The 113,935-nt window shown below is 62.6% G+C and carries 111 protein-coding genes (2 of these 111 running past the window's edge); 23 read left to right on the top strand and 88 right to left on the bottom strand.

Annotated elements, in window-relative coordinates; genetic code table 11:
- From IEW63_RS01665 to rpsB, 26 genes are all read right to left on the bottom strand, one after another.
- A protein-coding gene (locus IEW63_RS01665) for a formylglycine-generating enzyme family protein (RefSeq protein ID WP_188634856.1) crosses the window boundary here: on the bottom strand, positions 1-426 show its start. 528 nt of this gene lie to the left of the window's left edge; only the first 426 of its 954 coding nucleotides appear in the window; it begins with the start codon at positions 424-426; its stop codon lies off the left edge, out of view.
- A gap of 35 nt (positions 427-461) precedes the next feature.
- On the bottom strand, positions 462-1,385 hold the full coding sequence (locus tag IEW63_RS01660) for a formylglycine-generating enzyme family protein (protein ID WP_188634855.1): 924 nt from the start codon (positions 1,383-1,385) through the stop codon (positions 462-464).
- Between the two features lie 11 nt (positions 1,386-1,396).
- Positions 1,397-2,518, bottom strand: coding sequence for a T6SS immunity protein Tli4 family protein (locus tag IEW63_RS01655; RefSeq protein WP_229710274.1), 1,122 nt, complete (start codon positions 2,516-2,518; stop codon positions 1,397-1,399).
- A gap of 149 nt (positions 2,519-2,667) precedes the next feature.
- Entirely contained in the window at positions 2,668-3,792 is a 1,125-nt protein-coding gene (locus tag IEW63_RS14585) for a T6SS immunity protein Tli4 family protein (RefSeq protein ID WP_229710272.1), read from the bottom strand.
- Between the two features lie 269 nt (positions 3,793-4,061).
- A complete protein-coding gene (locus tag IEW63_RS01645) occupies positions 4,062-5,546 on the bottom strand; it encodes a T6SS phospholipase effector Tle1-like catalytic domain-containing protein (protein WP_229710270.1) in 1,485 nt (494 codons plus the stop codon).
- A 103-nt stretch (positions 5,547-5,649) separates the two neighbouring features.
- Positions 5,650-6,111, bottom strand: coding sequence for a DUF3304 domain-containing protein (locus IEW63_RS01640; protein WP_188634854.1), 462 nt, complete (start codon positions 6,109-6,111; stop codon positions 5,650-5,652).
- On the bottom strand, positions 6,092-6,433 hold the full coding sequence (locus IEW63_RS01635) for a hypothetical protein (protein ID WP_188634853.1): 342 nt from the start codon (positions 6,431-6,433) through the stop codon (positions 6,092-6,094). Before IEW63_RS01635 ends, IEW63_RS01640 begins: the two co-directional genes overlap by 20 nt.
- A gap of 327 nt (positions 6,434-6,760) precedes the next feature.
- On the bottom strand, positions 6,761-7,660 hold the full coding sequence (locus IEW63_RS01630) for a hypothetical protein (protein WP_188634852.1): 900 nt from the start codon (positions 7,658-7,660) through the stop codon (positions 6,761-6,763).
- Positions 7,661-7,674: 14 nt separating this feature from the next.
- On the bottom strand, positions 7,675-8,799 hold the full coding sequence (locus IEW63_RS14580; RefSeq protein ID WP_229710268.1) for a T6SS immunity protein Tli4 family protein: 1,125 nt from the start codon (positions 8,797-8,799) through the stop codon (positions 7,675-7,677).
- Positions 8,796-12,056: a phospholipase gene (locus IEW63_RS01620; RefSeq protein WP_229710266.1), complete on the bottom strand. Its 3,261-nt coding sequence runs from the start codon at positions 12,054-12,056 to the stop codon at positions 8,796-8,798. Before IEW63_RS01620 ends, IEW63_RS14580 begins: the two co-directional genes overlap by 4 nt.
- A gap of 6 nt (positions 12,057-12,062) precedes the next feature.
- Positions 12,063-14,534: a type VI secretion system Vgr family protein gene (locus IEW63_RS01615; RefSeq protein WP_188634851.1), complete on the bottom strand. Its 2,472-nt coding sequence runs from the start codon at positions 14,532-14,534 to the stop codon at positions 12,063-12,065.
- A 153-nt stretch (positions 14,535-14,687) separates the two neighbouring features.
- Positions 14,688-15,332: a ribonuclease HII gene (gene rnhB, locus IEW63_RS01610; RefSeq protein ID WP_188634850.1), complete on the bottom strand. Its 645-nt coding sequence runs from the start codon at positions 15,330-15,332 to the stop codon at positions 14,688-14,690.
- On the bottom strand, positions 15,329-16,507 hold the full coding sequence (gene lpxB / locus IEW63_RS01605; protein ID WP_188634849.1) for a lipid-A-disaccharide synthase: 1,179 nt from the start codon (positions 16,505-16,507) through the stop codon (positions 15,329-15,331). The genes rnhB and lpxB overlap by 4 nt, the downstream gene beginning before the upstream one ends.
- Positions 16,508-16,509: 2 nt before the next feature.
- On the bottom strand, positions 16,510-17,286 hold the full coding sequence (gene lpxA / locus IEW63_RS01600; protein WP_188634848.1) for an acyl-ACP--UDP-N-acetylglucosamine O-acyltransferase: 777 nt from the start codon (positions 17,284-17,286) through the stop codon (positions 16,510-16,512).
- Positions 17,283-17,720, bottom strand: coding sequence for a 3-hydroxyacyl-ACP dehydratase FabZ (fabZ, locus tag IEW63_RS01595; RefSeq protein ID WP_188634847.1), 438 nt, complete (start codon positions 17,718-17,720; stop codon positions 17,283-17,285). The genes lpxA and fabZ overlap by 4 nt, the downstream gene beginning before the upstream one ends.
- Positions 17,721-17,771: 51 nt before the next feature.
- Positions 17,772-18,833, bottom strand: a complete 1,062-nt coding sequence (lpxD, locus tag IEW63_RS01590; RefSeq protein WP_188634846.1) for a UDP-3-O-(3-hydroxymyristoyl)glucosamine N-acyltransferase — start codon at positions 18,831-18,833, stop codon at positions 17,772-17,774.
- A 5-nt stretch (positions 18,834-18,838) separates the two neighbouring features.
- The gene (locus tag IEW63_RS01585) at positions 18,839-19,318 is read right to left on the bottom strand and encodes an OmpH/Skp family outer membrane protein (RefSeq protein WP_188635525.1); all 480 of its coding nucleotides are present in this window, start codon (positions 19,316-19,318) and stop codon (positions 18,839-18,841) included.
- 58 nt (positions 19,319-19,376) lie between these two features.
- The gene (gene bamA, locus IEW63_RS01580) at positions 19,377-21,695 is read right to left on the bottom strand and encodes an outer membrane protein assembly factor BamA (protein ID WP_188634845.1); all 2,319 of its coding nucleotides are present in this window, start codon (positions 21,693-21,695) and stop codon (positions 19,377-19,379) included.
- A 70-nt stretch (positions 21,696-21,765) separates the two neighbouring features.
- The gene (gene rseP, locus IEW63_RS01575) at positions 21,766-23,124 is read right to left on the bottom strand and encodes an RIP metalloprotease RseP (RefSeq protein ID WP_188634844.1); all 1,359 of its coding nucleotides are present in this window, start codon (positions 23,122-23,124) and stop codon (positions 21,766-21,768) included.
- Between the two features lie 43 nt (positions 23,125-23,167).
- Entirely contained in the window at positions 23,168-24,352 is a 1,185-nt protein-coding gene (gene ispC, locus IEW63_RS01570) for a 1-deoxy-D-xylulose-5-phosphate reductoisomerase (protein ID WP_188634843.1), read from the bottom strand.
- The gene (locus tag IEW63_RS01565) at positions 24,349-25,161 is read right to left on the bottom strand and encodes a phosphatidate cytidylyltransferase (protein ID WP_188634842.1); all 813 of its coding nucleotides are present in this window, start codon (positions 25,159-25,161) and stop codon (positions 24,349-24,351) included. Before IEW63_RS01565 ends, ispC begins: the two co-directional genes overlap by 4 nt.
- Complete coding sequence (gene uppS, locus IEW63_RS01560) at positions 25,161-25,907, bottom strand: polyprenyl diphosphate synthase (protein WP_188634841.1); 747 nt, start codon at positions 25,905-25,907, stop codon at positions 25,161-25,163. Before uppS ends, IEW63_RS01565 begins: the two co-directional genes overlap by 1 nt.
- 32 nt (positions 25,908-25,939) lie before the next feature.
- On the bottom strand, positions 25,940-26,497 hold the full coding sequence (gene frr, locus IEW63_RS01555; protein WP_188634840.1) for a ribosome recycling factor: 558 nt from the start codon (positions 26,495-26,497) through the stop codon (positions 25,940-25,942).
- Entirely contained in the window at positions 26,494-27,234 is a 741-nt protein-coding gene (gene pyrH / locus IEW63_RS01550; protein ID WP_188634839.1) for a UMP kinase, read from the bottom strand. The genes frr and pyrH overlap by 4 nt, the downstream gene beginning before the upstream one ends.
- 176 nt (positions 27,235-27,410) lie before the next feature.
- Positions 27,411-28,280: a translation elongation factor Ts gene (tsf, locus tag IEW63_RS01545; protein WP_188634838.1), complete on the bottom strand. Its 870-nt coding sequence runs from the start codon at positions 28,278-28,280 to the stop codon at positions 27,411-27,413.
- Between the two features lie 146 nt (positions 28,281-28,426).
- Positions 28,427-29,164, bottom strand: coding sequence for a 30S ribosomal protein S2 (gene rpsB / locus IEW63_RS01540; protein WP_188634837.1), 738 nt, complete (start codon positions 29,162-29,164; stop codon positions 28,427-28,429).
- Between the two features lie 303 nt (positions 29,165-29,467).
- Between rpsB and map the strand changes: the two genes are divergently transcribed.
- From map to dapD, 4 genes are all read left to right on the top strand, one after another.
- On the top strand, positions 29,468-30,256 hold the full coding sequence (map, locus tag IEW63_RS01535; RefSeq protein WP_188634836.1) for a type I methionyl aminopeptidase: 789 nt from the start codon (positions 29,468-29,470) through the stop codon (positions 30,254-30,256).
- A 35-nt stretch (positions 30,257-30,291) separates the two neighbouring features.
- Complete coding sequence (locus IEW63_RS01530; protein WP_188634835.1) at positions 30,292-32,991, top strand: [protein-PII] uridylyltransferase; 2,700 nt, start codon at positions 30,292-30,294, stop codon at positions 32,989-32,991.
- A gap of 67 nt (positions 32,992-33,058) precedes the next feature.
- Positions 33,059-33,400, top strand: a complete 342-nt coding sequence (locus IEW63_RS01525) for an ArsC family reductase (RefSeq protein ID WP_188634834.1) — start codon at positions 33,059-33,061, stop codon at positions 33,398-33,400.
- A 23-nt stretch (positions 33,401-33,423) separates the two neighbouring features.
- Positions 33,424-34,458, top strand: a complete 1,035-nt coding sequence (gene dapD / locus IEW63_RS01520; RefSeq protein ID WP_188634833.1) for a 2,3,4,5-tetrahydropyridine-2,6-dicarboxylate N-succinyltransferase — start codon at positions 33,424-33,426, stop codon at positions 34,456-34,458.
- A gap of 3 nt (positions 34,459-34,461) precedes the next feature.
- Here the strand turns inward: dapD and tcdA are convergent, their stop codons facing one another.
- Complete coding sequence (gene tcdA / locus IEW63_RS01515; protein ID WP_188634832.1) at positions 34,462-35,238, bottom strand: tRNA cyclic N6-threonylcarbamoyladenosine(37) synthase TcdA; 777 nt, start codon at positions 35,236-35,238, stop codon at positions 34,462-34,464.
- 269 nt (positions 35,239-35,507) lie between these two features.
- Here tcdA and IEW63_RS01510 point away from each other — a divergent pair, with 269 nt between their 5' ends.
- The 6 genes from IEW63_RS01510 (at position 35,508) to IEW63_RS01485 (ending at position 39,452) form a co-directional block, all read left to right on the top strand.
- Positions 35,508-35,897, top strand: coding sequence for a DUF4398 domain-containing protein (locus IEW63_RS01510; RefSeq protein WP_188634831.1), 390 nt, complete (start codon positions 35,508-35,510; stop codon positions 35,895-35,897).
- 36 nt (positions 35,898-35,933) lie between these two features.
- Entirely contained in the window at positions 35,934-36,707 is a 774-nt protein-coding gene (locus tag IEW63_RS01505; RefSeq protein WP_188634830.1) for an OmpA family protein, read from the top strand.
- A gap of 17 nt (positions 36,708-36,724) precedes the next feature.
- Positions 36,725-37,048 carry a YgaP-like transmembrane domain gene (locus IEW63_RS01500; RefSeq protein ID WP_188634829.1) on the top strand — a complete coding sequence of 108 codons (324 nt, stop codon included), beginning with the start codon at positions 36,725-36,727 and terminating at the stop codon, positions 37,046-37,048.
- Positions 37,049-37,114: 66 nt separating this feature from the next.
- Complete coding sequence (gene dapE / locus IEW63_RS01495) at positions 37,115-38,254, top strand: succinyl-diaminopimelate desuccinylase (protein WP_188634828.1); 1,140 nt, start codon at positions 37,115-37,117, stop codon at positions 38,252-38,254.
- Positions 38,254-39,057: a putative RNA methyltransferase gene (locus IEW63_RS01490; protein WP_188634827.1), complete on the top strand. Its 804-nt coding sequence runs from the start codon at positions 38,254-38,256 to the stop codon at positions 39,055-39,057. The genes dapE and IEW63_RS01490 overlap by 1 nt, the downstream gene beginning before the upstream one ends.
- Before the next feature lie 11 nt (positions 39,058-39,068).
- Positions 39,069-39,452, top strand: a complete 384-nt coding sequence (locus tag IEW63_RS01485; RefSeq protein ID WP_188634826.1) for a hypothetical protein — start codon at positions 39,069-39,071, stop codon at positions 39,450-39,452.
- A 16-nt stretch (positions 39,453-39,468) separates the two neighbouring features.
- On the opposite strand, the gene IEW63_RS01480 is transcribed toward IEW63_RS01485, so the two are convergent.
- The 6 genes from IEW63_RS01480 to IEW63_RS01455 form a co-directional block, all read right to left on the bottom strand.
- A complete protein-coding gene (locus tag IEW63_RS01480; protein WP_188634825.1) occupies positions 39,469-39,762 on the bottom strand; it encodes a hypothetical protein in 294 nt (97 codons plus the stop codon).
- The gene (locus IEW63_RS01475) at positions 39,759-39,968 is read right to left on the bottom strand and encodes a cold-shock protein (protein WP_188634824.1); all 210 of its coding nucleotides are present in this window, start codon (positions 39,966-39,968) and stop codon (positions 39,759-39,761) included. The genes IEW63_RS01480 and IEW63_RS01475 overlap by 4 nt, the downstream gene beginning before the upstream one ends.
- 217 nt (positions 39,969-40,185) lie before the next feature.
- Positions 40,186-41,157 (bottom strand): DUF4340 domain-containing protein, encoded by a 972-nt coding sequence (locus IEW63_RS01470; protein WP_188634823.1) that lies wholly within the window; start codon positions 41,155-41,157, stop codon positions 40,186-40,188.
- 12 nt (positions 41,158-41,169) lie between these two features.
- Positions 41,170-43,020 (bottom strand): GldG family protein, encoded by a 1,851-nt coding sequence (locus tag IEW63_RS01465; RefSeq protein ID WP_188634822.1) that lies wholly within the window; start codon positions 43,018-43,020, stop codon positions 41,170-41,172.
- A 16-nt stretch (positions 43,021-43,036) separates the two neighbouring features.
- The gene (locus IEW63_RS01460; protein WP_188634821.1) at positions 43,037-43,771 is read right to left on the bottom strand and encodes an ABC transporter permease subunit; all 735 of its coding nucleotides are present in this window, start codon (positions 43,769-43,771) and stop codon (positions 43,037-43,039) included.
- Positions 43,768-44,697: an ABC transporter ATP-binding protein gene (locus IEW63_RS01455; RefSeq protein WP_188634820.1), complete on the bottom strand. Its 930-nt coding sequence runs from the start codon at positions 44,695-44,697 to the stop codon at positions 43,768-43,770. The genes IEW63_RS01460 and IEW63_RS01455 overlap by 4 nt, the downstream gene beginning before the upstream one ends.
- Before the next feature lie 533 nt (positions 44,698-45,230).
- Here IEW63_RS01455 and plsB point away from each other — a divergent pair.
- A complete protein-coding gene (plsB, locus tag IEW63_RS01450; protein ID WP_188634819.1) occupies positions 45,231-47,699 on the top strand; it encodes a glycerol-3-phosphate 1-O-acyltransferase PlsB in 2,469 nt (822 codons plus the stop codon).
- 34 nt (positions 47,700-47,733) lie between these two features.
- Here the strand turns inward: plsB and IEW63_RS01445 are convergent, their stop codons facing one another.
- From IEW63_RS01445 to cysM, 10 genes are all read right to left on the bottom strand, one after another.
- Entirely contained in the window at positions 47,734-48,561 is an 828-nt protein-coding gene (locus tag IEW63_RS01445) for a metal-dependent hydrolase (protein ID WP_188634818.1), read from the bottom strand.
- Positions 48,562-48,654: 93 nt separating this feature from the next.
- Positions 48,655-49,446, bottom strand: a complete 792-nt coding sequence (locus tag IEW63_RS01440) for a class I SAM-dependent methyltransferase (protein ID WP_188634817.1) — start codon at positions 49,444-49,446, stop codon at positions 48,655-48,657.
- Between the two features lie 52 nt (positions 49,447-49,498).
- Positions 49,499-50,407, bottom strand: coding sequence for a DUF72 domain-containing protein (locus IEW63_RS01435; RefSeq protein WP_229710265.1), 909 nt, complete (start codon positions 50,405-50,407; stop codon positions 49,499-49,501).
- On the bottom strand, positions 50,400-50,582 hold the full coding sequence (locus IEW63_RS01430) for a hypothetical protein (protein WP_188634815.1): 183 nt from the start codon (positions 50,580-50,582) through the stop codon (positions 50,400-50,402). The genes IEW63_RS01435 and IEW63_RS01430 overlap by 8 nt, the downstream gene beginning before the upstream one ends.
- 199 nt (positions 50,583-50,781) lie before the next feature.
- A complete protein-coding gene (tsaB, locus tag IEW63_RS01425; protein WP_188634814.1) occupies positions 50,782-51,456 on the bottom strand; it encodes a tRNA (adenosine(37)-N6)-threonylcarbamoyltransferase complex dimerization subunit type 1 TsaB in 675 nt (224 codons plus the stop codon).
- A gap of 94 nt (positions 51,457-51,550) precedes the next feature.
- Positions 51,551-52,198, bottom strand: a complete 648-nt coding sequence (gene adk, locus IEW63_RS01420) for an adenylate kinase (RefSeq protein WP_188634813.1) — start codon at positions 52,196-52,198, stop codon at positions 51,551-51,553.
- A gap of 256 nt (positions 52,199-52,454) precedes the next feature.
- Positions 52,455-53,273, bottom strand: coding sequence for a nucleoside triphosphate pyrophosphohydrolase (mazG, locus tag IEW63_RS01415; protein WP_272872563.1), 819 nt, complete (start codon positions 53,271-53,273; stop codon positions 52,455-52,457).
- Positions 53,270-55,516, bottom strand: a complete 2,247-nt coding sequence (relA, locus tag IEW63_RS01410; RefSeq protein ID WP_188634812.1) for a GTP diphosphokinase — start codon at positions 55,514-55,516, stop codon at positions 53,270-53,272. The genes mazG and relA overlap by 4 nt, the downstream gene beginning before the upstream one ends.
- Entirely contained in the window at positions 55,516-56,877 is a 1,362-nt protein-coding gene (gene rlmD / locus IEW63_RS01405) for a 23S rRNA (uracil(1939)-C(5))-methyltransferase RlmD (RefSeq protein ID WP_188634811.1), read from the bottom strand. Before rlmD ends, relA begins: the two co-directional genes overlap by 1 nt.
- Complete coding sequence (cysM, locus tag IEW63_RS01400; RefSeq protein WP_188634810.1) at positions 56,874-57,776, bottom strand: cysteine synthase CysM; 903 nt, start codon at positions 57,774-57,776, stop codon at positions 56,874-56,876. Before cysM ends, rlmD begins: the two co-directional genes overlap by 4 nt.
- A 107-nt stretch (positions 57,777-57,883) precedes the next feature.
- Between cysM and IEW63_RS01395 the strand changes: the two genes are divergently transcribed.
- Entirely contained in the window at positions 57,884-60,715 is a 2,832-nt protein-coding gene (locus tag IEW63_RS01395; protein WP_229710264.1) for a response regulator, read from the top strand.
- On the opposite strand, the gene acpS is transcribed toward IEW63_RS01395, so the two are convergent.
- The 13 genes from acpS to rpoE all read right to left on the bottom strand — a co-directional run bounded on the left by acpS (position 60,704) and on the right by rpoE (position 71,533).
- A complete protein-coding gene (acpS, locus tag IEW63_RS01390) occupies positions 60,704-61,084 on the bottom strand; it encodes a holo-ACP synthase (RefSeq protein WP_188634809.1) in 381 nt (126 codons plus the stop codon). The genes IEW63_RS01395 and acpS overlap by 12 nt on opposite strands.
- Positions 61,081-61,824, bottom strand: a complete 744-nt coding sequence (gene pdxJ, locus IEW63_RS01385) for a pyridoxine 5'-phosphate synthase (RefSeq protein WP_188634808.1) — start codon at positions 61,822-61,824, stop codon at positions 61,081-61,083. Before pdxJ ends, acpS begins: the two co-directional genes overlap by 4 nt.
- Positions 61,821-62,540, bottom strand: coding sequence for a DNA repair protein RecO (recO, locus tag IEW63_RS01380; RefSeq protein WP_188634807.1), 720 nt, complete (start codon positions 62,538-62,540; stop codon positions 61,821-61,823). The genes pdxJ and recO overlap by 4 nt, the downstream gene beginning before the upstream one ends.
- Before the next feature lie 2 nt (positions 62,541-62,542).
- Positions 62,543-63,442, bottom strand: coding sequence for a GTPase Era (gene era / locus IEW63_RS01375; protein WP_188634806.1), 900 nt, complete (start codon positions 63,440-63,442; stop codon positions 62,543-62,545).
- Entirely contained in the window at positions 63,439-64,125 is a 687-nt protein-coding gene (rnc, locus tag IEW63_RS01370) for a ribonuclease III (RefSeq protein ID WP_188634805.1), read from the bottom strand. The genes era and rnc overlap by 4 nt, the downstream gene beginning before the upstream one ends.
- The gene (locus IEW63_RS01365; protein ID WP_188634804.1) at positions 64,122-64,478 is read right to left on the bottom strand and encodes a DUF4845 domain-containing protein; all 357 of its coding nucleotides are present in this window, start codon (positions 64,476-64,478) and stop codon (positions 64,122-64,124) included. Before IEW63_RS01365 ends, rnc begins: the two co-directional genes overlap by 4 nt.
- Positions 64,479-64,577: 99 nt before the next feature.
- Complete coding sequence (lepB, locus tag IEW63_RS01360; protein ID WP_188634803.1) at positions 64,578-65,456, bottom strand: signal peptidase I; 879 nt, start codon at positions 65,454-65,456, stop codon at positions 64,578-64,580.
- A gap of 19 nt (positions 65,457-65,475) precedes the next feature.
- Positions 65,476-67,275: a translation elongation factor 4 gene (lepA, locus tag IEW63_RS01355; RefSeq protein ID WP_188634802.1), complete on the bottom strand. Its 1,800-nt coding sequence runs from the start codon at positions 67,273-67,275 to the stop codon at positions 65,476-65,478.
- Between the two features lie 156 nt (positions 67,276-67,431).
- Positions 67,432-68,847, bottom strand: a complete 1,416-nt coding sequence (locus IEW63_RS01350) for a DegQ family serine endoprotease (protein ID WP_272872572.1) — start codon at positions 68,845-68,847, stop codon at positions 67,432-67,434.
- Positions 68,848-68,860: 13 nt separating this feature from the next.
- The gene (locus tag IEW63_RS01345; protein WP_188634800.1) at positions 68,861-69,340 is read right to left on the bottom strand and encodes a SoxR reducing system RseC family protein; all 480 of its coding nucleotides are present in this window, start codon (positions 69,338-69,340) and stop codon (positions 68,861-68,863) included.
- Entirely contained in the window at positions 69,337-70,260 is a 924-nt protein-coding gene (locus tag IEW63_RS01340; protein WP_272872562.1) for a MucB/RseB C-terminal domain-containing protein, read from the bottom strand. Before IEW63_RS01340 ends, IEW63_RS01345 begins: the two co-directional genes overlap by 4 nt.
- Before the next feature lie 35 nt (positions 70,261-70,295).
- Positions 70,296-70,907 carry a sigma-E factor negative regulatory protein gene (locus tag IEW63_RS01335; RefSeq protein ID WP_188634798.1) on the bottom strand — a complete coding sequence of 204 codons (612 nt, stop codon included), beginning with the start codon at positions 70,905-70,907 and terminating at the stop codon, positions 70,296-70,298.
- A gap of 50 nt (positions 70,908-70,957) precedes the next feature.
- Positions 70,958-71,533: an RNA polymerase sigma factor RpoE gene (rpoE, locus tag IEW63_RS01330; protein ID WP_188634797.1), complete on the bottom strand. Its 576-nt coding sequence runs from the start codon at positions 71,531-71,533 to the stop codon at positions 70,958-70,960.
- A gap of 256 nt (positions 71,534-71,789) precedes the next feature.
- On the opposite strand from rpoE, the gene nadB reads away from it, so the two are divergent.
- Positions 71,790-73,403 carry an L-aspartate oxidase gene (nadB, locus tag IEW63_RS01325; protein ID WP_188634796.1) on the top strand — a complete coding sequence of 538 codons (1,614 nt, stop codon included), beginning with the start codon at positions 71,790-71,792 and terminating at the stop codon, positions 73,401-73,403.
- Here the strand turns inward: nadB and IEW63_RS01320 are convergent.
- Positions 73,372-73,824 (bottom strand): hypothetical protein, encoded by a 453-nt coding sequence (locus IEW63_RS01320; protein ID WP_188634795.1) that lies wholly within the window; start codon positions 73,822-73,824, stop codon positions 73,372-73,374. The genes nadB and IEW63_RS01320 overlap by 32 nt on opposite strands.
- The gene (locus IEW63_RS01315) at positions 73,808-74,062 is read right to left on the bottom strand and encodes an FAD assembly factor SdhE (protein ID WP_188634794.1); all 255 of its coding nucleotides are present in this window, start codon (positions 74,060-74,062) and stop codon (positions 73,808-73,810) included. Before IEW63_RS01315 ends, IEW63_RS01320 begins: the two co-directional genes overlap by 17 nt.
- A 193-nt stretch (positions 74,063-74,255) precedes the next feature.
- Here IEW63_RS01315 and ygfZ point away from each other — a divergent pair, with 193 nt between their 5' ends.
- The 3 genes from ygfZ to IEW63_RS01300 are packed head-to-tail and all read left to right on the top strand — an operon-like array spanning position 74,256 to position 77,092.
- Positions 74,256-75,167, top strand: coding sequence for a CAF17-like 4Fe-4S cluster assembly/insertion protein YgfZ (ygfZ, locus tag IEW63_RS01310; protein WP_188635522.1), 912 nt, complete (start codon positions 74,256-74,258; stop codon positions 75,165-75,167).
- Between the two features lie 15 nt (positions 75,168-75,182).
- On the top strand, positions 75,183-76,016 hold the full coding sequence (locus IEW63_RS01305; RefSeq protein WP_188634793.1) for an HDOD domain-containing protein: 834 nt from the start codon (positions 75,183-75,185) through the stop codon (positions 76,014-76,016).
- A gap of 8 nt (positions 76,017-76,024) precedes the next feature.
- Complete coding sequence (locus IEW63_RS01300) at positions 76,025-77,092, top strand: NAD(P)H-dependent flavin oxidoreductase (protein WP_188634792.1); 1,068 nt, start codon at positions 76,025-76,027, stop codon at positions 77,090-77,092.
- A 19-nt stretch (positions 77,093-77,111) separates the two neighbouring features.
- Here IEW63_RS01300 and ung read toward each other — a convergent pair whose 3' ends face one another.
- The 15 genes from ung to coxB all read right to left on the bottom strand — a co-directional run bounded on the left by ung (position 77,112) and on the right by coxB (position 93,837).
- Positions 77,112-77,783, bottom strand: a complete 672-nt coding sequence (gene ung / locus IEW63_RS01295) for a uracil-DNA glycosylase (RefSeq protein ID WP_229710262.1) — start codon at positions 77,781-77,783, stop codon at positions 77,112-77,114.
- An 11-nt stretch (positions 77,784-77,794) separates the two neighbouring features.
- Entirely contained in the window at positions 77,795-78,124 is a 330-nt protein-coding gene (locus IEW63_RS01290; protein WP_188634790.1) for a PA3694 family proteiin, read from the bottom strand.
- Positions 78,125-78,135: 11 nt separating this feature from the next.
- Complete coding sequence (locus IEW63_RS01285; RefSeq protein WP_188634789.1) at positions 78,136-79,419, bottom strand: flavohemoglobin expression-modulating QEGLA motif protein; 1,284 nt, start codon at positions 79,417-79,419, stop codon at positions 78,136-78,138.
- 531 nt (positions 79,420-79,950) lie between these two features.
- Positions 79,951-81,453 carry a lysine--tRNA ligase gene (lysS, locus tag IEW63_RS01280; protein ID WP_188634788.1) on the bottom strand — a complete coding sequence of 501 codons (1,503 nt, stop codon included), beginning with the start codon at positions 81,451-81,453 and terminating at the stop codon, positions 79,951-79,953.
- 58 nt (positions 81,454-81,511) lie between these two features.
- A protein-coding gene (gene prfB / locus IEW63_RS01275) for a peptide chain release factor 2 (RefSeq protein ID WP_188634787.1) occupies positions 81,512-82,607 on the bottom strand; the annotation gives its coding sequence in 2 pieces (ribosomal slippage) (positions 81,512-82,534 and positions 82,536-82,607; 1,095 coding nt in all).
- A 66-nt stretch (positions 82,608-82,673) separates the two neighbouring features.
- Entirely contained in the window at positions 82,674-84,392 is a 1,719-nt protein-coding gene (recJ, locus tag IEW63_RS01270) for a single-stranded-DNA-specific exonuclease RecJ (protein WP_188634786.1), read from the bottom strand.
- Positions 84,393-84,398: 6 nt separating this feature from the next.
- Positions 84,399-84,938, bottom strand: coding sequence for a YaeQ family protein (locus tag IEW63_RS01265; protein ID WP_188634785.1), 540 nt, complete (start codon positions 84,936-84,938; stop codon positions 84,399-84,401).
- A 70-nt stretch (positions 84,939-85,008) separates the two neighbouring features.
- Positions 85,009-85,497 (bottom strand): MgtC/SapB family protein, encoded by a 489-nt coding sequence (locus tag IEW63_RS01260; protein ID WP_188634784.1) that lies wholly within the window; start codon positions 85,495-85,497, stop codon positions 85,009-85,011.
- The gene (gene mdoH / locus IEW63_RS01255) at positions 85,457-87,679 is read right to left on the bottom strand and encodes a glucans biosynthesis glucosyltransferase MdoH (protein ID WP_188634783.1); all 2,223 of its coding nucleotides are present in this window, start codon (positions 87,677-87,679) and stop codon (positions 85,457-85,459) included. Before mdoH ends, IEW63_RS01260 begins: the two co-directional genes overlap by 41 nt.
- Positions 87,679-87,948: a hypothetical protein gene (locus IEW63_RS01250; RefSeq protein WP_188634782.1), complete on the bottom strand. Its 270-nt coding sequence runs from the start codon at positions 87,946-87,948 to the stop codon at positions 87,679-87,681. The genes mdoH and IEW63_RS01250 overlap by 1 nt, the downstream gene beginning before the upstream one ends.
- A gap of 12 nt (positions 87,949-87,960) precedes the next feature.
- Positions 87,961-89,505 (bottom strand): glucan biosynthesis protein G, encoded by a 1,545-nt coding sequence (locus tag IEW63_RS01245; RefSeq protein WP_188634781.1) that lies wholly within the window; start codon positions 89,503-89,505, stop codon positions 87,961-87,963.
- A gap of 92 nt (positions 89,506-89,597) precedes the next feature.
- Positions 89,598-90,182: an exopolysaccharide biosynthesis protein gene (locus IEW63_RS01240; protein WP_188634780.1), complete on the bottom strand. Its 585-nt coding sequence runs from the start codon at positions 90,180-90,182 to the stop codon at positions 89,598-89,600.
- A gap of 12 nt (positions 90,183-90,194) precedes the next feature.
- A complete protein-coding gene (locus IEW63_RS01235; RefSeq protein WP_188634779.1) occupies positions 90,195-90,536 on the bottom strand; it encodes a hypothetical protein in 342 nt (113 codons plus the stop codon).
- A 9-nt stretch (positions 90,537-90,545) separates the two neighbouring features.
- Entirely contained in the window at positions 90,546-93,065 is a 2,520-nt protein-coding gene (ctaD, locus tag IEW63_RS01230; RefSeq protein ID WP_188634778.1) for a cytochrome c oxidase subunit I, read from the bottom strand.
- A complete protein-coding gene (coxB, locus tag IEW63_RS14575) occupies positions 93,058-93,837 on the bottom strand; it encodes a cytochrome c oxidase subunit II (protein ID WP_272872561.1) in 780 nt (259 codons plus the stop codon). Before coxB ends, ctaD begins: the two co-directional genes overlap by 8 nt.
- Here coxB and IEW63_RS14570 point away from each other — a divergent pair.
- Positions 93,796-94,272 carry a DUF2231 domain-containing protein gene (locus IEW63_RS14570; protein ID WP_229710259.1) on the top strand — a complete coding sequence of 159 codons (477 nt, stop codon included), beginning with the start codon at positions 93,796-93,798 and terminating at the stop codon, positions 94,270-94,272. The genes coxB and IEW63_RS14570 overlap by 42 nt on opposite strands.
- A gap of 11 nt (positions 94,273-94,283) precedes the next feature.
- Here IEW63_RS14570 and IEW63_RS01220 read toward each other — a convergent pair whose 3' ends face one another.
- From IEW63_RS01220 to xerD, 5 genes are all read right to left on the bottom strand, one after another.
- A complete protein-coding gene (locus IEW63_RS01220; RefSeq protein ID WP_188634777.1) occupies positions 94,284-94,715 on the bottom strand; it encodes a CopD family protein in 432 nt (143 codons plus the stop codon).
- A 351-nt stretch (positions 94,716-95,066) separates the two neighbouring features.
- The gene (thrC, locus tag IEW63_RS01215; protein ID WP_188634776.1) at positions 95,067-96,473 is read right to left on the bottom strand and encodes a threonine synthase; all 1,407 of its coding nucleotides are present in this window, start codon (positions 96,471-96,473) and stop codon (positions 95,067-95,069) included.
- A gap of 16 nt (positions 96,474-96,489) precedes the next feature.
- Complete coding sequence (locus IEW63_RS01210) at positions 96,490-97,797, bottom strand: homoserine dehydrogenase (protein ID WP_188634775.1); 1,308 nt, start codon at positions 97,795-97,797, stop codon at positions 96,490-96,492.
- Between the two features lie 59 nt (positions 97,798-97,856).
- Positions 97,857-98,576: a thioredoxin fold domain-containing protein gene (locus tag IEW63_RS01205; protein WP_188634774.1), complete on the bottom strand. Its 720-nt coding sequence runs from the start codon at positions 98,574-98,576 to the stop codon at positions 97,857-97,859.
- Between the two features lie 55 nt (positions 98,577-98,631).
- A complete protein-coding gene (gene xerD, locus IEW63_RS01200) occupies positions 98,632-99,549 on the bottom strand; it encodes a site-specific tyrosine recombinase XerD (protein ID WP_188634773.1) in 918 nt (305 codons plus the stop codon).
- Positions 99,550-99,790: 241 nt separating this feature from the next.
- Here xerD and IEW63_RS01195 point away from each other — a divergent pair, with 241 nt between their 5' ends.
- Together IEW63_RS01195 and IEW63_RS01190 are read left to right on the top strand one after the other, a co-directional pair.
- A complete protein-coding gene (locus IEW63_RS01195) occupies positions 99,791-100,141 on the top strand; it encodes an ArsR/SmtB family transcription factor (RefSeq protein WP_229710257.1) in 351 nt (116 codons plus the stop codon).
- Between the two features lie 53 nt (positions 100,142-100,194).
- Positions 100,195-100,707 carry a rhodanese family protein gene (locus IEW63_RS01190; RefSeq protein ID WP_188634772.1) on the top strand — a complete coding sequence of 171 codons (513 nt, stop codon included), beginning with the start codon at positions 100,195-100,197 and terminating at the stop codon, positions 100,705-100,707.
- Positions 100,708-100,777: 70 nt separating this feature from the next.
- Here IEW63_RS01190 and dsbG read toward each other — a convergent pair whose 3' ends face one another.
- From dsbG to IEW63_RS01165, 5 genes are all read right to left on the bottom strand, one after another.
- Positions 100,778-101,566 (bottom strand): thiol:disulfide interchange protein DsbG, encoded by a 789-nt coding sequence (dsbG, locus tag IEW63_RS01185; RefSeq protein ID WP_229710255.1) that lies wholly within the window; start codon positions 101,564-101,566, stop codon positions 100,778-100,780.
- Between the two features lie 2 nt (positions 101,567-101,568).
- Entirely contained in the window at positions 101,569-102,405 is an 837-nt protein-coding gene (locus IEW63_RS01180; RefSeq protein ID WP_188634771.1) for a TlpA disulfide reductase family protein, read from the bottom strand.
- Entirely contained in the window at positions 102,402-104,222 is a 1,821-nt protein-coding gene (gene dsbD, locus IEW63_RS01175) for a protein-disulfide reductase DsbD (RefSeq protein WP_229710253.1), read from the bottom strand. The genes IEW63_RS01180 and dsbD overlap by 4 nt, the downstream gene beginning before the upstream one ends.
- A gap of 127 nt (positions 104,223-104,349) precedes the next feature.
- Positions 104,350-105,390, bottom strand: coding sequence for a c-type cytochrome (locus tag IEW63_RS01170; protein WP_229710252.1), 1,041 nt, complete (start codon positions 105,388-105,390; stop codon positions 104,350-104,352).
- Between the two features lie 12 nt (positions 105,391-105,402).
- Positions 105,403-106,005 carry a c-type cytochrome gene (locus IEW63_RS01165; RefSeq protein WP_229710251.1) on the bottom strand — a complete coding sequence of 201 codons (603 nt, stop codon included), beginning with the start codon at positions 106,003-106,005 and terminating at the stop codon, positions 105,403-105,405.
- Between the two features lie 241 nt (positions 106,006-106,246).
- On the opposite strand from IEW63_RS01165, the gene IEW63_RS01160 reads away from it, so the two are divergent.
- A complete protein-coding gene (locus tag IEW63_RS01160) occupies positions 106,247-106,915 on the top strand; it encodes a response regulator (protein WP_188634770.1) in 669 nt (222 codons plus the stop codon).
- The gene (locus IEW63_RS01155; RefSeq protein ID WP_188634769.1) at positions 106,912-108,255 is read left to right on the top strand and encodes an ATP-binding protein; all 1,344 of its coding nucleotides are present in this window, start codon (positions 106,912-106,914) and stop codon (positions 108,253-108,255) included. The genes IEW63_RS01160 and IEW63_RS01155 overlap by 4 nt, the downstream gene beginning before the upstream one ends.
- Positions 108,256-108,304: 49 nt before the next feature.
- On the opposite strand, the gene rplS is transcribed toward IEW63_RS01155, so the two are convergent.
- The 5 genes from rplS to ffh form a co-directional block, all read right to left on the bottom strand.
- Positions 108,305-108,652 carry a 50S ribosomal protein L19 gene (gene rplS, locus IEW63_RS01150; RefSeq protein WP_090536095.1) on the bottom strand — a complete coding sequence of 116 codons (348 nt, stop codon included), beginning with the start codon at positions 108,650-108,652 and terminating at the stop codon, positions 108,305-108,307.
- Positions 108,653-108,684: 32 nt separating this feature from the next.
- Positions 108,685-109,434 carry a tRNA (guanosine(37)-N1)-methyltransferase TrmD gene (gene trmD / locus IEW63_RS01145; RefSeq protein WP_188634768.1) on the bottom strand — a complete coding sequence of 250 codons (750 nt, stop codon included), beginning with the start codon at positions 109,432-109,434 and terminating at the stop codon, positions 108,685-108,687.
- 3 nt (positions 109,435-109,437) lie between these two features.
- Positions 109,438-109,980, bottom strand: coding sequence for a ribosome maturation factor RimM (rimM, locus tag IEW63_RS01140; RefSeq protein WP_188634767.1), 543 nt, complete (start codon positions 109,978-109,980; stop codon positions 109,438-109,440).
- Position 109,981: 1 nt separating this feature from the next.
- Positions 109,982-110,230 (bottom strand): 30S ribosomal protein S16, encoded by a 249-nt coding sequence (gene rpsP / locus IEW63_RS01135; protein ID WP_188634766.1) that lies wholly within the window; start codon positions 110,228-110,230, stop codon positions 109,982-109,984.
- A 173-nt stretch (positions 110,231-110,403) separates the two neighbouring features.
- Complete coding sequence (gene ffh / locus IEW63_RS01130; protein ID WP_188634765.1) at positions 110,404-111,795, bottom strand: signal recognition particle protein; 1,392 nt, start codon at positions 111,793-111,795, stop codon at positions 110,404-110,406.
- A 157-nt stretch (positions 111,796-111,952) separates the two neighbouring features.
- Between ffh and IEW63_RS01125 the strand changes: the two genes are divergently transcribed.
- Entirely contained in the window at positions 111,953-112,759 is an 807-nt protein-coding gene (locus IEW63_RS01125; protein ID WP_188634764.1) for a cytochrome C assembly family protein, read from the top strand.
- Between the two features lie 25 nt (positions 112,760-112,784).
- Positions 112,785-113,935 carry the 5' portion of an HlyC/CorC family transporter gene (locus IEW63_RS01120; protein WP_188634763.1) on the top strand. It continues 133 nt past the right edge of the window, so only the first 1,151 of its 1,284 coding nucleotides appear in the window; the start codon lies at positions 112,785-112,787; its stop codon lies beyond the right edge, outside the window.

The following is a 113,935-nucleotide window of genomic DNA, read 5'->3' as shown; positions in this document are numbered from 1 at the left end:
ATTTTTCAAATAGAACGGACTGGACTCGTCGCTCTGGAAAGGCTCTCTTTTCCATTCTTCGTTGAATACCCTTTCGATTACATCCAAGTCGTTAGCGAGCAGGTAAGTATCGAAATCTTCCCATGTGGTTTTGTGGCGACTTAACGAATAACTCGACAGCGTGACCTCATGCGGCTGATCCTCCTCGATAGTGGGCGGGAAGAAAGGCCGCCAAATGCCGTCCTCGCCTACCGCGCCAAAGTCGCCCATGGTGAAGGTGCCGCCTTCGATAAAGACCAGGCCACCCATGGCCTTGGCTTCGAGCCGGGCCAGGCGCTGATCAAGCTCCTGCGCATCAATGCCCCTATCGCGATTGCACCCTGACAGCGCCGCCAGACAAGAGAGGCACAAGAGAGCGACAGCGTTGCGCAGTGATAACGCCTGCATCACCTGCTCCTCATTTCAGGTATCGGATAGTTAACTTATTCAACCTGAGTGCCCTCTGTGCTGCTCTGGAGCGCGCAGCGAAAAGTGAATTGAGTCACAAGAAATCGATCCTCGGAATGGATAGTTGGAACTGACTCCGGCATACCTATGCGGGAAAAGCTGAAGTCCAGGTTACGAACCACCTTTTCGGTACCATCCGCCGGCCCTGTAGGGTCCGTTATTTCTGGGTTATCCCGATACCAGGTATCCGAGAACCAATCGCTTACCCACTCCTTTCCGTTGTCTGCCATGTCGTAGATACCCAGCGGATTGGGTGGCAGGCGACTACCTACCGGAACATATTCCGGGCCCTCCCCCACCTGCTCATAAAGATCGTGATGAACATGCAGCGGTTTCCCATCGTGAGTGGAAAAGATCCATTCTGTGCTACCTCGATTCCGCGCCGCAAACTCCCATTGAGCCGACGTAGGCAAGGCTAAAGGAAGCTGGATACGCTGGCCGAGCCAATAGCAGTAATCATTTGCCTCTTTCCATGTTACCTGGGCAGGATTTCTCAAATAGAACGGGCTGGACCCGACGTTCTGAAAGGGCTCTCTTTTCCATTCTTCGTTGAATACTCTTTCGATAACGTCCCCGTCGTTAGCGATCAGGTAAGTATCAAAATCTTCCCAAGTAGTTTTCTGGTTGCTTATCGAATAGCTGGAAAGCGTAACAGTGTGTGCCTTATTTCGCTCCGCTGTCGGAGGAAAGAAAGGACGCCAGACTCCGTCCTCTCCAACGGCACCGAAGTCGCCCATGGTGAAGGTGCCGCCTTCTATAAAAACCATGTTCTGCTTTGCTTTTTCTTCTAACTGGGCCAGACGCTGGTTTAGCTCCTCCGCACCGACACTTGGACCATCGTCACAACCGGGCAATATTGCCAGACATGTCATGCTCATTAGCGCGCTAACGTTACGCATAGTATTTGTTTCTATTCTCCCCGCCAACGCAGCGTGCGGGCCAGTGACTCCCATCGTGGCAGCACTGTATCCATAGGCGGTGTGTGTTCGGTCAAGTCGTCGACGCCTTTGTCGAAGGTGAGCATGTGTACAGCCAGACGCGGATTCAGCATCCCGCCGTGCGTGGCATAGCCGAACCAGGCGCGCTCCTGCTCACCCGAGTCGGGCTTGGGCTCGAGCGTCCAGCCAAGCAGGTTGACCTTGTACTGGCCCAGATGTGTCGGCTGAACATACTCTCGCCAGGTCCACTTGCTGCTGTCATAGCCTGGGCGGAAGTCTGTGTTATACAGCCCTGAAGTAGAGCTGTTATGCCAGGGGTCGCTGGCCGAGGCGGACACCAGAGTGAAAATCACGTTGGCAGTCTTGGTGAAGCGCAGGCTGTTTTTGCTTGAGTACGCGGCCTTGCCATCATCGGCGATAAATCCGTAGGGAATGCAGATACCGTTGCCTTTGGGCACTTCATAGAGCTCGCGCGGCTGGAAACGGGACATTAGATCGATAAAAGCCTGAGTTCCCTCTTCGCCGGCTCGCTGCATCGCGAAAAAGTACACCCGCTGGTTACGGTAAAGATACGCGTGGGTGGGGTGCTCTCGGTCGCCGATAAAGTAGGCATCGGGTATGTCGAAGTCGTGCACAGTGTAAAGGGCTAGGGGAACCGAGGCCTCTTGATCTTCAATTTTCTGCCGGAGTTTGTCGAGTACTTCCGGGCCATACCCCATCCCCGGCAGCTTGGCTAATCGCCGCCTATCGACTTCTATATCTTCAAGGATGCGCTTCTGATTCAGCCGCCCAGTTCCTAAATGGTAATTAGCGGCGGCTTCGAACACATCGCGTCCAACCATATCGCTGACCAAGATGAATACGCCGTAGGGTCCGTAAGTGGTGTTATCCCCTTTGCCGCCTACCTTGAGGCTAAATCCATGCCCTCCGCCCTGGGATATTCTGCGAACATAATCTCGGTGGAAAGTCGCCCACTGAATATCTTCCGTTACCTCAAAGATATGGCGTCCGAGACACTCCCTGCGCATTTCGGCCATAAGTGGTGTGGATATAAGCCCAAGAATGACAACGATTAGGGGCATAAACTTTTTCATTAAGAAAACGAGTCCTCTGTTGGCGACTGAGCATAGGCAGGGACGGCGAAATAACTGAGCCAGAACCTCTCTTCAAAGGCCATTGGTGCAGCTAGCCGCCCCCCCCCCTGAATAGAGCGCTGAAGTTGCGCAAGGGTATGTGCTCACACTTACTCTCCTCGCCAACGCAGCGTGCGAGCCAGCGCTTCCCATTGTGGCAGCACTGTGTCCATAGGCGGTGTGTGTTCGGTCAAGTCATCGACGCCTTTGTCGAAGGTGAGCATATGTACCGCTAAACGAGGGTTCAGCATGCCACCACGGGTGGCGTAGCCGAACCACGCGCGTTCCTGTTCGCCGGAGTCGGGCTTGGGTTCGAGAGTCCAGCCAAGCAGGTTGACCTTGTGGCGGCCCAGATAAGAGGGTTGGACATATTCGCGCCAGGTCCATTTGCTGCTGTCGTAACCTGGGCGGAAGTCGGTGTCGTACAACCCTGCAGTGGAGGTGGTATGCCAAGGATCACTGGCTGAGGCGGTCAGCAGCGTAAAAACCACATTAGGTGTGCTGGTGAAGCGCAGACTGTTCTTGATCGAATAGGGCGTCCTGCCGTCATCGGAGATAAAACCGTAGGGAATGCATATGCCGTTTTCTTCGGGCACCTCATAAAGCTCGCGGGGCTGGAAGCGTGACATCAGATCGATAAAGGCCCGAGCGCCCTCGTTTCCGGCTCGTTGCGTGGTGAAAAAGTACACTCGACTGTTACGGTAAAGATAGGCGTGGGTAGGATATTCGTGATCGCCGATAAAGTAGGCGTCGGGAATATCCAGCTCATGCACGGTTGGGATAGCTAGAGGAATTTTCTTCTTGATTTCATTTATACGCCTTAAACGATCTTCGACAATGCTATTTGGATAATCACCACTTTCGAACTGTTCCAAGAGTCGTTTATGGGACTCAAGATCCTTTAGCAACTGTTTCTGATATAGCCTACCTGTACCGATTTGGTATTCGGCTGCTGCTTCAAACTGGGAGCGTTCGACAATAGCACTGACCTTGATAGTGCTGCCATAGGGGCCATAGACGGTGGAATCGCCCTTTGCACCTACTTTCCGCCCGAAACCATGCCCCCCGCCTTCGGATACACGATTGATATATTCGGGATGGAAAACAGCCCACTCTATATCTTCGGGCACCTCAAAGACATGACGCCCAAGACACTCTTTCCGCAGTTCGTTGGCCAGAACTGGGCTACACACCAGTCCGAGGGCAGCCGTGGTCATTAGGATAAGGTACTTCATGAATGGTATTGCCCCTCTGTGCCATCTACACGTGCTATTGCTGTATTAGTCTGATGTTCGTCGGATTGTTCCGTGTTGCCAGCCAAAATCGTCTTATTGATCCCCGACTTGTTGTTTTCCCCCCGCGTCCAGCGGGTGGGTAATTGGCCGGGTTCCATCCCGGCCACTGGGGTTGCTGTGGGTACGTTGGGTTGCTGTGGGTACGTTGTGTCGAGATGGAACTCGACATTCCCGGGAAGTTGGAGGGCCGGGTTCCGATGCTTCGCCGTTCAACAGGTTTCCAGTGATGGCTGCCAAGCCGTTGACCGTTTTTCATTAGGCCGGTCAAAACCGCGAATGGTGAAGAAGTTTTCGCCCCCAAACCAGGTCGATCCCATACGTTGCATCGGTGTGGGGACCAGCATGTCGTGCACGAAGTGCTCAAACAGCTCGGCGATTTCCGCCTCGAGGGGCTGGGGCTCGAACCACTCGGCGAGCAACACCAGCCAGACCTCCAAGGCCTGCCGATGCGGGACAGCCTGCGCACCGTTTGCCCGCAGCCGGGTGCGCATGTCCCTAGCTTCGGCATCCACCTCACGCAACCAGCGGGAGCTGGTCTCAAGTTCGCGGCGTCGCTGCTGGATTTTGTGTAACTGATCGATACGCTGCTGTCTCTGGTCTTGTGTTTCCGTGCCCCTGCCTAGTAATTGGGTGAGTGTGGAAGAGCGACCAAATGGACCTTGATGGAGCTCCTCTTCCCGCTCCGCCAACGCATTCAGCTCAAGGCGATAGGCTTGCCACCTACTGGCAAGCCAACGGATGTAATAGCGCATGTGGTGCAGAAAAGCTTCATGCCCCGGCTGCCGATGGCCAACCCAGCGCTGATAGCGGAGAGCCAGACCCGATACGCTATGCCCGGCCGGTGTGTGGTCGTTATAAACAAATAGCTCCGCTACGTTCACATCCTTCTCTGCAAGACCATCCAGAGCGGGAAATGCCGCGCCGGCATGGGAGGCAGCTCGATACATCCTATGCAGACTGACCAGCGCCAATTCATTGCTGGGCTTTTGTTCGCCAGGCGCCAATCCGCCCCCAATATCCTCGCTGACCCCCGGCATCAGCTCTTCCCGCCAACCGCGCCGAGCGCTTCCAAGCAAGCGCGCTCGCCGATAGAAGCGCCGCTCATGCGCCGCGCCCAGGTGGAGCACCGATTTCACCTGCACAGGCACAGGCACCAAGCCACCGTCATCGATCCTATTGGTCGTGGGCAGGAAAAACTCCAGAAGAGGTACGCTGGCTGCGGTTCGGTCCACTGCGTCGAACAAGCCTGCAAAGACAATTTCCAACCGCGCATTCCGATAGACGAGGGCGTCGCCCGACTGCCGGCTGCGCTCGAGCAGTGTATAGACGAAGGCTCTGGCCAGCGTCGCTCCGAAGTCGAAGCCGAATACGGAGATTTTTATGGTGCGTAAGGGCATCTCGCCGCTCAACTCTCCGATAGCTGTATCAAACTTTGCGCCGAGGCCGCTCAGATAAACCTTCCTATAGGCATTGAAAACGTCTACAGATGCATTTGGAGAATCAAACTGATGAGCAAGAAAAAGCCTGCCAATATTGCTGGTTCGATTTTCTCTCAGGTCTGCTTCCAGATTTCTCCTAAAACCATCGAAGAAGAATCCGTAATGCAGCGTTTTACCACAAGCCAAGGGTACTGTCGGGCGGTAGCTACGCGCACTGGTTGTCTGCCCCAACTCCAGAGCGTTATGAGCTGTCATTCGCACTTCCTCCGATGAAACGAGATCATTACCGGTTCGCATCTACCCTGGCGTGCTTTGGGTAGCGGCTTCCTCTTGCTCTGGTCAACAATCACAACGCTATTCATGGAGCAATGCCCGCAACCGGCGCTTCCTTGAAGCCCGCATAGGGGGTGCCATGCCCCGGGGCCCAGGCCAGCCGCACCTGGTTTCCCGGAAAGAAGTGCACATGCAGATAGAGATCATCCCGCTCTCGAGGCGGATTGGGGAGCTCGACTTCATGGCGCATCTCCTCCATGCCCTGTTCAGCCTGGGCTCGCGTCCTGCTTACAATCCATGCCACCCTCAAGGTCTCGCCTCGGATGCGCCAGCAGCAGGTCACACCCCCATTGCCGCCCCAGTTATCATCGACCCAGTAACTAAAAATCGGGCGGTCGGTATGGTTGTGACCATATAGGTAGACCCCACCAGAACGCTGGTTCTGCCACAGAACATAGGTGCTGATCAGAGACAGATAGAACAGGATCACCAAGGGCCAGCGCACCGCCTTCGGCATGATGAGCCACTTATGATATAACCGGGTCATCAGACCTCTCCTCCATTACCTGCTCAAGTGCGTGCCCCAGGGTTATCGACTCCTCCTCAACCATGCGCAGTACCTCGGACCAATAGTCATAGTGGTCGGGCGTGCGACCTTCCAACAATGTAAGCGTCGCAAATAACAGCTGATCTTCTGCGTGACTCAAGCCCGAATGGCGCCCCAGCGATAGCGCGCGCTCCACCTGCTTCAAACGTTCGCCATGGCAACTCATTTCGAATATCTGCGGGGCGACCTTTTCCAACTCTTCCAACAAAGCGAGCGCTTGCTGATCCGAACCTAATCGAGCCAACAGATCAAAGTCGCCCATGGTGAGGTGCCGCCTTCGATAAAGACCAGGCCATCCAGTGCGTTGGCTTCGAGCCGGGGCCGGGCCAGCCGCTGATCAAGTTCCTGGGCACCAATGCTCGTATCGCGATCGCACCCTGACAGTGCCGCCCAACAAGCGAGGCACAAGAGAACGACAGAATTGTGCAATGGCGCCAGCTGCATCACCTGCTCTCCTCCCTCAAACGCAGCGTGTGAGTCCGCGTTTCTCCCAGCGGGGACGGACTGTTCATGAGCGGAGGGTGTTCGACCAGATTGTCTGGCACCCTTTTCGAAGGTGGGCATGTATACGGCCAGACGAGGATTGATTTCAGTTGTCGTTTCGCTTTGCAAGCTCACGTATGTACGGGTCTCGATAGTCATCCTCGATTCGTATTCCCGCCGCTATCGCCGCTTCTTCCCTTGCCGCCCGCTGCTGGCGATATTCTTCCAGAAGCTCTGGAAGGAGTTCTTTCCACTGTGCCTTCTGCTCATATTCGAAATGCTTGCGCCAGTAACTTTCTTCGGTCATGAGCTCAAGACTCGTAAGGTATGTACCTGATTCAAGCGGCTCCATTTCAGAGTTTTCTCGACGCACGCTTAAATGCAGGTAGTAGCCGTCCTTGTGGAGGTACCAGTGATAGGTCCTGCGAAACTTTATCCAGTTATCGAGCGAGAACTCATACCGGGGGTCGAACCAAGGGTGGGCCAGGCTATGCCCACGGGCATCGGTAAGCCTGCCAGCCTGATCGCCCGGGATACGGGGGGCCGGGAAGTGATACATGTGCCTCCAGCCCTGCTTGAGGAGGTCTTGAATGCGCCCGTATATATTGTCCTTATTGGCCTTGTGAGGGGTATTATCCGGCAGCCCGCTGAGCGAAAAGCTGATATCTCTGATTTCACTTCCCAGCTCCTCATCAATGACTATGGTGATACCTGCCGTCTCTTCAAGATATAAAAGCTGCTCGCTACCATCCATAACGCTCACTGAAGGAAGGCGTCTGGAGGAAAAGGGTTTGCGGAACTTGTACCAACAGATCATCGCTGGCTGCAAGCAGTCTGCCCTGAACGTTGACGGGGCACGCCCCAGCAATTCCGAGATAGGCTCGTTTATATGAATAGTGATGCTCTGTTCGCCGGACATGCCGTTTACTTCATTGACGCTGTCTTTTGCAACGTCACAGGCGGGCAGCAGAAAAGCTGTAGCCAGGAGGGAGATAATCCTTTTCACGAGTACTCCGCCGCCTACTCTCCCCGCCAACGCAGCGTGCGGGCCAGTGACTCCCATCGTGGCAGCACTGTATCCATAGGTGGTGTGTGTTCGGTCAAGTCGTCGACGCCCTTTTCGAAGGTGAGCATGTGTACGGCAAGGCGCGGGTTCAGCATGCCGCCGTGGGTGGCATAGCCGAACCAGGCGCGCTCCTGCTCACCCGAGTCGGGCTTGGGCTCGAGAGTCCAGCCGAGTAGGTTGACCTTGTACTGGCCCAAATGCGTCGGCTGAACATACTCTCGCCAGGTCCACTTGCTGCTGTCGTAACCTGGGCGGAAATCTGTGTTGTATAGCCCGGAGGTAGATCTGTTATGCCAGGGATCGCTGGCCGAGGCGGTCACTAGCGCGAAGACCACGTTGGGAATGCTGCTGAAGCGCAAGCTGTTTTTGATCGAATAAGGCGTCTTGCCATCATCAGCAATAAAGCCATAAGGAATGCAGATGCCGTGGCCGTCGGGCACCTCATAAAGCTCGCGCGGCTGGAAGCGGGACATAAGATCGATGAAAGCCTGGGTACCCTCAGCTCCCGCACGGCGCATAGCGAAGTAGTATATCCTCTGGTTACGGTAAAGATACGCGTGGGTGGGGTGTTCGCGGTCGCCGATAAAGTATGCATCTGGAATGCCCAGATCATGGACGGTGTACAAGGCAAGGGGGACCTGAGCCTCCAGCTCTGAAATCTGCGTTTCTAACCTCTGAATCACTTCCGGGCCGTATCCAAAACCGGGCAGTTCTGAAAGCCGCCGCTTATCTATCTCAATGTCCTTAAGGATCCGCTGCTGGTTCAGCTGACCAGTACCCAGCTGATAGTTAGCTGCGGCTTCGAACACATCGCGCTCGACAGCTTCGCTGACCTTTATAACGGCTCCATATGGGCCGTAGACAGTTAGATCACCCTTGGCCCCCACCTTCAGGCTAAACCCATGGCCGCCCCCTCCCTGCGACACTCGGTGAACGTAATTTCGGTGAAAAGTCGCCCATTGAATATCTTCCGGAACTTCAAAGATATGGCGCCCAAGACATTCCTGACGGTTGTCGGCCAGAAGCGATGTACATATAAACCCCAAAACGGCACCGATTACAAATATAAGTATTTTCATGAAGCAGATGAGCCCCCGGTCGGCGACTGAGAATCGGCAAAGACGGAATACCTATCCCTGCCACCGTCCAGTTTTCCTTTTTTTGCAACGATAGTCCCGTTTATCCCGGAGTTGTTGTTCTCGCCAAAAGTCCACATTGTGGGTAACTGACAGATAAATCCTGCAACGCCTAGGGGGAATGGCACCGCGAAAGAACTGAGCCAGAACCTCTCTTCAAAGGCCATTGGTGCAGCAAGCCGCCCCCCTGCGGAAAAATCCTCCAAATCGGTATATACCCAAGTAGGCCAAACTGAGGCAGGAAAGCCATTGGGATACTGACCGCGAAGCGAGTCGGGAACATCCTGTGTCTGACTAATGTTCTGAGGAATCGAGTTGAACGTTTGATCGTAAGCGCGTGAATTATTCTCAGCTCGCGACTGTATCGCTTTCCATGTTTTTTCAGCGGCAGGCATGGTCAGATGTGCGCCTAGCTCGTTCGCTGCCGATACCTTGGATTTGCCTACTAAATTCAGGCCAAAGTGCTTCTTCCACAAATTTATCCTCAATTCATGAACCGCCTTGCTCACCTGCTGTTCGCACTTACCATCCAGCGCAACCGATACAGGCGTGCCATCACGCACAATGACGGCCAACTCGGAATCGCGGGGGCCAAGCAAGCTACGGTCGTTTATATTTGCGCTGCCGAGGATGGCAATCCGGTCGTCGGCAATCAGCAGTTTGCTGTGGACATAAATTTGTTCAGTTACCACCTGCCCATCGAGCTCATCCCAGGTGCGAAGATTCAGTAGAGTCAGATACTGGCTCCAATCTTGTTGCTCATAAACCGGCCGGCCCGTCGAATCGAGGTTATTCAGCCTCTGTTCCGCTTCTTCAAGGCTGTCCCCCCGGTCCATAAAGGCGCGGGTTGCCATATACCTCTGAATGCGTTTGATCAGACTCTTCTCGCCGAACGCCAAACTCTGCATGGTCAGGTGAACCTGGTGCATGATGGTCGGCTCGTTCAGTGGTCCCTCTGGATGGACGGGTAGCACCATGTACACGTGAAAAGGTCGTCCTTCGTCGATGGCGCGCCCAATCCGGTCTGCCAACGCCGCGCCGATATCGTTGATGATCCCCTGCTGCTCCTGCCCCAAACGCTGGCTGGCCCAGCCTTTCGCATTGAGCGCAGTAATACTGCGCAGCTCCGCAAGAAACGCTTCGCACACTGGGTCGGGGTTGCGGGCGATCGCATCGACCTCCCCCCAGTTCAGCAGCCAGATATCCTCTTTCTCCAATGCCTCGCGCAAATTCACCCGCTCGACCAAGTCACGCGGCAAGTGATCTGCGGTACGCAAGCGACTCATGGGGCCTGAGAGTGGCAGCAGGGGATTAAGCTCGCCCTCAGCACCAAAGTCGCTCTGGAAGAACTGGCTTTCGATATAGATAAAATGCTGCGCGCTTGAAATAGCCTGGAGCATCGCGCTCCTACAATTGGCCTGTACCCCGGTACTGGCGAAACCCGGCAGCGCATCAAGGCTGACCCCTGCAGCGGCGCGCCCCCTCTGTTCCTGCTGCAGCATATTGTTGGCTGCGCTACGCAGGGCCTGGACTGCCACCCCGCCCGGCTGCATCGGAGGATAGATAGGCAATAGCGGTGCGGCGTGGATCCAGACCGGTTCGGGATGCTTCAGGTCCAGGCGAATGTCGAACTGGAGATAGTTTTCCAGGCGTGCCTTCTCAAGGATCCGGTTTACCCAGGTCATCAGCGTTTCCAACATCCGCCGGATAAGCCGAGTGTCCTGCGGCGGAGGGGTATCAACGAGATAGGCCTGCTGTCCGTTCCAGCGGTCAATGAAGTTGCGCGACAGGTCGTAAACTGACGGGCCTTCGATGCGGCAATGCACATCGTGCCAAGGCATACGCGGCTGGTTCGCCGCCAGTGTGCTGTTGTCCGGAGAGGCCAACGGCTGCGGATGTTGCAGCAGATAGGGATAAGGCCCCTCGTTATCCTGAGTCTGGCGTTGCAACAGCCCGTACAGATACCAGAGCAAGGAATTGGCCAGCTCAGAGGCAGGCTTCAACGCCCCGGCCGGAATGTTATCGAAGCGGATATCCATCAGCTTGGAAAAGACGCCTCCCAGCTCGGATGTGGTCATCCATTCGGTAATCAAATGCTGGCTGCGCAGCTGCAACGCCCGGTTGAGCTGCTGGGCGCTCTTCAGCTGAACAAGCCAGCTGCGCAGACGCTGCCGCAACTCCGGATCCAGATAATCCAGGTCCGCTTCGATCAGTTCTGCGGTGGCGCGAACCATGCGCTCAAGTACGGCCATTTTCAGATTGACCAGATTGCGTCTACCCTGCTCCACTGTTTGACCAACCGCCTCCAGGCGCCGCGCAGCCGCTTGCATGAATTCAGGTGCAGGACTGTTGATGAAGTTGGCAAGATAATTGAAGCTGTTCAGCAGCGAAGCACGGCTGGGCAGCGGGGCGTGCCTGTTGATAGTGTCTACCACCCAATCCGCGCCATCCACTTGAAGTGGCGGCCTGGAAAACTGTACTGGCTTCGACAGATCGAACAGCGCGGCCAACAGCAGCCCGTTCTTGCTGACGTGTTTATGTTGAGGCATCCAGCCGAGCGGAGGTATGCAGGGGTTATAAGCGTCATTGCCGAGCCGCTTGCTGGCATCCAGGCTGTAGTCGTTGTTATCGCAACGCCCATAGGCCAAGTCGATACCACCGACATAGCCAATGCGGTTATCGATCACTACGCTCTTCTGGTGATGGGAGAAGGTCGCGCCCAGACCGGACATGTCGCTCTGCTGGATAGCCGGGGTGCAAAAGGCGCGAGGGCCGTTCTCCAGCCCGGCGTTGAGCTGGAAGATGGCTAGCATGGTTTCGAAATCGTAGGTATTCATTACCGAGGCAGACGGACTCAGCCAAGGCATGATATAAACCTTCAATTCCGAGTTGACTGTCAACGCCTGATGCAGGTATTGCCATAGGGTCTTCTGCCCATCAAGCAGAACATCGTGATTGATCTGCCATCCCGTGATGAAAATGCTTGTCTTCGCGCCGAGGATCGCATTGCCGACATCCTTGAAGTAGTCCTCCCCGGTGGTAAAGAACCGTACCTTGTTGCCGTTGCGCTTGGGAGCAAACATCGATGGCTCGGTAACGAAGAAGTCCGGTGCAGAATAGGCGACGCAGGGCGTACCGTCCTGACGGTTGATCTGATGCAGGTGTCGCTCCTGCCGGCCGTTATAGGCGGTGCCGGTCATGATCAATTACTCCTTCGATTGCAGATGAGCATAGAATTCCTCGGTGCAGCCACTATCCTGCCTGCAGCGTTCCTGCAGAAGCGGGTTGACGCTGGGGCGGACCGAGTCTGCGTGATAGCCCAGTGCAGCTACGGCTACGGCTTCCATATCCTTGCCTTCCTGCTCCTGATGCAGAACCAGCGCCACGCGCTGGCCGGGGTAATTAAGCCAGACATCGTTGGGCGCAGCGTGGATGGCCCCGGAGAGCAAATCCTCTTCGGCTGCGGTCAGCAATATGCACCCCTGCGCATCGGTCTCACCTTCAAGCAGGGGCGGCTGGTCACCCTGCTGAATGGACCAGGCAGTAAAGGCCAGGGGGAAACCCTCGTCACCAGGCACATCTCGCAACTGGATGTTGAACCGGAACGGCGTTGGGGGGTGCTCCGATGAATCCTCCAGCGGATTGACTAGGGCTTTGCTGAGTGCGGCGCCTGGGTGCGCTGAAGCGAATGGGGCGAGCCGCTCCGGCAATAGTATGGCCAGCCCCGAACCTTGCCCCGCAGCGCCGCCGGCGTTGATGCGAATGATCGGCCCGTTGAGGGTTACACCACTGGGGTCAAGTTTGAGAAAACTACCGCCACCGTTGGCAGTGAGCTCCATGCCGGCGTCGATGACGACCTTGTCGCCGGCGTGATAATGAATCTCCCGCCCTGCCTCAATGAACTGGCCTTGGCCGAGTTTGACGTGCTGATTGTGGGCGACGGTCAGGTGGTCGTCGGCCTTGATCTCGGTCCTGCGGTCGGCATGGGTGGTGTGGTGTTCCTCGGCCAGGTTTTCGGTGTAGCGATTGGCTTCGATGCGTTCGTAACGCTCGTTGCCGACGCGGATCTTCTGGTCGTGCTGGATGTTCTGTTCCCAGTCACGCTGGGCGTGGATGAAGATCTGTTCCTCCCCGGCCCGGTCCTCGATGCGCAGTTCGTTGAAGCCGCTGCCGCCGGGGCTGCTCAGGCTCTTGAAGACGCTGCGGGTCTTGTGCTCGGGCAGCTCGTAGGGCACCGGGTGGGCGCTGTTGTACAGGCAGCCGCTGACCAGCGGCTGGTCCGGGTCGCCTTCGAGGAAGCTGACCAGCACTTCCATGCCGATGCGCGGGATGGTAATGCTGCCCCAGTGGTTGCCGGCCCAGTTGCTGGCCACTCTTAGCCAGCAGCTGGTGTTGGCGTCGGCCTGGCCTTCGCGGTCCCAGTGGAACTGGACCTTGATGCGGCCATGGGGGTCGCAGTGGATTTCTTCGCCTTCGGGGCCGGTGACGGTGGCGGTTTGGGTGCCCAGGACTTTTGGTTTGGGGTGAGCGAGGGCTGGGCGGTGGGGGGTGGCCCAGGGGGTGGCGGTGAAGTGGTTGCGGTAGCCTTGGGTGAAGGTTGTTTCCCCCTCTCCCCAGGCTTTTTCCCCCTCTCCCCAGCCCTCTCCCGCGAGGGGAGAGGGAGAAAACCAGAGTGGTCCTGATGGATCGGTGACAGATTCCTCTAGAACCTGAGGCTGTTTGCCTTCGTGGTGGAGTTCGGTGATGAGCCAGAGGTCGTTCCAGTTGGTTCTTGGGTGGCCTTGCAGTTCGAGGAAGTGGCCGCTGCGCAGGGTGGGCTGGTCGCTGTGGGCGGTGGCCTGGTGGTAGTCGCTGCGGTGGCGTTCGAGACTGCGCTGGGCCAGTTGCTTGCCGCGGGTGCGGTCGGTGAAGCGGCCGGGGTAGTCGTAGTCTTCCAGGTCGGGCAGTTGCTCGGCCCGGGCCTGACTTTCCAGCTGCAGGCGGGCCTTGTTGTGGTCGTAGTCGCGGCGGGTGACCCGGCTGGCGCGGGTTTCCAGTCTTACGCCGAAGCGCTTGATCACCGGCTCATCGGCAACCATGCCGTTGCCCTGGTCGAAGCTGACCGGGGCGAGGCGCGGGAATACGGTCTGGTCGTCGCCGAACACCAGCAGGTGGCCGTCCTGGCTGTGACGGAAGTGGTAGTGGATGCCCTCTTCCTCGCACAGGCGCTGGATGAAGTACAGGTCGCTTTCGTCGTACTGGGTGCAGTAATCCCGTTCGGGGTAGTCGCTGCCGAGCTGGAACTGGAAGGCGTCGCTCTGGATGCCGTGATCCTCCAGCACGCGGCTGATGATCTGCGGTACGGTCAGATGCTGGAAGATGCGCTGGTTGTGGCGCAGGGACAGGTAGTGCAGGTGCGGTACCAGCTCCAGCCGGTAGCGGGTCATACGTTTGCCGGACTCGCCGATGGCGGCGTGGTGGATCAGCCCGTGCAGGCCGGTGCCGTTGCCCAGGTCGAGCCAGGCGTTGTGCTGCAGCAGGGCTTCCAGATCCAGATCGGGCTGGTCGCTGACCAGTTGCAGTTCGATGCGGTAGCACTGGCTGATCGCCTCGCGGGCGCGGAAGGCCAGTACCTTGAAGTCGTGATCGATGCCCGGCAGGGTCAGGGTGAAGTGCGGTTGGTCGGCGGGGGCAAACATCCAGAGGTCCTTGTCTGATAACGGTCCTGCCGTTACAGCGGTTTACGGCCCCTGCATTATTCCCTATCGCGTTTTCTCTCGCTGTGAGCGAGTCGGCATAAATACGATTAAGCCCGGAGTCAGGCGATCGTAAACTCCGGAATCAGCTGTCGATTAAATAAGCACCTGCGGCGGGGTGCTCTCTACTTCGGAGTGCGTGTCCAGCGCGCGCTGCACCGGTGCGAACGAGCGTCTGTGAAGAGGGGTGGCACCCAGTTGCTGAAGCGCATCCAGATGCTCACGAGTCGCGTAGCCCTTGTGTTTGCCGAGGCCGTAGCCCGGGTAAAGCACATCCATTTCTTCCATCTCCCGGTCGCGGGTGACCTTTGCGAGGATCGAGGCGGCGGAAATGGCGGGTATCAGCCCATCGCCCTGAATCACCGGCTCACTGGGCATCGGCAGTATCGGGCAGCGATTGCCGTCCACCAGCACCCGGTCCGGCTGGATGGACAGCCCGGCGACGGCGCGCTGCATTGCCAGCATGGTGGCATGCAGAATGTTCAACTCATCAATCTCGTGCACCTCGGCCCGGCCGATGGCCCAGGCCAGGGCCCGCTCCTGAATGATCGGGAACAGCGCTTCGCGGTGGGCGGCGGTGAGCTTCTTGGAATCATTGAGACCGTCGATGGGCCGCAGCGGGTCGAGGATCACCGCAGCGGTAACCACGGCACCGCAGAGCGGACCGCGACCCACCTCGTCTACCCCGGCGACCAGTTCCATTCCCTCAGGCAGGGACCAGTCCATCATCATCTGACTCATGCCAACCTCCCCTTCTCCCGCAGCAGATCAAGCACCGCCTCAGCCGCAGTATGGTCGGCATTGCGGCGCAGCAGAGTATGCAGCTCGCGGAATTCATTCTCGGCCTGCTCACGCTCGGGGGTCGGTCCGAGGCGGTCGAGCAAGGCCTGGCCCATGGCTTCCGGGGTGGCTGCATCCTGCAGAAACTCCGGCGCCACTTCGTGGCCGGCGAGCAGGTTGGGGAGCGCGACATGGCCTACCCTGACCAACCGCTTGAGTATCCGAAACGTCAGCGGTGCCATGCGATAGGCAACCACCATGGGCCGTTTGAACAGCATGGCTTCCAGGGTCGCCGTACCCGAGGCGATAAGTACCGCATCACAGGCCGCCAGGGCATCATGGGCCTGACCATCGAGCAGGGTCAGCGGCAGATGAAGACCGCTGTCACTGAGAATGGTCTCGATCTGCTGGCGACGCTCCGCGTTGGCGCAGGGCAGCACAAAGCGCAACCCGGGGTTGCGCTCCAGACACCAGGCCGCGGTCTGCAGGAACAGCAATCCCAGCTTGCGCAGCTCGCCGTTGCGACTGCCGGGCATCAGGGCAATGACTTGCGCATCCGCCGGCAGCGCCAGCGCAGTGCGGGCCGCTGCACGGTCCGGCTCCATGGGAATCTGATCCGCCAGGGTGTGGCCTACGCAGCGCACTGCCACACCGTGCTTGCGGTAGACCTCCTCCTCGAAGGGAAACAGGGTGAGCATCAGATCGGTGGACTTGCGGATGCCCAGCACGCGCTTCTCGCGCCAGGCCCAGACCGAGGGACTGACATAATGCACGGTCGGGATACCCGCATCGCGCAGGCGCTGCTCGACACCGAGGGTGAAGTCCGGCGCGTCGATACCGATGAACACGTCCGGCTGACGCTGGATGAGGAAGGTCACCAGGTCACGGCGGATGCGCAGCAGTTCGCGCAGGCGACCGAGCACCTCGACCAGCCCCATCACCGCCAGACGCTCCATCGGCACCTGACTGACCAGCCCTTCGGCCTGCATGCGCGGGCCGCCGATGCCGATGAATTCTGCATTCGGATGCTGCTTTTTCAGGGCCTTGATCAGGCCGGCCCCGAGGGTGTCGCCGGAGGCTTCTCCGGCAACAAGGGCAATACACAGCGGTTTGTCCGAGGGGGTTGCCCTGCTCATGGTCAGCGCGTGATACCGCGGGTGGAGGCGAGAATCGAGTCGCGGTAAAGGGCGACTTCCGGATAGCGTTCGGAGGGCTCTTCAAGCTCGGCAAGCGCTTCCTGCAGGGTCTTGCCCTGGCGATAGACCACCTTGTAGGCGCGACGCAGCGCAGTGATCAGCTCCTGACTGTAACCACGCCGACGCATGCCTTCGAAGTTCATGCCGTGGGCGCTGGCGGGGTTGCCACCAACCATGACGAAGGCCGGAATATCCTTGAATACCGCGCTGTTGGCAGCACTCATCGACCAGGCGCCGATATGGCAGAACTGGTGCACCGTGGTATAGCCGCCAAGAATCACCCCATCACCGATATGCACGTGGCCGGCGATGGTCGCGTTGTTGGCCATGATGATGTTGTCGCCCAGCACGCAGTCGTGGGCCACATGCACATAGGCCATCAGCAGGTTGCCGCTGCCTATGGTGGTTACGCCCTGGTCCTGGATGGTACCGCGGTGCAGTGTGCAGCCCTCGCGGATCACGTTGTTGTCGCCGATGACCAGCCGGGTGGGCTCACCGTTGTACTTCTTGTCCTGGCAATCCTCCCCGACCGAGGCGAACTGGAAGATACGGTTGCCCTTGCCGATGGTGGTCGGCCCCTTGATCACCACGTTGGGCCCCACCACGGTGCCGGCGCCGATCTCGACATCGGGACCGATCAGCGTCCAGGGACCGACCTCAACGTCGTCAGCCAGCCGTGCGGCAGGATCGACGATCGCCAGAGGATGAATTCGACTCATACCTTGTGTTCCGCACAGATAATTTCACCGGAGCAAGCCTCCTTGCCGTCCACCAGAGCACGGCAGGCAAACTTCCAGATGCCGCGCTTGTTGCTCAGATAGGTGGCCTCCAGCTGCAGCTGGTCACCCGGCACCACCGGCTGGCGGAAGCGCAGCTTGTCGGAGCCGACGAAGTAGTACAGGGTGCCGTCCTCGGCACGGGTATTCATCATGCGAAAGCCCAGCAACCCCGCGGCCTGGGCCATCGCCTCGATGATCAATACGCCGGGCATGATCGGATGACCCGGAAAGTGGCCGGTGAAGAAGGGCTCGTTGAAGGAGACGTTCTTGTAGGCCCGTATATGCCTGGCTTCCAGGTCCAGCTCGACTACCCGATCCACCAGCAGAAAGGGATAGCGGTGGGGCAGGTACTCTTGTATTTCGTTGATGTCCATGTTGATTCGCGAAGCCTTGCAATAATGGGTGGGGTGCGCAGAGCGCACAGCTCAGGACTCAGATGAGTCCCGGGGCGCCGGGGTCACCGCCGACAGCTGCTTCTCCAGTTGCTGGATGCGCTTGGCCAGCGTATCCAGCTGGCGAATGCGGGCAGCACTCTTCTTCCATTCGGTGGCGGTCTGCATGGCGGTACCCGAGGAATAGGCGCCAGGCTCGGTGATCGAGCGGGTAACCATGGTCATGCCACTGACGAATACGTTATCGCAGATCTCGATATGGCCGACCATCCCTACTCCGCCGGCGATCATGCAGTGGCGGCCGATGCGGGTACTGCCGGAAATGCCGACGCAGGCCGCCATGGCGGTGTGGTCGCCGATCTGGACGTTGTGGGCGATCTGGATCTGGTTATCGAGCTTGACGCCGTTGCCGATCACGGTGTCGCTGAGTGCGCCACGGTCGATCGTGGTGTTGGCGCCAATCTCGACATCGTCGCCGATCAGTACGCCGCCTATCTGGGCGATCTTGTGCCACTGACCCTGGGAGCTGGCAAAACCGAACCCTTCCCCGCCCACCACGGCGCCGGACTGGATGACTGCGCGCTCGCCCATCCGGACATCGTGATACAGCGTCACCCGGGGTGCCAGCCAGCTGCCGGCACCGATACGGCAGCGCTCCCCGACGAAGCAATGCGCACCGAGGGTGACGTTGGCGCCGACCACCGCATCGGCTTCCACCACCACTCCGGCAGCAATGCTGGCGGTGGGGTCGATGATTGCCGTGTCGGCGATGACCGCCGACGGATGGATACCCGGCTGCGGGCGGGGGCGCGGGTCGAAATGATGCGAAATCCGGGCGTAGGCCAGATAGGGATCAGCCACCACCAGCGCATTGCCGCTGAAATCCGCTGCATCCGCTTCGGTCAGCAGCACGCCGCCGGCCCGTGTGCCGGTCAGCAGTTTGCGGTACTGGCGATTGGCAAGAAAGGTGAGGTCGTTAGGGCCTGCATCCTGCAGGGCAGCCAGGCCGGTGATCGGCTGACTGCCCTCTCCCTGCACCCGCGCGTCCAGCTTCTCGGCCAGCTCTGCGAGGGTGAACGTGTTCAAGTCCTGCATGCCGGTCAACGCATGCTGTTCAGGCGTTCGATAACCTGACGAGTGATATCGAGATTCGGCTTCACGTCCACCACCGCGCTGCGATCGATGACCAGATCGTAGTTGCCCGCCTTGAGGACCGCCTCGACGGCGCTGTCGAGCTTGGGCTTGAGCTGCTCAAGCATCTCGCGGTCGGACTTGGCCTTGGCTTCGTTCAGCTCGCGGGACTGGCTCTGGAACTCGCGTGCCTTCTGGCGGAACTCCAGCTCCAGTTTCTCCAGTTCGGTCTGGCCGAGCTTCTCGCCGTCACGCTGCATGCGCTCCTGCAGGCGCTTGGCTTCGGCTTCCAGATTCTGCAGACGCTGCAGCTGATTGCCGAACTTCTTTTCCGCATCCACCGAGTAGCGCTTGGCTGCCTCGGACTCGAGCAGTGCCATCTGGTAGTCGAGCACCGCGATGGACTGGGCTGCCGCTGGGAGACTGGCCAGGGCCATGACCGACATCATGGCGATGAGAATACTTTTGCGCACGCTTTGTTACTCCTGAAGGAAATTGACGCTGCTGTCAGAACGTCTGGCCAAGGGTGAACTGGAACACCTGACGGTCGTCATCGGACTCGTCATTCAACGGCATCCCCAGACTGAAACCCAGCGGACCCAGTGCTGTCAGCCAGGACAGCCCAACGCCCACACTGTAACGGATTTCACTGGCAGTCACATCAGGGCAGTCGCTGCAGTAGGTGTCGAATACGTTACCCGCATCGAGAAACAGCACCGTACGCAGCGAGCGCTGGTCCTGGACGAAGGGCACCGGGAAGATCAGCTCGGCACCACCGGTGATCTTCACGTTACCGCCGAACGGCAGGGGATCCTGATCCGGGTCGCGCTCGTTGGGTGTGCTCTTCGGGCCCAGGGTGCTGCTCTCGAAGCCACGCACCGAACCGATACCGCCGGCATAGTAATGCTCGAAGAACGGTACCCTGTCCGTGGAGCCGAAGCGACGCAGAATGCCGCTGTCGGTATGCAGACGCAGGGTCCAGTCCCGGGTGATCGGGAAGAAGCGCTGACCGCGATAGCCGATCTTGTAGAAATACATGTCGCTGCCGGGGATGGTGGTTTCCAGGCTCAGGCTCTGCGAGTAGCCACGATCCGGGAAGACGCCGCGGTTGAGAGTGGACTGCGACCAGCCGACGTTGGCCTTGACGCTGAAGAAGCTGTCGCCTTCGGCTTCGAGGAAGTCGAGGATCTCTTCGACGGTGTAGACCCCTTCCTTGATCTCGTCCTGCTGCACGCTCAGGCCGAAGGACAGACGCGAGGTGTCGCTGATCGGGTAGCCGATGTTGAAGCCGGCACCGTAGGAGTCCACTGAGTAGCTGGAGATATCCACATCCAGATCGTCGTAGTCGGTGGTGCGGTAGAAGGCGTTGTAACCGAGGCTGACCCCGTCGGTGGTGAAGTAGGGGTTGAGGAAGCCGAAGGACAGCGAGGTCTGGTAGGCCGACCGGTTGGCGCCGAAGCTCACCCGGTTGCCGGTACCGAAGAAGTTGTTCTGGCTGATCGAGCCACCGAGAATCAGACCGGTGCCCTGGGCAAAGCCGAGGCTGGCGGTCACCGAACCGGAGGGCTGCTCCTCGACGGTGTAGTTGACATCGATCAGGTCGTCCGCGCCGGGCACCGGCACGGTCTCCACGTCCACTTCCTTGAAGAAGCCCAGACGCTCAAGGCGCACCTTGGACTGGTCGATCAGGTAGGTGGACGCCCAGCCGCCTTCCATCTGGCGCATTTCACGGCGCAGCACCTCATCATCGGTCTTGGTGTTGCCGCGGAAGTTGATGCGGTTGACGTAGGCGCGCTTGCCGGGCTCGACGACGAAGGTCACGTCGACGGTGCGGTCCTCTTCATTGATCTGCGGTATGCCGTTGACGTTGGCGAAGGTATAACCCTCGTTACCGAGCCGGCGGCCGATGAGATCGGAGGTGGCGGTCATGACCTGACGGGAGAATACCTGACCGGGCTCGACCAGCAGCAGACGGCGGACATCCTCTTCCGGCACCACCAGATCGCCTGAGAGCCTGACGTCGTTGACGGTATACAGCTCACCTTCGTTGATATTGACGGTGATGTAGACGTGTTTCTTGTCCGGGGTGATGGAGACCTGGGTGGAGGCGATATCCATGTTGATGTAGCCGCGGTCCAGATACCAGGAGCGCAGCCGCTCGAGATCACCGGACAGTTTCTCGCGGGAATACTTGTCATCGTTGCGGATGAAGGACAGCCAGCCAGTGGTCTTGAGCTCGAACAGCGGGAGCAGCTCGTCGTCGGAGAACACCGAATTGCCAACCACGTTCACATGCTTGATCGAGGCGATGGAACCCTCGTCAATCACGATCTTCAGTGCAACGCGGTTGCGCGGCTCGGCGATGACCTGGGTTTCGATATCAGCCGAATAGCGACCCTGGGCAACATACTGGCGCAGCAGCTCGTTGCGCACGCCTTCCAGCGTGGCCTGCTGGAAGATCTCGCCTTCGGCCAGCCCCGCCATGCGCAGACCATTGAGAAGATCTTCACTCTTGATCGCCTTGTTGCCTTCCAGCTCGATGGAAGAAATAGACGGGCGCTCGACCACGTTGATGATCAGCACGTTGCCTTCTCGGCCGAGCTGGATGTCCTGGAAGAAACCGGTACGGAACAGTGAGCGGGAAGCATCGACCAGACTCTGGTCGTCCACCTGGTCACCTATGTTCAGGGGCAAGGCGCTGAAGACACTGCCAGCGGAGACTCGTTGCAGACCATTGACGCGAATGTCGGAAATCTGGAAGGCATCGGCGAAAACTCCCGGCGCCAGGAGTATCAGCAATAGCGCAGGCAATAGGTAACGTTTCATGAAATCCGTTCTGGCTGACTGGTTAATTCTTATCTGCCGCGTACGACAGTACGAGTTGTAGCTCGGTCGCTCAGTTGCCCAATCGACTTATATCGTTGTAAATGGCGAACAGCATCACGCCCACTATCAGGGTCAATCCGATCTGCAGCCCCCACCCCTGAATACGTTCAGAGAGCGGCTTCCCCCGGATCCACTCGGCCGTGTAATAGACCAGGTGGCCGCCATCCAGCACAGGTATGGGCAGTAGATTGAGCACGCCCAGACTGATACTGAGATAGGCAATGAAGCTGAGAAAGCTTTCGAGCCCTGACTTCGCCGAAGCGCCCGCCACTTTAGCAATGGTTATCGGGCCACTCAAGTTTTTTGCCGAGACCAGTCCGGTGATCATCTTCTTCAGCGAATCGAGCGTCAGAACCGTCATGTCCCAGGTCTTGACCACCGCCACCGGCACCGCCACCAGCGGGTTGTAGTCAATACTGCGGACCATGTGTTCCGGCCACTCGAAAGGCGCGACGCCAGCGCCGATGAAACCGGTCTGCCGACCGTCCTGCTCGCGGGTCTCGGGAACGATATGCAGCACCCGGGTCCGACCGTCGCGCTCGACCGTCAGCTCCAGCGGCTGCCCGGCACTGGCCTGGATACGCGGGACCACATCGCCCAGCCAGTCGCTCACCGGCTCGCCGTCGATCGCCACGATCAGATCATCGGGCTGCAGGCCCGCCCGCTCGGCCGCACCACCGGGGCTGAGCTGGCCGATAAGAGGCGCCACCACCGGCTTCCAGGTCGTGAGCCCAAGGGCCGTCATGGGGTCCGGCTGATCGGCGCCGCGCAGCCAGCTGTCCAGATGAAGGGTGAAACTGCGTGGCGTGTCCTGCCCCTCCCGGGCGAGCATCTGCAGCTGGCCGGTCTCGCCCAGACGGCGAATCAGCTGCAGGTTGACATCGTGCCAGGTGGGCGTGGGAGTACCATCCACTTCAAGGATCTCGAGACCTTCCGTCAGCCCGGCGTGCTCGGCAATGCTGCCCGGCTCGACGGGCCCCGTGACCGGCGCCACCGTGGTGATGCCGACCACAGCGATCACCCAGAAGGCGACGATGGCGAGAAGGAAATTGGCAATGGGGCCAGCGGCGACAATGGCAATGCGCTGCTTGACGCTCTTGCGGTTGAATGCCTGATCGAGTTCGTCTTCGGGCACCGGCGCTTCGCGCTCGTCGAGCATCTTCACGTAGCCGCCCAGCGGGATGCCGGCTATGGCGAATTCGGTGCCGTGGCGGTCGCGCCAGCTGTACAGTGCCGGACCGAAACCGATGGAGAAGCGCAGCACTCGGACCCCGCAACGGCGGGCGACCCAGAAATGGCCGTATTCATGGATGGTGACCAGCAGCCCCAGTGCGACCACGGTGGCCAGCAGGGTAAATAACAGATCCATCAGCGCCTCACTCGATAAACTTCACCGGACAGATTACGCCTGTTCAACGGCGATTGCCCAGCCATTGCTCGGCACATTCGCGCGCCTGCCTGTCAGCCAGCAGCACCTGGGCGAGCTCGGTCACCGGCTGGGGAGCGAGACGGTCAAGCGCGTGCTCGATGATAACAGGGATATCGGTGAAGCCAATGCGCTGGTCAAGGAAGGCCTGCACCGCGATTTCATTGGCTGCGTTGAGGATGGCGCAGGCGGTTCCCCCCGCATCGAAGGCCCGACGCGCCAGCTCCAGACAGGGGAACCGCTGCGGGTCCGGCGCCTGGAAGTCCAGCCGCGCCGTCAGCAGCAGATCAAGCGCGCTGACGCCGGAATCGATCCGCTCCGGCCAGGCCAGGGCGTGGGCAATGGGGGTGCGCATGTCCGGGTTGCCCAGCTGAGCCAGCACCGAGCCATCGACGTAATCCACCAGCGAATGCACCACACTCTGCGGATGCACCACCACCTCGACCTGCTCGGGCCGGGCGTCGAACAGCCAGCAGGCCTCGATCAGCTCCAGCCCCTTGTTCATCATGCTCGCCGAGTCGACGGATATCTTCTGACCCATGGACCAGTTGGGATGGGCGCAGGCCTGCGCGGGGGTGACCTGTGCCAGCTCTTCCAGTGCCATCTCCCGGAACGGCCCGCCGGAAGCGGTGAGCAGAATGCGGCGCACGCCTACCTTGCCCAGGCCGCTGGCATAATCCACCGGCATGCACTGAAAGATGGCGTTATGTTCGCTGTCGATCGGCAGCAGCCGGGCGCCGGAATCGCGCACCGCCTGCATGAACAGGGCGCCGGACATCACCAGTGCTTCCTTGTTGGCCAGCAGCACCCGCTTGCCGGCGCGCACCGCTGCCAGCGTGGGAGCCAGCCCGGCGGCCCCGACAATGGCCGCCATGACCACATCGACGCGCTGGTCGGAAGACACCTCGGCCAGCGCCTCGGGACCGTGCAATACCCGAGTGGACAACCCGGCCAGCGTCAGCCGGTCCTGCAGCCCGGCCGCCTGCGCCGGATCGCACACCACAGCAAATACCGGCTGGTGCGAAATACATTGCTGATACAGCACATCCATGCGGCTGTGGCCGCTCAGGGCAAATACGGCGTAGCGGTCGGTATGCCTGGCAATTACATCCAGCGTGCTGGCACCGATCGAGCCGGTAGCCCCCAGCACGGTAATCCATTGACGACTCACCCCAGCTGACCCCCGAACAGGTACCAGCCGAGGGCAAACAGCGGGATGGCCGCAGTCAGACTGTCGATGCGGTCCATGATGCCGCCGTGCCCGGGCAGCAGATTGCTGCTGTCCTTGAGGCCCTGCTCACGCTTGAACAGGCTCTCGGTCAGATCGCCGACCACGGAGAACACCACAATCACCAGAATGCCGAGCATCCCGCCCAGGATCGATGGGAGACTCCAGCCCAGATACAGCATCGCAGCCACCGCCAGCAGCTGGGTAACGACCACACCACCGAGCAGTCCTTCGATGGTCTTGCCCGGGCTTACCCTGGGCAGCAGCTTGTTGCGGCCGAAGTTCTTGCCGGCAAAGTAGGCACCTATGTCTGCCGCCCATACGGTTACCACCACTGCCAGCAGCAGCCACAGCCCACCGGGCTGCATGCGCAGCCAGGTCAGGCCATACCAGGCAGGCAGCAATATGAGCAGGCCATACAGATAGGGCAGATAGCCGGTACGCAGTTTCTGCCCCAGCGGGTAGCGCAGAATGAGAAAGGTCGCCAGCAGCCACCAGACGGCGGCGATGCCCAGCAGAATAGGCGGCGGCGAGGTGTCGAAATAGAGACCGGCGACCAGCAGCGCCATCACCAGGGCATAGAGCACCCGGCCAGGCTGGCTCTGGGTGCCGGCAAGTCTGGCCCACTCCCAGGCCGCGAGCGTGACTATCAGGCCGATCATCACGGCGAACCATTGCTGGTTGAGCAGTACGAAACCAGCGATTACCAGCGGCGCCAGAATGACCCCGGTAATAATTCGTTGTTTGAGCATCAGGACTCCGCTGCCACCTGTTCGCTGGTCTTGCCGAATCGCCGCTGCCGCCGGGCGAAATCGGCCAGCGCTTCACGCATGGCGTCGTGTTTGAAATCGGGCCAGAACAGATCGGAGAAATACAGCTCCGAATAGGCGAGCTGCCATAGCAGGAAGTTGCTGATACGGCGCTCCCCACCCGTGCGGATACACAGGTCCGGCAGCGGAAGGCCAGCGGTACACAGCTGCCCTTCCAGTAACTGAGCATCGATGGCCCGGGGATCGAGTTCCCCGGCCGCAGCCTGCTCCGCCAGCACCCTGGCGGCCTGGAGGATATCCCACTGGCCGCCGTAATTGGCAGCGACCAGCAGACGCATGCCGCCACAGGCAGCGGTCATCGCTTCGGCCTCGGCCATGGCGGTGCGCAGCTCGGGCGCGAAGCGACTGCGGTCGCCGATGATCTGAAGACGGATATCGTTGTCCCGCAGCTTGCGCACCTCGCGGCGCAACGCGAACAGGAACAGCTCCATCAGCGCTCCCACTTCCTCGACCGGCCTTGCCCAGTTCTCACTGGAGAAGGCAAACAGCGTCAGCACCTCGACGCCTTCGGTCGCACAGACTTCAATGACTGCCCTGACGGCGTCAACGCCGGCCTTGTGCCCGGCCACTCCCGGCATCAGACGCTTGCGCGCCCAGCGGTTATTGCCATCCATGATGATGGCAACGTGACGGGGTACAGTTCCGGCTTCAACTTTCTTCTTGGTCATGGCCTCGGAGCCTGTTGGGGAAGCGGACAGCATCAGATCGCCATCAGATCCGCTTCCTTGGTTTCCAGCGCCTTGTCGATCTCGGCGATGTACTTGTCGGTGAGCTTCTGGATCTCTTCAGCGGCGCGGCGTTCCTCGTCCTCGCTGATTTCCTTTTCCTTCTGCAGATCCTTCAACTGACCCAGTGCATCACGACGGATGTTGCGCACCGCCACGCGGGCGTTTTCCGCCTCGCCGCGAGCCTGCTTGGTGTAGCCCTTGCGCGTTTCCTCGGTCAGCGCCGGCATGGGGACACGGATCGTAGTGCCCGCGGTCGCCGGGTTGAGTCCCAGGTCGGAGGTCATGATGGCCTTCTCCACGGCCTGAATCATGCTCTTGTCGAACACGGAGAGTGCCAGGGTGCGGGAGTCTTCCACGGTCACGTTGGCGACCTGGCGCAGCGGTGTGTCGGCGCCGTAATAGGACACCATGACGCTGTCGAGGATGCTCGGGTGCGCCCGACCGGTACGTATCTTGGCAAAGGCGACATCCAGGGATTCCGCCGACTTCTTCATGCGCTCCTGCGCTTCCTTCTTGATTTCGTTGATCATTTCTCGCCCTCGATCAATGTGCCCTCGGCGCTTCCTACCACTGCGTTGAGCAGCGCGCCGGGCTTGTTCATATTGAATACCCGCAGAGGCATCTGGTGATCACGAATCAGACAGATGGCTGTCAGGTCCATGACGCCGAGTTTCAGGTCCAGCACCTGATCATAACTGAGGCGCTCGAAACGCTCGGCATTGGGATCCTTCATCGGATCACGATCATACACCCCATCCACCTTGGTCGCCTTCAGCACCACGTCTGCGTCAACCTCGATGCCACGCAGGCAGGCAGCGGTGTCGGTAGTGAAGAAGGGGTTGCCGGTACCAGCGGAAAATATTACCACGTCGCCGCCGGCCAGATAGCGCATGGCCTTGCGCCGGTCATAGTGTTCGGTGACACCGTTCATGGTAATGGCGGACATTACCCGGGTCTGTATGTTGGAGCGCTCCAGCGAGTCGCGCATGGCCAGGGCGTTCATGACCGTTGCCAGCATGCCCATGTGGTCCCCGGTCACCCGGTCCATCCCCGCGGCGCTCAGTGCTGCACCCCGGAACAGGTTGCCACCACCGATGACCAGCCCTACCTGTACACCGATGCCGATCAGCTGGCCGATCTCGAGCGCCATGCGATCCAGCACCTTGGGGTCGATGCCGAAGTCCTCGGTGCCCATCAGGGCCTCGCCGCTGAGCTTCAAAAGAATTCGTTTGTACTTGGGCTGACGGCTGCTGGGTACCTGTGCCATTCATCACTCTCCTGCTGTCGGGTGAAACACTCAACGAGTCACCCCCAGACAACCGGAGCGCTGACTTGTTCAGTATTTCTTAAAAAGAAGGCTTCTCGCCTGCACGAGAAGCCTTCCGTACTACCAGTCCGCCGACACCCGCACGGGGCGCCGACAGGGTCGTTCACGCCGCATCATTACTGCTTGGAAGCAGCAACCTGCGCAGCCACTTCCGCTGCGAAGTCGACTTCCTCGCGCTCGATGCCCTCGCCCACCTCGAAGCGGGTGAAGGATACGATCTCGGCGCCGGCTTTCCTGGCCAGATCACCGACCTTGACTTCCGGATCCTTGACGAAGGGCTGCTCGACCAGGCTGGACTCGGACAGGAACTTGTTGATCCGGCCCTTGACCATGTTCTCGACGATGTTCTCCGGCTTGCCGGCGATCTTGTCCGCGTTCAGCGCCAGGAAGATTTCCTTCTCCTTCTCGACCACCTCGGGGGAAACCTGGGACGGGTCGAGCAGCTGCGGGTTGCTGGCAGCCACATGCATTGCGATGTCACGGGCCAGCTCGGCGTCGCCGCCCTTCAGGGCAACAACCACACCGATGCGGTGGCCGTGCAGATAGGCACCAACCACGTCGCTCTCGATGCGAGCCAGACGGCGGATGTTGACGTTCTCGCCACACTTGGCAACCAGCGCTTCACGGGCGGGCTCCTGCTCGGCGATCAGCGGGGCAGCATCGGTGTAACCGGCGGCGAAGGCCTTTTCCAGGCTGTCGTTGACGAAGCCCTTGAAGTCGTCCTGCAGTGCCAGGAAGTCGGTCTGGGAGTTCACTTCGATGATGACGGCAGACTTGTTGTCATCAGCTACCTTGACCGCGATGGAGCCTTCGGCGGCGATGTTGCCGGCCTTCTTGGCCGCCTTGATCGCGCCAGCAGCGCGCATGTCATCAATGGCTTTCTCGATATCGCCACCGGCTGCTTCAAGGGCTTTCTTGCAATCCATCATGCCCTGGCCGGTACGCTCACGCAGTTCCTTGACCATGGCTGCAGTAATCTGTGACATGAATTATTCCTCTGACTTGCTTGATCGGTAGCCGTCCGCTGCTCTGGACAGCCTCATCATGTTGCTTTCAAGATGTTTCAACATAGTGCAAAAAGGGGGCAAGGCCCCCTTTTTGAATCCGGCTATGAAACCACGCCGATTCCCGCTCAGCCTTCGGAGGCCTCGGAGGTTGCGGTTTCCTCGACGAACTCGCCGACACCGCCGTTGCTCTTGCCGCGCAGCACCGCGTCAGCCATGGCTCCGGCATACAGCTTGATGGCGCGGATGGCGTCATCGTTGCCGGGGATGACGTAATCGATGCCTTCCGGGCTGCTGTTGGTATCAACGATGCCGATGACCGGGATGCCCAGCTTGTTGGCTTCGGTGATGGCAATGCGCTCGTGCTCGACGTCGATGACGAAGATGGCATCGGGCAGACCGCCCATGTCCTTGATACCACCCAGACTGCGATCCAGCTTCTCCAGGTCGCGGCTGCGCATCAGCGCTTCCTTCTTGGTCAGCTTGGCGAAGGTACCGTCTTCGGCCTGGGTTTCCAGATCGCGCAGACGCTTGATGGACTGGCGAATGGTCTTGTAGTTGGTCAGCATGCCGCCGAGCCAGCGATGATCAACGTAGGGCATGCCGGCGCGGGTCGCTTCCTCGGCAATGATCTTGCTGGCAGCGCGCTTGGTGCCGACGAACAGCAGCTTGTTCTTGCCGCTGGCCAGCTTCTCCACAAAGCTCAGGGCTTCGTGGAACATGGGCATGGTCTTTTCCAGGTTGATGATGTGAATCTTGTTGCGTGCGCCGAAGATGTACTTGCCCATCTTCGGGTTCCAGTAGCGGGTCTGGTGGCCGAAGTGCGCACCGGCCTTCAGCATGTCACGCATGGTAACTTGGGTCATGGGAACTCCATAGATTGTATCGGGTTGAGCCTCCACATATCCCGCTGTTCAACCCCGCAGGGCACCCAGAACAACGTGTCGATATGTGTGCGGATTCAGTTATGCCTGCAGCGGGAATACCCCGCGATCATTCAGGCGCGGCGCTTTATACCACACAACCCCTTGCCAGATAAAGACCGGAATGCCCGGCGGTCGCCGTCCGGACACAGCAGGCCAGGCCACGTTCTGATAGACTCTGCGGTCAGCCAAATCCATTCTGCACGCCCGAGCGGCGTGGTATTCACACGAGAGATTTCTCCGCACATGAGCGTATCCATCAAGACCGCTGAAGACATTGCCGGCATGCGCGTGGCCGGTCGCCTCGCCGCCGAAGTTCTGGAAATGATCGAAGAGCACGTAAAGCCCGGCGTGACCACCGACGAGCTGAACAGCATCTGCCACGACTACATCGTGAACGTGCAGAAGGCGATTCCCGCTCCGCTGAACTACGGTGGCGGCCATGGGCGCATCCCCTTCCCCAAATCCATCTGCACCTCGCTCAATCATGTGGTCTGCCACGGCATTCCGAACGACAAGCCGCTGAAGAACGGCGATGCGATGAACATCGACGTCACCGTCATCAAGGACGGCTACTACGGCGACACCAGCAAGATGTTCCATGTGGGCGACGTGCCGGAGTGGGTCGAACGCCTGTCCCGGGTTACCCAGGAATGCCTCTACAAGGGTATTTCGGTGGTGCGTCCCGGCGCCCGGCTGGGCGATATCGGCCAGATCATCCAGGATCATGCCCATGCCAACCGCTACAGCGTGGTGCGCGATTACTGTGGCCATGGCATCGGCAAGGTATTCCATGAGGAGCCGCAGGTGCTGCATTATGGCAAGGCCGGTACCGGCATGGAGCTGGTGGAAGGCATGACCTTCACCATCGAACCCATGATCAACCAGGGCCGGGCCGAGACGCGCCTTCTGGGTGATGGCTGGACTGCCATTACCAAGGACCGCAAGCTGTCCGCCCAGTGGGAGCACACCATCCTGGTCACCGCCGATGGCTATGAGGTGCTGACCCTGCGCAAGGACGAGACCTTCCGCTAGAACCGGACACCTGGCCCCGGCCCCGAGGACGCAACGTGGACAACGAACTCTTTGACCCGGGCCAGTTCAGCAGCGATCTGGCCGCCGCCCGGCATCCCGCCCGGGCCTTCAAGAAAGCCCTCCGGCACGCCGATGCCGTGCTTCAGGCACGCTTCGAGGGCCAGCGTGACATTCACAAGCTGATCCACGACCGCGCCTGGCTGACCGATCAGATTCTCCGCCAGGCCTGGGCCACCCTGGGCTGTCCGCTGGATGCGGATATCGCCCTGCTGGCGGTTGGCGGCTACGGCCGCGGCGAGCTGCACCCGCATTCGGACATCGACCTGCTCATCCTGCTGCGCGATGGCAGCAGCGGCGAGCATTATCACGAGGCAATCAGCCGCTTCCTTACCCTGCTCTGGGATATCGGCCTGGAAGTCGGTCACAGTGTACGCAGTATCAGCGAATGCCAGCACGAGGCCCGCTCGGATGTCACCGTGATCACCAACCTGATGGAGTCCCGTATCCTGGTCGGGGAGGAGCAGCTGCGCGAGGAGATGATCCAGGCCCTGGACCAGCAGCACATGTGGACCAGCGCCGAGTTCTTCCGTGCCAAACGGGCCGAGCAGCAGGCCCGCCATGCCAAGTTCAATGACACCGAATACAACCTGGAACCCAACGTCAAGAGCTCACCCGGCGGGCTGCGGGACATCCAGACCATAGGCTGGGTGGCGCTGCGCCATTTCGGCACCAGCGACCTGCGGCAGCTGGTTGACCGGGGCTTTCTCAACGAGCCCGAATACAGCATCCTGACCAGCGGCCGGGCCTTCCTCTGGCAGGTGCGCTTTGCCCTGCACAGTCTGGCCGGACGGGCCGAGGACCGGCTGCTGTTCGACCACCAGCGCGCACTGGCCAGGCTGTTCGGCTTTGAGGGCAACGATACCAAGCTGGCGGTCGAGCGCTTCATGCAGAAGTACTACCGCATCGTCATGTCCCTGGCCGAGCTCAACGACCTGCTCATGCAGCACTTCGAGGAAATCCTCCTGCGCGATGCCGAGGCGGCCGACATCCAGCCGCTGAACAGCCGCTTTCAGGTACGCAATCATTACATCGAAGTGACCCACCCGCAGGTGTTCAAACGCACCCCGTTCGCAATGCTGGAAATCTTTTTGCTGATGGCCCAGCACCGGGAGATCCGCGGGGTACGCGCCGACACCATCCGCCTGCTGCGCGATCACCGCCATCTCATCGATGACGAGTTCCGCAACGACATCCGCAATACCAGCCTGTTCATGGAGCTGTTGCGCTGCCGCGAGGGCGTGCACCGCAATCTGCGGCGGATGAGTCGTTACGGCATCCTCGGTCGCTACCTGCCGGAGTTCGGCCGCATCATCGGGCAGATGCAGCATGACCTGTTCCACATCTATACCGTGGATGCGCACACCCTGAACCTGATCAAGCACCTGCGCAAGCTGGGTCGGCCGGACTTCCAGGAGAAGTACCCGCTGGCGTGGAAGATCTTTTGCCGCCTGCCCAAGCCGGACCTGCTGTACATCGCCGGGCTCTACCACGATATCGCCAAGGGCCGTGGCGGTGACCATTCCGAACTGGGCGCCATCGACGCCGCCGATTTCTGCCAGCGCCACAAGCTGCCCGCCTGGGATACGCACCTGATCTGCTGGCTGGTGGAGCACCATCTGCTGATGTCCACCACCGCACAGCGCAAGGACATTTCCGATCCCGAGGTCATCCACGACTTTGCCGTGCTGATGGGCAACCAGGTCCGGCTGGATTACCTCTATGTACTGACCATCGCCGATATCAATGCCACCAACCCCAGCCTCTGGAACTCCTGGCGCGCCTCGCTGCTGCGCCAGCTGTACACCGAGACCAAGCGCGCCCTGCGTCGGGGTCTGGACAACCCGCCCAATCGCGCCGAGCAGATTGCCGACACCCAGCGCGCGGCGATGGACATCCTGGTACGCAACGGCATCGACGAGGACGATACCGAGAGCCTGTGGCAGCAGCTGGAGGACAACTACTTCCTGCGCCATACCGCCAGCGATATCGCCTGGCAGACAGAAGCCATCCTGCAGCACCCGCAACGGCGTGGCCCGCTGGTACTGATCAAGGAAACCGCCCAGCGCGAGTTCGAGGGTGCCACCCAGATCTTCCTCTACACTCCGGCGCAGCATGACCTGTTCGCGGTCACCGCCGCCGCCATGGACCAGCTCAACCTCAGCATCCAGGACGCCAGGGTGTTCACCAGCAACAGGAGCAACCTGGGCACCTATATCGTGCTGGATGCCGACGGCGGCCCGATCGGCGACAACCCTGAACGCATCCGCGAGATCAAGCGTGAACTGAGCGAGGTGCTGTCTGACCCCGACGCCTATCCGTCGATCATCCAGCGTCGGGTGCCGCGGCAGCTCAAGCACTTCGCCTTCGCTCCGGAAGTGACCATCTTCACCGATCACGGTGGCCAGTACACCACCCTGGAGCTGAGCGCCCCCGATCGCCCCGGCCTGCTGGCCAGAATGGGAAAAATATTTCTCGATTTCGACATCAGCGTGCAGAATGCACGCATCGTCACGCTGGGCGAACGCGTGGATGATGTTTTCGTACTGACCGATGCGGACAACCAGCCCCTGTCCGACCCCCAGTTATGCCAGCGTCTGCAGAACACCATCATTCGTACGCTCAGCTACAACATCGAGCAGTCTGATCTCGAGCCCCCCCAGGCCATGGACATCTGAATTCGGGTCCAGGGCGGCCTGCCCGTTGACGGCTGCACCACTCACCCTATCCGGAGCCCGCATAGCGATGATTACCCTGTACGGCATCAAGGCCTGTGACACCATGAAGAAAGCCCGCACCTGGCTGGACGAGCATGGTATCGAGTACCACTTCCACGACTACAAGAAGGAAGGCATTGACGCCGAGCGCCTGCACGCCTGGTGTGAAGAGCATGGCTGGGAGAAGATCCTCAACCGCCAGGGAACCACCTTCCGCAGGCTGGATGATGCCGACAAGCAGGACCTTGACCAGCACAAGGCCGTCGCGCTCATGCAGGCCAACCCCTCGATGATAAAAAGACCGGTACTGGATATCGGCCCACGGCGACTGGTCGGCTTCAAGCCGGACCTGTACGCCACTGCCTTCTGACCCACGCGCCAAGGATTCACTAGATGAGCGACCATTTCAGTCTTGCTCTGGGTATCGGCACCCAAAACATGGCCGGCGACTGGCTGGAGGTGTTCTACCCCCAGCCACTTCTCAACCCCTCAGCCGCGCTGGTCGCCATATTTGCCGACCAGCTCGGCTACCGGGGCGGCAACCAGGCGCTGGACCTGCGCCCCGACCAGTGCGCCGCACTGGGCAAAGCACTCACCGATGGAGGCTTTGCCGAGCTCGGCGCATTGGCCGACCAGTTCCAGCACAGCACCCGCCCGCTGGTGGTCACCCTCCTGGAAACCGATGAAGCCCCGACCACCACCCCGGGCGCCTATCTGAAGCTGCATCTGCTGTCTCACCGTCTGGTCAGACCCCATGAGGTGGTGCTGGCCGGGCTGTTTCCCCTGCTGCCGAATGTAGCCTGGACCAACCAGGGCGCCATCGACATCCACGAACTGCCGCAACGCCAGCTGCAGGCCCGGCTGCGTGGCGAGGATCTGCAGGTCCACAGCGTCGACAAGTTCCCGATCATGACCAACTACGTGGTGCCCACCGGCATCCGTATCGCCGACACTGCGCGGGTGCGCCTGGGTGCCTATCTCGGTGAGGGCACCACCGTCATGCACGAAGGCTTCATCAACTTCAACGCCGGCACCGCGGGCACCAGCATGGTGGAAGGGCGTATCTCGGCAGGGGTGTTTGTCGGCAAGGGCTCGGACCTGGGCGGTGGATGTTCCACCATGGGTACCCTGTCAGGGGGCGGCAATATCGTCATCTCGGTGGGCGAAGGCTGCCTGATCGGCGCCAATGCCGGGATCGGCATCCCGCTGGGCGACCGCTGCACGGTGGAAGCCGGCCTCTACATCACCGCCGGCCTCAAGGTCGCGCTGCTGGACGAAGCCGACAACCAGGTGGGCATCGTCAAGGCTCGGGAGCTGGCCGGCCAGCCGGATCTGCTGTTCCGCCGCAACTCCCAGACCGGCGCCATCGAATGCAAGACCAACAAGAGTGCCATCGCGCTCAACGAGATGCTGCACGCGCATAACTGAGCTTCAGCGCAGAATGCGCTCCACCGCCCTGGCTGCCGCCACCATCCCGAAGGTGGCGGTGACCATGGTCACCGAACCGAAGCCGCCGGAGCAGTCCAGCTTCACCCCTTCCCCGACAAAACTCTTCTGCTGACAGACCGAGCCATCCGGTTTGGGGTAGCGCAACTGTTCGGTGGAGTAGACGCAGGGCACGCCGAAGCTGCGCTTGCTGTCGGAACGGGGAAAGTTGTGGTCGCGACGCAGCAGCGACCGGGCCTTGGCCGCCAGCGGATCATTCACGGTTTTCGACAGATCGGCCACCTTGATCATGGTAGGGTCGACCTGGCCTCCGGCACCGCCGGTGGTGACGATGCCGATCTTGCGGCGCCTGCACCAGGCGATCAACGCCACCTTGGAGGCCACGCTGTCGATGCAGTCCACCACGCAGTCGATATCGTCGGTGATGTACTCGGCCAGCGTGTCGGGCGTGACGAAGCCCATGATCGGGCGCACCTCACACCCGGGGTTGATGGCCTGCAGACGCTCGGCCATCACCTCGACCTTGAGCCGGCCGATATTGCCCTTCATGGCGGGAAGCTGGCGGTTGGTATTGGTGACGCAGATATCATCCATGTCGATCAGCGTGATCCGCCCCAGCCCGGTGCGCGCCAGCGCTTCCGCCGCCCAGCTGCCGACCCCGCCTATGCCCACCACAGCCACGTGGCTGGCCTGCAGGCGCGCCAGTGCCTCCCGGCCGTAGAGCCGGGCTATGCCTCCGAAACGGGGATCATCAACCGCCATGCCAACCTCGCTGAAATCAGGCGGCACAGTATAACCCGGATGCGTCAATTCCGGCCTGCCTGGGCAATTGCAGCGCAGTTATGTTGAACAGGCCCAGCCGCTTATGGTCACAATTCACGACGCTATTGTAATCGCGACAGTTTCAGACTGGTCGAATCCGCGCAGCGGCAGCGCGAACCATCCGAACTCAGGACGACCCGCCAGTGAATGAAACGGTATCCACCCCTCCGGTGGACATCAATGCAGAAATTCAGACTGGAGCCGGAATCATGCCTACATTCGCCCTACCTTTTGACCGCAAGCACCTGTTGGCAGTCGCTGCGTTGAGCACGGCGGTCCTGACCGCCGGCTGCGCCAGCACGCCGCCACCGACCAGCCAGCTGGCCACGGCGCAGCAGGCGCTCAACTCCGCCGACTCGGCCCGCAGTGCCGAATTCGCACCGCTGGAACTGCGCAACGCGCGGGAGAAACTGTTGCAGGCCGAACAGGCCAACCTGGAAGAGGACTATGACCGTGCCCGCCGCCTCGCAGAGCAGGCCGAATGGGATGCCCGGGTAGCCGAGCGCAAGGCTCAGGCCGAGCGCGCCAAACGCGGGCTGGAAAGAGCCCAGGAAGGCACCCGGGAATTGCGCGAAGAAAGCCTTCGTCGCGTTCAGTAATCGTCCAGAAACGTTTAAATGCGAGGAGTCACAACCATGCGTAGTCATCTGACCCTACCAACCTGTCTGGCCGCCAGCGTACTGCTGGTCGCCTGTGCATCCAACGAACCCCATCCCCAGCTGGAACAGGTACGTTCCCAGGTCACCGAACTGCAGAATGATCCCGGCGCACAGCGGCACGCGGCCATCGAGACCGAGGACGCGAGAAAGGCCCTGAACCAGGCGGATTTCGCCTTCCGGGAGGGCGCCAAGGATAATGAGGTGGAACACCTGGCCTACCTTGCCGAGCGCCGGGTCGAACTGGCCCGCCAGACCATTGCCCTGCGTGAAACCGAGCAGCAGCTTGAAGGCGTTTCGGAAGACCGCGCCCGCACCCGATTGGAGGCCCGCGACCAGGAGATCCGTCGCCTGCAGGAGCAGCTCAATGCCAAACAGACCGACCGCGGCTCGGTAGTGACCTTCGGCAGTGTACTGTTCGACCACGACAAGGCTGATCTCAAGCCCGCCGCCAACTCGGAGATTCGCAAACTGGCCCAGTTCCTCCAGGAGCACCCCGAGCGCAAGGTACTGATCGAGGGCTTCACCGACAGCACCGGCGCCGCTTCCTACAACATGCAACTGTCCCAGACCCGCGCTGACTCCGTTCGCCATGCCCTGGTGCGCGAGGGTGTTGACCCCAGCCGCATCCAGACCATCGGTCTGGGCGAAGCGCATCCCGTTTCCGACAACAGTACGGCGGCCTCCCGCGCGATGAACCGTCGTGTCGAAGTCACCATCTCTCATGATGATTCCGCGGTTCCCCGCCGCTGAACGAGGAGCACCCGATCATGCACCACAAACAGAACGTACATGGCATGGAACGCAAGCTGTCGGTGGCAGGAGGCCTGGCGCTGCTCGCCTGCGGGCTGCGCCACAGAGGGCTGGGCGGCCTGCTCGCCCTGGGCGCCGGCGGCATGGCACTGTACCGCGGCATCAGCGGTCACTGCGAGCTGAAGGAGAAGCTCTGCTCAAAGAGCGAAGGTGACGATGTCGCCCGCTACGCCCACATGCCGATGGATTCGGAAGTACGCACCCCGGACTTCCGCAATCCGGAAACCGGCATGCCCGACAGCAACACCATGGGCCACGAGAGAGACGGCAACAACCCCTGAGCCGCCGCGACGGGCTGGCCACATCTGGTATCATGCGCAGCGATACCAGATACGGCCAGCCAACCCATGAACACCACGCCCTCCGCCACCCTTGCCCTCGCCTGCGACCTGATTGCCCGTGAGTCCATCACCCCTGCCGATGCCGGCTGCCAGCAACTGATGGCTGAACGCCTGGCTGCCTGCGGCTTCCGCGTCGAGCCCATGCGTTTCGGTGAAGTGGACAACCTCTGGGCCCGCCGCGGCAGCGAGGGCCCGGTGCTGTGCTTTGCCGGACACACCGATGTGGTGCCTACCGGAGCCGAGGCACAGTGGAGCAGCCCGCCATTCCATCCGACCGTCCGTGACGGCATGCTGTACGGTCGGGGCGCCGCAGACATGAAGGGCAGCCTGGCCGCCATGGTGGTCGCTGTCGAGCGTTTCGTCTCGGAGCACCCCGACCATCGCGGCTCGATCGCCTTTCTCATCACCAGTGATGAAGAAGGCCCCGCCACTGACGGTACCGTGAAAGTGGTCCAGACCCTGATTGAGCGCAACGAGAAGGTCGACTGGTGCCTGGTCGGAGAGCCCTCCAGTACCGACCTGGTCGGCGACACGGTAAAGAACGGCCGACGCGGCTCGCTTAACGCCCGCCTGCTCATCAGGGGCCTGCAGGGTCATGTGGCCTACCCTCACCTGGCACGTAATCCGATCCATCTGGCCGCACCGGCACTGGCCGAGCTGGCCGCCGAGGTGTGGGACCAGGGCAATGCCTTCTTTCCTCCGACCAGCTTTCAGATCTCCAATATCCATTCCGGGACCGGTGCTACCAACGTGGTACCCGGTGAGCTGGAGGCGTTGATCAACTTCCGTTTCTCCACCGAGTCCACCGTAGAAGGGCTGCAGGAGCGCGTCCGCAGCCTGCTCGACCGCCACGGCCTGGATTACGAGCTGGAGTGGAATCTGTCCGGCCTGCCCTTTCTCACCGAGCCGGGGGACCTGCTGGATGGTGTACGGGCGGCCATCCGTGAAGTGACCGGCCGGGAAACCCGGCCCTCCACCTCCGGCGGCACCTCCGACGGGCGCTTCATCGCCACCATGGGCACCCAGGTGGTGGAGCTGGGTCCGGTGAATGCCACCATTCACCAGGTCGATGAGCATGTCAGTGTCGCCGATCTGGAGACACTGACCGATATCTACCATGCCACCCTGCGCTGGTTGCTGACCTGATGCCCCAGCTTATCTGTCCCCACTGCCAGTCGACACTGCACTGCGAGGAGCGCACCTGGCGCTGCGCCAATGGCCACAGCTATGACCAGGCGCGCCAGGGCTACCTCAACCTGTTGCTGGTGCAGCACAAGAACAGCCGCCGCCCCGGTGATACCCCGCAAATGCTGGATCACCGTCAGGCGTTCCTCGATGGCGGCCATTATCAACCGGTGAGTGACACGGCCAACCGTATGCTCGGCGCCGCCGCACCCCGCTCCGTACTGGACATGGGCTGTGGCGAGGGCTATTACACCGACCGTCTGGCCAGGGCATTGCCGGATGCCGAGTGCGCCGGGCTGGATATCAGCAAGGACGCCATCATCCGCGCCTGCCGGCGCAACCGGCAGATCCGCTGGCTGGTGGCCTCCAGCGCGCGCCTTCCGGTGGCCGACACCAGCGTCGATGCCGCACTGTGCATCTTCAGCCCCTGGTCGTGGCAGGAATGTCTGCGGGTGTTGCGCCCCGGCGGGCAGCTGCTGCTGGTCGGCCCCCATGCCGACCACCTGATGGCGCTGCGCAGCCGGCTGTACGACAGCGTTCACCCCACCCCCGGGCTGGTCAGGGACTTGCCGCCGGAGTTCGATATCGTCGATGATCAGGTGCTCCGCTACCCGATGAACCTGCCTGCCGGGGCCCTGGCCGATCTCATCGGCATGACACCCCACGGTATGCGCAGCCGCCCCGAGCGCCAGCAGGCGCTTGTGGCGGAAGGTCTGCCGGGTCTGGAAGTCGCCATGCATATGGTCTTGCTGCAACGCCGCTGAGAGGACATGACGTGCGCCAACCGGATATCGAAATCTATCTGAAGGAAGAATTCCTGGACGAATTGACCGACTGGCTTCAGCAGCATGCCGGTGATGTCGAACTCGGCCCCTGGCGGGGCGACATCCGCCGCGGTGTGCTGCAGGCCGATACGGCCATTCCACTGATGATCGTGCGCAAGGCAGCAGGCCGATGGGCAAGCATCTGGTTCGACAGCCAGGCAACGCCCTGGGCCACCGACCGGGACTGCGCCCGCAGCGTGGCCGCCGGCATCAACCGCGAGGTGCGCTGCTCCATCGGTGGCTGGGAAGAGGAACAGGGCGAGGCGAACGCGGACAGCTGGATGAAGGTGACCGCCGAGGGCGAGGAGGAGTTCGTGTGGGCCCAGAAATCCTGAAGGCCCGCACACCCGGCTAGCGCAGGGCGGTGGCGGAACCGACCACCAGCTCCACCGCTTCCGGCTCGGGCGGATAGCACAGATGGGCGCCGAACCGGCGCCCCAGCTCGTCCACCGCCGGGGAAAAGAACACCGTCACCTCGCACTGCAGACCATCGAGGCGATGACGCATGAACACGGCTGCATCCGACGGCGCGCCCGCCGGATGCAGCTCGTCAAAGGCCTGGCATATCTCGTTCAGCGGGACGCTGGCCAGCAGACCATCACCCAGTGACCGACAACGCCACCGCAGTTGAGGCTCAGCACTCAAAGTGCTGCAACGTCCTCGGCCTGCAGGCCCTTCTGGCCCTGGGTGACATTGAACTCCACCTTCTGGCCCTCGACCAGAGTGCGGTGCCCCTCGCCGCGGATGGCCCGGAAGTGCACGAACACATCCGGGCCGGACTCACACTGGATGAATCCGAAACCCTTGGCGTCGTTGAACCATTTAACCGTACCGGTTTGCCGATCAGACATTCCTGCAATCTCCACATCACCATGATCCACACCACCCGGCATAACGGAGTGGCGATAGCGACACTCCGTCAACCTTGATTCAAATTCCGGTGCGAAACCTGATGCAGCATTGCGCCCTTTGAATAATGTTTATAGAGGCCGTGCCTCCGATTCTAGTCAAACGGCGATCAGCTGCAAGGGCATTTTGTCCGCCGCGGCAAACCGGCATGGGGCTCGATCAGGGTCCGGCGAGCAGGTCGGCCCGGCGCCGGGTGAGGTCTTCCAGCTGGCCAACGCCGATCTGGAAGGCCCAGCGGGGATCGTCGTTAACCTGCAGTTCGGCATCCTCCTCGGCCTGATCGAAGCTGTCGATCAGCAGCCAGTGGCGCCCGTTGATGTCATACAGACTGGCGCTCAGCTGTGAGCCGGCCCAGGTCTCGATGTGCATCCGCAGACTGGGCGCGGGCAGCGCGAGCTCCTCGCGCAGCGCCACGTTCTGCGCGGTCAGGTTGGCCAGCGCCAGCACCAGACTGTTGATCCAGCGCTCATTGCCGCCCTGCTCCGGTTCGTCTTCCAGCGTCAGGTTGTATTCGCCCTCCGCCGGTTTGACCAGCTCCAGCGTCTCGCCGTCGGCATACTCCCAGCGCGCCCTGGCGATCTGGAGCATGGGAACATCCACCGCCCGCAGCGCCAGCCAGTCGGTTGGGTTGACCGACATCTGCAGCGTCCGGTTGATCAGCAGAACCTGGGCCTCGTCGGCAAAGCGCACCAGCTGACCATTGCCGACCTGATTGCCGTAGACGATGCCGAAGTCCTCACCATTGGCATGCAGCAGCACCTGCAGCGCCTGGCTGTCAGGGGAGCCGGTATCCAGCCCCAGCCGCGCGTGATGATCGGCGTTGGCGGTCTTCTCCTCCAGCACGCGGGCGCCGCGCAGGGCATGCAACAACGCGGCAAGCCGCTCACGCTGCACCGGATATCCGGCGTGGCTCAGCACACCCCGGTTGCCATCGAGGCGGGCCAGCTCGACCTGGAGCTCGCCGCGCCGGAGGGTAATGGTTTCCAGCGCCGCCAGCTGCTCCAGCTGCTCGGCTGACAGCAACTCCCGGCTGGCCAGGTCATCCACCCGCTCGGTGCTGCGCATCTGCAGCGCGACGGCGGCGAGAATCAGAATGACCAGCGCACCCACAACCAGCAATCCGTTTCGCATGACCTTTCTCCTTCAGCTTCGGGCGCTGCGCCGACGGAGCCGCGCAGCCAGCCACCACAGCAACACACCCAGCGTCAGCAGCGCCGGCACCAGTGCAATATTGATCACCTTGAGCCGGGTCCCGAGCTGTTCGATATCCGCATTGAGCTGATAGCGCACGTCACGCAGCTGCTTGCGGATTTCCAGCTTCTCGTCGAGGAAGCGCTGGATCGCCGCTTCCTGCTCCGCACTCAGCTCGGTCAGCTGGGACGGATCCTGGCTCTGCTGCAGCTCCAGCAATTGCCGCTCGGTCTCTTCCAGCTGCTGCTGCAGGCGCAGCTCACTGGCACGGTAGCGGCTCTCGGCCTGACGCTGCAGCTCCTCGACCACCGTGAACGGCCGGCTGAAGTCGCCCCGCGAGCGGACGCTGATCAGCGCCTCGGAACCGGACAGGTTGTCCAGCGCGTTGATCATGAACCCACCGTTATCCGCCCAGGGCTGGGGGATGCGCTGGCCAAAGAAGTCCTGCACATGTACCCACATGCGATCGGTCAGCAGGTCGGTATCGGCCACCAGCATCACGTTGATGTTGGCCGCTTCGGTGTATTCGGCGGCCCGCCCTTCCAGGCCATCCGGATAGGCGGTTTTCGCCTCGCCCTGCAGGCGCGCGGCGAAGTGACGGATTTCCCCATCGGCGCGGAAACCGTTGAGCAGCGTCTCCGGGTCCTGCAGGCGGCTGAAGCGGCTGCTGGGCGTCATCGCGCTGTGGTTGCTGCTCGACAGCAACGGCTCGAATCGAGTGGTGGCCCCCTCCAGGGGTTTCAGCGCACCGGCGGACGCCAGGGTCAGTATCTGCAGCGGGGCGGTGACGGTGTCATCCTCGCTCATGAACTGCTTTTCCACCTCCAGCCAGCCGATATGCCGGGCCGGCAGCTGGCCCTGGCCGCGACCGACCGACATGCCCAGCCGGGAATCCAGCACCACCTGCTCCGGATCGTAGCCCACGCCCCAGGCGCCGAGCAGCGGGGCCAGATCGGAAGCCTTGCCGTCGGCCATGCCATCCATCATTGCTTCCATGCTGTGATCGGACTCGGCGAGAGGGTCGATGAAGGCCAGCAGTTTGCCGCCGCGCAGAACAAACTGATCGATGGCGAACAGGGTCGCCTCGCTCAGGGTCTTGGGGTGGACCAGCAGCAGCACGTCGATCTCTTCGGCGATCGCATCCGTATCGGTGTCCAGTTCCTGGACATCGAAGATCTGCTGCAGCTGCTCGTAGGCCACCCAGGGGGGCGTGGCCTGGCCGGTCATCGGGTTCATCCCGCCGGCCATCGGCAGGCCGGTGATCAGGCCGATCTGCGGCTTCTCGATCTGTGCGAGGCTGTTGATCAGACGGCTGAGTTCATATTCCAGCAGCCCCTCCTGCTCCAGCGCGAAGAAGGGGATGATTTCCCGCTGGGCCAGCTCGTTGGTGCCGGCCAGGCCGAAGTACAGCTGCTCACCGGTCTGGGTCAGCGGCACGGCCTGCAGTCCGAACTCGGCGGCGCGATCCTCGGCCTCGGAGAACGGCTGGGGATCGATGACATGCAGGCGCAGCTTGCCGTCAGCCACACGCTCGTATTCGCGCAGCATCTCCTCCACCCGCCGGGCGTAGTTGCGCAGCACCACCAGGTCCTTGCTGGCCCCTTCCGAGAAGAAGAAATACAGGGTAACGGGCTCTTCAAGATCGGTCAGGATCTGCCGGGTACCATCGGAGATGGTGTACAGCTTCTGCTCGGTCAGGTCCAGCCGGGCGCCGGGCAACAGGCTGTTGGTGGCGATATTGAAGCCGATGAAGGCCAGCAGCAGCACCAGCAGCCCGGTACCGGAATACATGAGTCTTTTCATTCTTGTTCTCCTTGCCTCAATCGGCCTTCTTCAGGTCGATGACGATCGCCGTGGCCAGCAGCCAGGCGGCCATCAGCGATATGAAATACAACAGGTCGCGCAGGTCCAGCACGCCCTTGCTGATGGCATCGAAGCGGATCAGGAAACTGAGCGAGGCAATGGTGTCCAGCAGCCACTGGGGAGCCCAGCCGCTGAACAGGTCGAGCACCAGCGGGAAGCCGCTGACGATGAACACGAAGCAGGCCACCACGCTGAGGATGAAGGCGATCACCTGGTTGCGGGTCAGCGCCGACATGCACGAGCCGATGGCCAGATAACCGCCGGCCAGCAGCCAGCTGCCCAGGTAGCCGGTGAAGATCGCGCCGTTGTCCGGCGAACCCAGGTAGTTCACCGTGATGATGATCGGAAAGGTCAGCAGCAGTGCGATGCCGACGAACACCCAGGCGGCGAGGAACTTGCCCAGTACCATGTCGCTGCGCGAGACCGGCAGGGTCATCAGCAGCTCGATGGTCCCGGATTTGCGCTCTTCCGCCCACAGGCGCATGGCTACCGCCGGTACCAGGAAAAGGTACAGCCAGGGATGGAAGTTGAAGAACGGGATCAGGTCCGCCTGGCCGCCTTCATAGAAGCCGCCCAGATAGAAGGTGAATACCGCCGACAGCACCAGAAAGATGACGATGAAGATGTACGCCAGCGGGGTGGCGAAATAGCTGCCCAGCTCGCGCTTGAAGATCACTCCCAGACTTTTCATGCGGCCTCCTCCGCAGTCAGACGACGGAACACTTCATCCAGACGTCCGCGCTCGACTGACAATTCCTGAACCTGCCATTGCTGCTGACGCGCCAGCTCGCCCACCGCGGGGAAGATCACCGCACCCGGCGCGGCCAGTACGGTGACCTGATGCCCGTCACGGGCCAGCTCCACGCCCTGCACACCGGGCAACGCCAGCAGCGGTTGGGTATCGACGGGTTGCTGCAGGGAAAGCGTCACTGCCTGGTGGTAGCGGGATCGGGCTTCCAGCTCATCCGGCGTGCCGTCGGCCAGCAGCCGGCCATGGGCGATCACCACCGCCCTTGAGCACACCGCGCTGACTTCCTCGAGAATATGGGTGGAGATCACCACGATCTTGTTGCTGTCGCTGGCCAGTTGCTGGATCAGCCCACGCACCTGGTGCTTCTGGTTGGGATCGAGGCCGTCGGTAGGCTCATCGAGAATCAGCACCTGCGGATCATGCAGGATCGCCTGCGCCAGGCCGACCCGCCGCTTGAAGCCCTTGGACAGTGTCTCGATGGTCTGACCCAGCACGCCTTCCAGCTGCAGCTGCTCCACGGCACGGGCTACCTGCCGCTGCCGCTCGGCGCCGCGCAGTCCGCGCACCTCAGCGATGAACTCGAGAAATCCGCGCACGCGCATGTCGCCGTAACAGGGTGCACCCTCGGGCAGATAGCCCATCTGCCGCTGCGCCTGCAGGGTCTGCGTGCCGATATCGAAACCGCAGATCGAGGCGCTGCCGCCATCCGGTGTCAGGAAACCGGTCAGCATCTTCATGGTGGTGGACTTGCCGGCTCCGTTGGGGCCGAGAAACCCCAGCACCTCCCCCGGGCTCACTTCGAATGACAGGTTGTCCACGGCGACATGCTCGCCGAAACGTTTGGTCAGGCTGTTTATCTTTATCATGACCTCTTCCACTTCCCCCAGAAATATTGACGCCACGGCAGTCCATGGTCGCCGCAAGGCGCAGAACACATCCACTGTGCAGGCAAGGGGGACGGTCCGGATGCGATCACACAGCCCGGAGGGCATCACGCGGAGGCAGCATCCTGACAGCCCACCGTGACAGGAATCGATGGATCAGCGCTCGAGTCAGAAAATATATGAACCCATATTCCGTATTTCAACCACCCTGTGGGCGCTGACATGCGGAGCACGGTAACAGATAGTCAGGGCGGGCTGATAGTCCCCTCCCAGGCGAGGAACCGCTCCATCCGCTCCGCAGTACCGGGATGGCTCGACAGCAGTTCCGGAAGCTTCGCGCCGCTCTTTCCCTTAGTATTCGGCGCCATTGCCGGTGAAACGCACCTGCTCGACACGCCTGGGCGTGGCCGGCCGGTCTGCAATATGGCGATGTGAGATTATCCCCCCTCGGGTGGCGGAGAAAAACTGTTACAATCCGCCCTGATCTTGGCCGGTTGAATGCTCGGGGGAGCACCATGTCCGCTGTCTATTCGTCACTGTTCGGGCGCCTGCGCTTCACCTTCATGCGCAGCCTGCTGTTCTTCTGGGCCCGAGCCGAAAGTATCGGTGACCCCATGAACCGGGTGCTGCCCGCTCCCGACCGACCGATACTCTATGTCCTCCCGGACCGTTCCTTCTCCGACCTGCTGGTGCTGGACCGGGAGTGTACCCGCCTGGGTCTGCCACGACCGATCCTGCCACCGGGCGGCAGCCTGGAAGAGGAAGAATCCTATTTCTATCTGACCGGCGAGCTGCCCTGGAGCGGCCGGCCCGACCCGCGCAAGCGCGCCCCCCGGCTGCTGCGCGCACTCACGGCCGTGGAGCTGCGTGTCACACCGGATGTCCAGCTGGTGCCGGTCACCGTGTTCTGGGGTCAGTCGCCGGATGTCGAGTCGTCCCCGCTGAAGCTGCTGTTTGCCTACAAGGCCGGCGTGGGCGGCAAGTTGCGCAAGTTCTTCGCGATCCTCGTGCATGGCCGCAAGATCCGCGTCAGTTTCGGCGAGCCGCTGTCCCTGCGGCAGCTGAACGAGGAGAGCCTGGGCCATGACCGCAACCTGCGCAAGGTCAGCCGCCTGTTGCGGGTGCATTTCCGCGAGCAGCGGCAGGCGGTGGTCGGGCCGGACCTGTTCAATCGCAACACCCTGCTCAAGGGCCTGATGCAGGGTCAGATGGTGCGCGCCGCCATCGAACGCGAAGCCGCGGAGCAGAATATCAGCATCGACAGGGCTCAGGAGCGGGCCGCCCGTTACGCCAACGAGATTGCCTCGGATTTCACCTACACCATCATCCGCTTTCTCGAGGTGGTGCTGTCCTGGTTCTGGAACAAGCTGTACGACGGCGTCAGGGTGAACAATCTGGCCAACGTGCAGGACATCGCCCAGGGCAAGGAGATCATCTATGTGCCCTGCCACCGCAGCCATATCGACTATCTGCTGCTGTCCTACCTGCTGTTTCGCAACAGCCTGACGCCGCCCCATATCGCCGCCGGCATCAACCTCAACATGCCGGTCATCGGCAGCATCCTGCGCCGCGGCGGTGCCTTCTTCATGCGCCGCAGTTTCCGCGGCAACCAGCTGTATACCGCGGTGTTCAATGAATACCTGCATCTGCTCTACAGCCGCGGCTTTCCGGTGGAATACTTCATCGAGGGCGGCCGTTCGCGCACCGGGCGGCTGCTGGATCCACGCACCGGCATGCTGGCCATCACCCTGCGCAGCTACCTGCGCTCGTCCCGCCGCCCTATCGTGTTCGTGCCGGTGTACATAGGTTACGAGCGGGTGCTGGAAGGTCGTACCTACCTCGGCGAACTGCGCGGCCAGGCGAAGAAGAAGGAATCGGTGTTCGATCTGTTCCGGGTCCTGTCGGCACTCAAACTGAAGTTCGGCGAAGTGGCGGTGAATTTCGGCGAGCCGGTGGCGCTCAGCGAATTTCTCGACCGCCACCAGCCGGACTGGCGCGAGCAGCGCGACGCCCCCGACTACCGCCCCGACTGGCTGCCGGAGATCACCTCCCACCTGGCCCGCACCCTTGGCGCCGCCATCAATGCCGCGGCCGATGTCAACCCGGTGAACATGGTCGCCCTGGTCATGCTGTCGACACGGCGACTGGCCCTGGATGAAGCCACCCTGGCCCGCACGCTGGACACCTTCACCCAGTTGCTGCGCGCCGCGCCCTACAGCGCCAACGTCACGCTGTCCGCAATGAGCGGCCAGGAGCAGATACGGCACGTCGAGTCGATGGGCATGATGGGGCGCCAGTCCGATGCGCTGGGGGAGATCCTCTATCTGGACGAGCCGCAGGCAGTGCTGATGACCTGGTACCGCAACAACATCCTGCATCTGGTCGCCCTGCCGGCGCTCATCGCCAGCCTGTTCCTGAACAATCCGCGGATGAACCGCGAGCAGATCGAGCGGCTGGCCGGCGCCCTGTATCCCTATCTGCAGGGCGAGCTGTTCATGCACTGGCAGGAAGAGGAGTTGTCCGGGGTCATCCAGCGCCACGTGGATGCGCTGATCGACTGTGGCCTGCTGCAGGAGGACAATGGCCAGATCCAGCGTCCGGATACCGCCTCCAGCGAGTTCGTGCTGCTGACGCTGCTGGCACGCAGCATCATTCAGATGCTGGAGCGTTTCTACATGGTCGCGGCGCTGCTGCTGAACAACCCCAACGGCAGCCTCACCGCAGAACAGCTGGAGGCACTGTGCACCGTCATGGCCCAGCGCCTGTCCATCCTGCACGGACTGAACGCGCCGGAGTTCTTCGACAAGACCCTGTTCCGCCAGTTCATCCAGCGGCTGCGGGACTTCGAGGTGCTCAGCGCGGACGCAGAAGGTCGTCTGCATTACCTGCCCGAGCTGGAAGACATCGCCGAAAACACCGCCCGACGGGTGCTCAGCGCCGAGATCCGCCTGTCGATCCGGCAGGTGGCCCGCAGCGCCGGCTGACCTGCCGCCGGCAACACCGGCGGTGTTCCGCCCGTCAGCGCACCAGCGTGGCGGTGTATTCCCCGGCGACTTCCTCCATCAGGGCGCGGTTATCGTGCTGCCAGGGATGGAAATCGTCGCGGTAGAAGTCACGGTACACGCCGAGCAGACGGCGGAAGAAGCCGTCCCGCCCCCATAGCCAGCGCATCCCGCGCCACCAGACCGCCGGGGTCAGCTGCCCGTCCCGGCGCAGCATGTGCAGTGTGCCGATGGTGACATCGCGCAGGAAGAAGAAGGTGGATTGCCGCATCGCCCTGCGCAGCAGGCGTCGATCCCCGCACACCTGCATGTATACATCGAAGGCTACCGATTTGTGCTCGGTCTCTTCCAGCGCGTGCCAGCGCCACAGTCGCCTCATCTCCGGCGTGGCATCGGCCAGCCACTGGGGCTCACGCAGTACCGCATCGGCCATGATGGCGGTGAAATGCTCCATGGCGACAGTGGCTGCCAGCCGGCGTTGCGGCGTGAAGTGCTTGTTGACGTAACGGATACGGCGCTTGACCGGCCGCTCAAGCTTGCCGATATCGTAGCCCAGGTCACTGAGACGCTGATTGAATTCTATGTGCTCGCGACTGTGGTGGGCTTCCTGACCGATGAAGCCACGGATCTGCTGCTGCAGTTCGGGGTCGCTGACCTGATCGCGGAAATGGCGTACCGAGTCGATGAAGAACTGTTCGCCGTCGGGGAACAGTACCGACATCGAATTGAAGAAGTGGCTGCGGAACGGATCATTGCCGAGCCACCAGCGTTGCAGCGGGTCGGGCAGGGAAACGTCCAGCCGGCGCGGCCGGATATCGAGCGTATCAGGAGTAAGCGGACGCATGATGAACCTCTTTGCCTCGGGGCATATTATTGTTGGTTGCAGCATGCATACTGGGGCAGTTGTGATTCTGGCGCAAGGGACACGCCGCGAGGTTCAGGTACCGAGTTTCTTCTTGCCGTAGATATCGTAGCGGCTGGATTGCCCATTCATCTGTGCCGTGGGCGCCGGGCCCTCGATCGCCGGGGCCTTGCGCGGGCGCTTGACGACCACCCGGTGGCTGGCCAGCCACAGCGCCGCTTCCAGCAACTGCGGCGAATCCGCATCGTCCCCTGCCAACGGCCGGAACAGGCGCATTTCCTTCTTCACCAGGGCGGACTTCTGCCGTTCGGGGAACATCGGATCGAGGTGGATCACTTCCGGCGCCGGCTCGCTCCAGTCCGCCATGAGCTCGATGGCATCCCCCGCCAGCAGCTGCATCCGCCCGGCTATCTCGGCCACCTCACCGCCGGCATGGCGGGCCCGTTCAAGCCCGTCGGCGAGCAATGCGGCGATCACCGGCTGGCGTTCGATGAGCACGACATCACATCCCAGCGAAGCCAGCACGAACGCGTCCCGCCCCAGACCGGCTGTTGCATCCAGCACCCGGGGCCGCAGCGCGCCACGAATACCGACCGCCCGCGCGACCATCTGCCCGGCGCCGCCGCCGTACTGGCGCCGGTGGGCCAGCGCGCCCTCGACAAAATCCACGCGGATCGCCCCGGGCGCGTCCTCTGCGGTGGCGCGCAGGCTGAGGCCGTCCTCGCCCAGCTGCAGCAGCATCTCTGCCGTAGCATCGTCGGGTGCCTGCAGCGGCAGACCCAGGCGGCCGGCCAGCTCACTGGCGGCCTGCTGCAACCCGGGCACAAGCCAGCTGACGGCAACGGTTCCGGGGGCTGAGTCGGTCATGGCAATCCTGATCAGGAGAAAAGGGCAGCAGTGTACCGCAGCACAGGCCAGCCTAGAACAGCCCGCCCTGCTCGGGCGCGTACGCCTGTTCGAGTTCACCGGGCCAGTCGGGCATCGGCGGCAGGTCGGGCAACCGCTCAGCCAGACGGGCATGAAACAGGCGCGCCAGCTGCGGAGCCAGGCGATTGTCCGGGGTGTGCATGAACACCATCGGACTGCGCCCCTCGCCAAGCCACTGGGCGCACTTGGCCACCCAGGGCTCCAGCCAGTGCAGGCTCTGGCTGTTGTCCAGCCCGGCAATGAAACGCACCGTGGGATGCTCCGCCAGCGCTACCGCGTGTACCGGCAGCCGCGGCTTCCTGCTCTGCGCATCGAGTGTCGCGGGATCGGTATGCCGGCTGGCGAACAGGCCGCGGCTGTCGAACATGACGCGCTCGATGCCCCGCTCGTGCAGCAGGCGGTTGAGCCGCCGCTCACGGTCATCCTTGAGGAAGAAGTGCGGGTGGCGTACTTCTACCGCGTAGCGGTAATCACCCGGCAGGGCATCGAGAAACGCCGGCAGCTCTTCGAGATGCTGCGGCCCGAACCGCGCGGGCAGTTGCAGCCATATCGGACCCAGACGCTGCTCGAGCGGCGCCATATGCCGGAAGAACCGCTGCAGCTCGGGATGATGGAGGTCCAGCCGGTCGCCGTGGCTGACCTCCCGGGGCAGCTTGGCACAGAACCGGAACCCGACCGGCAGCAGACTGGCCCAGCGCCGCACTGTGTCCAGCGTGGGCAGGGCATAGAAGGTGGTATTGCCCTCCACCGCGTCGAACACCTGACCGTATTGATGCAGCCGTTCGTCGGCGTCGGCGGTGGAGGAATAGAGCGCACCGCGCCATTCGGGTTCAGCCCACAGCGGGCAACCGAGGAGAAGACGGGGGGACGGATCAGGTACGCCGGAAAACAAGTCAGACAAACACGTCGATACCGTAGATCCCGCCGGGCTCGTCCTCGACATCAGTCAACGCCGCCATGCTCTGGTAGCTGGCCAGCGCCTGGTTGGCGTGGCCGTGAACCGGCTGGGATGCCCCCTGGCGGGCGGGGATGTATTCACCGACCGCTGCGGCACGCTCGACAACCTGGGCGGACACCGCGCGCGCGGGCTGAACCGCGGCGGGCGCCGTGTGGGCTGTGACCTGCTCGGCCGGCACCTGCGCGGGCCGTTTCGCCCGGGGTGGCAGCGCCGCGGGATGAAATCCATCCAGACGCATCGGTGAATGACTCCACTGAAGAATGTACTGTCAAGGGTAGCCGCCGGCGAAGGCGATGGCAAAACCGCCAGGCGGAAGGTCAGCCTTGCCTGGGCGTAGCCACCTTGTCGCGCAAATATACCGGTTGTGCCTCGGCGGCATCCAGCAGCTGGCCGGATTTCCAGACGGGCAGTGCAAGGCTCAGCATATCCTGTGCATCGGGCAGCATCTGGGGCCAGCTGGCGGATACCGATACCGCCAGCCGCTCGGCGTATTGCCAGCCGGTGCCGGCACCGGCGGGGCTGTCGAAGCCACGGGCCAGGCTGACCTGCTCGGGCGCGCTCACCACTTCGGTGCCGGCGAGGACCATGACACCCTCCTCCAGCCGGTAGCAACCCCAGTAGACCTCATCCATCCGCGCGTCGATGGCGGCGCAGACCTGCTCCGCGCCGTGCTCGCGCCAGGCCCGTTGCGCCAGTGCCGCAAGATTGGATATACCGATCACCGGCTTGTCGCAGGCAAAGGCCAGTCCCTGCACCATGCCGGTGGCGATGCGTACACCGGTGAAGGCGCCGGGACCGCGGCCGAACACCAGGGCATCGACGTCGGCCAGGGCAATGCCCGCTTCCGCCATCACCTCGTCAATCATCGGTAACAGACGCTGGGCATGCAGCCTGGGGATGACCTCGGCGCGCTGATAAATCCGGCCCTGATGCAGCAGGGCGGCTGAGCAGGCTTCGGTGGCGGTATCCAGGGCAAGCAGTGTCGGGGTCATGGCGGTCGGGCTCGGGACAAAGGCGCGATTGTAGCAAACAACAGGGCCCGTGCGATTCACATCGGCACGGGCCCTGTTGGCAATACGCAGGCGATCAGCTCAGGGCCTGGAGCACCCGGGCAGTGATCTCCTCGACGCTGCCGACACCTTCCACCTTCGAGCATTTCGGCGTGCCGTTGACGGCCGACAGATTCCGGTAGAACTCGACCAGCGGCTCGGTCTGGGTGTGGTACACCTGCAGGCGCTTGCGTACGGTCTCTTCCTTGTCGTCCTCGCGCTGGATCAGCTCGTCACCGGTCACATCGTCCCGGCCTTCCTGCTTCGGCGGATTGTGCTCCAGGTGGTAGGTACGACCGGAGCCGGGGTGCACACGGCGACCGGAGATACGGCCGACGATTTCCTCGTCCTCAACGGCGATTTCCAGCACGTGGTCGATCTCGATGTTCGCCTCGACCAGCGCTTCGGCCTGGGGAATGGTGCGCGGGAAGCCATCCAGCAGGAAACCGTTGGCGCAGTCAGCCTGGGTGATGCGCTCGCGGATCAGGCCGATGATCAGCTCATCGGAAACCAGTCCACCGTTGTCCATCACTTCCTTGACCTGCAGACCCAGCTCGGTACCGGCCTTGACGGCGGCACGCAGCATATCACCGGTGGAAATCTGCGGAATGCCGAACCGCTGGCAGATGAACTGGGCCTGTGTGCCCTTGCCCGCGCCGGGGGCACCCAATAGGATCACGCGCATGTTGAACTCCTCAGTCTTAACGGAAATCGGGCCACCGACGACCAGCGCCGGCTGACATTTCCTGGCTGTCGGCCAGGGTCGCAAACCTGTTATTCGCGGCGAAAAAGGCGTTCAACATACACTCACAACCGGCTCGGCACAAGCAGGTTCGGCATTGGATATTCGTCGCATGCGCTACGGTTCCCGCGTGCTTGAGGGGGGCCTTCGCCCAGAGTTCGGGGGCTGGGCAGGGAGTTGCGCGACAACATGTCGCGGATCACAGTCCGGCGCGCTTGGCCTCGTCCCACAGCCGGTCCAGCTCCTGCAGACCGACCTCGGAAAACGCCCGGCCCTGGTCGCGCAACCGGCGCTCGATATGGCGCAGACGCCGCTCGAACTTCTCATTGCCGCCGCGCAGGGCTGTTTCGGCGTCGACCTTCAGATGGCGGGCCAGATTGACCATCGCAAACAGCAGATCACCCACCTCTTCCTCCACCGCGCGCTGATCCCGGCTGCCGATCGCCTCGCGAACCTCTTCCAGTTCCTCGGCAATCTTGTCGATGACCGGATCGACCGCATCCCAGTCGAAGCCGCTGGCGGCGGCGCGCTTCTGCAGCTTCTGGGCGCGACTCAGGGCGGGCAGCGCGCGGGGTACGTCATCCAGCAACGACAGCTGCTGCGGCGCATCGGCCCGCTCGGCCCGCTCCTCGGCCTTGATCTCCTCCCAGCGCCGGCTGATCTGCTGCTCGTCCAGACGCAGGGTGCCGGGAGGCGTACGCAGGTTGCCGTCGGGAAACACATGGGGATGGCGGCGCACCAGTTTGCGGGTGATGCCGTCGACCACGTCCTGCCAGTCGAAGTGTCCGGCTTCACGCCCCAGCTGGGCGTAATACACCACCTGGAACAGCAGGTCGCCGACCTCTCCTGCCAGCTGGCGGTAATCGCCGGCGGCAATGGCGTCGGCGACCTCGTAGGCTTCCTCAAGGGTATGCGGGGCAATACTGGCGAAGTCCTGCTTCAGATCCCACGGACATCCATGTTCGGGATCACGCAGGCGCTGCATCAGGTACAACAGGTCGTCGAGCTGATAACTCACGCCCGACGCTCCTGGCGATTGCGCCTGGCCTCGATGACGTTCGGCAACTGGCCGATGCGGGTAAGCAGGCGGCTGAGCAGATGCAGGTTGGGAATCTCCAGGGTCAGCATCATGCTGGCGTAGTTGTCATCCGGGTTGGTCCGGGAGCTGGCTTCCAGCACGTTGATCTTCTCGTTGGCCAGCAGCTGCGACACGTCCCGCAGCAGGCCGGAGCGGTCGTAGGCGCGAATGAAGATCTCCACCGGGTAGGTCTTCACCGGCGCGCCACCCCAGCTCACCTCGATCAGCCGTTCGGACTCCCGGTCCTGCAGCTGCAGCGCGGTAGCACAGTCGGCACGGTGCACGGTCACCCCACGGCCGACCGTGATATAGCCGATGATCGGGTCACCCGGCACCGGCTGGCAGCAGCCCGCCAGCTGGGTCAGCAGGTTGCCGACGCCCTGGATGTGCACATCGCCGCGCCGCTCGGACCGGTTCGGCCGTCGCGGGATCAGCTCCAGCTGCTCGCTGTGCCGGTCCGGTTCCACCAGCTGATGGGCCACATTGACCACGTGCGCCAGCCGGATGTCCCCCGAGCCCACCGCTGCGAACAGATCTTCCTGGCTGCGGATGCCGAGCTTCTCGATCAGCATCGCGTAGTCGGCACCGGTCAGCGCCATGCGGGTAAGTTCGCGCTCCAGCATGACCTTGCCGGCATGCACGTTCTGCTCACGGGCCTGCTGCTTGAACCAGTGCTGGACCTTGGCCCTGGCCCGCGGCGTGTTGACATAACCGAGGTTGGCATTGAGCCAGTCGCGGCTCGGCCCGCCGGTGCGGCCGGTGATGATTTCCACCTGCTCGCCGGTCTGCAGCACATAATTAAGTGGCACTATCCGGCCGTTGACCTTGGCACCACGGCAGTTGTGACCCACCTCGGTGTGCACCCGGTAGGCGAAATCCACCGGCGTGGCCCCCTGAGGCACGTCAAGGACGTGACCGTCCGGCGTGAACAGATAGATGCGGTCGGGCTCGAAATCCACCCGCAGCTGTTCGGCCAGCCCGCCGATATCGCCCATTTCCTCGTGCCACTCGAGCACCTGGCGCAACCAGGCGATCTTGTCTTCGTAGGCGTCGGAGTTGCTGTCGACGTCGGTGCCCTTGTAGCGCCAGTGAGCGCAGACGCCGAGCTCGGCCTCCTCGTGCATGGCGTGGGTACGGATCTGCACCTCCAGCACCTTGCCCTCGGGACCGAGCACTGCCGTGTGCAGCGAGCGGTAGCCGTTTTCCTTGGGATTGGCGATATAATCGTCGAACTCGTTGGGAACGTGACGCCACAGGCTGTGAACAATACCCAGCGCGGTGTAGCAGTCGCGCACCTGGGGTACCAGGATCCGCACCGCCCTCACGTCATATATCTGGTTGAAATCGAGCCCCTTGCTCTGCATCTTGCGCCAGATGGAATAGATGTGTTTCACCCGCCCGGAGATGTCGCCGTCGATGCCGGCATCCTCCAGTTCGCGGCGCAGCTGCACCATCACCGCTTCGATGTACTCCTGGCGATCAACCCGGCGCTCATCCAGCAGCCGCGCGATCTGCTTGTACTTGTGCGGCTCCAGATAACGGAACGACAGGTCCTCCAGCTCCCACTTTATGTGGCCGATCCCGAGGCGGTGAGCCAGCGGTGCATAGATGTCGAAAACCTCCCTTGCCACCCGGTAGCGCTTCTCCTCCGGCGCGTCCTTGACCGCGCGGATGGCGCAGGTACGCTCAGCCAGCTTGATCAGCACGACGCGTACGTCGTCGATCATGGTGACCAGCATCTTGCGCAGGTTCTCCACCTGCGAGGCGGTATTGAAGGCGTTGGACTTGACCGGGTTCTGCGACACGCTGATCGCGGCCATGCGCTGCACGCCGTCCACCAGTCCGGCCACGCCACTGCCGAGACAGCGCTCCACATCGGCCAGGCCGGTCTTGTGCTCGCGCACCGCGCGATAGATCACCGCCGCTACCAGGGATTCCTGATCCAGCTTGAGGTCGGCAAGAATCTCGGCCATTTCCAGACCGGTGCGATAACTGCTGGCGCCGTTGGCCCAGCGGTGCTCTGTGGGACTGGTGGCCCGATCCAGTTCGGCAGCCCATTCGCAGGCCTGCTTCAGCAGCTGCGGCTCGGGCAGCGGCACGTTCTGCTGAATGCGCCCTATCCAGGCGTCGATATCTACAGTGCCATCCTGATTGACCGGATGCTCTGCTCTGACTTGTACCATTACTTTCTGTCCTTGCCCGACACGAAGAGTGCCATGGCTTCCACATGTGCAGTCTGGGGGAACATATCCATGATGCCCACCTGCACCAATCGGTAACCTGCCGCTGCCAGGATGCCCGCATCCCTGGCCAGGGTCGCCGGATTACAGGATACATAGAGTATCCGCGGTATCCTCATGCGCGCCAGCACGGCAGTCATGTGCGCGGCGCCGTCCCTCGGCGGGTCCAGCAGCGCAGCGTGATAATCAGTATCAGGGGTGAGCCATTCCGATTTCTGGCTGTTCGACAAGTCCCCCTGAAAAAAGTGCACCCCTTCAAGGTTATTCAGACGGGCGTTGGCTGCAGCGCGAGTCACCATCTCCGGGCTGCCCTCGACGCCCGTCACCAGCGCACCGGCGCGGGCCAGCGGCAGGGTGAAGTTGCCCACGCCGCAGAACAGGTCGAGCACCCGCTCGCCCGGCTCAATGGCCAGCCATTCCAGCGCCTGGTTTACCATCAACTGATTGATGTCTGCATTGACCTGGGTAAAGTCCCCGGCGGAGAAGTGGAAGTCCAGTTGCTGATCCGCCAGCCGGTAGGCCGGCTGAGCCGCCTCGTCGGTGAGGACATGCAGTTCCGCTTCACTGCCGGATTGCAGATAGCAGGCCACCCCGTGCCGCCTGGCGAGCCCGCGCAGCCGCTCCCGGTCCCCTTCGGCCAGGGGCTGCAGGTGCCGCACGATCATGCCCGGTTGCTCGCCTCCGAGCAGTTCCACATGCCCCAGTGCAGCCTGCCGCTCGAGCTGGCGCAGCTCAGCCGGCAGCGCCTGCAGCAGCTGCTCGAGGCGGGGCGCCAGCACCGGACAGTGCGACACTTCCACCAGTGCATTGCTCGCGCGCTGCCGATAGCCCACCTGCAGACGCTGGGCGCGTGGGTCCCAGCGCACCGATACCCGGGCGCGCTGCCGGTAGCCGTACTCGGGCCCGGTCAACGGTGGCATCCAGCGTTGCGGCTGCAGCCCGGCAAAATGTTCCAGCTGCTGGGCCAGTGCCTGCTGCTTGAGCTGAAGCTGGGTCTGCCTGGGCACATGCTGCAGACTGCAGCCGCCGCACAGATCGACATGCGGACAGGCCGGGCTCTGGCGTTCCGGGCTGGCCTGCAGCAGCTGCTCCAGCCTCGCCTCGATCAGCTTGCTGCGGGCCCGCGTCACCCGGGCAGTGACTCGCTCCCCGGGCAATGCCCCCTCGACAAATACCGTGCGCCCCTGCCAGCGGCCGATGCCACGGCCGTCATGGGTGAGTCTTTCCAGTGCGATCTCGATGCGCTGCCCTGTGGCAGCGGGGGCGTCCGGGGCGTGTCTGGACCTGCCGCGGGGTCTGTTCATGATTGACCGTCGAACACCCCGGTGGACAGGTAACGGTCGCCCCGATCGCAGATGATGACAACGATAACCGCATTGCGGACCCGGGCGTTCAGGCGCAGCGCCGCCGCCACCGCGCCGCCGGATGATACCCCGCAGAAGATGCCCTCCTCCCGCGCCAGCCGGCGCATGGTTTCCTCGGCCTCCTGCTGGCTCATGTCGACAACCTCGTCCACCCGCTGCTGATCGAAGATGCTCGGCAGATATTCCTGCGGCCAGCGGCGGATACCCGGGATAGCCGCCCCCTCGGTGGGCTGCAGACCGATGATCTGCACGTCGGGATTCTGCTCCTTGAGATAGCGCGACACACCCATGATGGTACCGGTAGTGCCCATGGAGCTGACGAAATGGGTCACCCGACCCTGGGTGTCACGCCAGATTTCCGGCCCGGTGCCGGTGTAGTGGGCCTGCGGATTATCGCCATTACCGAACTGGTCCAGCACCTTGCCCTTGCCTTCGCTCTGCATCTGCAGGGCCAGATCCCGGGCGCCTTCCATGCCCTGCTCCTTGCTGACGAGGATGAGCTCGGCGCCATAGGCGGTCATTGCCCACTTGCGCTCGTCGCTGGCGTTCTCCGGCATGATCAGCACCATGCGATACCCCATGATGGCGGCGGCCATTGCCAGAGCGATGCCGGTGTTACCCGAGGTGGCCTCGATCAGCGTGTCGCCGGGGCGGATGTCACCACGCTCCTCGGCCAGCCGGATCATCGACAGCGCCGGCCGATCCTTGACCGAGCCCGCCGGGTTGTTGCCTTCCAGTTTGAGCAGAATGGTGTTGCCGGTGTCGCCGGTCATGCGCTGCAGCCGGACCAGCGGCGTATTGCCGACACAGTCGGCAATGGTTGGAAACTCGGTATTCATCGTACATCCTTCAACAGGAACGACCGGACCGGAACTGCCCCCGGCCAGCTTTTCGATCTATGATAACGGCAACCGCAAAAGGGATGCGAATATTGAACACGCCTGCGATGAAACGTCAGCCGGCCATGGGCATCAAGGCCCGCCTGCTGCTGATGACGCTGTTGCCGACTGCACTGATGGCGCTGGTGATGGGCGGCTATTTCAGCTGGCAGCAGCTGCGCGAGACAGAACAGCAGCTGCTCCAGCGCGGGTTGATGACGGTTGAACATCTCCAGCAACCCGCCGCTTCGGCACTGCTCGCCAACGAGCCCGGGCGCATCGGACCCACCCTCAATGCAGCGCTGAATTATACCGATGTGCGCTCGCTGGCCATATACGACGCAGGTATGAACCTGCTCGATCGCTGGGGGCCGCGCATGCATCCGGCGGAGTCGCCACTGGACGATATCAGCCTGGCCGCCGGCACCGGGGTGCAGATCTACCGGGGCGACCACAGTCGGCGTTTCATCATGCCGCTGCTGGCCAGCCCCGACCTGCCCCATCGCCAGAACTACCCGGGCGTGGAACCCGACGCCCTGCTGGGCTGGGTCGAGGTGGAAATCAGCCACGGCAATACCCGGCTGCGTCAGTATCAGGGCGTGCTGGCGACACTGGTCATCATCATCCTCGGGCTGGCCCTCACCGCCGGGGTGGTCAGCCTGCTGGGCAGACGGATCACCCAGCCGATCCAGCGGCTCAACGCGGCCATCAACCGCATCAGTCAGGGCGACTTCGATGTGCGCCTCGATGAACAGGCCAGCCGCGAGCTGGATGACCTGGCCACCGGCATCAACAACATGGCGCAGACCATGCGCAGCGCCCAGGGCGAGCTGCAGCAGAACATCGAACAGGCGACCGAGGACCTGCGCCAGACGCTGGAGACCATCGAGATCCAGAACATCGAACTGGATCTGGCGCGCAAGACGGCGCAGGAGGCCAGCCGCATCAAGTCCGAGTTTCTCGCCAACATGAGCCACGAACTGCGTACGCCGCTCAACAGCATTCTCGGCTTCACCACGCTGCTGCAGCGCAGCGAACTGAGCGGACGTCAGCATGAGTACCTGACTACCATCGGCAAATCCGCCGATAGCCTGCTGGCGATCATCAACGAGATCCTCGACTTCTCGAAGATCGAAGCCGGCAAGCTGGTACTGGAGAATCTGCCCTTCAACCTGCGCGATCTGATCGACGAGACGCTGACCATGCTGGCACCCACCGCCCATGACAAGGGTCTGGAGCTGGTCAGCATCATCTACCGTGACACGCCGCTGGGGCTCAGCGGCGACCCGATGCGGCTGAAGCAGATCCTTGCCAACCTGATCAGCAACGCCATCAAGTTCAGCCATGAGGGCTCGGTCAGCGTGCGGGTGATGGCCGAACAGCAGGACGTCGATCAGGTTCTGCTGCGCATCAGCGTCAACGACACCGGCGTGGGCCTGTCGCCTACCCAGCAGAAGGCGCTGTTCAAGGCATTCAGCCAGGCAGACAACTCCATCTCCCGGCAGGCCGGCGGCACCGGTCTGGGGCTGGTCATCTCCAAGCGCCTGGTCGAGCAGATGCAGGGCGAGATCGGTCTGCGCAGCCAGCCCGGGGAAGGCTCGGAGTTCTGGCTCACCCTGCGCCTGAAGCGCTCCCTGCATGACGAGGACGAGTTGCCGGAGCGGTCGCTGCTGGGCGTACGGGTGGCGCTGGTGGAACCGCAGCTGCTCAGCCGGCAGATGCTGATGCAGAGTCTGGAGAACATCGGCCTGTCGGTACGCATGTTCGATACTCCCCGGGAGCTGCATGAGGCATTGACCTCACCCGGCCAGCGGGACGACTCCCTGCAGCTGGCGCTGGTCAGCACCAGGAACCCGCAGACTGCGCCGGGCGAAACCCTGGAAATGGTACGCCAGTGGGCGGAGCTGAACATCTGCAAGAGCATCATCCTGACCGACACCACCGAACATTATCCACTGCTGGACCGGCTGCCGCGCTCGATGTGCCAGTCCCTGTCCAAGCCGGTGAACACCCGCAAGCTGTATCGCGCGATGGCGCACCTGCTCAGCGACAGGTCAGAGCCGAATCATCGCAGCAGCCCGCCCATGCTGATGCCCAGGGTGCTCTGCGTGGACGACCAGCCCGCCAATCTGCGGCTGCTGGAAGCCTTCCTCCAGGACATGGGCGTGACCGCCCTGTTGGCGCACAGCGGTGAGGAGGCGTTGGACATTCTCACCGAGCAGGCGGTCGACCTGATCTTCATGGATGTGCAGATGCCCGGCATGGACGGCCGGCAGGTCACCGCCGAACTGCGGCTGCGCGAGGATATTGCCGGCTTCGACCCGGTGCCCATTGTTGCCCTCACCGCCCACGCGCTGGAGAGCGAGCGCCGCCAGCTGATGCAGTGTGGCATGAGCGATTATCTTAGCAAGCCCATCACCTCGGAACAGCTGCGCCAGACCCTGATCAAGTGGACCGGCATGCTGCCCCACGCGGTGGAGCTGTCACCCCGGCCGGATGGCCCCGGGCCGGCCCTCGGGGCCATCGGTGGACGGGTCGTCATCGAGCCTGCGCCCCCGGTCGAACCCGCAGTGCCGCGCACCGATATTCTCGATCATGAAGAAGGTCTGCGGCTGGCCGCCGGCAAGGCGGACCTGGCCGATGACATGTTGAAGATCCTGCTTGACGGCCTCCCGGCCGAACGCGAACGCATACGGGAGGCGCTGGAGCGTGGCGACCGGGCCGGGCTGCTGGAGGTGATCCACAAGCTGCACGGCGCGACGCGTTACTGCGGCGTCCCGCAGCTGCGGGCGCGCTGCCTGGCTGCGGAAACCCGGCTGAAACAGGGGGAGGACAGCCAGACAGAAGTCAGAGGGGTGCTGGAGGCGATAGATACGCTTCTGGAAGTATCACTGGTCTGACCACAGGGCAAAGGCCAGCGCCTGTTCGCGCTCATCACTGAGCGACAGCAGCATGCGTCCGCCGCCGCCCTGCTCCAGCCGCTCCAGGGCAGCCCCGCTGAGCACCACCACCGGCGCACCGTGCTGGTCGTTGTCGATCTGCATGTGCTGCCAGGACATGCCCTTGGCCAGCCCGGTACCCAGCGCCTTGAGGATGGCCTCCTTGGCCGCGTAACGCTTGGCCAGGTAACGCGCCGGCTGCGAGTGGCCACGGAAACGCGCCAGCTCCGCCGGCGTCAGGATCCGCTGGGCAAAACGCTCGCCCTTGCGCGCCAGCACTGCCTCGATCCGCTGAAGCAGCACCAGATCCGTACCGATGCCTCTGATCATCCGCTGACCTGGGCGCCCCTGATCAGCCTACGCATGTCCGCCACGGCACCGGCCAGACCGGAAAACAGCGCGCGGGCAATGATTGCGTGGCCGATGTTCAGCTCGTTCATGCCGGGGATCGCGGCGATCGGCTCGACGTTGTGGTAATGCAGTCCGTGACCGGCGTTGACCACCAGACCCAGCTTGCGGGCATAGGCCGCACCTTCCTGGATCCGGCGCAGCGCCTCGGCCTGCTCCTGGCCGGTGGCCTCGGCGTAATGTCCGGTATGCAGCTCTATGACCGGCGCGCCGGCATGCCGGGCCGCCTCGATCTGGCGGGGCTCGGCATCGATGAACAGCGAGACCTCGCAGCCATAGCCGCTCAGTTCCTCGACCGCATGCTGCACCCGGGCCAGGTTGCCGGCCACATCCAGACCGCCTTCGGTTGTCAGCTCCTCGCGCCGCTCCGGCACCAGGCATACGTGTTCCGGACGGATCTCACGGCTGAACGCGAGCATTTCGTCGGTAACGGCGATCTCCAGGTTCATCCGCGTCTGCATCACTTCCTTGAGCAGCCGGATGTCGCGCTCCTGAATATGCCGACGGTCCTCGCGCAGATGCACGGTAATACCATCGGCGCCCGCCTGCTCCGCCTCGATGGCGGCCTGCACCGGATCCGGATAGCGGGTCCCACGGGCCTGACGCAGGGTCGCCACATGATCGATATTCACACCAAGCAGTACACGCTGCGGTTCAGTCACTGTAGATCTCCTCTTGAAGAAGGGGGGCGCCGGGCAAAGAGGCTGCGGCTGACCAGCGGGCGGTCACCCAGATGCACGCCCAGTGCCTGGCGCATCAGAAGTTTGGCGGTGCGCAGCGTACCGGCTGCGCTCCAGTCGTCCGCCGCCATCGCCAGCAATGCGGCGCCGGACAGGCCGGCATCGGGGGACACCGGCTGGAAAAGGGGCTGAAGGCCGTCGGAGGCATGCCAGACGTAGCGCTGGTGCGGCTCTATCGGCTGGCCGCCGGCGTCCTCGGTCAGACTGAAACCATACCCCAGGTTATCCAGCAGTTGCCACTCGAAGCGGCGCAGGATGGGCTCGACCGACGCCCCGCCGGCCAGTTGCTCCAGCGCCAGCTGATAGGCAGCGAAGAGGATCGGCTGCGGGTCACCCGCCACCAGCAGCCGGACCAGCAGTTCGTTGAGATACAGTCCGCTGAACAGCGTCTGGCCCTGCAACAGGGCGAAGCGGCCGGCGACTTCGGCCTGGGTCAGGGTCTTCAGTTCGCTGCGCCCGGTGAAACTCACCAGCAACGGGACAAAGGGTTGCGGGCTCAGCTTGCGACGCTGGCCCCGGGCACCGCGCCAGACCGCGCGCTGCAGACCGGACTCCAGCGTCAGCAGGTCGACCAGCGCACTGCTGTCCCGATAGGGGCGCGTGTGCAGCACATAGGCCGGACCGGGGGACGGAAGCATGTTCAGTCGAAGCGGTAGCCCAGCGAATTCAGTGCACGCTCGTCATCCGACCAGCCGCGCTTCACCTTGACCCACAGGTTGAGCATGATCTTGCTGCCGAACAGTTTCTGCATGTCCAGCCGCGCCTCCTGGCCGATCTTCTTCATGCGTGCACCACCATCGCCGATGATGATCTTCTTCTGGCCCTCGCGCTCCACCAGGATCAGCGCATGGATATGCAGTACCTTGCCTTCCTGCGTGAACTGCTCTATCTCGACCGTCACCTGGTAAGGCACTTCCGCGCCAAGCTGACGCATGACCTTCTCGCGCACCAGTTCGGCGGCCAGGAACCGCGAACTGCGGTCGGTGATCTGGTCATCGGGATAATGGTGCTCGCCCTCGGGCAGTCGCTCGGCCACCAGCTGTTCGAGCCGGTCGATGTTGCCTCCGTGCAGCGCCGACACCGGAACGATCTCCGCCCGGGGCAGCTGGGATGCGAGCCACTCCAGATGCGGCAGCATGTCCTTCTTGTCTTCCAGCCGGTCGACCTTGTTGACCACCAGCAGTACCGGGCATTCCAGGTGCCGGACCTTGTTCCAGACCATCTCGTCCTCATCGGTCCAGCGCGTGCGGTCGACCACGAACAGCACCACGTCCACTTCCCGCAGACTCTGCGAGGCGCTCTTGTTCATGAACCGGTTGAGTGCTTTCTCCGCATCCTTGTGCAGGCCCGGGGTATCCACGTAAATCGCCTGGATCTCGCCCTCGGTCTTGATGCCCAGCAGATTGTGTCTCGTGGTCTGCGGCTTGCGCGAGGTGATTGCCAGCTTCTGGCCGAGGATGTGGTTGAGCAGGGTCGACTTGCCCACATTGGGTCGGCCGACGATGGCAACATAGCCGCAGCGCGACGGGGTATCAGTCATTGTTGTTTCTCCACGCCCATGGCGATCAGAGCCTGCCTTGCGGCCTCCTGCTCGGCGATGCGGCGACTGCTGCCAACGCCGAAGGTCTTGCCGGTCATCAACTCGATCCGGCACTCTACGCGAAATGTCCGGCAATGCGCCTCGCCACTGACATCCACCACTTCGTACTGCGGCAACTCGCTGTGCTGCCCCTGCAGGTACTCCTGCAGCCGGGTCTTCGGATCCTTGTTGTTGTCCACCAGAGTAAGCCCCTGGATATGATCGGCCAGCCAGACCAGCACCCGCTCGCGGGCTGCCTCCATGCCACTGTCCAGATAGATGGCGCCGATGATGGCCTCGGTGGTGTCCGCCAGGATGGATTCACGGCGGAAGCCGCCGCTCTTGAGCTCACCGGAGCCAAGCCGCAGGTGTTCACCCAGTTCGAACCCCTTGGCCAGCTCCGCCAGGGTCACCCCCTTCACCAGCCGGGCCCGCAGACGCGACAGCTGACCTTCCCGGGCCTGGGGGAAGCGCTCGAAGAGCGCCTCCGCGGCGATGAAGTTGAGAATCGAGTCGCCCAGAAACTCCAGGCGCTCGTTATTGCGCCCACCCAGGCTGCGGTGGGTCAGCGCCAGGATCAGCAGATCCTGATTCCTGAAACTGTATCCTATCTTCCTTTCCAGTCGGTCTAGCTTGTTGCTCACTTTATAGGTCTGACAATATGGGTTTCATCAAAATGGACCAGCAGGTCCACGGTGTTCAACAGGGGCGAGCGCACCTCATACTTGATGACCACAGTATAGGTATCAGCTCCGCTGGCCGTCACTTCAATGGCGTCATCGGCTTTGATGTCCCGGATGCTGTTGATCTGCATGCCCTTGTTGATATGCGCGCGCAGATCGCGCAGCGAACCGATCTTCAGTTCCGGATCCTCGTTGACCGAGGTGACTATCTTGCGCAGGGCCATATGGTCCAGATAGATCGGGGTCAGCTTCATGGCGATCACTGCGCCGAACACCACCAGCGCGATAACGGCCAGCCAGCCAAAAAAAGACATGCCTTTCTGAGAATGGCGCATGGGTAACCTCGTACGTCCGTTGTTTATGTTAATTGCCGCCAACATCCCTGGCTGAAGGCCACCAGGTGTATCTCTACATCAATCGATCAGCCCGACCCTGGTAAAGCTCGGCAGATTTCTCAGCTTGGGCTCCGGCCAGTGCATCCAGACGGCAAAGGCCTTGCCGACAATATAGTTGTCCGGAACCATTCCCCACAACTCCGTCGGCATGCCCGGCGCGGTCCAGTACCGGCTGTCATTGGAGTTGTCCCGGTTGTCGCCCACCATGAAGTAGTGGCCCTCGGGAACCACCCACTCCCTGGGCGGCGGAGTCTGGGACATGTTCTTGTAACGCGCCTCGTGGGTCGCTGCGCCGAGCTGTTCGAGATAGATCTCGGCCTTGGCCAGCGCCTGCAACGGGTGCCCCGCGGGGACCTCGTCATCCTGGACGGTGCGCAGCAGCTCACGCTGCACCGGCTCGCCATTCACGAACAGCCGCTTGTCCCGGTAGGCGATATGATCACCCGGCAAGCCGACCACCCGCTTGATGAAATTGATGCGCGGGTCGTTCGGATAACGAAACACCATCACGTCACCGCGCTGGGGATCACCGATGGGAATGATCTTGGTCTCCAGCACCGGCAGGCGGATACCGTAGGAAAACTTGTTGACCAGAATGAAGTCGCCGACTGCCAGGGTCGGCTTCATCGATCCGGAGGGGATCTGGAACGGCTCGACCAGAAAGGACCGCAGGATCAGGACCACCGCCAGTACCGGAAAGAACGACTTGCCGTATTCGACCAGCAACGGCTCCCGGTTCAGCTTTTCCAGCGTATCGGGATCGACCGTCCCGGCTCCGGCCTGGTAGGCCGCCACGGCGCGCCGACGGCGCGGCGCCAGCCAGATACGATCCAGCAACGCCAGCAGGCCGGTGACGCCCACTGCAATCACCAGCAACAGCGGAAAGTTGATATGCATAGTCAGTTTTGCGTTGCCCCTAGTTGTCCACTTTCAGCACGGCCAGGAAGGCTTCCTGGGGGATTTCCACGTTACCGACTTGCTTCATCCGCTTCTTACCGGCCTTCTGTTTCTCCAGCAGCTTCTTCTTGCGGCTGGCATCGCCTCCGTAACACTTGGCCAGTACGTTCTTGCGCAGCGCCTTGACCGTGGAGCGTGCCACGATCTGTCCGCCCATCGCAGCCTGAATGGCCACGTCGAACATCTGCCTCGGAATCAGTTCCTTCATCTTCTCGACAAGCTGCCGGCCCTTGAAGGCGGCGTTGTCGCGGTGCACGATCAGCGCCAGGGCGTCGACCTTCTCGTTGTTGATCAGCACGTCCAGCCGGACCAGCCTGGCCGCCTGGAACCGGTCGAAGGCGTAATCCAGTGAGGCATAGCCGCGGCTCACCGACTTCAGCCGGTCGAAGAAATCCAGTACCACCTCGTTCATCGGCAGATCATAGGCCACCTGGACCTGCGAGCCGAGGAACACCATGTCACGCTGCACACCGCGTTTTTCAACACACAGGGTGATGACGCTGCCCAGGTGGTCCTGGGGCACAAGGATGTTGGCCCGTACGATGGGTTCGCGCATCTCTTCGATCAGCGCGGGATCCGGCAGGCGCGACGGGTTGTCGACATAGATGATCTCGCCGTCCTTCTTCACCACCTCGAACACCACGGTAGGCGCGGTGGTGATGAGATCCAGATCGTATTCGCGCTCCAGACGCTCCTGGATGATCTCCATGTGCAGCATGCCGAGGAAGCCGATGCGGAAGCCGAAGCCCAGCGCATCGGAGCTTTCCGGCTCGTACTGCAGCGCGGCGTCGTTCAGCGTCAGTTTCTCCAGCGCATCGCGGAAGTCCTCGAAGTCGTCCGAACTGACCGGGAACAGGCCGGCGAAGACCTGCGGCTGGACCTTCTGGAAGCCAGGCAGCATCTCGACGTCCGGCGTGCTGGACAGGGTCAGCGTGTCGCCGACCGGGGCGCCATGGATGTCCTTGATACCGGCAATGATGAAGCCCACTTCGCCGGCCTTGAGATCGGCGGTCTCGGTATGCTTGGGGTTGAACACGCCCACGCTGTCGACCTGATGCACGCGACCGGTGGACTTGACCAGTACCTTGTCGCCCTTCTTGATGCGGCCCTGCTTGACCCGCACCAGCGACACCACGCCCAGATAGTTGTCGAACCAGGAGTCGATGATCAGTGCCTGCAGCGGGGCATCGATTTCGCCGACCGGGGCGGGAATGACCTCGATCAGGCGTTCCAGTACGTCTTCCACACCGAGCCCGCTCTTGGCGCTGCATACTACCGCGTCGGTGGCATCGATGCCGATCACGCTTTCGATCTCTGCGGCAACGCGCTCGGGCTCGGCCTGCGGCAGATCGATCTTGTTGAGTACCGGCATCACTTCCAGACCCTGCTCGATGGCGGTATAGCAGTTCGCCACCGACTGGGCCTCGACGCCCTGAGCAGCGTCCACCACCAGCAGGGCGCCCTCACAGGCAGCGAGGGAGCGGCTGACTTCATAGTGGAAGTCGACGTGCCCCGGGGTGTCGATGAAGTTGAGCTGGTAGGTCTTGCCATCCTTCGCGTTGTAATGCAGCGTGACGCTGTGCGCCTTGATGGTGATGCCGCGCTCCCGCTCCAGATCCATGGAATCCAGCACCTGCGCCGCCATTTCGCGTTCGCTGAGGCCGCCGCATATCTGGATGAAACGGTCGGCGAGGGTCGACTTGCCATGGTCGATATGGGCGATGATGGAGAAATTTCGGATCAGGCTGAGGTCGCTCACTGCAGGGTTCTTCCAGACGTGGTTTGCCAGACATGGCGGTGACCGGGGGATGCCCCGAAAACAGCCCGCAAGTGTACCCGATTACGCCGCAGCACGCCATCCGCTGGCATGGGGCTGCGCCGGAGGACCGGCTGCCCCATGCCAGCGGGCGGGCGCCTATTTGGACAGGCGGAAGGTGATGTAACTGGCCCGCCCCTGGCGAATCACCCGCATGGAGATGGAGCGGTTGACCGGCAGTTCGCTGGCGATCTTCTCGAAGTCCGCAGCGGATTCGATCGGGCGGTTGTTCAGATTGGTGATGACATCGCCGGGGCGCAGACCAATCATCGCGCCAGGGCCCGGACGCACCTCCCTTACCACCACGCCGTTGGATATATCCTGAGCCTTCTTCTGCTCTTCACTCAGCTCAACCACTGCCAGACCGAGGCGATTGTCAGTGGCCGATGGCGCGTTCGGCGAGGGGACGGCGGTGCCGGCCACCGCATCCTCATCGGGCAGAGCCCCGATCTCGACGGTCAGCTGCTGACGCTTGCCATCGCGCATGATCTGCATGCTGGCCCTGGCACCCGGACGCAGCCGACCCACTGCATGGGGCAGATCCGAGGACATCACGATGTCCTGGTCATTCAGCTTGAGAATAACGTCACCCACCTGCAGGCCGCCCTTCTCACCCGGGCCACCCGGCATGATCTGAGCCACCAGCGCTCCGGCCGGACGGGCCAGACCGAAGGACTCGGCAAGATCCTTGTTGACCTCCTGGATCACCACACCCAGCCAGCCGCGACGTACGGTACCGTCGTTCTTCAGCTGTTCGACCACGTCCATGGCCACGTCCACCGGAATGGCGAAGGACAGGCCCATGAAACCACCGGAACGGGTAAAGATCTGTGAGTTGATGCCCACCACTTCCCCATCGAGGTTGAACAGCGGGCCGCCGGAGTTACCCGGGTTGATCGCCACATCGGTCTGGATAAAGGGAACGTAGCTCTCGTTCGGCAGACTGCGACCCTTGGCACTGACAATGCCGGCGGTCACCGAATACTCGAAGCCGAAGGGCGAACCGATGGCCAGCACCCACTCACCGGTCTTCAGATCTGCGGACTTGCCCATGCGCACCACCGGCAGATCGGCTCCGGCATCGATCTTGAGCAGCGCCAGATCGGAGCGGGGATCGGCACCGACCAGGTTCGCTTCCAGCTCCCGGCGGTCGGACAACCGGACAAAGATTTCATCGGCACCACTGACCACGTGATTGTTGGTCAGGACATAGCCATCCTTGGAAATGATGAAGCCCGACCCCAGCGACTGGGCCTGGCGTTGCGGCGGGGCCTGGGGCCCATCCGGAAAACTGCGCTCGAAGAACTCGCGGAAGATCGGCGGCAGCCCCTCCAGATCGGGCACCATCGGCCCCATACCTGCGGATCGCCGGGGTACGTTCTGACGGGTACTGATATTCACCACCGCCGGAGACGCTTCTTCCACCAGCTGGGTGAAGTCGGGTAACTGGGCGACCGCCATCGACTGCCAGACCAGCAGCCATGCGCCTACCATGACCAGCAACCACCGTTGCATCGTTTTCATAACGCTATCCACTCCCTTCTCGTATATCGCTGACCACGCCTGCGCCATCCGTCACCCGACGCAGCACTCGCGGCACGAAGGCCGGATCGTGCTCCCAGCGACGGCCACGCCAGCGTACTGCGGCAAAGCCGATACCCAGACCGGACAGACCAGCCAGAATGACCCAGGGCTCGGCGGCACCGCTTGCCTGGGCCGCCAGGGATCCTGCGAAAAGCGCCACCAGCGGCGCCAGATAAACCAGTGCGGAGCCCTGCACTACCGCATGCTCCGGAATGCCAATCAAGACCTCGTCGCCTACCCGGCAGTCGGCCCCATGGGACAGTACCCGGACGAAACCGTGACGGGCGCCGAGCCCAAGCCGCTGCAGCATGGACTGGCCACAGCCGTTACGCGCCTGGCAGGTGTCGCAGGCGCTGCGACGAATCGTTTCGACCCAGGCCGCGCCCTGCTCGACACTCAGCACCCGGGCGCGCTCCTCGATCATCGGGCGATACCCGCGCCCGGCCGACTGAGAGAGTCGGCAATACGCTCCGCCGCCCGCGGGGGTATCTCGCCCACGACGGTGGCCAGAAAATGCTGATCATCAGCAAGCAGACGCCGACTCACTGCAACCGTTGGCCCCAACTGGGCACGCAGATCCTCGGCCAGGCTGTCACCGCCGAGGGGCTCGACGAACAGGGTGAAGCTGGCCAGGCCATCGCTGTAGATCTGGGAGGCCAGCGCAGCATCGTCACCGCGTACCGATTGCACCTGGCGGCGCTCGAGATTGAACCCCGGCGGCAGCCAGGCCGGCTCCAGGACAGGCAGGACCGTCTCGTCCTTTGCAGGCAACGCCTGGACCTGCAGGCAGGAACTGGTCGGCTTGAGACCGGACCGGTAGGCCTTGCGATCGAAGGTAATGGTGGAAAACTGGAATCGTTCAAGCAGCTCACGGTTGTCATCGACCAGCAGGGACTTGAGCATCAGCCCGGTCTCTTCGTCAATGTACAGCTCATGTGCGTAACGGAATCCGTCCTTGGGATGCACTGCGATGACCGTTACCGGTCGCGAGGCGATACGCGTCGTCCCCAGGTTCCGCAGGTTGTACCACTCGGTCAGCTTTCGGGTATCCAGACCATGCGCGCTGCCGGGGCTGCGCGCCTGGGAATAGACCGGTGCGGTAGCACACACCAGTACCCCGTCCTGCCGCAACCATTCCTGGTGGCGACCGGCAGTCTGCAACAGGCGTTCCTGAATCCCGTCAGGGGTGGCCTGCCGCCAGATATCCTGCGTAGTGAAGATACCTGACCGCTCATACACATAGGAGCCATGGTAGCTCTGCTCCTGGACGGCCTGTGTCATTCGCTCCAGCCAGCGGACACTGTCTTCCGCCGATACCGTTGGAGCTGTGAACAGGGTGGCCACTCCTAACCACCCCCATAAACCTATCAGTCGTGGCACTAGTTGTTTTCCAGGCTCGCTGCTCGGGCATATGGCACCGGCTGCGGTGCGGTCTGAACATTGTTTTCAGCGTGGCGGCGCAGGTAACTCTGAATTCGCTGCTCCTGCCAGGCGGACGGTTCCTGGGCCGCCTGAGCAGGCTGCTGCTGATCGGCATGGGAAGAGAAGCCCGCCAGCACCGCGCCTGCACCCACCGGGGTGGCCGGAACGGCCGCGACACCGGTTGCCGGAACACTGCGCTCCACGGCCGCCATGGTGTTTTCCGTTGCCGGATCATGGTTGACCATGCGAACACCGACCAGCACCGCCACTGTGACGGACGCAGCCACGGCCACACGGCCCAGGTGCGTTTTCCAGCGCGGAGAGCGGGAAGCCGGCCCGGTATTCAGAGCGGGCTCATCCTTTAGAGCTGCTGCGATTCCTGCCGACAGGTCCATTCCGGTATGCCAGGGCTCCTTGTGCATGACAGACCGTGCCAGCTGGAATCGCTCCCAACTGAGACGGATGTCCGGATCCTGTTCGCCGGCACGGAGGACGCGGCGCACTTCCAGTTGTTCTGCCTCGTCGTCCATGAGCGCGGAGAGAGTCTCCCGCAAGGATTCGTTCGTCATTGCTTTACCTCTGTCAAAAAGGCCCCGAAGGGCATCACGGATTCCCGGAATCACGCTTCGAGCAGCGGCTTCAGGGCTTTATCGATGGCTTCCCGTGCTCTGAATATCCTTGACCGCACAGTTCCCACCGGACATTCCATTACGCTGGCTATGTCCTCATAGCTGAGACCTTCAAACTCGCGCAAAGTTAACGCCATGCGCAGGTCTCCCGGTAATAATTGCAGGGTTCGATTCACCACCTGCTCGATCTCGTCTCGCAGCAGATCCCGCTCCGGAGAATGGATATCCTTGAGCGCGCTGTCGCCGTCGTAGTATTCGGCGTCTTCTGCTGCTATGTCCGAGTCGGGTGGGCGTCGCCCCCTGGCAACCAGATAGTTCTTTGCAGTATTGATAGCGATTCGATACAACCAGGTATAAAAAGCGCTGTCCCCTCTGAAATTCGCCAGGGCACGATAGGCCTTGATGAACGCTTCCTGTGCCACATCCTGCGCTTCATGCGAATCGTGCACGAAGCGAGTGACCAGGGCGAGGATCTTATGCTGATATTTGAGTACCAGCAGATCGAAAGCTCGCTTATCTCCCTGTTGCACCCTTTCGACCAACTGCTGGTCAGTCTGTTCCGTCATGTCGCGATACCACCGCTTTGACTCGACGGATTCAATCTATGGCGATGGACCCGCGAAATAACCAAAAGTTCTCCCCTCACTCAGGTTCTGCTCTAAGAGGCTGTAGCGCGCTAAAAGTTCCGCAACAGGTGAAATCCGATGATATTCAGCAATCTGCCGTATCGCAATCCCGAGCGCGGCAATGCTACTGTGACCTACCGTGCTTCTATATACTAAGGCCTGCAAGCACGCCCAGGACCACCCCGAAGAGTATCCAATGGCCGGACAACAGAAACATGACGTACTGGTAATCGGCAGCGGCGCAGCCGGCCTGACCCTCGCCCTCCATCTTGCCGACCATCTGCGGGTGATGGTGCTCAGCAAGGGAAAGCTGTCGGAAGGCTCGACCTTCTGGGCCCAGGGCGGCGTGGCCGCGGTGCTGGATGACAGCGACACGGTGGATGCCCATGTAGAGGATACCCTGATTGCCGGTGCCGGGCTCTGTCACGAGGACGCCGTTCGGCAGATTGTCGGCGACAGCCGCGCTGCGATCAACTGGCTGGTCGATCAGGGGGTCCCCTTCACCCGCGAACGCGGGGAAGACGGCAACGAGACCGACGGCTTTCATCTCACCCGTGAGGGTGGGCACAGCCACCGCCGTATCATCCATGCAGCCGATGCCACCGGCGCCGCCATATTCAATACGCTGCTGAAGCGCGCCCACGGCCACCCCAATATCACCCTGCTGGAGGACCGCGTGGCGGTTGATCTGATCACCACGGCCAAGCTGGGCCTGCCCGGCAACCGCTGCCTGGGCGCGTACATTCTCGACCGCAACAGCGGCCATGTGGAAACCCACAGCGCCCGGTTCACGGTGCTCGCCACCGGCGGTGTGAGCAAGGTGTACCTGTATACCAGCAACCCGGACGGCGCCTCCGGTGATGGCATCGCCATGGCCTGGCGCGCGGGCTGCCGGGTGGCCAACATGGAGTTCAACCAGTTTCACCCCACCTGTCTGTATCACCCCAAGGCCAAGAGTTTCCTTGTCACCGAGGCGCTGCGGGGCGAAGGCGCCTTGCTGCGGCTGCCCGATGGCAGCCGCTTCATGCCCCGGTTCGACGAGCGGGCCGAGCTGGCGCCGCGGGATATCGTGGCCCGAGCCATCGACCACGAGATGAAGCGGCTTGGTCTGGACTGTGTCTACCTGGATATCAGCCATAAACCGGCGTCCTTCATCCGTGAGCACTTTCCCACGGTGCATGAACGCTGCCTGAGCTTTGGTATCGATATCACCCGTGAACCCATCCCCGTGGTACCGGCCGCCCATTACACCTGCGGTGGGGTGATGGTGGACAGCAACGGACTGACGGATGTCGATCACCTCTATGCGATCGGCGAGACCAGTTTCACCGGACTGCACGGCGCCAACCGGATGGCCAGCAACTCGCTGCTGGAATGCATCGTCTACGGCCGCGCGGCCAGCCGGGACATCCTCGCACGACTGGCCGACAGCGACCTGCCGGTCGAACTCCCGCACTGGGATGAAAGCCAGGTCACCGATTCCGACGAGGATGTGATCATCTCCCACAACTGGGAAGAGCTGCGACGCTTCATGTGGGACTACGTAGGAATAGTGCGGACCACCAAGCGACTGCAACGGGCCAAGCACCGCGTCGACATGCTCCGTGCAGAGATTCACGAGTTCTACAGCAACTACCGGGTGTCGCGGGACCTTCTTGAGCTGCGCAACCTGGCGCTGGTGGCGGACCTGATCATCCGCTCGGCGATGCTGCGGAAGGAAAGCCGGGGACTGCACTACACGCTGGACTATCCACACCTGCTCGAAGAGGCGCGGGATACTATTCTGCAGCCGCCCAGCGCTGGCGACTGAAGCGCAGCCGCAGACGCAACCGGCGCAGGGAGTCCTCGGTGGCCGCGTCCGCCGGCAGGATCACCGACACCGGCAGCCAGCGCCCCGGCTGGCGCAGCCGTACGACAGTGAGCAATGCGCTGACATAGGTGTCGCCCAGCAGACTGGCACCCTTCTCCGAACCATCTCGGCGAAGCACATGCCAGCCTTCGCTGTCGAAACGCAGCCCGGTGACCGAATCGGCGTGACGCAGGCTGACCTGACGCGGCCAGATCCACAGGCAGTGCATGGCCAGCAGCAGCATGCACAGCAGCGTCGGCCAGGCCGACAGCGCACTGTGGATCAGCGCCGCGCAGCCGAGCACCGTTGTCAGGATCACCAGTGCGCCCAGCCAGCGGGACGGCTGGCGCTGCAGCAGCAGGGTGTCAGTTGGGTTGTACACGGTCCAGAATCATCCTCACTATGCGCCGCAGATCCGGGTCCTCCGGCTCGCCGCGCTGCATGAACCAGCCGAACATATCCTGATCTTCACATTCCAGCAGGCGACGGTAACGCGCCTTGTCTTCTTCATCCAGCGATGGATAGGCTTCTTCAAGGAAGGGCACCAGCAATACGTCCAGTTCGAGCATGCCCCTGCGGCTATGCCAGTACAACCGCTTCCTGTCCACTTCTGCCGACATTCGCCGTCTCCATAAAAGATTGATGATTGCCGCTAGTATAACCCTTCGCCAGGCATCCCGGCACTGACAAGCGGCAGTCGCCCCCCTATCATGTAGCCATCGAATCTGTTCAACCCCTTTCCCGGAGCTGTCAGTGACCATTCAAGCATCAAACGATCTTTCTGCCCTGTTTCCCCCAGAGTCGACCGGTCCGCTGCCCGCCACTGCCTTGGCCATCATCGAGGACGAGGGCATCCTGTCCGTTACCGGAACCGACGCGACCCGTTTTCTGCAGGGTCAGCTCAGCTGTGATGTCGCCACCCTGGCGGCCGGCGGCAGCACTCTCGGCGCCCGCTGCAACCCCAAGGGCCGGATGCAGTCCAGTTTCCGGCTGTACAAGCGCAGCGAGGAGGAGTACCTGCTGGCCATCCACCACGAGGTGATGGAGGCCCAGCAACAGGATCTGGCCAAATATGCCGCCTTCTTCAAGGTCACCCTTGCGGATGTCTCCGCGCAATGGACGCGCCTGGCACTGTGGGGCGACAGTACCGACGCGCTGGACGTCGCTGAAAGCGTCGGCGCCATCATCCTCCCCGTGGCCGAGCAGACCTGCGAACTCTGGCTGCCGGCCGGGCTGGCAGGCGATGCCGTCAGCCGTCTGGCCGAGCACGTCGCGCCTGTGGCGGCCAGCGCCTGGCGCCTGCAGCTGATCCGGCTTGGTATCGGCCAGGTACAGGGCCCCACCCGCGAGAGCTTCATCCCGCAGATGCTCAATCTTCAGCATCTGGGGGCCGTCAGCTTCAGCAAGGGGTGTTACACCGGCCAGGAAATCGTCGCGCGCATGCAGTATCTGGGTAAACTCAAGCGACGCATGTTTCGTCTGCTGGGGGACGGGCAGCAGCTGCCCGCCCCCGGCACGGTCATCATCGACCGCATCCGCAACCAGGCGGTGGGCGAGGTAGTCATCGCCGCCCGCGCCGACGAGGGCATGGAACTGCTTGCGGTACTGCAGACTGACGCGGCAGAATTGCCGACACTGGGCATCAGCGATGCCAACGAGACATCATTGCAACTCGCCACCCTGCCCTACGACTCGCTAATGGCTGCCCAGGCCGCCGAAAATTGATCAAGGAAGCATCACATGACAGATCTGGCCCAGCGTATCCAGGATGAATTGATACAGGCGCTCGAGCGCGACCAGCTGATCCTGCCGACCCTGCCCGAGGTGGCTCTGCGCATCCGGGAGGCCGCCGAGAATCCCGATATCGGCATCAACGAACTGGCGCGGGAGATCAGTAATGACACCGCGCTGAGCGCAAGGCTGATCAAGGTGGTCAACAGCCCGCTGCTGCGCTCCCGTCAGGAAATCACCGATCTGAACATGGCAGTGAACCGCCTCGGGGTGGTCTATACCGCCAACCTGGCTACCGGTCTGGCCATGGCCCAGCTGTTCCAGGCCACCACCGATATCATTGACCGACGCATGCGCGAGGTCTGGGCACGCAGCACCGAAGTGGCCGGTATCAGCCATGTGCTGTGCCGTCATTACACCGATCTGAAGTCCGACCAGGCCATGCTTGCCGGCCTGGTGCACCTCATCGGCGTGTTGCCGATCCTCAGCTACGCTGAGGAAAACAGCCAGCTGCTGGAAGACGCCACCGCCCTGGACCTCATCATCGAGCGGATTCATCCGGTGATCGGCGACCGGATTCTCGAGGCCTGGGACTTTCCGCAGCCCCTGCGCCACGTACCCAGTCAGCACATCGACTTCAACCGCAACCCCGACCGCGTCGACTATGCCGACATTGTCCAGGTGGCCATGCTCCAGAGCGTGGCCGGTACCGAACACCCCCACGCCATGCTCGACTGGACGCAGATCTCCTCCTTCGCCCGGCTGGGTCTCAACCCCGCCAGCGATGAAGAGGAAGAGGATCTGTCCGCCGAGATGGAAGCGGCCATGCAGTTACTGAACTAGGAGGCCCCATGGTCACCGACCTGCTCGAACGTCTTGGCGTAACCCTGCCGATCATTCAGGCACCGATGGCGGGCGTAGCCACGCCGGAGCTGGCTGCCGCGGTGTCCAACGCCGGCGGCCTCGGCTCCCTCGGCGTGGGACCCAGCAGTACGGAGCAGGCCCGCAGCATGATCGAGCAGACCCGTGCGCTGACCACCGGCCCCATCAACGTCAATCTGTTCTGCCATGCGCCGGCCACACCGGAGCCTGCCCGGGAAGCGGCCTGGTTGAGCCATCTGCGTCCACTGTTCGATGAACTCGGCGCAGCCGTGCCCGGCGCGCTGAAGGTCGGCTATCCGAGCTTTGTCGAGAACGAGGCGATGCTGCAGATGCTGCTGGAACTGCGCCCGGAGGTGGTCAGCTTCCATTTCGGCCTGCCCCGGCAGGAATGGATCGCAGCGCTGCAACAGGCCGGCATCTGCCTGCTGGCTACAGCCACCAGCCCCCGGGAGGCCCAGCAGATCGAACAGGCCGGACTCGACGGGATAGTCGCCCAGGGCATCGAAGCAGGCGGCCATCGGGGCATGTTCGATCCCGACGACGAGGATGAGCAGTGGAGCACTGCGGTGCTGGTACGCCATCTGGTGAAGCACGGCAGCCTGCCGGTGATCGCCGCCGGCGGCATCATGGATGGGCAGGGTATTCGCGCCATGCTGGATCTGGGCGCGGCCGCTGCTCAGCTGGGCACGGCCTTCATTCTCTGCCCGGAGGCTTCAGCCAATGCCGGCTATCGTCAGACGCTGAAGAGCGAGCGGGCCGCACAGACGCGACTGACGGCTGGCATCTCAGGCCGACCGGCACGGGGCATGGTCAACCGCTTGATCAGCCACGTGGAGGCGGCCGGCGCGCCGCTGCATGCCGGCTACCCGGCGACCTACGACGCCGCCAAGCAGCTGAATGCAGCGGCCAGCGCCCAAGGCAACCATGAGTTTGCAGCACACTGGGCGGGCATGGGTGCGCCGCTTGCCCGAGAGCTGCCGGCAGCCGAGCTGATCGCCGAACTGATTAGGGAGCTGGGGACGGGCAGCGCGGGCTGAATCGGTGACAGCCGGCAGCTCAGGACAGCTGCCAGTTGATCGGCTCGCGACCGTTTTCCATCAGATAGGCATTGGCTGCGGAAAAATGCCCGCAACCGATGAAACCACGGTGCGCCGAGAGCGGTGAGGGATGCACGCTCTTGAGTACACAATGGCGGGACGTATCGATGTGCTGCCCCTTCTTCTGCGCATAGCTGCCCCAGAGCATGAACACCAGATGCTCGCATTCACTGTTCAGAATTTCGATGATCCGCGAGGTGAAGCGCTCCCAGCCCCGGTTGGCGTGGGCGCCGGCCTGGCCCTGGGTCACGGTCAGCACCGCGTTCAGCAGCAGCACACCCTGCTCGGCCCAGCTCTGCAGGCAGCCGTGGCTCGGAATCGGATAGCCGAGATCCCGGTGGATCTCCTTGTAGATGTTCTGCAGCGACGGCGGAGGGCGGACTCCGGGCTGCACCGAAAAGCACAACCCATGGGCCTGGCCTGGCCCGTGGTAGGGATCCTGGCCGATGATGACCACCTTCACCTTGCTCAGCGGCGTGCTGTTCAGGGCATTGAAGATCAGCGGACCGGGCGGGAAGATCACCTTGCCGGCGGCCTTTTCCTCAAGCAGGAACGCCCGCAGCTGTTGCATGTAGGGCTGATCGAACTCGTCGCCGAGCGCCTGCTTCCAGTCCTCGGCCAATTGCACCACGCGCCCGCTCATCAGCGAACAGCGGGTACGGATTGAGCGTTGCAGCGCACCACCCGCTGGCGACTGTCGACCAGCAGACCGGACAGCCCCTGGTGACGGCTGTCGTGCAGGATCATCACCCCGTCCACGCATTCGGCCACGTGGTCCGCCGCCCGCGCCTGGAGCTGGCCCTCTTCGGCGGAGCCGATGGTCACCAGACTGAACTCGGCAACCAGCAACCCTTCCTCTTCCCGGGCGAAGTTCAGGTACCCGTAGAAGTGCAACAGGCCCATGGTCAGGAACAGGGTCCCCAGGGCGGTCAGGATATACGGCAGCTTGTTGACTTCCTGTTTCTCACTCACAGCAGGACTCCTCAGAGAATGTTGGCATAATCCGCCTCGATGCGATCAAGGCTTAGGTTGGTAAGAAACCCGGAAAAGCACATCCAGGCGCTCAATGCGTTGAGGTCGGCAAAGGGCTCGGGCAGATAGCGCGGCGGCACTACCAGCCCCTCTTCCACCAGCTGACCCAGGGTGCGCATGTCCTCCAGGGTAGTCTTGCCGCAGAACAGCAGCGGGATCTGCTGCAGCTTGCCCTGGCGCACCGCCAGCTGAATATAGTTGTAGGTCAGGATGAAGCCCTTCAGATAGGCCAGATCCTTGGTGAAGGGCAAGCCATCGCTGCTGGAGCCACGGAATACCCGGCTGGCATTGTTGTAACTTTCCTCCTCGCTGTAGCCCTCGCCCCGGTAGAACCCGAACACGTCGAGGAAATTCGCTCCGGACTCCGCCAGCTGAATGGCCCGGGTACGATTGGTCAATTTGCGCAGGCGCGATGGGTAGGAGGCAAAGGTGACCACCTCCATCAGGATCGCCAGGCCTTCCTGGGTCACGGTGGAAGACGGCGGTCCCTTGGCAAGGAAGGTGCAGATGGGCTGATGCTGACCGTTGAGACTGGTGGCCACATGCACCGAGCCTTCGTGCACGGCGAGAATCTTCAGATCCCGCTGGTTGAACATGGCGTCGCTGCGGATCTTTATGTAATCAGCGCCGGCGGCAGCGTCCGCAACGATACCGTCGGATTCGAACACCCGCACCGCCTGATCGTCCGGGAAGACCTTGTTCATCTCGCCCTGCAGAATCGCGACCGCCTCGGGCGCGGCAATGGTCTTGGGCTCATGGCCGAGATCATTGCCGATATTGCTCAGGGACTCGCTGAGCATGATGCCCAGGTCGGTGATGGTCGGGTCCCCGGCATGGAAGGCATCGGAAGCAGACCCATACAGCTCCTGGGAGATACGCCCGAACTCGGCGGTGCCCCGCCCTTCGATCATGCGCAGCACCATGCGGTATTCCCGGCACATGCGACGCATGATCTGGCCGACCGGGTTGAAGGTGCCGAGCTGGCGGGTGATATCCCGCTCGATGTCCTGGAAGGTCTGCAGGCGTTCGGCAGGGTCGAAGTTCAGCGGGCGGCGCTTGTAGTAGTCAGGACCGATATCAGGCAGTTTGCTGCAGCCATCCTTGAAGAACTGATCGCGAATACTATCGTCCCACTTGATCGCGTCCAGCACGCGGATGGGCGCCTGGGCCTCGACGATGCGGTCGGACAGGCTGCGGATGACCAGCTGATACTGCTCGCTCTGTTTTACCGCCATCTTGCGTCCTCTCTTGCTGCCTTGGTGCTCGGTGTTTTTTGATTGTGCAGGGAAACATTGATCGGGCACATCGGTGGGTGGTCGGGTCAGGTACTGCCCATCCCGGACACGCACAAGTACATCCATGTAGCTCGCGGTTGCCGTCCCTGGCAACCGACGGTCCGGGATGGGCAGTACCTGACCCGCTTTCGAGCTTTGGAGTGGATCAATGTTTCCGGATACTCCGCGGCCCGGGCGATAGGCTTCAAATATCAATATGCATCAGCATCACCGTTATACTGATGCCTGCGCCACTACCGCCTTGAATACTGCTGCACACCGAACCATCCGGAAAGCGGATCACTCCACCGTCCGAGCAAGCGGGGTTGGGGGCGGCCTCTGTGGGACCGTCGGTTGCCATGGATGGCAACCGCGAGCTTACAGGGACGTACTCGCAGCGTGTCCCACAGAGGCCGCCCCCAATCCCGCCACCCACCAACCCAACCTGATCCGCTTTCCCTGCACGAACGACAACGCCTACAAACTACGGCGTCAAACCTCAGGCCGCATATGCGGAAACAGAATCACATCCCGAATCGAAGGCGAATCAGTCAAGAGCATCACCAGACGATCAATCCCGATGCCTTCGCCGGCAGTCGGCGGCATGCCGTATTCGAGTGCGCGAACGAAGTCGGCGTCAAAGTGCATGGCCTCGTCGTCACCGGCGTCCTTCTCCGCCACCTGGGCATGGAAACGCTCGGCCTGGTCTTCGGCGTCGTTGAGCTCCGAGTAGGCGTTGGCGATCTCGCGGCCGCCGATGAACAGCTCGAAGCGGTCGGTGACGCTCGGGTCCTGGTCGTTGCGGCGCGCCAGCGGGGAAACCTCGAAGGGATACTGGGTGATGAAGGTCGGCTGTTCCAGTTTGTGCTCGACCAGCTCCTCGAAGATCATCACCTGCAGCTTGCCCAGCCCCTCGTGACCCAGCACCTTGGCGCCGGCCTTCTTCGCGATCTCACGGGCACGGTCGATGTCGCGCAGGTCTTCGGCGGTGATCTCCGGGTTGTACTGGAGGATGGAGTCGAATACCGACAGCCGGGCAAAGGGCTCGCCGAAGTGGAATACCTTGTCGCCGTAGGGTACGTCGGTGGTGCCAAGTACCGCCTGGGCCAGCTCGCGGAACAGCTCCTCGGTCAGGTCCATGTTGTCTTCGTAGTCGGCATAGGCCCAGTAGAACTCGAGCATGGTGAACTCGGGGTTGTGCCGGGTGGAGACGCCTTCGTTGCGGAAGTTGCGGTTGATCTCGAACACCTTCTCGAAGCCGCCCACCACCAGCCGCTTGAGATACAGCTCCGGCGCGATGCGCAGGTACATCGGCAGGTCCAGGGCGTTGTGGTGGGTTTCGAAGGGCTTGGCTGCCGCACCGCCGGGGATGGTCTGCAGCATCGGGGTTTCCACTTCGAGGAAGCCACGTTCGCTGAGGAAGCGGCGGATGTGGGAGATCACCTGGGAGCGGACGCGGAAGGTGTCGCGCACCTCCTCATTGACGATCAGGTCAACATAGCGCTGGCGGTAGCGCTGTTCTGTGTCGGTCAGGCCGTGGTGCTTGTCCGGCAGCGGCCGCAGGGACTTGGTCAGCAGGCGCACGCTGGTCATGTGCACGTACAGATCGCCTTTACCCGAGCGGGCCAGGGTGCCTTCGGCGGCGATGATGTCGCCCAGGTCCCAGGTCTTGATCGCTTCGAGAGTTTCCTCCGGCAGGCCCTTGCGGTCCACGTAGACCTGAATCCGACCGCTCATGTCCTGAATCACCATGAAGGCGCCCCGGTTGAGCATGATGCGCCCCGCCACCTTGACCACAATTCCGGCCTCGGCCAGCTCTTCCTTGCTGCTGTCGGCATACTGTTTCTGCAGATCACCGGCCAGGCTGTCGCGGCGGAAATCATTCGGGAACGCCTGCCCCTTCGCACGCTCGGCGGCCAGTTTCTCCTTGCGCAGGGCGATCAGCCGGTTCTCTTCCTCTTGCAGTGCATGCTCGTTCAGCGGTTGTTCGCTCATTTCAGTGTCCTGGGTACTCAAAATACGGGGAATGCGGGGGTCGATGCTGACAGGGCCGTTACAGGCCCTGTTTCAGACTGGCTTCCAGAAAGTGGTTGATGTCGCCGTCAAGTACACCATCGCAGTCGCTGTCTTCGATGCCGGTGCGCAGGTCCTTGATCCGCGACTGGTCGAGGACGTAGGAGCGGATCTGGTGGCCCCAGCCGATGTCGGACTTGCTGTCCTCCTGGGCCTGGGAAGCGGCGGTGCGCTTCTGCATTTCCAGCTCGTACAGCTTGGCCCGCAGCATCTTCATGGCGGTATCGCGGTTGGCGTGCTGGGAACGTTCGTTCTGACAGCTGACCACGGTGTTGGTCGGGATGTGGGTTATCCGTACCGCCGAGTCGGTGGTGTTGACGTGCTGACCACCGGCGCCGGAGGAGCGGTATGTGTCCACACGCAGGTCGGCGGGGTTGATCTCGATCTCGATGTTGTCATCGATCTCGGGCGACACGAACACGGCGGTGAACGATGTATGCCGACGGTTGCCGGAATCGTAGGGGCTCTTGCGCACCAGCCGGTGCACGCCGATCTCAGTGCGCAGCCAGCCATAGGCATAGGGCCCCTTGACGTGGATGGTGGCGCCCTTGACGCCCGCCACTTCACCGGCGGTCAGTTCCATGATGGTGGCTTCGAAGCCGTTATGGTCGGCCCAGCGCAGGTACATGCGCAACAGCATGTTGGCCCAGTCCTGGGCTTCGGTACCGCCGGACCCCGCCTGGATATCCAGGCAGGCATTGTTCTCATCCATCTCGCCACTGAACATGCGGCGGAACTCAAGGGCCTCGAGGCGCTTCTGCAGCTGCGCGAGCTCGGCGGTCACGTCGGCGACGGCGCCTTCGTCATCCTCCTCGACCGCCATCTCCAGCAGTTCGGAGGCATCGTCCAGGCCGGTACTCAGGTCGTCCAGCGTACCGACGATGTCCGCCAGGGATGCGCGCTCGCGGCCCAGATTCTGGGCCCGCTCGGGCTCGTTCCAGACGCTGGGGTCTTCCAGCTCGCGCTCTACCTCGGTCAGTCGATCACGTTTGTGATCGTAGTCAAAGATACCCCCTGATGGTCTCGGAGCGGCCACGCAGGTCTTTGATGGTGTTCAGAATCGGATTGATTTCCATGGTGACAAATCCCGTCAGGAAAAAGGGGCTATTGTAGCGGAAAACCCACGGCCCGTGCAGGCCGCATCAGCACGCCTGCAGATGTCTCACCATCAGCTGCAGGCTCTGACGGCCGCGGTATTCGTTCACATCCAGACTGTAGACCAGCCGCACCTGGCGAATACTCGGGTCGGGCCAGATCTGCGGGTCGATGTTGAAGGCAATGGCATCCAGCAGTTCGGTCGCGCCGTCCGGTTGCAGCACCATCTTCAGGTGGCGCTCACCGACCAGCCGCTGCTGAATCAGGTTGAAATGGCCATGGAAACCGGGCTCGGGAAAGTGCTGCCCCCAGGGTCCGGCGTCGCGCAGCGCCATGGCCAGCTGCAGGTTGAATTCTTCGGGCGTCAGCTCGCCGTCGCAAAGCAGGCGTCCGGTCAGATCTTCCGCGCAGAGCTGGCGCCGCACCTCCCGGTCGAACGCCTCGCGGAAGGCCTCGAAGTGTTCCGCCGGCATGGACAGGCCCGCAGCCATGGCGTGGCCGCCGAATTTGCTGATCAGCCCCGGATTGGCCGCTGCCACGCTGTCCAGTGCATCGCGGATATGCAGACCGCTCACCGAGCGTGCCGAGCCCTTGATCTGGCCGTCGCCGGCATCGGCGAAGGCGATCACCGGACGGTGATAGCGCTCCTTCAGGCGTGAAGCGAGAATGCCAATCACTCCCTGGTGCCACTGCGGATCAAACAAACACAGCCCGAAAGGCAGATCGCTGTCCTGGAATCCGGTCTCGTCCAGCATCGTCAGCGCCTGTTGCTGCATGTCCTGTTCGATGCTCTTGCGGTCGCGGTTTAGGCTGTCCAGCTCCCGGGCCATGTCCAGCGCCAGCTGCTCATCGTCGGTGAGCAGGCACTCGATGCCCAGACTCATGTCGTCCAGCCGACCGGCGGCGTTCAGCCGCGGCCCTATGATGAAACCCAGATCCGTGGACGCCAGCCGCTCGGCTGGCCGGCGGGCCACTTCCAGCAACGCGCGGATGCCCGGTCGGCAGCGCCCGGCGCGGATGCGTGCCAGCCCCTGATGCACGAGAATGCGGTTGTTGGCGTCCAGCGGCACCACGTCGGCCACCGTCCCCAGCGCCACCAGATCCAGCAGTTCGCCCAGATTGGGTTCCGGGCGCCGGGCAGTGAACCAACCCATGCCGCGCAGCTCGGCCCGAAGCGCCATGAGCACATAGAAGATGACGCCGACCCCGGCGATCGACTTGCTCGGAAAATCGCAGCCCGGCTGGCTCGGATTGACGATGGCATCGGCCTCGGGGAGCCGTTCACCGGGCAGGTGATGGTCGGTGACCACCACCTTCAGGCCGGCTGCCCGCGCAGCCGCCACGCCGTCGACACTGGAGATGCCGTTATCCACGGTGACCAGTACCTGCGGCTCGCGCTCCAGCGCCACCTCGACAATTTCCGGCGTGAGGCCGTAGCCGTATTCGAAGCGGTTGGGCACCAGATAGTCGACCCGGGCCGCGCCCATCGCCCGCAGCCCCAGCACCGCCACGGCGCTGGCGGTGGCACCGTCGCAGTCAAAGTCGCCGACAATCAGGATGGACTGACGCTGCTCCAGCGCCTCGCGCAGCACCTTCACTGCCTGATCCATACCCTTGAACAGCGAGACCGGCAGCAACGACTTCAGGCTGCGGTCCAGTTCTGCTGCCGAACGCACGCCCCGTGCAGCATAGAGGCGGGTCAGCAGCGGCGGCAGGTCACCGAGATCGGGCAGTTGCTCGGGCAGGACGCGGGACTCGATACGCATGCCGGCTCAGCGCTCCCCCAGCAGCCAGTCGAGAACGAACTCGTGCTGCGTGTCGGCATCGCTGACATAGAGCACGCCATCGCTGATCATCACGCTCCAGTCGAAGTTGCGCGCCAGCTCGCCGGCCAGCGCGTCCAATGGTTCCTGTGGCAGGACCGCAATACTCAGATTGCCTTGCTGCTCCACCGCCGGCAGCACCTTGCCGGGCCACACCCGGTTGCCACCGTAGACCAGCACAGAGCAACGCTCGCCCCGGCGGGAACCGGCGATCATACGGTCGGCATCCGGCTGACCGACGTCGATCCAGTGCTCGATGCGGCCGTCCAGGCTCTTCTGCCACAAAGCAGGCTCGTCTACATCGGACAGGCCGCGGCCGAAGGCCAGCCGCTCGTGATACCACAGGGCGTAGGCCAGTACCCGGGCGGCCAGCCGCTGGCCGGTTTCCGAAGGGTGGCGGGCGACGGTCAGCCGCAGGTCTTCATAGACCCCACGGTCGGTATCGGAGAGATTGAGCTGAATCTTGCAGGGGATGGACTGAAGCGCCATGGCGATCGGAATTTCTCGGAACGGACGGGCCGGCAGTGTACCGTAAATCCGCCCGGGTCGGCCAAGGCGGCTAGTCCTCGTTCTTGTCCATCCGATCAATGAAGTGAGGCAGCACGTTGAGCGTGAACAGCATGACCAGGGTCGCCAGCACCGCAGTGGCTTCCAGGCCGAGCCCGACACAGACGCCCACCGCAGCGGTCATCCACACTCCCGCAGCGGTGGTCAGCCCCTTGACGTCATCCATCCGCTCGCCCTTGATGATGGTGCCCGCACCAAGGAAGCCGATGCCGGCAACGATGCCCTGCACCACCCGGCTCATGGCGTCATCGCCGCCCTCGACCAGTTCCGAGCCCATCACAAACAGCGCCGCACCGGTACACACCAGAATATGGGTGCGGATGCCCGCCGCCTTGCCATGACTTTCACGCTCGAAACCGAGCAGCCCGCCCAGCACGGCTGCTACCAGCAGGCGCAGCGCAACGCGTGTGGCCTGCTCGACATCGGTGAGGTCGGAAAACTCACTGATCAGTGTATAGAGAATGACCTGCCAAACGTCCATTGCTCTGGATCCATGTGGAATTGGCGGACGGTGGCAGTGCCCGCATGACCGCCGGATAGGCTGCCGCCGGACTCTGGGCCGGAGGCGAACGACGGACAATCTGCTGGCCGAGCAGGCGTCCCCAGGGCGAGCGCGGCCGGGCACGCCAGGCCTGACGGTGCAGATAGCGCATGCAGTCAGCATCCTGGGCAAGCAGGCTCAGCTCCGCCTGTGTCAGATTCTGCGGCCCCATCTTCACGCAGCGCTGGCACAGCAATTCCAGGCGCTGGCGGCGCAACCCCTGCCGGCCACCGCGGCCCAGGGCAACCTGCAGCGCGTTGTGTACCGGATGGATAACCGAGTCGCAGAAGTCCGGCTGATGACTGCCTGCGAGCGGGTTGTTCGCCAGATCCTCGAGCAGCTGCGAGCCGCGCCGTTCCTCGGCGGTTAGCAGCCAACCGCGCTGGCGCAGCCACTGGCCGAGCTGCTCCCTGCTCAATACCACCGAAATCGGCGCCGCCAGGATCAACGGTATGGCCACCGGCAGCGACCAGTAGAAGAACATCGGCTTGAGCCACAAGGCGAAGGCCGCCCAACCGAGCCCGAGCAGGGAGCCCGGAGCGTGATGCAGAATCGCGCGCATCCAGCCGGTTTCGCTGGTGCGGTTCTGCCCTGCCCAGCGCAGGGTGATATTGAGCAGCGCCTCGATGACATAGCGGGAATGGGACAGCATGCGGATCGGCGCCAGCAGCGCCGAAATCAGAATTTCCAGCAACACGCTGCCGACCAGCCGCAGCGTGCCGCCAAAGGCCTGCAGGCGCCCGGTCAGCGCCGCATCAGCCAGGCCAAGAAACTTGGGTATGAACAGCAATGACAGGGTCAGTGTGACCAGTGCCACCGCACGCATCGGCTGCCACTGCGGCCACAGCGGATACAGCTGGTGGGGGTCGGGAAAGTAGTTGATCGGCCACAGCACCAGCTGGGTGGTGGCGACGGTGGTGAGCACCAGAAACGCCAGCCACAGCGGTGAAGCAAGGTAAGACATGATGCCATTGAGCAGGGCCATGCGGTGAGCCAGACGCAGCTTGCGGCTGAACAGCAGCAACCAGAGATGCTGCATATTGCCCTTGACCCAGCGCCGGTCGCGGGTGAGTTCGTCGACCAGCGAAGGCGGTGACTCTTCCCAGCTGTCTGCCAGCTCCGGCTCCAGCCAGACTTCATGACCGGCGCGTCCCAGATAGGCGGCCTCGACGAAGTCATGGCTCATGATCGGACCGCGGAACAGGCCCCAGCCCGGTAGCTTGCGCAGGCCGCAATGCGCCATGAAGGGCTCGGTCCGCAGGATCGCATTGTGCCCCCAGAACGCAGCCTCCCCCAGCTGCACCGAGGCGAGCCCGGTTGTAAACAGCGGGCCGTACAGCTGGCTGCAGAACTGCTGAACCCGGGCAAACAGCGACCGGCCATTGAGCAGCCCCGGGCCGGTCTGCAGTATGCCGACGCGGGGGTGGCGCTCCATCAACTGCACCATGCGCACCAGGGTGGTGCCGGCCATCAGGCTGTCGGCATCCAGCACCACCATGTAGCGGTAGTCCGCACCCCAGCGGCGCAGGAAATCCGCTACGTTGCCGCTCTTGTAGTTGAGGTTGACCTGACGCCGGCGGTAGAACAGTCGACCCTGCGCCCCCAGCCGCTCGACCAGCTGCGCCCAGGCCGCCTGCTCCTGAAGCCAGATGTCCGGATCGCGGCTGTCGGAAAGGATGTAGAAGTCGAAGTGCTCGAGCTGACCGGTACGCTCCAAGCTCTGGTACACCGCGCTCAGCCCGCCCAGGCTGCGCTCGATCGGCTCGTGATAGATCGGCATGACGATTGCCGTGCGCGCCAGCGGGGTCGTCGCCAGCTCGGTCTCACTCTGCTGGCGCAGCAGCGAATGCCGATCACCGCCCAGGCGGCGCAGAATGAAGCCGGCCACGGCAATCCAGAAGCCGAAGGAGATCCAGGCAAAAAGTATGGCGAAGAGCACCACCATGGCGATCTCCAGGCCGTTGCCGCCGCGGTAGGGCAATACCGACAGCATGACCCAGCTGGCGGCGGCGGTCTGCCCCGCCACCAGCAGAAGCAGAAGGGTGCGACGCAGCATGGCGGCGAGGCGCCAGCTCGTTCGAGCCTGTCGCCCGCCGGTGGCCCGGGTAGCGGTGCTATCCATCAGTACCTACCGTAACCGATGCTGCTGCGCCGCAGGGGAGGATACGGCGGGCTGATCAGCATCGACCGGCTGCTCAGGTCCGAGGTCAGCATTGCATTGTCGCGCAGACGCCGCAGGGCCGCTTCAACCAGCTCGGACTCCTCGGCGGCGACGGCGTCGGACAGCGCCTGCAGCGCTGCCTGCTCCAGCCGCGGCGTCAGCTCGTGACCGCTCCAGCGCAGCCAGGCGAGCACCCGGCGCAACGCCTGTTCAGAGTGAGTGGCACGCATGACTTTCTCCATTCATTTGATCACCTGCAGGATGTCGCTGCCGGGTAGCAGCTGATAACTCCAGGTCTCGCTGAGCGTCTCCTCTCCTTCGTGGAGGTAGGCGCGCAGCGACAGCGGTCGGTTGGCTGCCGGGCGTACCAGGATGGACAGTCGCCAGCGCTCCAGGGCCGCCACATACTCGACGAAGTGTTCCAGCACCTCGCCCTCTTCCATCGCAGTGACCCGCGCTGTGACCGGGGCATCGGCGCTGCGCTCGGCGAGCGGCCCGCGGGCAAAGTCCACTATCACCCGCACTGCGCCTTCGGCGTCTCCGCCACCGATGCGCGTGCCATCGCCGACGAAACTGTCCACAGCCTGCGCCATGGGACTGTCTGCCAGATCGGATTTGCCGAAGCGGACCTGATAGTTGAACTCATGGGCCTGCTTGCCCGGCAGGGGTTCGGCAGGTGTCCAGAAGGCAACAATATTGTCGTTGGTCTCATCCGGAGTGGGCAGCTGGGTCAGCACCACATGGCCCCTGCCCCAGTCACCCTCGGGCTCAACCCAGGCGCTGGGCCGCGTGCCATAACCGGCCTCGGCGTCCATGTAACTGCGAAAGTCGCCATCGCGCTGGAGCAGGCCGAAGCCGCGCACCTGCTCGGTGGCGAAGTAGTCCATGCTCAGTGCGGCGGGATTGTTCAGCGGTCGCCACAGCCACTCCTGGCTATTGCCATCGTGGACCAGCAGGCCATCAGAGTCGTGCACCTCCGGCCGCCATTCGCCATAGGGGCGCAGGGTGTTCTCGCCGTAATAGAACATGCTGGTCAGCGGGGCCACGCCGATCAGCTCGATATCGTTGCGCGGATACAGCACCGAGCGGACCCGCATCACCGTCTCGTCTCCGGGGGTGACCTGGAACTCGTAGGCTCCGGTGAGGCTTCTGCCATCCAGCAGGCCATAGAAAGTCATGGTCTCCGCCCCCGGCTCGGGTTTCTTCAGCCAGAACTCGATGAAAGACGGAAACTCCTCGCCACTGGGCAGGCCGGTGTTGACCGCAATGCCCCTGCCCGACAGGCCGAAGTTGTTGTGCCGGCCCACTGCCCGGTAATAGCTGGCTCCGGCAAATACCAGAAACTGGTTGGCTACCTCCGGCTCGAAGAAGGGGAAGGTCAGCTTGAAACCGGCGTAACCCAGATCAGCGGGAACCAGCCGCTCCAGTTCGCTGTTGGGGTAGCTGAACTGGGTCTTGTCGAACACCAGCGGCTCGGTCTGATCGCCCTCAACCACGTTCAGTGCCACCGCGTGGTGATAGAACAGCCCCGGCGGCAGCAGCATCACGCCGAACGGCGTGTCGTCGTCGGCCCACAGACTGCGTTCGGGCTTGAAGCGGATACCCTGATAGTCGTGATAACCCAGCTGCTGAAGAAATTTCGGCACCTGTGGGGGCGCCTGCCAGCTGCTCGACGCCAGCTCCTCGGCCTTGTCCATGACTGTCTGAAAACTGAAGGTCTCCGCCTGCGCTGACCACGGCAACAGGCACACAAGAGCACCGGCCAGTGGTTTGATCCATGATGTCATCCAACAGCTCCTGAATTGTTCGGGTAGAAAACTGCACCGCTCTCGCTCTGCTTTAGGTAGCAGCCGAGGCAGACAGTTCAACCCGCATGCTGTCAGAGGAAGTGGTACGCCACTGCCCCGCCTATTCCGAGCACCAGCACGTAGGCGATGGTCGCCAGCAATCCGTCGTGGGCTATCATCGCCAGTCCGATGCAGGTCAGCGCGGCTCCGGCACTGCTGGCGGCAAAGGGAACCGGCTCCAGGAGCGGCAGGGTCACCGCCAGCAGCAGACATACCAGCGCCAGTGGCCAGCCGGCCGGGCCGTCCACCATGAAGCTGAGACGCTGATTGATCAGTCTGTCGATGAACCGGGCCGGCTTGCGCATGAAACCGGTAACCTTGGCCAGCTTCTGCTCGCTGATGCTGCGGCGCAGTATCCAGCCCGGCAGCCAGATGTGCCTGCGGCGCAGCAGCATCTGACAGGACAGTAGAAACACCGCCACGCCCATGGTGGAAGGCATGCCGGGGATCCCGCTCAGCGGCGACACCAGAATGACACCGATCAGCAGCAACAGCGGGCCGAAGGAGCGCTTGCCGATGGTCTCCATCAGCCGCCCGAAGGACACCGAATCCTGCCCCTCCCTCGCTTCGTCGAGACGGTCAAGAAGTTGCTCCAGATTGGTCAGCTTTTCCGCCATGGGTCTGTTCCGTCAAATGCAGGGGGGCAAAAAGAGCACCGGCAGAGCCACCGCCAGGGTGGAAAACGCCGATACGCCATAAAGTCCGGCGGAGGTCAGACAGATGTAACGGCCGGTCCCCTCCAGCTGTCCACCGGCACGCCAGAGCTGAATGGCCAGCCAGGTCAGCGCACCGACGATCACCAGCGTGGAAAGCCCCAGCAGCAGATTCAGCCAGTTCCACGGTCCCTGATCCGGATGCGGCGGAGCCAGCTGGCAGCCGATGGACAACCCGCCATAGAGCACCACGAACCATACTGACCAGACTGTCAGACCGAAAATCAGATGCACCGGATGATGGGGCCACAGACGCATGCGTCCTCCTTACCAGGCCAGCGGCAACAGGATGAAGCCGGCGAAAGAGATCCAGAACACCGCCAGCGTGAAGGTCCACCAGGGCCGAAGCACCACCGGCTCGTAGGGCAGGTGCTCGCTGACATAACCCAACCTCACGCGCAGGGCCTGCATCACGGTCAACAGGGTCGCCATTGCTGAATGGAACAGCAGATAGCCGAGCATGACCGCCAACACCGCGTCATGGGCCAGGGTCCGAGGCTGCAGGTCGGCATCCATCAGCAGCCACAGCACCAGCAGTACATGAGCTAGACCGAACAGCGCGCTGAGCCAGAGTCCCGGCGTCAGGCCCTTCGTCTGCCCCTTGCACAGGCGCCGGACCAGCCGCCGATAAAGCAGGGCAGAGGCAGTGAGCAAAAATCCGGCGAGCAGCATGGGCAGGGCCGGCAGTGGCCCCTGTACCGGAGCCTGCCACTGCGGCGAGACGGTCCAGAAGTAAAACCAGCCGAACAACAGGCTGGCGAACAGCGAACCATTGGCCAGCAGGGTCGACCACATCCCCCACAGGCCCGGCCCATCGCAGGTGCGCGAATGCAGCATCGGTCCCTGCGGATCGTCATCGCGCAGCGGTGCGGCGTGGGGATGCGCACCGTTGTGCCAGCTCCAGCGCAGCACCACCGCCAGCCCGACCAGCGCCGCACCCAGCGCGATCCAGTAGAACTTGGTGAGCAACCCCAGACAGACCATTGCCAGCAGCACGCCGGTCTGCAGCGGGATCCATGAGCTGGACGGCACATGAATGATTTCCCGCACCTCGCCGGTCACCACATCCGATCCCCAGGTGACCCGGCGGTCGGCCTGAATCTCCACCAGTCCGCCCTTGCCGACCTCCAGCTTATCGGGCAGGCGCCGGTCATCCCACAGCGGGTGGCGGCTTTCCAGATGCGGCAGGCTGATGAAGTTGTAGGTGGACACCGGCATGGCCACCGCCCACTCCAGGGTGTCGGCGTTCCAGGGGTTGCGCGGCGCCTGTCGGCCGAAGCGGAAATGCAGCAGCAGATCGACGATCAGCATGCCGACGCCGAAGGCCATGACGAAGCCGCCGATGGAGGACAGCAGATTGAGCCAGTCCCATCCCAGACCCGCCTGGTAGGTGTAGATCCGCCGTGGCATGCCCAGCAGGCCGGTGACATGCATGAGCAGGAAGGTCATGTTGAAGCCGATGAATATCAGCCAGAACGCCCAGCGACCGAGCAGCTCGGAAGGCATTCTTCCGGACACGTGCGGCAGCCAGTAGTACAGCCCGGCGATCAACGGAAACAGCATGCCGCCCACCAGCACATAGTGCATGTGCGCGACAACGAAGTGGGTATCGTGAACCTGCCAGTTGAAGGGCACCAGCGCCAGCATCACCCCGGTCAGGCCTCCGGCGACGAAGATGACCAGAAAGCCGATGATCCACAGCATCGGCAGACTCCAGACCACCCTGCCGGTCCACAGCGTTGCCAGCCAGGCGAAGATCTGGATGGCGGTGGGGATCGCCACCAGCATGCTGGCCAGCGAAAAGAATGCCTGGGCCAACTGGGGAATGCCGACGGTGAACATGTGATGGACCCACAGCCCGAAACTGATGAAGCCCATGGTGATCACCGCCAGTACCAGCCAGCGGTAGCCGACAATGGGCCGCTGGGCGAACACCGGAAGCAGCGTCGAGACGATCCCGGCCGCCGGCAGGAAGATGATGTACACCTCCGGATGGCCGAACAGCCAGAACAGGTGCTGCCAGAGCAGCGGGTCGCCGCCACCGGCCACTTCGAAGAAGACAAACCCGGCGGCCCGCTCGAGCTCCAGCAGCACGCTGGCCAGGATCAGCGGGGGGAAGCCGACGATGATCATCAGGGCCATCACCAGGATGTACCAGCAGAAGATCGGCATCCGCCGCAGGCTCATGCCGTTGCTGCGGGTGCGCAGGATCGAGACCACCAGCTCGATGGCACCACTTACCGAGGAGATCTCGACGAAGGTGATGCCCAGCAGCCAGAAATCCGATCCCGGCCCCGGTGAGAAGGTGCTGCTGCTCAGCGGCGTGTACATGAACCAGCCGGAATCCGGCGCAATTGCAAACAGCATGCTGGAGAGGATGATCAGGCCGCCGAACAGGTAGCAGAAATAACCCATGGCCCCCAATCGGGGGAACGGCAGATCCCGGGCGCCGACCATCTTCGGGATCAGATACATCGCCACCCCTTCCAGTACCGGAATGGCGAACAGGAACATCATCAGGGTGCCGTGCATGGTGAACAGCTGGTTGTACAGCTCCGGCCCGACGATGTCCTGTTCCGGCAGTGCCAGCTGGGTGCGCATGAGCATCGCCAGCACGCCGCCGACAAGAAAGAAGAACAGGCCGGTGACGATGAAGCGCAGCCCCACCGACGTATGGTTGACCGCCGCCAGCTGGCCCCAGCCCGGCCAGTTGCCCCAGACCCGGTCGTACTCCCTGTGCAGGCGCGCGGCCCGCTGTTGTTCAGTCGCTGCGTTGTGCTCACTCATCGTTGCCGAGCCCCTCCTGCCATGCCGCAAAATCCTCGGCGGCATGGGCGTGAACGGTGAACTTCATGTGCGCGTGACCCACCCCGCAGAATTCGGCGCACTGGCCGTGGTAGGTGCCGGGCTCGTCGGCCTGCAGCCGCAGTACATTGGTGCGCCCCGGCAGCATGTCGAGCTTGCCCGCCAGCCGCGGCACCCAGAACGAATGGATCACGTCGTTACTGGTCAGGTGCAGGTCCACCGGCTGGCCAGCGGGAATGTGCAGCTCGTCACGCAGCTCGATACCCTGCTCGGGATACCTCACCTGCCACCACCACTGATGCCCGGTGACCTCGATACGCAGGGCCTCCTGGCCGATCGGCAGTGGCAGCATGCGGTGACCGATCGGGATACCGAAGGCCAGCAGCACCCCCATGCTGGTGATCGGCAGGATCAGCCCACCGCCGATGATCCAGCGATGATGAATACGCCTGGCCTGCCGTTCATCGATCTCACGCGGCCTGCGGCGCAGCGCGTACAACCACAGCGCCACTACCACCACCAGTACCAGCACGGCAAAGCTCGACATGCCCCACCAGAGTGCGGCAGCGTCGGCGGCGGAGGGGCCAGCGGGACTGAGTGCCGAGTAGGGACCGCCGCAACCTGCAAGGAACAGGACGCTGCAAGCGGCAGTCCAACGGGTTAGCGGGCCGGCCCTGGCCCGGATTCCCCGATCATCAGGAGACTGCAGCGCATGTCCGAATCCATCTCCAGCAAGATGTCCATAGGCGGACACCCCATTCACCCCATGCTCATCCACTTTCCGGTGGCGGCCCTGATCGGGCTGATCGGCACCGATCTGGCGTACATTCTCACCGGTGACTATTTCTGGGCCCGGGCCAGCATCTGGCTGGTGGGCGTGGGAGTGGTCGGCGGCTGGGTATCCGGCATGGTCGGGCTGCTGGATCTGCTTCTGGTCAGCGGGATCCGCCGTCTGGTCACCGCCTGGTGCCACGCGATTCTGGCGGTGATGCTGCTGTCGCTGGCGACGCTGAACTGGTTGCTGCGTATCGATGCGGTGGACAGCGTCATCGCTCCCTGGGGTCTCTACCTGTCGCTGGGCTGTGGCGGGATGATCGCCCTGACCAGCCTGTTCGGCGGCCAACTGGTGTATGACCATGCCGTCGGTGTTGATTACGAGGAAGCGCCCGAGCCCACCGACCCCCACTGATCTACGCGGCCTCATCCCCACACCTCCGCAGACGGCTTGGCCAACACCAGCCAGAGGATCAGACCGAACAGCAGGATACTGGCCAGCGCGAGGGCGACGCACAGCGGCACCAACGGTGTGCCGCCCCGCTCCACCCGCAATATCAGCCAGCCCACCCCCACGTGGCATACCGAGAGCGCCGCCACGAGACTGAGCTTGATGATGAGCCAGACATCCAGCGTGCGGTCCAGCACAAACACCGCGGTGCCTGCCATGATCGCCGCCAGCGCGGCCGGTGTCGCAATGCGGGTGAAAACGAAGCGCTCAATGGACTCATGCGGATTCACCGGCTCCTGCACCGGCAGAAAGTGCGCAGCACGGGCAGCGATCAGCGCCGGCATGTACAGCAGCGCCGCCGCCCAGAAGATCAGCGCAATGATATGCAACGTCAGGAACCACAGCATGCGGAGTCAACTCCTGTCATCTCGCGAGTGTCAGCCGCCCCGGGAAGCGGGGCTACAGACTCGGACAACAGGATTTGCCGGTTCGTGCAATGAAAATGGGGAAGCGACGGGGTCAAGCTGATGCAGCGCCCCCTTGGGAAGGTCGAGTTCCACCTCGACCAGCGAGCGCGGCAGAAACCCCGTATGGCCGAGATGGAACTCGGCCCCCCCCCTGGGAAGGTCGAGTTCCACCTCGACCAGCGAGCGCGCCGGAAACTGCGATTGGCCGAGATGGAACTCGGCCCTCCCGGAACCCCGGCAACGACGCCACTCCTCGACGCAGCAGGCCGCGCCCCGGGAACGTTGAGTACCTTACAGCGGCTTGCCGCGATTACCGTGGGCGGAAACGAATTGCTGGATATCCTTCAGGCTGTTCGGCAGCACGGTGCAGCGCTCCTCGCGCTCGAACAGGTCAGCCAGATGCGGCGGCAACTGGGGCTCCTGAACGCCGGCCTTGCGCACCGCGTCGGGGAATTTCACCGGGTGGGCGGTGCCCAGGGTGATCATCGGCGTGCTCATGCTGCGACGGCATTCACGGGCCGCACGTACGCCGATGGCGGTATGCGGGTCGAGAATCTCGCCACACTGTGCATAGACCTCGGCGATGGTTGCGCAGGTCGCCTCGTCATCCACCGCCAGCGAGTCGAACAGGCGGCGCGCTTCGGTCCAGCGCTCCTGCTCCACCGATAGCTTGCCGTTCTGCCGGAAGTCGTCCATCAGCTGCTTGACCAGCGCACCGTTGCGACCGTGCAGGTCGAACAACAGGCGCTCGAAGTTGGACGACACCATGATATCCATCGACGGCGACAGGGACGGATGCAGCGTGTCCTTGTCGTACTGGTTGCCGCTCATGAAGCGGTGCAGGATGTCGTTGCGGTTGGTCGCCACGACCAGCTGGCTGATCGGCAGGCCCATGTTGCGCGCCAGGTAGCCGGCGAAGATGTCGCCGAAGTTGCCGGTCGGCACCGAGAAAGCCATCGAGCGCAGCGGTCCGCCCAGCTGCAGCGCAGCGTGGAAGTAGTAGACAATCTGCGCCATGATCCGCGCCCAGTTGATCGAGTTGACCGCGACCAGCCGGGTGCCCTTGAGAAAGCCCTGGTCAGCAAAGCTGGCCTTGACCATCTCCTGACAGTCATCGAAGTTGCCCTCGATGGCGATGTTGTGGATGTTCTCGCCGAGGATGGTGGTCATCTGCCGGCGCTGGACGTCGGAGACCCGCTGGTGCGGGTGCAGAATGAAGATGTCCACGTTCTCGCAGCGGCGGCAGCCTTCGATGGCCGCCGAGCCGGTGTCACCGGAGGTGGCACCGATGATTACCGCACGCTCGCCACGCTTGGTCAGGAAGTGATCCAGCAGACGTCCCAGCAGCTGCAGGGCGAAGTCCTTGAACGCCAGGGTCGGACCGTGGAACAGCTCCATCACCCACTCATTGCTGTCCAGCTGGCGCAGTGGCGCCACCGCGCTGTGGGCAAAACCGGCGTAGGTATCCTCAAGGATGGCCTTGAAATCGGCGTCGCTGATGCTGTCGCCGACAAAGGGGCGCATCACGCGGAATGCCAGTTCGTGGTACGGGAGGCCATTCCAGGAAGCAATTTCTTCCACTGTGAAACGCGGCAGGTTCTCCGGGACATAGAGTCCGCCATCGGAGGCCAGACCGGCCAGCAGTACGTCTTCAAAATTCAGGGCCGGGGCCTGGCCGCGAGTGCTGATATAGCGCATGGTGTCTAACCTTCGATCAGTTCAGTTGCTCAACGCGGATTCGCATCAGCGGGCTGCTGACCTCGTCCAGGGCTTCCATCGCAGCGATGGCGTCGTTCATGCGCTGCTCGCGCACGCGGTGGGTAAGAATGATGATCGGCACCAGACCATCCTGCTCTTCCACGTCTTTCTGCATGATCGACTCGATGTTGATGCCGCGCTCGGACAGGATGCTCGCCACCCGGGCCAGTACACCGGGACGATCCTGGGCATGCAGGCGCAGATAGTAAGCGGTTTCCACTTCACCAACCGGCAGCACCGGCAGGTCGGACAGCGCCTCGGAGCGGAACGCCAGGTGCGGCACGCGGGTGTCGGGGTCACAGGATACCGCCCGGGCCACATCGATGATGTCCGCCACTACTGCCGAAGCGGTCGGCTCGGCGCCGGCGCCGGCGCCATAGTACAGGGTCGAGCCCACGGCATCGCCGTTGACCATGACCGCATTCATCACCCCATGCACATTGGCCAGCAGCCGGTCCTCGGGGATCAGCGTCGGGTGCACGCGCAGCTCGACACCCTGTTCGGTGCGGCGGGCGATACCCAGGTGCTTGATGCGATAGCCGAAGGCCTCGGCGTAGTTCACGTCAGCGGTGGTCAGCTTGGTGATGCCCTCGGTATAGGCCTTGTCGAACTGCAGCGGAATGCCGAAGGCGATGGACGCCAGGATGGTCAGCTTGTGCGCGGCATCGATGCCTTCCACGTCAAAGGTCGGATCGGCTTCGGCATAACCCAGCGCCTGGGCCTCGGCCAGCACGTCGTCGAAGGTACGGCCCTTGTCGCGCATCTCGGTGAGGATGAAGTTGCCGGTGCCGTTGATGATGCCCGCCACCCACTGGACGCGGTTGGCCGCCAGCCCTTCGCGCAGCGCCTTGATGATCGGGATGCCACCGGCCACGGAGGCCTCGTAGGCGACCATCACGCCCTTCTCCCGGGCAGCGGCGAAGATCTCGTTGCCGTGCACGGCGATCAGTGCCTTGTTGGCGGTGACCACGTGCTTGCCGTTGGCAATGGCTTCCATGACGATCTTCAGCGCCATGTCATAACCACCGATCAGCTCGACGATGATGTCGATGTCCGGGTTGCTTGCCAGCGCCAGCGCATCGTCACATACCTGGACGCTGTCGCCCACGTCGCAGGCGGGGTTCGGCGCGCGGGTAGCAATATGGGTCACCTCGATCGCCCGGCCTGCCCGACGGGCAATCTCCTCGGCGTTGCGTTGCAGAACATTGAAGGTGCCACCGCCTACGGTGCCCAGACCACATATACCCACTTTGACCGGTTTCAAACCAGGAACCCCACGTATTTATCTGTTTTGGATTGCTTCAGCGCATCTTGGATGGCTGTCTATTGATTGGCCAGTGCCTCTTTCGCCAGCTCCGCGGCCGGCTTGTAGCCCGGAATCAGCGTGCCGTTGGCCAGGAAGATGGCCGGCGTGCCCTGCACGCCCACCTGGGCGCCCAGGTTGAGCTGCTGCTCGACCGGATCATCGCAGCTGGCCGGCTTCACCGCCTTGCCCTGTTTGGCTCGGGTCATGGCGCTCTGCTGATCGTCGGCGCACCAGATCGACTTCATGGTGGCGGCGGTAGGACTCTGCATGCCGCCACGGGGGAACGCCGCATAGCGTACCTCGATGCCCAGATCGTTCAGCTGGCCGACTTCCTCGTGCAGCTTGCGGCAGAAGCCGCAGTCCACGTCGGTGAATACCGTGACGTGCGTCTTCGGCTCTTCGGGGGCAAACACCACCAGCTCGGAGAGCGGGATCTCGCTGATCACCTCGCCGATCGCCTTGGCTTCCACTTCGGCGGTCAGGTTGCGCAGCTGCCCGCCGTTCACCGCAATCATGACGCCCTGAACGAGGTACTCCCCGTCGGCGGTGCCGTAGAGCACCCGGCCGTTTTCCAACTGGATCTGGTAAAGACCGCCGATTGGCGACTCGGAGACACTGGAAACCGGAACCGGAAACTTCAGCACTTCCAGGCTCTGGCGAATATTCTGCTGGACATCGCCCATCGCGGGCACAGCACAGAGGGCAAACAGTCCGGCAACCAGATGTTTGAGTCGCATGTTCGATCCTTTACAGACGCAGAAAGACGGGAAAGCTTACCATGAAACCCGAATCTTACCCACGGGGGTGATGACTGGCATGGAGCTCGCGCAGGCGATGCCGCGCCACATGCGTGTAGATCTGCGTGGTGGACAGATCACTGTGTCCGAGCAGCATCTGCACTACCCGCAGGTCGGCCCCGTGATTGAGCAGATGGGTGGCAAAAGCATGACGCAGTGTATGCGGAGACAGCGGACTGCGGATGCCGGCCTGGCTGGCATGCAGCTTGATCCGGTGCCAGAAGGTCTGGCGGGTCATCTGCCTGGCCTGCTGGCTGGGAAACAACACATCGCTGGGTTGCCCCCTGAGCAGCACCGGCCTTGCCTCGGCGCAATAACGCATTATCCACGCCAGCGCCTCCTCTCCCAGCGGCACCAGCCGCTCCTTGTTGCCCTTGCCGGTCACCCGCAGCACGCCCTGACGCGGGTTCAGCTGATCCACCCGCAGCCCCACCAGCTCGCTGACCCGCAGGCCGCAGGCATAAAGCACCTCCAGCATGCAGCGATCGCGCAGCCCCAGGCTGTCCTCGACATCCGGCGCCGCCAGCAGCGCCTCCACATCCGCTTCGCTGAGGGTATCCGGCAGGGGGCGGCCCAGCTGCGGCATGGCGATATCCAGCGTCGGATCCTCGCCGATCAGGCCCTCACGCAGGGCATGGCGGTAGAAGCCGCGCAGGCAGGACAACAGCCGCGCGGTGGAGCGCGCCGAATAGCCGGCCCGCATCCGCCAGGCCAGATGCTCCATCAGCTCCCCCCGCCCTGCCGCATACAACCCACCGCGCCCGGCCAGCCAACCAGCCAGCAGGGTCAGATCGGTGCGATAGGATTGCAGAGTCTGTCTGGCCAGGCCCCGCTCAAGCCAGAGGACTTCCAGATAGTGCGTGATGGCGCGCAGATCATTCTCGGTGGGCGGACTGGGAACGGGCGTGTTCATGCGAACCTCAAGCAGACTGGCCCAACATCATAAGGATTTTTTCAAGCGGGCGCTGCGCCTCACCCCTGGGGACTCAGTTCAATCTGCTCGCAATAGCGACGAAAGTGACGATCTCCCAGCAGATAAGCGAAGTGACCATCGGTATGGCGGGTCAGCGATAACGTCCGGCAAACATTTTATTGAAATATATATAGATAAAATGTATTGTCAAATCCATCTTCCCGTTGCACAGGTCTCTGCAATGACAGAAATCGACATCGATACCCTTCGCCAAAGCGCCGCCGAAGCCTGTGGCTTGCTGAAGGTATTGGCCAACCCCGACCGCTTGTTGCTGCTGTGTCAGCTGGCCCAGGGCGAGTACTGTGTCAGCGATCTCGCGAACGCGACAGGGATAACGCAGCCGACCCTCTCGCAACAGCTCACCGTGCTGCGCCATGCCGGCCTGGTGGCCACCCGGCGTGAAGGTAAACAGGTTTATTACAGCATCGTCAGTGAGCAGGCGATGGAAGTCATGCAGGTGCTGTATCGACTGTACTGTCAGCAGGAGCCTGACGTGAAGGCGGTGCCGGCAACCGAGGCTACTGACCTGTAAGCGCTCGCCCCCAGATAAAAAACACACCCCGTGTGCAAACCAGGTGTCGCCCCATGCCCATGAAAACCCTCGCCCCCCACGCCGTCCATCAGCACCTGAGTCAAGGCGCCATACTTGTGGATATCCGCTCGGCGGACGAGTATGCCCGTGAACACATCAGGGAGGCCCGGCATATTCCTCTGGACCAGTTGAAGGCGGATACCACCCAACTGAGCGGCGAGACAGCAGTGGTGTTTCATTGCCGCTCCGGCCACCGTACCCAGATGAACGCAGAGATACTGAAAGCATGCGTACCGGGAGAAAGTTACCTGCTCGAAGGTGGCCTGGATGCCTGGAAGCAAGCCGGACTGCCCGTTACCCGCGACGCCTCGCAGCCGCTGGAACTGCAGCGGCAAGTACAGATCGTTGCCGGCTCAATGGTGGTATTGGGGACAGTGTTGGGCGCGACGGTTTCGCCCGGGTTTCTCCTGCTCGCCGGCCTGGTCGGTGCAGGGCTTGTGTTTGCAGGCGTATCCGGATTCTGCGGGCTGGCCCGGCTATTGATGAAAATGCCCTGGAATAAGTGAGTCATGAATGATGAACCCGGGCCGGCGGGTACCGGCCCGGGTTCATCCCAGCAGCACAGACCCCGGATCCTCAGCCCTCGCCCATCACCTCGGCCATCTGTTCCGGGCGAGGCATGCCGTTGAACTTCCTGATCAGACCATCACCTTCGCGCACCACTATGCCTGGCGTGCCGCGAAAGCCCATGGTCTGCATCAGCTGCTGATTCTCATCCAGGATTCTCTGGGCCCTGCTGGAAATGCTGCTGGCCGGTTTGATACCACCTCTGGCGAAATTCTTCTCGTTTTCCAGCAACGCCGCTGACGGATCATCCGCCTCGAGGATGGCCGCCGCCTTGGCCGGGCTATCGGCTTTGATGACCCCCACAAACAGATGACGCAATTGCACCTTGCCGGAATCCACCCAGGGGCGGGCCGCTTCCCAGAAGCGATGGCAGAAGGGGCAGTTGGCGTCACTGAAGGTATAGATCACGCGCGGTGCATCCGCGTCGCCGTCCAACACCCAGGTGGCGTTTTCCAGCGCGGCCCAGGTCTTGTCGCTCATCGGCTTGGCCACCAGTTCCTGGAGTGTCGCAGAATCCATCGGTGCTCCGCTGGCATCCAGTCGGGTACCCACAACTGCGCTGCCGTCGCTGGTGACATAGACCGCGATGGGCTGATCACCGGCGACGCCGGCGAAAGCCCGCAGCTCGCTGCCGACGTCGAACTCCTCGACAACGGTCAGCCCCTGGGCTTCCAGTGCCTTCAGCACCTGCGGCTGCGCCGCCCCTTGTGCGTACACGCCGGTTACTGCCGATAACAAAGCCGCGGCCATGCCGAAGGACATGCCGGAACGCGGTTGGAACATGGATCTGGAAAACATGATTATTCCTCGTCGGAAAGGGGTTGGGCAGATTGTGAGAAATGGCGGGCCATGTTGCTCTTGAAGCTGGCCATGGTGAGCTCGCCCATGTGCGAATTCACCAGTTCACCTTCGGCATCGAAGAACAGGGTGGTCGGCAGCGCGCGCGCGCCGGTCGCGTTCATGGCGCGGGAAAAGGGATCCAGCAGCACGTTGCTCAGCGTCAGGCCCTGACCTGTCAGGAAGGCCTGCGCCTGCTCGGCGCTTTCGCCCTGGTTGACCATGACGATGTTCACGTCCGGGAACTCGGATTGCGCCTGCTCGAAGACGGGCATTTCCCGGCGGCACGGCGGGCACCAGGTGGCCCAGAGATTGACCACGGTCGGGCGGCCCTGGTAGCTCAGCAGCGACACGGGCTCCTCCTCCAGGGTGGCCAGCTGCAGGTCCGGCATGGGCGGCGAATGATGCAGCAGGCCCACCACCCTGCCAGTGAGGAACCAGGCCGCGACCCCGGTCAGCACACCCGCCAGCGCCGCCCGCCGCAGCATGCGCATGTTCCGGGCTCGCCAGCCGATAAACGCCAGCGCGAACAGCACACCTACCCACCAGGTAAAGCCGCCATCGCCGATGGCGATTATCGACATGGGTTTGGCGAAATAATCCTCCCACCAGAAGGCGACATACCCGAGCCTCGCGGCTATCAACCCCCAGAACACCGCATCGAACAGCACAGCGCCGGCCAGTTTGGGAGAAACATCGTCGCCCATCCGCCTGGCAACCGCACGGGTCACCAGCCAGGCGAGCAGGATGGCGGCACCAACGCCGACGACTTTGATGGAGAACGGACCAATACTCATCATGGGGTACCTGCTGCATTCAGACGGTTGAGAAATTCGCTCGCATTGATTTCGCCGACCATCCGCAGATCACGGCGCTCGGTGCCATCCGGGCCGACCAGGATCAGCGTGGGCGGCCCCAGCACGCCCCAGTGCCTTAGCAGCGCCTGGTCCACCGCATCGTTCTTGGTGACATCCGGCCGTACTATCTGCATGCGCGCCAGGCGCTCCGCCACCACCGGATCACCGAAAACATTGCGCTCGATCACGTGGCAGCTGACACACCAGTCGGCGTAGAAATCGATCAGTGTCCACTCTCCCCGCGCGGCGGCTTCAGCCAGGCGGGCGTCCACATCCTCCACCGACTTGGCCTGCACATAGTCCGGCACAGACGGGGCGGACGCCGGCGCCGAACCGCCGCCGCCCAGGTGGGTCAGCGGCTGCAATACCGAGCTGCCGCCGGACGCCGCGCCCAGCAACATCAATATTGACCACAGCCCGACGAAGCTTGCGCCCGTACGCAGTGCCCACTTCAGGCGCGGCCTGGCCACCACCGCCTGGGCCCAAGCGAGCAAACCAATAGCAATCGACAATATCCAGGCGCCCCAGAGCAGCAGGCTCAGGGTGCCGTGCAGGAACCGGTCCAGCATCATCACGGCCATGCCGACCATGAGGTAGCCAAAGGCGATATTCACCCGCTCCATCCAGGCACCGGGCTTGGGCAGGATGCGCGCGCCGAAGGTCGCGATCGCCAGCAGCGGCAGCCCCATGCCCAGACCCAGAGCAAACAGGGCCAGGCCACCATAGACGGCGCTACCGGTCTGCCCGATGTACAGCAGCGCACCGGCCAGCGGCGCGGTCATGCAGGGGCCCACCAGCAAAGCGGACAGAAAGCCCAGGGCGGTGGCGCCGACCAGGCTGCCACCCGCCTGCCCGCGCCCTGCCGACTCGACCCGATTCACCAGGGCCGATGGCAGCCGCAGGGTGAACACGCCAAACAGCGCGCTGGCCAGCACCACGAACAGGGCGGCGAAGGCGCCCAACAGCCAGGGCGATTGCAGGGTCGCCTGCAGGTTGGCACCGGCCAGCCCCGCCGCTACCCCGACTGCCGCATAGGTCACCGCCATCGCCACCACATAGCAGAGCGACAGCATGAAGGCCCGGCCGGGCCTGGCCTGGCTGCCGACCACCATGCTGGAGACAATGGGAATCATCGGCAAGGTGCAGGGCGTGAAGGCCAGCAGCAGACCGAAGCCGAAGAACAGCAGCGTACCCGCTACCGGCCCCAGGGTGGCCAGGCGCTGCGCCGCCTGCTGATCCTCACCCATCACGGCACTCGACGACGCATCATCCACGGCCGGGGAGCTGGTTACGGCGGCTGCGGGTGCGGCCGGCGCTGTGCCCGCTGCAGCTACATCCACCTGCAGCGTCTCCGGCGGATAACAGAAGCCGACTTCCGCACAGCCCTGCCAGTGCAGCGTCAGCGGGCCCGATGTATCTGCCGGGAAGCCCAGCTCCAGCATGTCACCGGTGTAGATTTCGGTGTCACCGAAGAACTCGTCATGCTGGGCTGCGCCCTCGCTCAGCGCCAATTCGACCGGCTCACCCTGGTCGTCAACCAGTTTCAGAGAGTGGCGGTAGACGTAATAACCCTCGCTGACTTGCCCCTTGGCCGCATACCGCTCGCCCTGCTGCTCGACCTCTGCCAGGGTAAAAACCTCTGCGGCCTCCAGCAGATCGGGCTGCTGTCCCCAGGTGAACAGGCCGCTGCTGGCGGCACTGCCGGTGGCATGCAGCAACAGCAGGACAAGCGCCAGGGCGTGTTGATAACCGAACGACAATGTCGACTCCTTCAGACGAGGCTTTCGGGCAATATTGCACCTGCTCGATTAAGCGAAACTGAAGGCGTGACGGCGGCCAGACGGGAAACGAAGCGGGACGGTAGCCGTCCCGCTTCGCGGAGGGAGGTCAATCGTAGGTGCGATCGCGCAGCACGTCGGGCTTGAGGAAATCCTTGCGGCCCACGTTATCGTGGTCGCCCAGCACCCGGCCATTCACTTCCTGGCCGTACATGGTGTGCTTGTGGAAGGTGTCGCGGTACAGCTCCAGGGTTTCCTTCACGTCGCCCGTGTAGCGCGGGTCCTGCGGCCGCTCCTGTGAATCGATGAATTGCGCGAGATCCCAGGCCTGCTGGTCGGTCAGGCTATTGGGCTGGCCCAGCGGCATGTTGTGCTTGATGAAGGAGGCCAGAGTAAATACCCGACTGATGCCCGCTCCCCAGTTGTAGGAGTTGTCGCCCCATACCGGCGGAAACACCACCTCGCCACGGACGCTCAGACCCGCCCCCTCATCACCATGGCAGATCGAGCACTGAGCTGCATAGGTCTCCTTGCCGCGCTCGTAGTCGGGCTTTTCGGCAGGCTCGTCGAGCCGAGGGAAGCCACGCCCATACAGCTTGCCGGTTGGATACATGGGCACGCCACTGGCCAGCCACTGGTGGTAGGTTGCCAGCGCGATCATGTCATCACTGCCGTAGGCCGGCGGCTTGCCGTTCATGGAGTAGGTGAAGCAGCCGGCGATGCGCTCTTCCAGATTGTTGACGTGATCGTTCTTCGGTCGGTAGTCCGGCAGGGTAACCGCCGCCGGCCAGATCGGCCCGGAGAACGGCAACCGCCCCGCCCCCAGGTGGCAACTGCTGCAATTCATGTCATTGAAGACATACTCGTCGCGAAACTGTTGGGTGTTGGTAAAGATGTCGTACCCACGGCGGATCACCCGCTTGAGTTCCGGATGCAGCGACGACGCCTCCAGATCCTCCATGGTCGGCGGAATATGAACAAAACTGTCGGCGGTGGGCGCCGGTGCACCGGGTGCCATGCTGGCCAGGACCGCCAGGCTTTCCTCGGACAGTTCGGTCTGGGCCTGGGCCAGAGGCGCAGCCAACAGGGATCCCAGGGCGACCAGCAGGCCGGTCCGCAGCCGGGGCATCCAGGAATTGAAAATAGTCATACTGCTCGCCCCTTACTGTTCGGCGGTGGCCGGCTGGGAGGAAAGCCAGGCGGCAACGGCGTTGATGTCGTCACTGCTCATGCGCTCGGCGATGGTGGCCATCAGGCGCTGCGGGTCGTTCTTGCGGGACCCCTGCTGCCAGGCGAGCAGCTGATCGCGGATGTAGCCGAAGTGCTGGCCGGCGATCGCGGGGAATACGGTGCCGGCACCCAGGTTATCCGGACCATGGCAGCTCGAGCAGGGCACAATATATTTGCTCCAGTCACCTTCGGTGGCCAGTTGCTCGCCGCGCTTGAGCAATTCCTCCGAATGGCCCTGCGCCGCAGCCGACTGGCCAGCGGTCGCCGGGAGGCTGGCGAACCAGGCAGACACATCGGCGATCTGCTGATCATCAAGCATCTGGGCAAAGGCCTGCATGCTGGGGTTCTGCCGCGTGCCGGCCTTGTAGGCCTGCAACTGCCGCGCGATGTAACCGGCATCCAGCCCGGCCAATCGGGGCCAGGATTCGCCGTTGGGATTGTTCTGGCCGCTGCCGTCCACCTGGTGGCAGCTGGCGCAGACCGCCGCTGCGGCCTTGCCCTGTTCTGGATCACCGGCCGATGGTGCGGCCGCCACACCCAGCGGCAGGGTCAGCAGGCAGATGGCACCAGCAGCCCCCCCGGATATGTTTTCTTAGCACTTTGAACTCCTGAAGTCGCCGCGTTGCGCGGCTCTGGCATCGCTGTCTATCTGACGCGAGGCGTGCTTTTAGCATAGCCCGATTAAGCAAATGTTAAAGGAAGCACACCCGCGATCCATGGCTGACGTACATCAACGCTCTGGCCTAAGATGGTCTTTTTCAACGCAGAGATCGAATATGCGCGTTCTGTTGGTAGAGGACGACATCCTCATCGGTCAGGGTATTGTCGCCGGACTACGCAAACACGGAATTTCCGTGCGCCATGTGGATACCGCTGCTGCCGCGGAGACGGCGCAACTCGAGGACACCTTTCAGGCATTGATCCTCGACCTCGGCCTCCCCGACCTCGAAGGTCTGGAATTGATGACCAGAATGCGACGTTTCGAGCCCGAGCTTCCGGTACTGGTGCTGTCGGCACGGGACGCCATCGAACACCGGCTCGCCGGTCTGCAGAGCGGTGCCGATGACTATCTGGTCAAACCGTTCGACCTGCGCGAGCTCGCCGCTCGGTTGCACGCGCTGGTCAGGCGCACCCAGGGCCGGGCTGTCCAGACCATCGAGGCCGGACCGTTGCGCCTGGAGCCGGACAGCGGTCTCGCCTGGCTGGGTGGCGAGCCGGTCACCCTGTCACGCCGGGAGGTCGATCTGCTGGTTCACCTGGCGGCCGCCGATGGGCGCTGGGTATCCTCCGACGCGCTCAATGAGCGCCTGTATGGCCTCGGTGAGGAAGTCAGCAGCAATGCGCTCAGCGTGCATATTCACAATATCCGGAGAAAGCTCGGCGCGGAGGCCATCGAAACCGCCCGTGGGCTTGGCTACCGGCTGGGCTGGAGCTGCTCCCAATGAGCCTGCGCCTGCGTGCGGTGCTGATCACCGGCATCGCCCTGATGGTGCTCTGGGCACTGGCTGCAGCCTGGATGACGCAGGGCATGCGCGCCAACCTGGACCGCACCCTGGATGGCCGGCTGGCCATGTCGGCCCGCATGGTCGCGGGCCTGCTCGAAGGGGCAGCACTGGACCCGAATGCCTCGCCGGCAAACTTCACCGATGCAGTGCGCGTCAGTGGCAAGGAAGGCATCGCCTGCGAAATCCGGGCGCTGCGCGGAGAGGTACTGGCCAGCACCGGCAGCGTTCCCACGTCGGATTTCGCCACCCTCCCCGCCGGTTACAGTACCCGGGAAGTGGAAGGCAGGCAGTGGCGGGTCTATATCCTCCACGACAACGGCTACCAGATCACCACAGCGGACCGCATCGATGAGCGGAACGTACTGATCAACAACCTGCTGGGCGCGGCGGGTGTGCCTTTCCTGATCGCCTTTCTGGGCGGCCTGGCGGCCCTCTGGATGGGTATCGGGCGCGGTCTGGCCCCGCTGGAAGCGCTGCGCGAACAGCTGCGCGCCAGGGACACGGATGACATCACGCCGATTGTGGTCGGCCGTTCACCCACCGAACTGCGCCCGGTCCTTGATGCGATGAATGCGCTGCTGGCCCGTCTGGCCCAGGCGCTCGCAAGCCAGCGCGCCTTCACCGACGCGGCCGCCCATGAACTGCGCACACCGCTGACCGTCATCGACACCCATCTGCAGGTGGCACGCCTGAGTGACGGCGAAGACGCGCAAGCCTCGCTCGCCAGCGCCGAGGAAGGAGTACGTCGACTGCGCCGCATTCTCGACCAGATGATGACCCTGGCGCGCACCGAGGCCGTTCCCACCAAAGGCGATGAATGCATTTCGGTGCTGGCTGCCGTGGAGGAAGTGCTGGATCGCACCGAGGCCAGCCAGCGAAGCCGGTTGATCTTCACCGTGACGGGTAACGATGCCGGCACCCCGCTGCCCAGATCGCTGCTGGAAACGGCATTGCGGAACCTGGTGGATAACGCGCTGCGCTATTCACCGGAGGGTACCCCCATCGAGATAACGGCCGCTTTCGACCATCCGGCCCGGCGCTGCGTCATTGCGGTGGCCGATCAGGGCCCGGGAATGGACCCCGAGCAGCTGCGGCAGATCGGCCGCCGATTCTGGCGGGGCGACCGGGGGCGTCAATATCAGGATGGCGCCGGCCTGGGCATCTCCATTGTCCGCGCCATCACTACGCGATTCGGCGGCGCGCTCGAACTCAAGCCACGGCCAACGGGTGGGCTGATCGCTGAAATCACTCTGGCGCTTGCCAGGACAAATCCCGGATAACAAAAAACCGCCCGAAGGCGGTTTTCTGTGGTACCAGGTACAGGCTCGATCAGTTGAGCTTTTCCTTGATACGAGCGGCCTTACCGGACAGGGCGCGCAGGTAGTACAGCTTGGCCTTGCGCACGTCACCACGGCGCTTGACAGTGATGCTGTCAACCATCGGGGAGTAGGTCTGGAAGGTACGCTCGACGCCGACACCGCTGGAGATCTTGCGCACGGTGAAGGCGGAGTTCAGACCACGGTTACGCTTACCGATAACCACGCCTTCGAAGGCCTGCAGACGCTGACGATCGCCTTCTTTCACTTTTACCTGGACGATGACAGTGTCACCCGGCGCGAACGCAGGGATTTCACGGTTCATTTGCTCGGCTTCGAGCTGGGCAATGATGTTGGACATTTCTAAAACTCCTACAAGCCGCCGGACTTGCTTCAATGGTTATCGGTTTCCTGCTCGCGGATGTATTCCGCCAGCAGTTGCTGCTGTTCTTTGCTCAACGTCAGCTCCTTCAGCAGTTCCGGGCGTCGCTGCCAGGTTCTGCCCAGGGACTGCTTGAGTCGCCAGCGCCGGATCAGTTCATGATTACCACTGAGCAGCACCTCCGGTACGCGCTGCCCTGCAAACTCTTCCGGCCGGGTGTAGTGCGGACAATCCAGCCACCCTTCCGAAAATGAATCCTCCACTGCTGAATCCGCATGCCCGAGCACGCCGGGGATCAGCCGGGTTACCGCATCCAGGAGCACCATGGCTCCCAGCTCGCCACCGGACAACACATAGTCTCCGATGGAAATCTCCTCGTCGACACACATCTCGATGATGCGCTCGTCGATACCCTCGTAGCGGCCGCACAGCAGCACCAGGCTGTCCAGTTGCGCCAGCTCCTCTGCCCGTTGCTGGGTCAGCGGCTGCCCCTGCGGTGAGAGATAGATCACCCGCGGGGTGGAGGGAGCCTTCTCGCGGATGGCTTCAATGGCCTCCAGCAAGGGCTCGACCTTCATCAGCATGCCCGGGCCGCCCCCGAAGGGCCGATCATCGACCGTACGGTGCCGGTCGTGGGCATGGTCACGGGGATTGCTGTACTCGACAGTCAACTGGCCCCGCTTGACGGCCCTCCCGGTCACACCGTGCCCGGTCAACGCCGTGAACATCTCGGGAAACAGGGTAACCACACCGGCCCACACCGGTCAGAACTCCGCATCCCAGTCGACCTGCATGACACCTTCGCTCAGGTCGATGTGCTTTACGTACAGGTCAGGCAGATACGGCAACAGCCGCTCGCGCTGATCGATACTGCCCGCACAGGGCCTTACCACCATGACATCGTTGGAGCCGGTTTCCAGCAGGTGGTCGATACGACCGAGCAGTTGCCCCTCAAGGGTCACTACCTGCAGACCCACCAACTGATGCCAGTAATACTCGCCTTCCGACAGGTCGGGCAGTTCGGATTGCGGAACGCAGATCTCCCAATCCACCAGCTCCAGAGCCTCATTCCGGTCTCTCAGCCCCTTGAGCTGAACCACCAGAACACGTCCCTGAACACGCCCTGCGATAACGGACACCTGCTGCTGTTGCTGCCCTTTCCGGAGCGTCCAGACGGGGTAGTTCAGCACGTTGTCCAGCGGCTGGGTGTGCGAATACACCTTTACCGCTCCGCGTATACCGTGAACCGATACGATCTTGCCGAGTACCAGCAACGGCGCACCCGCCGATTCAGGCCGGGCGCTCATATCAGGCAGAGGCCTGAGCTTCCTTCAGCAGCGATGCAACGCGCTCGGACGGCTTGGCACCCTGGCTCAGCCAGTAGTTCACACGCTCGTCGTTGACGGACAGGCGGATCTCGCCACCGGCTGCAACCGGGTTGAAGAATCCAACGCGCTCAACGAAGCGGCCGTTGCGGGCGTTGCGGCTGTCGGCCACGGTCAGATGGTAGAAGGGGCGCTTCTTGGAGCCGCCACGAGCAAGACGAATGGTTACCATGTGAAGATCATTTCCTGTATTTGAGTAACACCCATGGATTCATCACGGGCATGTAGCCCGAAAGGTCGCGTATTCTACGGAATATCGCAAACAAATGAAACCCTTTGTGCAGTGCCCCGGACGACCCGCCCGCAGCACTGTCAGAACTGATGCCGGCCCAGCGCAGCAAGCGCTCAGAAACGCGGCATTCCACCACCGGGGGGCAACATTCCGCCGCCACCCATACCGCCCATGCCCCGCATCAGCTTGGCCATGCCGCCCTTGCCGCTGACCTTCTTCATCATCTTCTGCATCTGCTTGTGCTGCTTGATCACCCGGCCGATGTCCTGGATCTGGGTGCCGGAGCCGGCAGCGATGCGGCGCTTGCGCGAACCGCTGATGATGTCCGGGTTGCGACGCTCGGCTGGCGTCATCGAGTTGATGATGGCTTCCATCTGCTTGAACTGCTTCTCGGCCTGGACCTGGGCCGTCTCCATCTGCGCCGGATTGATCTTGCCCATCATCGGCAGCTTGTCCATCAGCGAGCCCAGCCCGCCCATGCCGCGCATCTGCTGCAGCTGATCACGGAAGTCCTCGAGATCGAAGCCCTTGCCCTTCTTCAGCTTGTTGGCGAGCTTCTCGGCCTTGGCCTTGTCCAGTTTCTGCTCGGCCTGCTCGATCAGGCTGAGCACGTCACCCATGCCGAGGATGCGCGAGGCGACCCGGTCGGGATGGAAGGGTTCGAGGGCGTCGGTCTTCTCGCCGACGCCGAGGAACTTGATCGGCTTGCCGGTGATATGGCGCACCGACAATGCGGCACCACCGCGGGCGTCACCGTCGACCTTGGTAAGGATCACGCCGGTCAGTGGCAGCGCCTCGTTGAACGCCTGGGCGGTATTGGCGGCGTCCTGACCGGTCATGGCATCGACCACGAACAGCGTCTCGGCGGGCCTGGCCGCTGCGTGCACTGCCTTGATCTCTTCCATCATGTCGGCATCGATGTGCAGGCGACCGGCGGTGTCGACGATCAGCACATCCATGAAGCGGCCCTTGGCCTCCTTCATCGCTGCTTCGACAATCTCCACCGGCTTCTGGCTGATATCGGAGGGGAAGAAATTGGCACCCACCTCACCAGCCAGGGTTTCCAGCTGCTTGATCGCTGCCGGACGGTAGACGTCGGCACTGACCACCATGACCTTCTTCTTCTGCCGCTCGCGCAGCGTCTTGGCCAGCTTGGCAACACTGGTGGTCTTACCGGCGCCCTGCAGACCGGCCATGAGAATCACCGCCGGCGGCGTGACCGCGAGGTTCAGCCCTTCGGCCTCGCCCATGACCGCTTCCAGCTCGGCCTTGATGATCTTGACGAACACCTGACCCGGGGACAGGCTGCGGGACACTTCCTGACCCACGGCACGGTCGCGCACCTGATCGACGAAGGTCTTGACCACCGGCAGCGCAACATCGGCCTCGAGCAGGGCCATGCGCACTTCACGCAGGGTATCCTTGATATTCTCTTCGGTCAGCTTGGCACGGCCGGTCACCCCGGCAAGAGTACCGGACAGGCGTTCGGTAAGATTTTCAAACATCAGTGCGTTCTCCTTGGCCCATGCACCCCGGCTGCGGGTTGAGGCAATCTGGCCGGGCAGTATACATTGGGGTTTGTGTACGTGCAGCAAGCGCTTTATCCTCACTGCAGCTTGTGCGACACTTCAGGCTCCAATTGATAACCATTCTCAAGGACGTATGATAACCCTGATCGCCTCCCTGCTTGCCGCCATCCTCTATCTGGGCGGTACGCTCTATCAGCTGGACCGCCTGCGCAAACGGCAGGGTGCCAGTCCCGCGTTGCTGCGCAGCGTCGGCGCCGCAGCACTTGTTGCCCATGCGGTGGGTCTGTCCACCGAAATCTTCACCGGACAGGGGTTGTCATTCGGGTTCTTCCACGTTTCCTCCCTGATTGCCTGGCTGGTGATCGCCGTTACCCTGGTCTTCAGTCTCCGCGCACCGGTCACCAGCCTGCTGATCGTGCTGTTTCCCCTCGCCCTCGTCACCGAATTGCTGGCCTGGCTTTTCCCCGACCACCGGGCCGCTACCGTGCCTGGTCATTCCGCCCTGCTGGTCCACGTGCTGCTGTCGATACTGGCCTACGGCATCCTGACCATCGCCGCCTTCCAGGCTGCCCTGCTGGCGTTCCAGAACCACCAGCTGCGTCACCGCAACCCGGTGCGCTTCAATCATGCCTTCCCGCCCCTGCAGACCATGGAAGCGCTGCTGTTCCAGTTCCTGCTGTGCGGCGAGGTACTGCTGACCTTGGCGCTGCTGTCCGGCTTCGTGTTCCTGGACAACATGTTCGCCCAGGGCGTGGCACACAAGACCCTGCTCTCCTGCCTGGCCTGGGTGGTGTTTGCGGTGTTGCTGTGGGGCAGGCATGTCCGCGGCTGGCGCGGCAGCAACGCCATCCGCCTGACGCTGGGCGGCTTCGTTCTGCTGATGCTGGCGTTCTTCGGCAGCAAGCTGGTCCGCGAGATCCTGCTGCCGATGACCGGCTGAACTTAACCCCGCACCGAGGTAGCCCTTGAGCGATACAAGCACCGGTCTGTTATTGCTGATACTTGCCCTGCTGATCGCCGGCTCGGCGTTCTTCTCCAGCTCCGAGACGGCCATGATGAGCCTCAACCGCTACCGTCTCAGGCACCTGAGCAAGAAGGGCATCCGCCCCGCTCAGCGAGCCGAGCGAATGCTCGCCCGGCCAGACCGGCTGCTCGGCACCATCCTGGTAGGCAATAACGTCGTCAATATTCTGGCCGCCTCGATCGCTACCGTGGTGGCGACCCAGCTCTGGGGCGATGCGGGAATCGCCATTGCCACTGTACTGCTCACCATCGTGGTCTTGATCTTTGGCGAGATCACGCCGAAAACCTTCGCCGCCATCCGGCCGGAGACGGTAGCCTTCCGCGTGACCGTTGTCCTGACTCTGCTGCAGCGAGTGCTCTATCCCGTGGTATGGCTGAGCAACACACTCAGCAACGGCCTGCTACGGCTGTTCGGCGTGACCCTGCAGAGCGCACAGGCTGCCCAGCTGACTACCGACGAGCTGCGTACGGTGGTCAACGAGGCCAGTCTGGGCATCACGCCCCGACGTCAGAATATGCTGCTGAGCATTCTGGATATGGAGCGCATGACGGTCAACGACATCATGGTGCCGCGCAACGAGACCTACGGTATCGATCTGGACGACGACATGCCGACCATCCTCGAGCAGCTGCGCACCAGCCACCACACCCGACTGCCGGTGTTCCGCGGCGATATCAACAACGTTACCGGCCTGATCCACATGCGGGCCATTGCCCGGCTGCTGAGCCGCAACGAGCTGACCAGAGAAAATCTGATCGAGGCCTGCCGGGAGCCGTACTTCATTCCGGAGAATACGCCGCTGCATACCCAGTTGGTTAACTTCCAGAAGGAAAAGCGGCGGATCGGCTTCGTGGTGGATGAGTACGGCGATGTGATCGGCTTGATCACGCTGGAGGACATCCTCGAAGAGATCGTCGGCGAGTTCACCACCGACCTGCTGCCGGCCAATCACGATATCCATCCGCAGCCGGACGGCACCCACGTGATCGATGGCAGCGTCGCGCTGCGGGATATCAATCGCCAGTTGGGCTGGCAACTGCCGGAGGATGGCCCCAAGACCCTCAACGGCCTGATCACCGAGCGGCTGGAGCA

It is taken from the genome of Halopseudomonas pertucinogena (assembly GCF_014646575.1).
GTDB classification, from domain to species: Bacteria; Pseudomonadota; Gammaproteobacteria; order Pseudomonadales; family Pseudomonadaceae; genus Halopseudomonas; species Halopseudomonas pertucinogena.
The sequence above is the reverse complement of the archived record's forward strand: the minus strand, read 5'-3'. Positions and strand labels throughout refer to the sequence as shown.

What these genes read in the sequence shown, in the direction of transcription:
- IEW63_RS01660 (WP_188634855.1), bottom strand. Translation starts at nt 1,385, where the DNA reads ATGCGTAACGTTAGCGCGCTAATGAGCATGACATGTCTGGCAATATTG.
- IEW63_RS01655 (WP_229710274.1), bottom strand. Translation starts at nt 2,518, where the DNA reads ATGAAAAAGTTTATGCCCCTAATCGTTGTCATTCTTGGGCTTATATCC.
- IEW63_RS14585 (WP_229710272.1), bottom strand. Translation starts at nt 3,792, where the DNA reads ATGAAGTACCTTATCCTAATGACCACGGCTGCCCTCGGACTGGTGTGT.
- IEW63_RS01645 (WP_229710270.1), bottom strand. Translation starts at nt 5,546, where the DNA reads ATGACAGCTCATAACGCTCTGGAGTTGGGGCAGACAACCAGTGCGCGT.
- IEW63_RS01640 (WP_188634854.1), bottom strand. Translation starts at nt 6,111, where the DNA reads ATGACCCGGTTATATCATAAGTGGCTCATCATGCCGAAGGCGGTGCGC.
- IEW63_RS01635 (WP_188634853.1), bottom strand. Translation starts at nt 6,433, where the DNA reads ATGGGCGACTTTGATCTGTTGGCTCGATTAGGTTCGGATCAGCAAGCG.
- IEW63_RS14580 (WP_229710268.1), bottom strand. Translation starts at nt 8,799, where the DNA reads ATGAAAATACTTATATTTGTAATCGGTGCCGTTTTGGGGTTTATATGT.
- IEW63_RS01620 (WP_229710266.1), bottom strand. Translation starts at nt 12,056, where the DNA reads ATGACCGGCACCGCCTATAACGGCCGGCAGGAGCGACACCTGCATCAG.
- IEW63_RS01615 (WP_188634851.1), bottom strand. Translation starts at nt 14,534, where the DNA reads ATGTTTGCCCCCGCCGACCAACCGCACTTCACCCTGACCCTGCCGGGC.
- rnhB (WP_188634850.1), bottom strand. Translation starts at nt 15,332, where the DNA reads ATGAGTCAGATGATGATGGACTGGTCCCTGCCTGAGGGAATGGAACTG.
- lpxB (WP_188634849.1), bottom strand. Translation starts at nt 16,507, where the DNA reads ATGAGCAGGGCAACCCCCTCGGACAAACCGCTGTGTATTGCCCTTGTT.
- lpxA (WP_188634848.1), bottom strand. Translation starts at nt 17,286, where the DNA reads ATGAGTCGAATTCATCCTCTGGCGATCGTCGATCCTGCCGCACGGCTG.
- fabZ (WP_188634847.1), bottom strand. Translation starts at nt 17,720, where the DNA reads ATGGACATCAACGAAATACAAGAGTACCTGCCCCACCGCTATCCCTTT.
- lpxD (WP_188634846.1), bottom strand. Translation starts at nt 18,833, where the DNA reads ATGCAGGACTTGAACACGTTCACCCTCGCAGAGCTGGCCGAGAAGCTG.
- IEW63_RS01585 (WP_188635525.1), bottom strand. Translation starts at nt 19,318, where the DNA reads ATGATGTCGGTCATGGCCCTGGCCAGTCTCCCAGCGGCAGCCCAGTCC.
- bamA (WP_188634845.1), bottom strand. Translation starts at nt 21,695, where the DNA reads ATGAAACGTTACCTATTGCCTGCGCTATTGCTGATACTCCTGGCGCCG.
- rseP (WP_188634844.1), bottom strand. Translation starts at nt 23,124, where the DNA reads ATGGATCTGTTATTTACCCTGCTGGCCACCGTGGTCGCACTGGGGCTG.
- IEW63_RS01565 (WP_188634842.1), bottom strand. Translation starts at nt 25,161, where the DNA reads ATGCTCAAACAACGAATTATTACCGGGGTCATTCTGGCGCCGCTGGTA.
- uppS (WP_188634841.1), bottom strand. Translation starts at nt 25,907, where the DNA reads ATGACCAAGAAGAAAGTTGAAGCCGGAACTGTACCCCGTCACGTTGCC.
- frr (WP_188634840.1), bottom strand. Translation starts at nt 26,497, where the DNA reads ATGATCAACGAAATCAAGAAGGAAGCGCAGGAGCGCATGAAGAAGTCG.
- pyrH (WP_188634839.1), bottom strand. Translation starts at nt 27,234, where the DNA reads ATGGCACAGGTACCCAGCAGCCGTCAGCCCAAGTACAAACGAATTCTT.
- tsf (WP_188634838.1), bottom strand. Translation starts at nt 28,280, where the DNA reads ATGTCACAGATTACTGCAGCCATGGTCAAGGAACTGCGTGAGCGTACC.
- rpsB (WP_188634837.1), bottom strand. Translation starts at nt 29,164, where the DNA reads ATGACCCAAGTTACCATGCGTGACATGCTGAAGGCCGGTGCGCACTTC.
- map (WP_188634836.1), top strand. Translation starts at nt 29,468, where the DNA reads ATGAGCGTATCCATCAAGACCGCTGAAGACATTGCCGGCATGCGCGTG.
- IEW63_RS01525 (WP_188634834.1), top strand. Translation starts at nt 33,059, where the DNA reads ATGATTACCCTGTACGGCATCAAGGCCTGTGACACCATGAAGAAAGCC.
- dapD (WP_188634833.1), top strand. Translation starts at nt 33,424, where the DNA reads ATGAGCGACCATTTCAGTCTTGCTCTGGGTATCGGCACCCAAAACATG.
- tcdA (WP_188634832.1), bottom strand. Translation starts at nt 35,238, where the DNA reads ATGGCGGTTGATGATCCCCGTTTCGGAGGCATAGCCCGGCTCTACGGC.
- IEW63_RS01510 (WP_188634831.1), top strand. Translation starts at nt 35,508, where the DNA reads ATGCCTACATTCGCCCTACCTTTTGACCGCAAGCACCTGTTGGCAGTC.
- IEW63_RS01505 (WP_188634830.1), top strand. Translation starts at nt 35,934, where the DNA reads ATGCGTAGTCATCTGACCCTACCAACCTGTCTGGCCGCCAGCGTACTG.
- IEW63_RS01500 (WP_188634829.1), top strand. Translation starts at nt 36,725, where the DNA reads ATGCACCACAAACAGAACGTACATGGCATGGAACGCAAGCTGTCGGTG.
- dapE (WP_188634828.1), top strand. Translation starts at nt 37,115, where the DNA reads ATGAACACCACGCCCTCCGCCACCCTTGCCCTCGCCTGCGACCTGATT.
- IEW63_RS01490 (WP_188634827.1), top strand. Translation starts at nt 38,254, where the DNA reads ATGCCCCAGCTTATCTGTCCCCACTGCCAGTCGACACTGCACTGCGAG.
- IEW63_RS01475 (WP_188634824.1), bottom strand. Translation starts at nt 39,968, where the DNA reads ATGTCTGATCGGCAAACCGGTACGGTTAAATGGTTCAACGACGCCAAG.
- IEW63_RS01470 (WP_188634823.1), bottom strand. Translation starts at nt 41,157, where the DNA reads ATGCGAAACGGATTGCTGGTTGTGGGTGCGCTGGTCATTCTGATTCTC.
- IEW63_RS01465 (WP_188634822.1), bottom strand. Translation starts at nt 43,020, where the DNA reads ATGAAAAGACTCATGTATTCCGGTACCGGGCTGCTGGTGCTGCTGCTG.
- IEW63_RS01460 (WP_188634821.1), bottom strand. Translation starts at nt 43,771, where the DNA reads ATGAAAAGTCTGGGAGTGATCTTCAAGCGCGAGCTGGGCAGCTATTTC.
- IEW63_RS01455 (WP_188634820.1), bottom strand. Translation starts at nt 44,697, where the DNA reads ATGATAAAGATAAACAGCCTGACCAAACGTTTCGGCGAGCATGTCGCC.
- plsB (WP_188634819.1), top strand. Translation starts at nt 45,231, where the DNA reads ATGTCCGCTGTCTATTCGTCACTGTTCGGGCGCCTGCGCTTCACCTTC.
- IEW63_RS01445 (WP_188634818.1), bottom strand. Translation starts at nt 48,561, where the DNA reads ATGCGTCCGCTTACTCCTGATACGCTCGATATCCGGCCGCGCCGGCTG.
- IEW63_RS01440 (WP_188634817.1), bottom strand. Translation starts at nt 49,446, where the DNA reads ATGACCGACTCAGCCCCCGGAACCGTTGCCGTCAGCTGGCTTGTGCCC.
- tsaB (WP_188634814.1), bottom strand. Translation starts at nt 51,456, where the DNA reads ATGACCCCGACACTGCTTGCCCTGGATACCGCCACCGAAGCCTGCTCA.
- adk (WP_188634813.1), bottom strand. Translation starts at nt 52,198, where the DNA reads ATGCGCGTGATCCTATTGGGTGCCCCCGGCGCGGGCAAGGGCACACAG.
- relA (WP_188634812.1), bottom strand. Translation starts at nt 55,516, where the DNA reads ATGGTACAAGTCAGAGCAGAGCATCCGGTCAATCAGGATGGCACTGTA.
- rlmD (WP_188634811.1), bottom strand. Translation starts at nt 56,877, where the DNA reads ATGAACAGACCCCGCGGCAGGTCCAGACACGCCCCGGACGCCCCCGCT.
- cysM (WP_188634810.1), bottom strand. Translation starts at nt 57,776, where the DNA reads ATGAATACCGAGTTTCCAACCATTGCCGACTGTGTCGGCAATACGCCG.
- IEW63_RS01395 (WP_229710264.1), top strand. Translation starts at nt 57,884, where the DNA reads ATGAAACGTCAGCCGGCCATGGGCATCAAGGCCCGCCTGCTGCTGATG.
- acpS (WP_188634809.1), bottom strand. Translation starts at nt 61,084, where the DNA reads ATGATCAGAGGCATCGGTACGGATCTGGTGCTGCTTCAGCGGATCGAG.
- recO (WP_188634807.1), bottom strand. Translation starts at nt 62,540, where the DNA reads ATGCTTCCGTCCCCCGGTCCGGCCTATGTGCTGCACACGCGCCCCTAT.
- era (WP_188634806.1), bottom strand. Translation starts at nt 63,442, where the DNA reads ATGACTGATACCCCGTCGCGCTGCGGCTATGTTGCCATCGTCGGCCGA.
- IEW63_RS01365 (WP_188634804.1), bottom strand. Translation starts at nt 64,478, where the DNA reads ATGTCTTTTTTTGGCTGGCTGGCCGTTATCGCGCTGGTGGTGTTCGGC.
- lepB (WP_188634803.1), bottom strand. Translation starts at nt 65,456, where the DNA reads ATGCATATCAACTTTCCGCTGTTGCTGGTGATTGCAGTGGGCGTCACC.
- IEW63_RS01350 (WP_272872572.1), bottom strand. Translation starts at nt 68,847, where the DNA reads ATGCAACGGTGGTTGCTGGTCATGGTAGGCGCATGGCTGCTGGTCTGG.
- IEW63_RS01345 (WP_188634800.1), bottom strand. Translation starts at nt 69,340, where the DNA reads ATGATCGAGGAGCGCGCCCGGGTGCTGAGTGTCGAGCAGGGCGCGGCC.
- IEW63_RS01335 (WP_188634798.1), bottom strand. Translation starts at nt 70,907, where the DNA reads ATGACGAACGAATCCTTGCGGGAGACTCTCTCCGCGCTCATGGACGAC.
- rpoE (WP_188634797.1), bottom strand. Translation starts at nt 71,533, where the DNA reads ATGACGGAACAGACTGACCAGCAGTTGGTCGAAAGGGTGCAACAGGGA.
- nadB (WP_188634796.1), top strand. Translation starts at nt 71,790, where the DNA reads ATGGCCGGACAACAGAAACATGACGTACTGGTAATCGGCAGCGGCGCA.
- IEW63_RS01315 (WP_188634794.1), bottom strand. Translation starts at nt 74,062, where the DNA reads ATGTCGGCAGAAGTGGACAGGAAGCGGTTGTACTGGCATAGCCGCAGG.
- IEW63_RS01305 (WP_188634793.1), top strand. Translation starts at nt 75,183, where the DNA reads ATGACAGATCTGGCCCAGCGTATCCAGGATGAATTGATACAGGCGCTC.
- IEW63_RS01300 (WP_188634792.1), top strand. Translation starts at nt 76,025, where the DNA reads ATGGTCACCGACCTGCTCGAACGTCTTGGCGTAACCCTGCCGATCATT.
- IEW63_RS01285 (WP_188634789.1), bottom strand. Translation starts at nt 79,419, where the DNA reads ATGGCGGTAAAACAGAGCGAGCAGTATCAGCTGGTCATCCGCAGCCTG.
- lysS (WP_188634788.1), bottom strand. Translation starts at nt 81,453, where the DNA reads ATGAGCGAACAACCGCTGAACGAGCATGCACTGCAAGAGGAAGAGAAC.
- recJ (WP_188634786.1), bottom strand. Translation starts at nt 84,392, where the DNA reads ATGCGTATCGAGTCCCGCGTCCTGCCCGAGCAACTGCCCGATCTCGGT.
- IEW63_RS01265 (WP_188634785.1), bottom strand. Translation starts at nt 84,938, where the DNA reads ATGGCGCTTCAGTCCATCCCCTGCAAGATTCAGCTCAATCTCTCCGAT.
- IEW63_RS01260 (WP_188634784.1), bottom strand. Translation starts at nt 85,497, where the DNA reads ATGGACGTTTGGCAGGTCATTCTCTATACACTGATCAGTGAGTTTTCC.
- mdoH (WP_188634783.1), bottom strand. Translation starts at nt 87,679, where the DNA reads ATGGATAGCACCGCTACCCGGGCCACCGGCGGGCGACAGGCTCGAACG.
- IEW63_RS01250 (WP_188634782.1), bottom strand. Translation starts at nt 87,948, where the DNA reads ATGCGTGCCACTCACTCTGAACAGGCGTTGCGCCGGGTGCTCGCCTGG.
- IEW63_RS01245 (WP_188634781.1), bottom strand. Translation starts at nt 89,505, where the DNA reads ATGACATCATGGATCAAACCACTGGCCGGTGCTCTTGTGTGCCTGTTG.
- IEW63_RS01240 (WP_188634780.1), bottom strand. Translation starts at nt 90,182, where the DNA reads ATGGCGGAAAAGCTGACCAATCTGGAGCAACTTCTTGACCGTCTCGAC.
- IEW63_RS01235 (WP_188634779.1), bottom strand. Translation starts at nt 90,536, where the DNA reads ATGCGTCTGTGGCCCCATCATCCGGTGCATCTGATTTTCGGTCTGACA.
- ctaD (WP_188634778.1), bottom strand. Translation starts at nt 93,065, where the DNA reads ATGAGTGAGCACAACGCAGCGACTGAACAACAGCGGGCCGCGCGCCTG.
- IEW63_RS14570 (WP_229710259.1), top strand. Translation starts at nt 93,796, where the DNA reads ATGTCCGAATCCATCTCCAGCAAGATGTCCATAGGCGGACACCCCATT.
- IEW63_RS01220 (WP_188634777.1), bottom strand. Translation starts at nt 94,715, where the DNA reads ATGCTGTGGTTCCTGACGTTGCATATCATTGCGCTGATCTTCTGGGCG.
- thrC (WP_188634776.1), bottom strand. Translation starts at nt 96,473, where the DNA reads ATGCGCTATATCAGCACTCGCGGCCAGGCCCCGGCCCTGAATTTTGAA.
- IEW63_RS01205 (WP_188634774.1), bottom strand. Translation starts at nt 98,576, where the DNA reads ATGCGACTCAAACATCTGGTTGCCGGACTGTTTGCCCTCTGTGCTGTG.
- xerD (WP_188634773.1), bottom strand. Translation starts at nt 99,549, where the DNA reads ATGAACACGCCCGTTCCCAGTCCGCCCACCGAGAATGATCTGCGCGCC.
- IEW63_RS01195 (WP_229710257.1), top strand. Translation starts at nt 99,791, where the DNA reads ATGACAGAAATCGACATCGATACCCTTCGCCAAAGCGCCGCCGAAGCC.
- IEW63_RS01190 (WP_188634772.1), top strand. Translation starts at nt 100,195, where the DNA reads ATGCCCATGAAAACCCTCGCCCCCCACGCCGTCCATCAGCACCTGAGT.
- dsbG (WP_229710255.1), bottom strand. Translation starts at nt 101,566, where the DNA reads ATGTTTTCCAGATCCATGTTCCAACCGCGTTCCGGCATGTCCTTCGGC.
- IEW63_RS01180 (WP_188634771.1), bottom strand. Translation starts at nt 102,405, where the DNA reads ATGATGAGTATTGGTCCGTTCTCCATCAAAGTCGTCGGCGTTGGTGCC.
- IEW63_RS01170 (WP_229710252.1), bottom strand. Translation starts at nt 105,390, where the DNA reads ATGACTATTTTCAATTCCTGGATGCCCCGGCTGCGGACCGGCCTGCTG.
- IEW63_RS01160 (WP_188634770.1), top strand. Translation starts at nt 106,247, where the DNA reads ATGCGCGTTCTGTTGGTAGAGGACGACATCCTCATCGGTCAGGGTATT.
- IEW63_RS01155 (WP_188634769.1), top strand. Translation starts at nt 106,912, where the DNA reads ATGAGCCTGCGCCTGCGTGCGGTGCTGATCACCGGCATCGCCCTGATG.
- rplS (WP_090536095.1), bottom strand. Translation starts at nt 108,652, where the DNA reads ATGTCCAACATCATTGCCCAGCTCGAAGCCGAGCAAATGAACCGTGAA.
- rimM (WP_188634767.1), bottom strand. Translation starts at nt 109,980, where the DNA reads ATGAGCGCCCGGCCTGAATCGGCGGGTGCGCCGTTGCTGGTACTCGGC.
- rpsP (WP_188634766.1), bottom strand. Translation starts at nt 110,230, where the DNA reads ATGGTAACCATTCGTCTTGCTCGTGGCGGCTCCAAGAAGCGCCCCTTC.
- ffh (WP_188634765.1), bottom strand. Translation starts at nt 111,795, where the DNA reads ATGTTTGAAAATCTTACCGAACGCCTGTCCGGTACTCTTGCCGGGGTG.
- IEW63_RS01125 (WP_188634764.1), top strand. Translation starts at nt 111,953, where the DNA reads ATGATAACCCTGATCGCCTCCCTGCTTGCCGCCATCCTCTATCTGGGC.